General features: G+C 64.6%; 74 protein-coding genes (1 of these 74 running past the window's edge). 35 read left to right on the top strand and 39 right to left on the bottom strand.

Features of this window, described 5'->3' with window-relative positions; genetic code table 11:
* On the bottom strand, positions 1-379 hold the 5' portion of the coding sequence (locus tag Q0D44_RS12760) for a hypothetical protein (protein ID WP_294136969.1). It extends 161 nt beyond the left edge of the window; only the first 379 of its 540 coding nucleotides appear in the window; the start codon lies at positions 377-379; the stop codon falls past the left edge of the window.
* A 65-nt stretch (positions 380-444) separates the two neighbouring features.
* Positions 445-1722, bottom strand: coding sequence for a phosphoribosylamine--glycine ligase (gene purD / locus Q0D44_RS12765; protein WP_294136970.1), 1278 nt, complete (start codon positions 1720-1722; stop codon positions 445-447).
* A 7-nt stretch (positions 1723-1729) separates the two neighbouring features.
* On the opposite strand from purD, the gene xseA reads away from it, so the two are divergent.
* From xseA to Q0D44_RS12780, 3 genes are read left to right on the top strand one after another with little or no spacing between them, the layout of a single operon-like run.
* Complete coding sequence (xseA, locus tag Q0D44_RS12770) at positions 1730-3226, top strand: exodeoxyribonuclease VII large subunit (protein WP_294137035.1); 1497 nt, start codon at positions 1730-1732, stop codon at positions 3224-3226.
* A 20-nt stretch (positions 3227-3246) separates the two neighbouring features.
* Positions 3247-3459, top strand: coding sequence for a DUF2093 domain-containing protein (locus Q0D44_RS12775; protein ID WP_294136971.1), 213 nt, complete (start codon positions 3247-3249; stop codon positions 3457-3459).
* The gene (locus Q0D44_RS12780; protein ID WP_294136972.1) at positions 3456-4298 is read left to right on the top strand and encodes a M23 family metallopeptidase; all 843 of its coding nucleotides are present in this window, start codon (positions 3456-3458) and stop codon (positions 4296-4298) included. The genes Q0D44_RS12775 and Q0D44_RS12780 overlap by 4 nt, the downstream gene beginning before the upstream one ends.
* A 130-nt stretch (positions 4299-4428) precedes the next feature.
* Here Q0D44_RS12780 and Q0D44_RS12785 read toward each other — a convergent pair whose 3' ends face one another.
* Positions 4429-4971, bottom strand: coding sequence for a hypothetical protein (locus Q0D44_RS12785; protein ID WP_294136973.1), 543 nt, complete (start codon positions 4969-4971; stop codon positions 4429-4431).
* 395 nt (positions 4972-5366) lie between these two features.
* Here Q0D44_RS12785 and Q0D44_RS12790 point away from each other — a divergent pair, with 395 nt between their 5' ends.
* Positions 5367-8366 (top strand): TonB-dependent receptor, encoded by a 3000-nt coding sequence (locus Q0D44_RS12790; protein ID WP_294136974.1) that lies wholly within the window; start codon positions 5367-5369, stop codon positions 8364-8366.
* Between the two features lie 136 nt (positions 8367-8502).
* Here Q0D44_RS12790 and Q0D44_RS12795 read toward each other — a convergent pair whose 3' ends face one another.
* On the bottom strand, positions 8503-9540 hold the full coding sequence (locus Q0D44_RS12795) for a hypothetical protein (protein WP_294136975.1): 1038 nt from the start codon (positions 9538-9540) through the stop codon (positions 8503-8505).
* A gap of 111 nt (positions 9541-9651) precedes the next feature.
* Here Q0D44_RS12795 and Q0D44_RS12800 point away from each other — a divergent pair, with 111 nt between their 5' ends.
* Both Q0D44_RS12800 and Q0D44_RS12805 read left to right on the top strand, forming a co-directional pair.
* Positions 9652-10932 (top strand): aspartyl/asparaginyl beta-hydroxylase domain-containing protein, encoded by a 1281-nt coding sequence (locus Q0D44_RS12800; protein ID WP_294136976.1) that lies wholly within the window; start codon positions 9652-9654, stop codon positions 10930-10932.
* Positions 10933-11007: 75 nt separating this feature from the next.
* Entirely contained in the window at positions 11008-11259 is a 252-nt protein-coding gene (locus Q0D44_RS12805; protein WP_217672566.1) for a hypothetical protein, read from the top strand.
* Between the two features lie 36 nt (positions 11260-11295).
* Here the strand turns inward: Q0D44_RS12805 and clpB are convergent, their stop codons facing one another.
* Positions 11296-13875: an ATP-dependent chaperone ClpB gene (gene clpB / locus Q0D44_RS12810; RefSeq protein WP_294136977.1), complete on the bottom strand. Its 2580-nt coding sequence runs from the start codon at positions 13873-13875 to the stop codon at positions 11296-11298.
* A gap of 104 nt (positions 13876-13979) precedes the next feature.
* On the bottom strand, positions 13980-15602 hold the full coding sequence (locus Q0D44_RS12815; RefSeq protein ID WP_294136978.1) for a M28 family metallopeptidase: 1623 nt from the start codon (positions 15600-15602) through the stop codon (positions 13980-13982).
* Positions 15603-15752: 150 nt separating this feature from the next.
* Here Q0D44_RS12815 and Q0D44_RS12820 point away from each other — a divergent pair, with 150 nt between their 5' ends.
* From Q0D44_RS12820 to Q0D44_RS12830, 3 genes are all read left to right on the top strand, one after another.
* Complete coding sequence (locus Q0D44_RS12820) at positions 15753-18620, top strand: pitrilysin family protein (protein ID WP_294136979.1); 2868 nt, start codon at positions 15753-15755, stop codon at positions 18618-18620.
* A gap of 23 nt (positions 18621-18643) precedes the next feature.
* Entirely contained in the window at positions 18644-18946 is a 303-nt protein-coding gene (locus Q0D44_RS12825; protein WP_294136980.1) for a hypothetical protein, read from the top strand.
* A gap of 101 nt (positions 18947-19047) precedes the next feature.
* Positions 19048-19542 carry a MarR family transcriptional regulator gene (locus Q0D44_RS12830; RefSeq protein ID WP_294136981.1) on the top strand — a complete coding sequence of 165 codons (495 nt, stop codon included), beginning with the start codon at positions 19048-19050 and terminating at the stop codon, positions 19540-19542.
* Here Q0D44_RS12830 and Q0D44_RS12835 read toward each other — a convergent pair.
* From Q0D44_RS12835 to Q0D44_RS12885, 11 genes are all read right to left on the bottom strand, one after another.
* Positions 19498-20436 (bottom strand): glycoside hydrolase family 43 protein, encoded by a 939-nt coding sequence (locus tag Q0D44_RS12835; RefSeq protein WP_294136982.1) that lies wholly within the window; start codon positions 20434-20436, stop codon positions 19498-19500. The two genes, Q0D44_RS12830 and Q0D44_RS12835, sit on opposite strands and share 45 nt — an antisense overlap.
* A complete protein-coding gene (locus Q0D44_RS12840) occupies positions 20433-21644 on the bottom strand; it encodes a glycosyl hydrolase 53 family protein (RefSeq protein ID WP_294136983.1) in 1212 nt (403 codons plus the stop codon). The genes Q0D44_RS12835 and Q0D44_RS12840 overlap by 4 nt, the downstream gene beginning before the upstream one ends.
* A 110-nt stretch (positions 21645-21754) precedes the next feature.
* Positions 21755-22510: a 2-dehydro-3-deoxy-D-gluconate 5-dehydrogenase KduD gene (kduD, locus tag Q0D44_RS12845; protein ID WP_294136984.1), complete on the bottom strand. Its 756-nt coding sequence runs from the start codon at positions 22508-22510 to the stop codon at positions 21755-21757.
* A gap of 107 nt (positions 22511-22617) precedes the next feature.
* A complete protein-coding gene (gene kduI / locus Q0D44_RS12850) occupies positions 22618-23457 on the bottom strand; it encodes a 5-dehydro-4-deoxy-D-glucuronate isomerase (protein ID WP_294136985.1) in 840 nt (279 codons plus the stop codon).
* 82 nt (positions 23458-23539) lie between these two features.
* The gene (locus Q0D44_RS12855; RefSeq protein WP_294136986.1) at positions 23540-24172 is read right to left on the bottom strand and encodes an LUD domain-containing protein; all 633 of its coding nucleotides are present in this window, start codon (positions 24170-24172) and stop codon (positions 23540-23542) included.
* Entirely contained in the window at positions 24169-25563 is a 1395-nt protein-coding gene (locus Q0D44_RS12860; RefSeq protein WP_294136987.1) for a lactate utilization protein B, read from the bottom strand. The genes Q0D44_RS12855 and Q0D44_RS12860 overlap by 4 nt, the downstream gene beginning before the upstream one ends.
* On the bottom strand, positions 25560-26330 hold the full coding sequence (locus Q0D44_RS12865; RefSeq protein WP_294136988.1) for a (Fe-S)-binding protein: 771 nt from the start codon (positions 26328-26330) through the stop codon (positions 25560-25562). The genes Q0D44_RS12860 and Q0D44_RS12865 overlap by 4 nt, the downstream gene beginning before the upstream one ends.
* A complete protein-coding gene (locus tag Q0D44_RS12870) occupies positions 26327-27295 on the bottom strand; it encodes an alpha/beta hydrolase (RefSeq protein ID WP_294136989.1) in 969 nt (322 codons plus the stop codon). The genes Q0D44_RS12865 and Q0D44_RS12870 overlap by 4 nt, the downstream gene beginning before the upstream one ends.
* Complete coding sequence (locus Q0D44_RS12875; protein WP_294136990.1) at positions 27292-28092, bottom strand: rhamnogalacturonan acetylesterase; 801 nt, start codon at positions 28090-28092, stop codon at positions 27292-27294. Before Q0D44_RS12875 ends, Q0D44_RS12870 begins: the two co-directional genes overlap by 4 nt.
* A 121-nt stretch (positions 28093-28213) precedes the next feature.
* The gene (locus Q0D44_RS12880; RefSeq protein WP_294136991.1) at positions 28214-28978 is read right to left on the bottom strand and encodes an SDR family NAD(P)-dependent oxidoreductase; all 765 of its coding nucleotides are present in this window, start codon (positions 28976-28978) and stop codon (positions 28214-28216) included.
* Between the two features lie 22 nt (positions 28979-29000).
* A complete protein-coding gene (locus Q0D44_RS12885) occupies positions 29001-29840 on the bottom strand; it encodes an IclR family transcriptional regulator (protein ID WP_294136992.1) in 840 nt (279 codons plus the stop codon).
* 180 nt (positions 29841-30020) lie between these two features.
* Between Q0D44_RS12885 and rhmD the strand changes: the two genes are divergently transcribed.
* The 5 genes from rhmD to rhaT all read left to right on the top strand — a co-directional run bounded on the left by rhmD (position 30021) and on the right by rhaT (position 34942).
* Positions 30021-31226 carry an L-rhamnonate dehydratase gene (gene rhmD, locus Q0D44_RS12890; RefSeq protein WP_294136993.1) on the top strand — a complete coding sequence of 402 codons (1206 nt, stop codon included), beginning with the start codon at positions 30021-30023 and terminating at the stop codon, positions 31224-31226.
* Between the two features lie 22 nt (positions 31227-31248).
* Positions 31249-32106: a fumarylacetoacetate hydrolase family protein gene (locus Q0D44_RS12895; RefSeq protein ID WP_294136994.1), complete on the top strand. Its 858-nt coding sequence runs from the start codon at positions 31249-31251 to the stop codon at positions 32104-32106.
* Positions 32103-32852 carry an SDR family NAD(P)-dependent oxidoreductase gene (locus Q0D44_RS12900; RefSeq protein ID WP_294136995.1) on the top strand — a complete coding sequence of 250 codons (750 nt, stop codon included), beginning with the start codon at positions 32103-32105 and terminating at the stop codon, positions 32850-32852. Before Q0D44_RS12895 ends, Q0D44_RS12900 begins: the two co-directional genes overlap by 4 nt.
* A gap of 126 nt (positions 32853-32978) precedes the next feature.
* A complete protein-coding gene (locus Q0D44_RS12905) occupies positions 32979-33881 on the top strand; it encodes an amidohydrolase family protein (RefSeq protein WP_294136996.1) in 903 nt (300 codons plus the stop codon).
* Positions 33878-34942: an L-rhamnose/proton symporter RhaT gene (gene rhaT / locus Q0D44_RS12910; protein WP_294136997.1), complete on the top strand. Its 1065-nt coding sequence runs from the start codon at positions 33878-33880 to the stop codon at positions 34940-34942. Before Q0D44_RS12905 ends, rhaT begins: the two co-directional genes overlap by 4 nt.
* Here rhaT and Q0D44_RS12915 read toward each other — a convergent pair.
* The 8 genes from Q0D44_RS12915 to Q0D44_RS12950 all read right to left on the bottom strand — a co-directional run bounded on the left by Q0D44_RS12915 (position 34918) and on the right by Q0D44_RS12950 (position 47235).
* Complete coding sequence (locus Q0D44_RS12915; protein ID WP_294136998.1) at positions 34918-35919, bottom strand: glycoside hydrolase family 43; 1002 nt, start codon at positions 35917-35919, stop codon at positions 34918-34920. The genes rhaT and Q0D44_RS12915 overlap by 25 nt on opposite strands.
* Positions 35892-37388, bottom strand: coding sequence for an MFS transporter (locus tag Q0D44_RS12920; RefSeq protein ID WP_294136999.1), 1497 nt, complete (start codon positions 37386-37388; stop codon positions 35892-35894). Before Q0D44_RS12920 ends, Q0D44_RS12915 begins: the two co-directional genes overlap by 28 nt.
* Before the next feature lie 95 nt (positions 37389-37483).
* Positions 37484-39979 carry a glycosyl hydrolase 115 family protein gene (locus Q0D44_RS12925; RefSeq protein WP_294137000.1) on the bottom strand — a complete coding sequence of 832 codons (2496 nt, stop codon included), beginning with the start codon at positions 39977-39979 and terminating at the stop codon, positions 37484-37486.
* 9 nt (positions 39980-39988) lie between these two features.
* Positions 39989-41104, bottom strand: a complete 1116-nt coding sequence (locus Q0D44_RS12930) for a glycoside hydrolase family 88 protein (RefSeq protein WP_294137001.1) — start codon at positions 41102-41104, stop codon at positions 39989-39991.
* Between the two features lie 2 nt (positions 41105-41106).
* On the bottom strand, positions 41107-44109 hold the full coding sequence (locus tag Q0D44_RS12935) for a beta-galactosidase (RefSeq protein WP_366009521.1): 3003 nt from the start codon (positions 44107-44109) through the stop codon (positions 41107-41109).
* 8 nt (positions 44110-44117) lie between these two features.
* Positions 44118-44432: an L-rhamnose mutarotase gene (locus tag Q0D44_RS12940; RefSeq protein WP_294137003.1), complete on the bottom strand. Its 315-nt coding sequence runs from the start codon at positions 44430-44432 to the stop codon at positions 44118-44120.
* Between the two features lie 69 nt (positions 44433-44501).
* Entirely contained in the window at positions 44502-46022 is a 1521-nt protein-coding gene (locus tag Q0D44_RS12945) for a glycosyl hydrolase family 28-related protein (RefSeq protein WP_366009523.1), read from the bottom strand.
* 7 nt (positions 46023-46029) lie between these two features.
* Positions 46030-47235 (bottom strand): rhamnogalacturonan acetylesterase, encoded by a 1206-nt coding sequence (locus tag Q0D44_RS12950; RefSeq protein ID WP_294137005.1) that lies wholly within the window; start codon positions 47233-47235, stop codon positions 46030-46032.
* Positions 47236-47472: 237 nt separating this feature from the next.
* Here Q0D44_RS12950 and Q0D44_RS12955 point away from each other — a divergent pair, with 237 nt between their 5' ends.
* Positions 47473-48756 carry an oligogalacturonate lyase family protein gene (locus Q0D44_RS12955; RefSeq protein ID WP_294137006.1) on the top strand — a complete coding sequence of 428 codons (1284 nt, stop codon included), beginning with the start codon at positions 47473-47475 and terminating at the stop codon, positions 48754-48756.
* 126 nt (positions 48757-48882) lie between these two features.
* Complete coding sequence (locus Q0D44_RS12960; protein ID WP_366009508.1) at positions 48883-51828, top strand: TonB-dependent receptor; 2946 nt, start codon at positions 48883-48885, stop codon at positions 51826-51828.
* A gap of 258 nt (positions 51829-52086) precedes the next feature.
* Here the strand turns inward: Q0D44_RS12960 and Q0D44_RS12965 are convergent, their stop codons facing one another.
* From Q0D44_RS12965 to Q0D44_RS12995, 7 genes are all read right to left on the bottom strand, one after another.
* Entirely contained in the window at positions 52087-52887 is an 801-nt protein-coding gene (locus Q0D44_RS12965) for an IclR family transcriptional regulator (RefSeq protein ID WP_294137008.1), read from the bottom strand.
* A gap of 150 nt (positions 52888-53037) precedes the next feature.
* Complete coding sequence (pal, locus tag Q0D44_RS12970) at positions 53038-53547, bottom strand: peptidoglycan-associated lipoprotein Pal (RefSeq protein WP_294137009.1); 510 nt, start codon at positions 53545-53547, stop codon at positions 53038-53040.
* A 118-nt stretch (positions 53548-53665) separates the two neighbouring features.
* Positions 53666-55000: a Tol-Pal system beta propeller repeat protein TolB gene (gene tolB, locus Q0D44_RS12975; protein ID WP_294137010.1), complete on the bottom strand. Its 1335-nt coding sequence runs from the start codon at positions 54998-55000 to the stop codon at positions 53666-53668.
* The gene (locus Q0D44_RS12980) at positions 54997-55974 is read right to left on the bottom strand and encodes a cell envelope biogenesis protein TolA (protein ID WP_294137011.1); all 978 of its coding nucleotides are present in this window, start codon (positions 55972-55974) and stop codon (positions 54997-54999) included. Before Q0D44_RS12980 ends, tolB begins: the two co-directional genes overlap by 4 nt.
* Positions 55975-55981: 7 nt before the next feature.
* The gene (gene tolR, locus Q0D44_RS12985; RefSeq protein ID WP_006953487.1) at positions 55982-56428 is read right to left on the bottom strand and encodes a protein TolR; all 447 of its coding nucleotides are present in this window, start codon (positions 56426-56428) and stop codon (positions 55982-55984) included.
* Between the two features lie 112 nt (positions 56429-56540).
* On the bottom strand, positions 56541-57248 hold the full coding sequence (tolQ, locus tag Q0D44_RS12990) for a protein TolQ (RefSeq protein ID WP_294137012.1): 708 nt from the start codon (positions 57246-57248) through the stop codon (positions 56541-56543).
* Positions 57245-57715, bottom strand: coding sequence for a YbgC/FadM family acyl-CoA thioesterase (locus tag Q0D44_RS12995; protein WP_294137013.1), 471 nt, complete (start codon positions 57713-57715; stop codon positions 57245-57247). The genes tolQ and Q0D44_RS12995 overlap by 4 nt, the downstream gene beginning before the upstream one ends.
* 170 nt (positions 57716-57885) lie before the next feature.
* Between Q0D44_RS12995 and Q0D44_RS13000 the strand changes: the two genes are divergently transcribed.
* Positions 57886-58764 (top strand): 3-hydroxyacyl-CoA dehydrogenase NAD-binding domain-containing protein, encoded by an 879-nt coding sequence (locus tag Q0D44_RS13000; RefSeq protein WP_294137014.1) that lies wholly within the window; start codon positions 57886-57888, stop codon positions 58762-58764.
* A gap of 142 nt (positions 58765-58906) precedes the next feature.
* Here the strand turns inward: Q0D44_RS13000 and pspF are convergent, their stop codons facing one another.
* Positions 58907-59929 (bottom strand): phage shock protein operon transcriptional activator, encoded by a 1023-nt coding sequence (pspF, locus tag Q0D44_RS13005; protein WP_294137015.1) that lies wholly within the window; start codon positions 59927-59929, stop codon positions 58907-58909.
* 186 nt (positions 59930-60115) lie between these two features.
* On the opposite strand from pspF, the gene Q0D44_RS13010 reads away from it, so the two are divergent.
* From Q0D44_RS13010 to Q0D44_RS13055, 10 genes are read left to right on the top strand one after another with little or no spacing between them, the layout of a single operon-like run.
* Complete coding sequence (locus Q0D44_RS13010; protein WP_294137016.1) at positions 60116-60289, top strand: hypothetical protein; 174 nt, start codon at positions 60116-60118, stop codon at positions 60287-60289.
* Between the two features lie 41 nt (positions 60290-60330).
* Entirely contained in the window at positions 60331-60999 is a 669-nt protein-coding gene (pspA, locus tag Q0D44_RS13015) for a phage shock protein PspA (RefSeq protein ID WP_294137017.1), read from the top strand.
* Between the two features lie 4 nt (positions 61000-61003).
* The gene (pspB, locus tag Q0D44_RS13020; protein ID WP_006953511.1) at positions 61004-61285 is read left to right on the top strand and encodes an envelope stress response membrane protein PspB; all 282 of its coding nucleotides are present in this window, start codon (positions 61004-61006) and stop codon (positions 61283-61285) included.
* A 1-nt stretch (position 61286) separates the two neighbouring features.
* Positions 61287-61667: an envelope stress response membrane protein PspC gene (pspC, locus tag Q0D44_RS13025; protein WP_294137018.1), complete on the top strand. Its 381-nt coding sequence runs from the start codon at positions 61287-61289 to the stop codon at positions 61665-61667.
* Between the two features lie 51 nt (positions 61668-61718).
* Positions 61719-62009 carry a hypothetical protein gene (locus tag Q0D44_RS13030; RefSeq protein ID WP_119743698.1) on the top strand — a complete coding sequence of 97 codons (291 nt, stop codon included), beginning with the start codon at positions 61719-61721 and terminating at the stop codon, positions 62007-62009.
* 24 nt (positions 62010-62033) lie between these two features.
* Positions 62034-62345: a hypothetical protein gene (locus Q0D44_RS13035; protein WP_119743755.1), complete on the top strand. Its 312-nt coding sequence runs from the start codon at positions 62034-62036 to the stop codon at positions 62343-62345.
* A 26-nt stretch (positions 62346-62371) separates the two neighbouring features.
* Positions 62372-62623, top strand: coding sequence for a hypothetical protein (locus Q0D44_RS13040; protein WP_217672545.1), 252 nt, complete (start codon positions 62372-62374; stop codon positions 62621-62623).
* 28 nt (positions 62624-62651) lie between these two features.
* Positions 62652-62885, top strand: coding sequence for a hypothetical protein (locus Q0D44_RS13045; protein ID WP_217672546.1), 234 nt, complete (start codon positions 62652-62654; stop codon positions 62883-62885).
* A 51-nt stretch (positions 62886-62936) separates the two neighbouring features.
* Positions 62937-63353, top strand: coding sequence for a SufE family protein (locus Q0D44_RS13050; RefSeq protein WP_294137019.1), 417 nt, complete (start codon positions 62937-62939; stop codon positions 63351-63353).
* A 53-nt stretch (positions 63354-63406) separates the two neighbouring features.
* On the top strand, positions 63407-63904 hold the full coding sequence (locus Q0D44_RS13055) for a hypothetical protein (RefSeq protein ID WP_294137020.1): 498 nt from the start codon (positions 63407-63409) through the stop codon (positions 63902-63904).
* Between the two features lie 100 nt (positions 63905-64004).
* Here the strand turns inward: Q0D44_RS13055 and ggt are convergent, their stop codons facing one another.
* The 3 genes from ggt to Q0D44_RS13070 all read right to left on the bottom strand — a co-directional run bounded on the left by ggt (position 64005) and on the right by Q0D44_RS13070 (position 68586).
* Complete coding sequence (ggt, locus tag Q0D44_RS13060) at positions 64005-65705, bottom strand: gamma-glutamyltransferase (protein ID WP_294137021.1); 1701 nt, start codon at positions 65703-65705, stop codon at positions 64005-64007.
* Positions 65706-66089: 384 nt separating this feature from the next.
* Complete coding sequence (gene ppa / locus Q0D44_RS13065) at positions 66090-66629, bottom strand: inorganic diphosphatase (protein ID WP_119743706.1); 540 nt, start codon at positions 66627-66629, stop codon at positions 66090-66092.
* Between the two features lie 37 nt (positions 66630-66666).
* Positions 66667-68586, bottom strand: a complete 1920-nt coding sequence (locus Q0D44_RS13070) for a peptidase M61 (RefSeq protein ID WP_294137036.1) — start codon at positions 68584-68586, stop codon at positions 66667-66669.
* 93 nt (positions 68587-68679) lie between these two features.
* On the opposite strand from Q0D44_RS13070, the gene Q0D44_RS13075 reads away from it, so the two are divergent.
* The 7 genes from Q0D44_RS13075 to Q0D44_RS13105 all read left to right on the top strand — a co-directional run bounded on the left by Q0D44_RS13075 (position 68680) and on the right by Q0D44_RS13105 (position 78064).
* Positions 68680-70170 (top strand): alginate export family protein, encoded by a 1491-nt coding sequence (locus tag Q0D44_RS13075; RefSeq protein ID WP_294137022.1) that lies wholly within the window; start codon positions 68680-68682, stop codon positions 70168-70170.
* A gap of 51 nt (positions 70171-70221) precedes the next feature.
* Entirely contained in the window at positions 70222-71526 is a 1305-nt protein-coding gene (gene hisS, locus Q0D44_RS13080; protein WP_294137023.1) for a histidine--tRNA ligase, read from the top strand.
* A gap of 163 nt (positions 71527-71689) precedes the next feature.
* Positions 71690-72781 carry a peptide chain release factor 1 gene (gene prfA, locus Q0D44_RS13085; RefSeq protein WP_294137024.1) on the top strand — a complete coding sequence of 364 codons (1092 nt, stop codon included), beginning with the start codon at positions 71690-71692 and terminating at the stop codon, positions 72779-72781.
* Positions 72778-73635 (top strand): peptide chain release factor N(5)-glutamine methyltransferase, encoded by an 858-nt coding sequence (gene prmC, locus Q0D44_RS13090; protein WP_294137025.1) that lies wholly within the window; start codon positions 72778-72780, stop codon positions 73633-73635. Before prfA ends, prmC begins: the two co-directional genes overlap by 4 nt.
* A 303-nt stretch (positions 73636-73938) precedes the next feature.
* Positions 73939-74895, top strand: a complete 957-nt coding sequence (locus Q0D44_RS13095) for a DUF4167 domain-containing protein (RefSeq protein WP_294137026.1) — start codon at positions 73939-73941, stop codon at positions 74893-74895.
* Positions 74896-75020: 125 nt separating this feature from the next.
* Entirely contained in the window at positions 75021-76421 is a 1401-nt protein-coding gene (locus tag Q0D44_RS13100; protein ID WP_294137027.1) for a DUF4139 domain-containing protein, read from the top strand.
* A 110-nt stretch (positions 76422-76531) separates the two neighbouring features.
* On the top strand, positions 76532-78064 hold the full coding sequence (locus tag Q0D44_RS13105) for a hypothetical protein (RefSeq protein WP_294137037.1): 1533 nt from the start codon (positions 76532-76534) through the stop codon (positions 78062-78064).
* Between the two features lie 3 nt (positions 78065-78067).
* On the opposite strand, the gene Q0D44_RS13110 is transcribed toward Q0D44_RS13105, so the two are convergent.
* Positions 78068-78445, bottom strand: coding sequence for an acyl-CoA thioesterase (locus tag Q0D44_RS13110; RefSeq protein ID WP_294137028.1), 378 nt, complete (start codon positions 78443-78445; stop codon positions 78068-78070).
* Positions 78438-78737 carry a hypothetical protein gene (locus Q0D44_RS13115; protein WP_294137029.1) on the bottom strand — a complete coding sequence of 100 codons (300 nt, stop codon included), beginning with the start codon at positions 78735-78737 and terminating at the stop codon, positions 78438-78440. The genes Q0D44_RS13110 and Q0D44_RS13115 overlap by 8 nt, the downstream gene beginning before the upstream one ends.
* A gap of 71 nt (positions 78738-78808) precedes the next feature.
* On the opposite strand from Q0D44_RS13115, the gene Q0D44_RS13120 reads away from it, so the two are divergent.
* Positions 78809-79237, top strand: coding sequence for a CBS domain-containing protein (locus Q0D44_RS13120; RefSeq protein ID WP_217672555.1), 429 nt, complete (start codon positions 78809-78811; stop codon positions 79235-79237).
* A 22-nt stretch (positions 79238-79259) separates the two neighbouring features.
* On the opposite strand, the gene Q0D44_RS13125 is transcribed toward Q0D44_RS13120, so the two are convergent.
* A complete protein-coding gene (locus tag Q0D44_RS13125) occupies positions 79260-80747 on the bottom strand; it encodes a lipopolysaccharide biosynthesis protein (protein ID WP_294137030.1) in 1488 nt (495 codons plus the stop codon).
* Between the last annotated feature and the right edge of the window lie 332 nt (positions 80748-81079).

An 81079-nucleotide genomic window follows, 5' to 3' on the forward strand; every position in this document is an offset into this window, starting at 1 on the left:
AGCGAGTGACGCCGAGGTCAATTAGCAATGTCTTGAGTTTTGGCCCCACGCCCTTCAGGCGGAGCAGGTCGTCCTCGCTTTCCGGTGCGGCCGTGACGGCGGGTGACACAGGCACGGGTTCGGGTGCCGGTGTCGGGTCAACCGCGACGGGGGCGATTGGCGCGGTGACAGGGGCTACATGTTCGACCGGCACGACGACGGGGGCAGCGGGCACCGACTCCACAAAGGGGACAGGTGGGGTTTCGGCGGGCAGGGTTGGCGCGATGTCCTGCACAACGTCCCGCGCCTTGCCCCTGCCGGACAACAGAAAGACGAGGCCGATGATGACCAGCAGCCCGATCAGCAGCCACAGGCCATAGTCCATGAAAAATTCCTGCATCGCGCGTCGCCTTTCGTGAATATGCCGTCGCTATTTAGGGTTGTGTCGCCCTGCTCGGCAAGGCTTCATGCCTGTTCGCGGGCGACTTCGCGCCAGCCAATGTCGCGGCGGCAGAAACCGGTGGGGAAGTCGATCGCATCAACCGCGGCATAGGCTGCCGCCTGCGCCGCGCCGACCGTGTCGCCGGTTGTTGTCACGTTGAGGACGCGGCCACCGCTGGCGACGAGCGTGCCGTCCTGATCGGCGGTTCCGGCATGGAACACCAGCGCGCCACCGGCCTGCGCCGCGTCGATGCCGCTGATAGCGCCACCCTTGTCCGGGGTGCCGGGATAGCCATTGGCGGCCATGACGATCGTGAGTGCGGTGCGATCGGCCAATGTGACCGGACCTTGGCTTGCCAGCGTTCCCTGCGCGACGCTGAGCAGCAGGTCGACCAGATCGCCGTCGAAGCGCATCATCAGCACCTGACATTCAGGGTCGCCGAAGCGGGCATTATATTCGATCAGCTTGGGCCCCTGATCGGTCAGCATCAGCCCGGCATAGAGAACGCCGGAATAGGGCATCCCTTCCGCCGCCATGGTGGCGACGGTCGGCTTGATGATCGTTTCGATGACCTGGGCTTCCAGCTCAGGAGTCAGCACGCGGGCCGGGCTGTAGGCGCCCATGCCGCCGGTGTTGGGCCCGGTATCGCCATCGCCGACACGCTTGTGATCCTGCGCCGATCCGAAGGGCAGGATGGCGGTGCCGTCGGTCAGCGCGAAGAAGCTGGCTTCCTCGCCGGTCATGAATTCTTCCAGCACCACTTCCTCGCCCGCCGCGCCGAACGCGCCGGAGAACATGGTGTCGAGAGCATCGAGCGCTTCATCGCGAGTTTCGGCGATGATCACGCCTTTGCCCGCGGCCAGCCCGTCGGCCTTGATCACCACCGGCAGCGCGAAATCGTCAAGCGCGGCGATGGCACCATCCTTGGACGTGACGCGGACATAGGCGGCGGTCGGGATGTTGGCGCGCTGGCACAGATCCTTGGTGAAGCCCTTGGACCCTTCGAGCTGGGCGGCTTTCCTGTTGGGGCCGAATACCGGCACGCCCATGGTGCGCAGATTGTCGGCAAGGCCGTCGACCAGCGGCGCTTCCGGGCCAATGACGACCAGGCCGATCGAATGGCGGGTGCAGAAATCCAGCACCGCGCGATGATCGGTCGCAGCGAGGTCGACCAATGTCGCGTGCTGGGCTATGCCGGGGTTGCCCGGCGCGGCGTAGAGCGTATCGAGCCGGGGCGATTGCGCCAGCTTCCACGCCAGCGCATGTTCACGGCCACCGCCGCCAAGCAAAAGGATGTTCATGTCGCCCATGTCCCCGGATTTCGATACTTATGACAATTCGGGCCGCCTGTTAGCGGAGGAACGCGCGGGCGACAACGCGCCGCCGTTGTCGGTCAGCGAATTGTCGGGGATGCTCAAGCGCACGGTGGAGGATCGCTTCGGCCATGTCCGGCTGCGCGGCGAGATTTCCGGGTTCAAGCGGGCAGCGTCGGGGCATCTCTATCTGGCGCTGAAGGACGATAATGCGGTGCTGGACGGGGTGATGTGGAAGGGCGGGGCGCAGCGGCTGGCCTTTGCGCCGCAGGACGGGGTGGAGGTGATCGCCACCGGCAAGCTGACCACCTATCCCGGCCGGTCGAAATATCAGATCGTCATCGAGCGGATGGAACTGGCGGGCGAAGGCGCGCTGATGGCGCTGCTGGAGAAGCTGAAAGCCAAACTGGCGGGCGAGGGGCTGTTCGCCGCGGAGCGCAAGCGGCGTTTGCCCTTCCTGCCGCGCACCATCGGCGTCGTGACGTCGCCCACGGGCGCTGTGATTCGCGATATCTTGCACCGGCTGGCGGATCGCTGCCCGACCGATGTGCTGGTCTGGCCGGTATTGGTGCAGGGGCAGGGGGCAGCCGAGCAGATTGCGCGGGCGGTGCGCGGGTTCAGCGCGATGGAAGCGGGCGGGCCGCTGCCCCGGCCCGATCTGGTGATCGTGGCGCGGGGCGGCGGGTCGATCGAGGATCTGTGGAGCTTCAACGAGGAAATCGTCGTGCGGGCAGTGGCCGACTGCACGATCCCGATCATATCGGCGGTCGGGCATGAGACCGATACGACGCTATGCGACTATGCCGCCGACATGCGCGCACCAACCCCAACGGCGGCGGCGGAAATGGCGGTGCCGGTGCGGGCGGAACTGCTGGCGGGCTTGAGCGAGATGGGCCTGCGCGCCGGGCGCGCGGTGCGGCGCGGGGCGGGGCAGGCGAGGGAAAGGCTGGAGATGCAGGCGCGGCTGATGCCGACGCCGGACATGCTGCTGGCCCCGCAGCGGCAGCGGCTCGACCAACTGTCCGATGCGCTGGGTAGCGGGTTGCGTCACCGAATCGCGGATGCGCGCGCGCAATTGGGGCAGGCTGGGGGGGCGTTGCGACCGGCGCTGCTCCAGCAATATCTTGCACGCGCGACCGAGCGGCTGGACCGGTTGCGGCCGCGCCCGGACTATCTGGCGCGGGTCTATCGGGATCGGGCGACGGCGCTCGACCGGGTGTCGCGCCATTTCGCCTCGCTCGACCCCGACCTGCCGCTGGCGCGGGGCTATGCGCGGGTGATGGCGGGCGGGCGGCTGGTCCAGTCGGTCGCGGCGGCGCAGGCGGCGGGCGCGGTGACGCTGCATTTCCGGGACGGGACGGTTGACGCCGCCGTTGGGCAAGGCGGGGCATCGCTTGAGAAGCCCGGCCCAGCCGCTATATCTGCTTCACCACGCCCGGCACGCAAAGCGCGCGGCGCTGACGACGTGCCGCAGCAGGATCTGTTTTTGTGAAGCGCCAGAAAGGCTGACAAATGTTGATGTCCAACAGCGACCGTGTCGCCCGGCTCCATTATATGGCCTATAGTTTCCGCGTATTGCAGGCGGGCGACCATGTGCTGTGCGCGGTGACGGGCCAGAAAATCGCGCTGGAGGATCTGCGCTACTGGAGCATCGCGCGGCAGGAACCCTATGCCAATGCCGAAGCCGCCGCGCGGGCCGAGATCAAGGCGACCGGCGGGCGATGAGGCGCTGGGCCGCGGCGCTGCTGTTCGCGCTGGCCGAAACATCGACGGCTGCCGCGCCCATGCAGACGCGGGCGGATTTCGCGATTGCCGAACCGGTGACGCAGGGCGGCGCTTTGCTGGGCACTGCGCCGACCGGGACGGTGGCGTTAACGCTGGATGGCAAGCTGGTCCCGGTCGATGCCGACGGCCGGTTCCTGATCGCCTTCGATCGCGATGCTGGGCCGACCGCGCAACTGGTCGCCCGGCTGGCCGATGGCCGCGCGGTGGAGCGCCCGATCGCCATTGCCCCCCGCGCTTGGCGGATCGAGCGGATCAATGCGCCGATGCGCCCGACCAAAAGCACCGAGGCGTTTCTGGCGCTGCGCAAGCCGGAATTGGAACAGATTGCCGCAGCGCGCACGTTGGTGACAGACGCCAAAGGCTGGCGACAGCGCTTCATCTGGCCGCGTATCGGTCGTCTGTCCGGCCTGTTCGGATCGCAGCGTGTCTATCAGGGGACAGCTGGTGCCTATCATGGCGGGGTCGATATTGCGGGCGCGACCGGTGCGCCGGTGGTGGCGCCGGCTGACGGGGTGGTGGTGCTGGCGGCGGCGGACAAGCCCTTCACGCTGGAGGGGCATTTGCTGATGATCGACCATGGCCACGGTCTGGGCAGCGCCTTCCTCCATCTGTCGCGGATCGACGTGAAGCCGGGCGATCATGTGGCGCAGGGGCAACGCATTGGTGCAGTCGGCGCGACCGGGCGCGCGACGGGGCCGCATCTCCACTGGGGGATGAAGTGGAATGACGCGCGGATCGACCCGCTGTTGCTTGCGGGACCGATGCCGAACGGGTTGTAAACGGTGTTTGAAAATGCGCTAAAGGGCGCATTTTATAGCCGCACCAGCCCTCTCCCCCACCCGGCCACCCATAGGCTACTGAAGTAGGGTAACCGGGTGAGGGAGAGGGCTGGTGCGGCCAAGGTGAATATCAACCGATCCGCTTCATCCGCACCGCGCGGCCACCATCGACCTTGCCCATGAAACTGCCCATGGCGGCGCGTTTCAGTTCGATCGTCTGGCCGACCTTGGGATCACGCGCGGTCATGGCTTCGGTCGTGATCCATTGCGCGCCGTCCTCCAGCCCGATCTGCCATTTGCCATAACCAAGGCTGCGGACCGATGCGATCACCGTCTGGATATGGGTGACGCCTTCCTGCTCTGGCGCTTCTTCCTTGTCATCGCCACCGCCCAGGAAGGGCAATTTGGGGAAGGAGAAGCCGAACAGGGTCTTGCGGGTCTTGTTCAGTTCGCCCTTGTCCAGCACGACGACTTCATCGCGTTGCGCCGCAGCATCCATCGCGCCGACCTGCCGGTCGAAACAGGCGAGCCGCTCGGCATCGACGGGAATCGTGCGGCATTTCAAAAGGTCAGTGAAGATTTCCGGCCGGGGCTGCTGACGCTGCGGCGCGGCGGAGGATTGGGCCGCGATGCAGAGCGGGACCAGCAGAAACAGTGCGCGCAAGCCCGTCATAAATCGTCTCTCCATCGCGTCGGACATAGTATTCCCTTACCATGCACCCGCCAGAGGCAAGGTCAATATGTGGCCGCTGGCCGCATCAGAACGCCCGTGATGTCACAATAGGCCTGCCTTGCTGCATCGCACGAAATGATTGCTGCATCCTGTTGTATCCCCGTGCAATAATATTGCTAATCACCTGTAAAACAGTCATGCCACGTTCATGTTGCAATAATGATACAGGGGCATCCAAAAGCGGTGAATGCCCTTTTCCACGGCTTTACAGCGCCCTTAACCCCGCGCAGTTTCCCGCCATCCATATGGGGGGATCGCTGTCGGGCACCATGTCCCCCCATAGGTAAACATTAGTGGCAGGCCATCTGCCAGCCTCCAGAGCAAGGGACTGGACCGTGAAGACATTTTCCAAGAGGGCACTTTTGCGTGCCAGCGTCGCACCGGCGATTCTGGGCGCGTCGCTGATCGCGACCGCCGCTATCGCACAGGATGCGCCGCAGGCCGCCGAAGCCGAAGCGGGCGACACCATCATCGTCACCGGATCGCTGATCAAGAACCCCAATCTGGCGCGTTCGACCCCGGTTACGGCGACCACCGCCGACCAGATCGAACTGAAGCAGAACAACACTGCCGAAGAAATTCTGCGTGAAATTCCTGGCATCGTTCCCAGCATCGGTTCGGCCGTCAACAACGGCAATGGCGGCGCTTCGTTCGTCAACCTGCGCGGCCTTGGTTCCAACCGCAACATCGTCCTGATCGACGGCAACCGTCTGGTTCCTGCCGAACTGAACGGTCGTTTCGACCTTAACAACATCCCGCTGGCCCTCATCGACCGCGTCGATGTGCTGACCGGTGGTGCTTCGACCACTTATGGTGCGGACGCCATTTCGGGTGTCGTCAACTTCGTCACCAAGTCCGACTTTGCCGGTCTGGAAGCGAATATCGCCAACCAGCTGACCGAAGAAGCCGACGGCCATTATGTCCGCGCCGACGTGACGCTGGGCGCCAATTTCGATGATGGCCGCGGCAACGTGGTGTTCTCGGTTGGCTATCAGCAGTCCGACCCGGTCTATCAGGGCGATCGTCCCTTCTCGGCCTTCTCGATCGACTCCTTCACAGGCGCCAATGGCGGTTCGGGCACGTCGACCCCGTCGCGCTTCACCAATGTCAACACGACCGGCGCCGATTCCATCACGACTGGTTGCGGCCTTGATGGACAGCCAGCCTGTAACGCCGTTCAGGGCAACCGCCAGGTTACTGCTGCTGGCGGCGCCTTCCGTGGCACCTCCGCGTTTGACGCCTATAACTTCAACCCGTTCAACATCTTCCAGACGCCGTTCGAGCGTTTCAACATGTATGGCGCCGGCCGCTACGAAGTCAGCGATGCGGTGGAAGTCTATTCGCGCGGCATCTTCTCGAAGAACACCGTCAGCACGATCATCGCGCCGTCGGGTGCCTTCGGCATCTCGGTCGTCGTTCCGCTCAGCAACCCGTATCTGACGGCTGCCCAGCGTAACGCCTTCTGCGCCTTCGACACGACGCCAGGCGTCGGCTATACCGCTCGCTTCTCGCCAGCTGAATGCGCCGCTGCCGCGACCGCGACCAGCCCGACCGATCCTAACTATCGCACCGTCACGACCACGCTGTCGCGTCGTGCGACCGAACTGGGTCCGCGTATCTCCGACTTCACCACCACCTTCTTCGATTATCGCATCGGCGCGCGCGGTGGTATCACCGACTCGATCGACTGGGATCTGTCGGGTAGCTATGGCGAATCCGAGAACGTCCAGACCCAGCAGGGCTACTGGCTGAACTCGCGCGTCCGTCAGGCGCTGCTGGCGACCAACACCGCCACCTGCCTGACCGACACCAATGGCTGCGTCCCGCTCAACGTGTTCGGCCCCGACGGCTCGATCACCGCAGCGCAGAACGCCTATCTGACGGCCAACAGCCAGGTCACGACCAAGACGTCGCTGGCCCAGGTCAAGGGCACCGTCAGCGGTGACTTCGGCGTTGCCTCGCCCTTCGGCACCGACAGCCTGGCTTTCGCGCTGGGTGGCGAATATCGCAAATATGGTGCCAGCCAGGAATCCGATCTGCTCTCGCAGTCGGGCGATCTGGGCGGTGCCGGTGGTGCTGCTCCGAACATCGACGGCGGCTATGACGTCTATGAAGCCTATGGCGAAATCATCCTGCCGCTGGTGCAGGACAAGCCCTTCTTCCAGGATCTGACGCTGGAAGCGGGCATCCGCTACTCCGACTACACAGTCGATGGCGGTTCGGGTTACAACACGACCACCTGGAAGGTGGCCGGTAACTGGACGCCTGTCGACGGCATCAAGTTCCGCGGCAACTATTCGCGCGCCGTTCGTGCCCCGAACATCGCCGAACTGTTTGCGCCGGTGAACACCACGCTGACCAACCTCGACAGCGATCCCTGCGCCGGCGTAGCGCCGACCCAGAACGCCAATCTGGCGGCTGTCTGTATCGCCCAGGGCGCTACCGCAGCACAGCTCGGCTCGATCATCAACGATCCGGCTGGTCAGGTGAACTCCACCGGTGGCGGTAACCTCGCCCTCGGCCCGGAAAAGTCGAACAGCTGGGGTCTGGGCGTGTCGCTTCAGCCTGCCGCCCTGCCGGGCTTCAGCCTGACGGTCGATTATTACAACATCAAGATTACGGGTGCGATCACCAACCCGACGCCTGATGACGTGATTTCGGCCTGCTTCGACAACATCACCGCCGCCAGCGCATCTGACGCAGCCTGCACCGGCATCCGTCGCGATCCGTCGACCGGCGCGCTGTTCGGTGAAGCTTCGGTCGTCGGCGGTCTGCCGCAGACCCTGTCGAACCTGGGCAAGCTGGCCACAGATGGTATCGACGTTCAGCTGAACTATCAGAAGGATGTCGGTTTCGCGAAGTGGGCGCTGAGCGCCAACGGCAACTGGACCAACAGCTCGACGTTCCAGGCGACCCCGACGTCGGTCAACCGCGAATGCGTTGGCCTCTACAGCGTCAACTGCGCCTCGATCCAGCCCAAGCTGTCCTGGTCGGTGCGTAACACCCTCTCGTTCAAGTCGGTCGATCTGTCGCTGCTGTGGCGCTATATCGACGGCGTGAAGTATGAGGATGGCGATGCGTTCGTCGGCACGCTGAACGGCAAGGAAGTCGATTTCAACCGTATCCCGGCTGAACATTATTTCGACCTGACCAGCCGCTTCCACGTTTCGGATGAGGTCACGCTGACCATGACCGTGCAGAACCTGCTGGACAACCAGCCCAAGGTGGTCGGCAACACCATCGGTTCGACCAGCTACAACAGCGGTAACGTCTATCCGTCGACCTACGACGCGTTGGGCCGCCGCTACACGGTCGCTGCCAAGCTGCGCTTCTGATCCTTCGATCAGGCAAGACAAAGAAAGGGGGCCGGTGGCGACACCGGCCCCTTTTTCCATGGTTGAGAATGGTGGGCGAGCTATAGCGCCAGAAAATGGGGCATTTTAACGGGTTAAGGGGGGCTACGCCTTGCTTCTACCCGTGGATCAACGACCGGGGTAGATGCAGCGCAATTCCCGCATTGTCGGCCAGCACGATTGCCCAATGGGCCACCTTGGCGACCTCGTCGGCGTGGATCTCCAGTCCGCGTTGCGCTGCCTCAGCGCGTTGGCCAGGCGTAAAGGTCGCGCCATTTTTGGCGTCGCGGGCAAAGACCGGGCCGGTTGCGATTGCGGCGACCGCGGCATCGTCCAGCTGCAGCCCAAATAGGTGCGCTAATGCGGCCAGGCTCTCAGCCGGCCTTGCCACCAGCGTTTCGCTGTCCAGCGTGGCGACCCGTGCGCCCAATTGATCGCACAGCGTCTGGAACTGGCGCTGTTGCGCCAGCCAGCCGACGGCCGCGACCTGAACATCGGTGAGCCCCAGATAGTCGGACGGGGCGATGCCCAGTGGTTCGATCATCCCTTCGCGCACCAGTTTCTGGAACAGGTCGCGCACCCAGAGCCGCCCCCACATCCCCTTGCGCGCGATCGAGGCGAGATAGGGTTCGAGCGGGGCATGGAGCAGCAGGGCGCGGGCATCGGGCCGCAAGCCCATGATTGCGGGGATCAGCGGATTGATGAGGTTGGAGGGCTTGATCACCACCGCCTCATCTGGGCCGAACGGGCGGGCGAGCAGATGCAGGCTGGCGTCCAGCACGCGCGCGACCTCCGGTCCCTTCGCCCCGCGATGTCGCCAGCCGATTAGGTCGTTGAGCAGCACAGGTTCCTTCAGCCCCATTGCGACGCCCGGAATATCCATCGCGGCAGCCAGCAGCGTCGAGCAGCAATAGGCCGAATGGAACAGGAAATGGAGTGGCGCGCGGGGCGGCGCATGGGCCGTGGCGTCGGCCAGCCGCAACACCAGCGGCGCGTCGGTCTCGCCCAGATGCTCGTCCGTCAGGAAGGGGATGTCGCCATGCCGCGCGCGCGGCACCAGTCGCATATGGACAGCGTCATGCCCCGGATCATAGCGATGGGCCAGCCATTGGGCGTCGCGCATGATGTCGCGGATCGCAGGATCGGGAGAGGTCATGGCGACCAGCCTTCGCATGGCTTTTCGGGTCATTCAAGCCGCCGGGCTTTCCCCTACTTGCCAGCGCCCCGGCTTGTGGTAGCGATGAGGGACAAGAAGCTGGGGGGCTTTATGGAATTGGCGGTTGGTCGGTTGGTGCAGCAGGCGGCGGAAGCGCGGCGGCAGGGCCGTGTCGCGGTGGCCGAGCAATTGCTGAACGATGCGCTCGCGCGGCAGCCGGGGGAACCGCAGGCGCTCAACCTGCTGGGGATGATTGCGCTCGACCGGCGGGATTTTGCAGCAGCCAGCACACATTTTCGCGGTGCGGCTGCGGCTGATCCCGAAGAAGCGGCGCTGTGGATGAATGTCGCGTCGGCGGAGCGCGGGCTGGGCGCGGCGGAGGGCGAACGCGCGGCGTTGCAGGCGGCGATCGACATAGACCAGCGCAATTTGATGGCGCAAATCCGCATGGCGCAACTCCAGCAACGGCTGAATGAACGGCAGGGTGCGGCGGACAGTTGGGGCAAGGCGTTGGCGCTGTCGGCAGGCTTGCCCGACCTGCCGCCTGCGCTGGTTGAAACGCTGGCGGAGGCACGGGGCTTCGTGACCGCGCATCAGGCGGAGTTTGCCGCCTTTGTCGAAGCGGGTGTGGCGGCGCAGCTGGCGGAGGCGGACGCGGTGACGCAGCGGCGATTTCAGGCCTGTCTGGACCGGGAGTTCGGCCGCCGGACGATCTACCAGAATCAGTGTTCGGGCCTGCACTACCCCTTCCTGCCCGCCGACGAATATTTCGACCGGCAGCATTTTCCCTGGATGGACACGCTGGAGGCGCAGACCGACGCGATCCGTGCCGAATTTCTCGCCATGGTCGAACAGGGTGGTGACGCGATCCGCCCTTATGTGCGACAGGATGCGGGGACGCCGCAGAATAAGTGGACAGCGCTGGACGGGTCGCTCGACTGGGGCGCGGCGTTTCTGTGGGAATATGGCGTACGTAACGAGGCAGTATGTGCCGCCTGTCCGCAGACGGTCGCGGCGCTGGAGGCTCTGCCGCGGGCCGACATTCCGGGGCGAGCGCCATCGGCCTTCTTCTCCTTGCTCAAGCCGCGCAGCCGGATTCCGGCACATAGCGGGGTCACCAATACGCGCGCGATCATCCATCTGCCGCTGGTCGTGCCGCCGGGCTGCTTCTTTCGTGTCGGGGGTGAAACGAGGGCGTGGCAAGAAGGGACTGCCTTTGCCTTTGACGATACGATCGAACATGAGGCGTGGAATGACAGCGATCATTTGCGGGCGGTGCTGATTTTCGACGTGTGGAACCCGCATTTGTCGCTTGCGGAGCAGGCGTTGTTAAAGCAATTCTACGCCACGGCCGATGCAAGCAAGACGAAGGACGTCCTGCCGCGCATCTGATCGACGGCATGGAGGCTGGCCCGTTCGGAGAGACGAGGCCAGCGCTGCCGCCTATCCAGGAGAATGAGAGTGCGAATGTTCAAGGCAGTGATTGCGTCCAGCCTGATCGTCATGGCCATGCCGGTGCTGGCGCAGGACAAGGCTCCGCTGGACAAGAATGATCCCAATGCGGTGCGGTGCAAGCGGTTTCAGGTGACCGGGTCGCTGGTGAAGAAGGAACGGGTCTGCAAGACCAACGCTGAATGGCGGGCGATCACCGAACAGCAGAATCGCGATGCCGACGACATCATCACCCGCAGCCGTGCGGGGATGAACCCCAACGGGTGAGGTGCAGGAGGGGCGTGGCCCCTCCCGCCTTTCGCGTCAGGCGACGCTGAGCGTCAGCGCGCCGTCGCCATCCTCGACCCGCACCTGCGATCCATCCGGCACGTCCCCGCGCAGGATCAGGTCGGCGAGCGGGTCTTGCAGATAGCGCTGGACCGCGCGCTTCAATGGCCGCGCGCCATAGACCGGGTCATAGCCGACCCGTCCCAGCCATGCGCGCGCGCCGTCGGTCAGGTCGAGCGCGATCTTGCGATCCTTGAGCAGTTTCTGCACACGGGCGACCTGAATATCGACGATCGGCGCCATATGGGCGACGCCCAGGCGATGGAAGAGGATGATCTCGTCCAGGCGGTTGAGAAATTCGGGGCGGAAATGGCCGCGGACCACCTCCATCACCTGATCCTCGACCTTTTCGACCGGATCATCATCGCCCAGCGCCGCGATATATTGGCTGCCCAGGTTCGATGTCAGCACGATGATCGTATTGGTGAAATCGACCGTGCGGCCCTGCCCGTCGGTCAGCCGGCCATCGTCCAGCACCTGAAGCAGGATGTTGAACACGTCGCCATGGGCCTTTTCCACCTCATCGAACAGCACGACCTGATAGGGGCGACGGCGGACGGCTTCGGTCAGGACGCCGCCTTCCTCATAGCCGACATAGCCCGGAGGCGCGCCGATCAGCCGGGCGACCGAATGTTTCTCCATGAACTCGCTCATGTCGATGCGGACCATGGCGTTTTCATCGTCGAACAGGAAACCGGCCAGCGCCTTGGTCAGTTCGGTCTTGCCCACACCCGTGGGGCCAAGGAAGAGGAAGGAGCCAAGCGGGCGGTTGGGGTCCTGTAGCCCCGCGCGGGCGCGGCGCACGGCGGTGGACACGGCCTTGACCGCATGGGCCTGCCCGATGACGCGCTTGCCCAGCGTATCCTCCATCGCCAGCAATTTTTCGCGCTCGCCGGTCAGCATCCGCTCGACGGGAATGCCGGTCCAGCGGGCGACGACCCCGGCGATGTCCTCTGCGGTCACTTCCTCGCGCAGCATCGCGCCCTCGGACGCGGTTTCCGCTTCTGCGAGGCGTTTTTCGAGGCCAGGGATGGTGCCGTAGGACAGTTCGCTCATCTTGGCGAGGTCGCCCGCGCGCTGCGCCTGTTCCAGTTCGAGCCGGGCGGCGTCGAGCTGTTCCTTGATCTTGGCTTCACCGGCGATCTTGTCCTTTTCCGCCTGCCAGCGGGTGGTGAGCGAGGCGGATTGTTCCTCCAGATTGGCGAGGTCCGTTTCCAGCGTGGTCAGCCGGTCGGCGGAGGCCTTGTCGGTTTCCTTCTTCAGCGCCTCGCGCTCGATCTTGAGCTGGATGATGCGGCGGTCGAGATTCTCGATTTCCTCCGGCTTGGATTCGACCTCCATCCGCAGGCGCGACGCGGCCTCGTCCATCAGGTCGATCGCCTTGTCGGGCAGGAAACGGTCGGTGATATAGCGGTTGGAGAGGGTCGCGGCGGACACCAAAGCGCTGTCGGTGATCCGCACGCCATGGTGCAGCTCATATTTCTCCTTGAGGCCGCGCAGGATCGAGACGGTATCCTCGACCGTGGGTTCGCCGACGAACACCGGCTGGAACCGGCGCTGGAGCGCGGGGTCTTTTTCGACATATTTGCGATATTCGTCGAGCGTGGTCGCGCCGATGCAATGGAGTTCGCCACGCGCCAAAGCGGGCTTGAGCAGATTGCCCGCGTCCATCGCGCCTTCGCTTTTGCCAGCGCCGATCAGCGTGTGCATTTCGTCGATGAACAGGACGACCTGGCCTTCTGCGGCCTTCACCTCGTCCAGCACGCCTTTGAGGCGCTCCTCGAACTCGCCGCGATATTTGGCGCCTGCGATCAGGCTGCCCATGTCGAGTGCCATCAGGGTGCGGTCTTTCAGCGTGTCCGGCACGTCGCCATTGGCGATGCGCAGCGCGAGGCCTTCGGCAATGGCGGTCTTGCCGACGCCGGGGTCGCCGATCAGGACCGGGTTATTCTTGGTCCGGCGGGCGAGGATCTGAATCGTGCGGCGGATTTCCTCGTCCCGGCCAATGACCGGATCAAGCTTGCCTGCGCGCGCGGCTTCGGTGAGGTCGCGGGCGAATTTCTTGAGCGCGTCATAGCGATCCTCCGCGCCTGCGGTGTCGGCGCTGCGGCCCTGACGCAGATGGTTGATCGCGGCGTTGAGCGCTTCCGCCTTGACGCCAGCGGCGGCCAGCGCCTTGCCAGCCGTCGTGGTGGTGGCCAGCGTCAGCGCGAGGAGCAGCCGTTCGACGGTGACGAAGCTGTCACCTGCCTTGGCCGCGACCTGTTCAGCCGAATCCAGCACGCGCACCGCGTCATTGTCGAGGCCCGGCGTCTGCTGCGCGCCGCTGCCGGAGACCGACGGCACTTTGGCGAGCGCGGCGTCAGTGTCGCGCAGCGCAACTTCCGGCGCACCGCCTGCGGCCTTGATCAGGCCCGACGCCATACCCTGCTCATCCTCCAGCAAGGCTTTGAGCAGATGTTCGGGGCTGATACGCTGATGGCTCATGCGGATGGCCACGGTTTGCGCCGACTGGAGGAAGCCCTTGGCGCGGTCGGTGAATTTTTCGAGGTTCATGACTTACCTTTGTGAAGCCCTTGGCTCTGTATGGAACTGCGGCTGATGTGGTGTTGCCAAAAGGCCACACAAGGGGCACTACGCAATTTCCACCAAAGAACGGTTCATTTTGGCGTGCTGGCCTTGGGCTGATCGGGCGCGAAGGCGTCGCCGAAAAAGTCGCCCTGATACCAAAGCGGCGCTTGCGGCGCGTCGGCGATGTCGCGGGCGATAGCGTAATTGACGCGGGCGAATTTCGCCGCCGCCTGCCAGTTGAAGGGCAGGCTGATCTGGTCGGATGGCTGGTGATAGTCGGTCTTGAGGAAATGTTCGAATGCGGCTTTGCCGGGACCAGCGAAGCCGGTCATCAGGAATACCGACGGTACGCCTTCCTGCACGAAGCGATAATGGTCCGAGCGGGTGAAAAGACCTTCAGCCGGGAGCGGATCGGGCGAGAGGGTGACGCCTGCGGATTTGGCCGCGCGATCGACGATCGGGCCGAGGGTGGAATGTTCCGCGCCGAAGGCGACGACATCGGCGAAATCATAGGTCAGGATCGGCATGTCGAGATTGACGATGCCGACCAGCTTGCCACCGGCGGGCAGGACAGGATTTCGGGCGAGATGTTGGGAGCCGAGCAGCCCGTCCTCCTCCGCCGTGACTGCCGCGAACAGGATGGAGCGTTTGGGGCGGGTGCCGCTGTCGGCGAAGGCCTTGGCGACAGCCAGCATCGTCGCGGTGCCCGACGCATTGTCCATCGCGCCATTATAGATTTTGTCTGGTCCCTTGGCGCTTTCGCGCACGCCATTATGGTCGAGATGGGCCATTAGCAGCACATACTCGCCTGCCAGTGACGGGTCCGATCCGGGCAGGATGGCGATGACATTGCTGGAGGCGGCGGTGCGGACCGTGCTGGTGCGGTCGAGCCGGACGAGGGCTTTGAGGGCAAAGCCCTTGGGACGCCCACCCCTCTTGGCGGCGAGTTGCATGATCGCGGCGACCTTGCGGTCTGACCCGGCGAACAGGGCGTCGGTTGCGGCTCCGTTGACCGATGCGCCGCCGCGAATGGCGGGGGTACGGGTGAAGGGCTTGGCCTGTGCATCGAGCCAGCTGACGGTCGGTTCGCTGGCGCGGTCGCGCAGCTTTTCCCAAGGGGTGCGGGTAAGCAGGCTGGGGCTGGGAATGGTGATGAGGCCGATCGCGCCCGCCTTTTGCGCGGCCAGCGCCTTTTCCGCCGCCAGATGGGCGCCGACTTCGCTGGGCATCCCGACCGGCGAACCGGAAAGGGCGACGGCGAATTTGCCGCGCAGGTCGAGGCCCGCATAATCGTCGATCTTCTCGCGGTCCGATTGCAGGCCATAGCCCACGAACACGGCGCCTGCCTCGATGCTCTGGACAGGTTCGCGGCCGAACGCACCGATTGCGACATCGCCGCCCGTGTCGAAGCGGGTGCCGCCGATGGTGAGCGCGGGTTTCACCCTGGGATCGAGTTCGGCAACCGCCAGCGTGACCGGCTGATACCAGCTGTCCTTGACCGCCTGTTGCAGGCCGAGCGCGGCGAAGCGGGCGGCGACGTAGCGGGCGGCAATGTCAAAGCCGGGCGTCCCGGCGTCGCGCCCTTCGAGCAGGTCGTCGGCCAGGAAGGTGACGTCGGCGCGGATGGCTTCGGGGGAGAAGGTCGGTTGCTGCGCGAGGGCGGGCGCGGAGAGAGCGAGCAAGGAAGCGAGCAGGGGCAGGCGGCGGAACATGGGAAGTGCCTTTGCAATCTATGATGTCCCGGAACCTATCGCGGCCAGCCGCGCTGTCCAGCGTCATGCGTATTGCGCTGCTAAAACGCCCCGCTATTCTAGCGTCCTCCGCGGGTGACCAACCCGGCTGCATTTTCCTAGAGGTTGTTCATGACCCTTTCCCCCCTGTCGCGTCGCCTGTCCCTGCTGATCGGCCTGTCCGCGATTGCCCTGACCCCCATGACGCAGGCAGTGGCGCAGAGGGCAGCGACCAGTGCTGCGCCTGCTCCGCTCTCCAGCCTCGTGTCGGCGGTCGATATTCCCTATGAGCAATTCACGCTGAAAAACGGGCTGCGGGTGATCGTCCATACCGACCGCAAGGCCCCGGTGGTGGCGGTGTCGATCTGGTATCATGTCGGATCGCGTTTTGAACCGGCGGGCAAGACCGGTTTTGCCCATCTGTTCGAGCATCTGATGTTCTATGGCTCCGAAAATGCCGACGGGCCGTTTTTCGGGCGGCTGGAGGATATTGGCGCGACCGACTGGAACGGGACGACCTGGTTCGATCGCACCAATTATTTCGAGACGGTGCCGACCGGGGCGCTCGACCGGGCGCTGTTCCTGGAGTCGGACCGGATGGGGCATCTGCTGGGCGCGGTGACGCAGCAGAAGCTGGATACCCAGCGCGGCGTGGTCCAGAATGAAAAGCGGATGGGGGAGAATGAACCCTATGGGCTGGTCGAATATGCGCAGCTGGCTGCTTTGCTGCCCGAAGGCCATCCCTATCGCCACTCGACCATCGGATCGATGGCGGACCTGAACAGCGCCAGCCTGAGCGATGTGCAGGGCTGGTTCAAAACCCATTATGGTCCCAACAACGCCGTGCTGGTGCTGGCCGGGGATATTGACGCGGCGACCGCGAAGAAGAAGGTCGAGCGCTGGTTCGGCAATATCGCGGCTGGCCCCGCGCCGCAGGATGTGGACGCGACCGTCCCGACGCTCGACAAGGATGTCGAGAAGCAGATGCATGATAATGTCGCGGCGACCCGCCTCTATCGCAACTGGGTGGTGCCGGGCGTCAATGGAGCGGATCTGCCCGCGCTCGATCTGGCGCTGTCGGTCTTTGGTGGCCTCGCCTCCTCGCGGCTCTACAATACGCTGGTGCGGGACGAGAAGGTGGCGGTGGGGGTCAAGGCCAGCGTCCAGCCGTTCGAGAAATTGAGCTTTGCCGAGATTACGGTCGATGTGAAGCCGGGGACCGATGCGGTCGCGGTGGGCAAGCGGCTCGATGCGCTGCTGGCCGACTATCTGGCCAAGGGACCGAGCGCCGACGAGGTGCAGCGCGCCGCGACCCGGCAGCTGGCGGGGACGATATCGGGACTGGAGCAGGTGGGCGGCTTTTCGGGCAAGGCAGTGACGCTGGCCGAGGGGGCGGTCTATTCCAACGACCCGGAGAAATATCGCAAGGATCTGGCCGCCTATGCCAGCGCGACCCCGGCCCAGGTGGGCGAGGCCGCGCGCAAATGGCTGGGGCGGCCGGTGTTCCGCCTGACCGTGGCGCCGGGCGAACGATCGGCGGCGGACAATGCGCTGGCCGGCAATGCGACCCACAAGCCGGCCTATTTCCGCGATCCCGCCGCGCCCGCGCCAGCAGCCGCGACGGTGCCTGCGCCCACGCAGATTGCCGAGCCGCCGATCGAGCCGGTGGCCGATCTGGATTTCCCGACGGTTGAACATGCGAAGCTGAAGAACGGGATCGCGGTGCAGTTTGCGCGTCGGGCGACGGTGCCGACGGTGCGGGTGTCGGTGGCGTTCGATGCGGGCAATGCGGCGGATGATCGGGCCAAGCTCGGCACTGCGGCGCTGGCGACGGCGCTGCTGGACGAGGGGACCAAGACCCGCAGCGCGCTGGACATTGCGCAGGAGCAGGAGCGGCTGGGCGCATCGGTGAGTGCGGGCAACAGCATGGACCGGACCACGGTGGGGCTGTTTGCGCTGAAGCCCAATCTGGATGCGTCGCTGGGGCTGCTGGCCGATGTCGTGCGCAATCCTGCTTTCGCGCCGAGCGAGGTGGAACGGCTGCGCGGGCAGATGCTGACCCGGATCGCGGCGGAAAAGACCGAGCCGACCGCCATCGCCCAGCGCATGTTGCCGCCCTTGCTCTATGGCAAGGCGCATCCCTATGGCATCCCCTTTACCGGGTCTGGCACGGAAAGCGGGGTCAAGGCGGTGACGCGTGCGGACCTGACCGCTTTTCATGACCGCTGGCTGCGGCCCGACAATGCGACGATCTTCGTCACGGGCGACACCAGCCTGGCCGAATTGCTGCCGCTGCTGGAAAAGCGCTTTGGCGACTGGAAGGCGCCCGCGACGGCAAAGGGTGCCAAGCTGTTCCGCATGGACCGGATGGCGCGCCCGCCGCGGATCATTCTGATCGACAAGCCGCAAAGCCCGCAGTCGATGATATTGGCAGGCGTGCTGACGAGCAAGAAGGGGACCGACAATCCGGTAACGCTCCAGTCGGCCAATGAAGTGCTGGGCGGCAGCACCACGTCGCGGCTGACCATGGACCTGCGCGAGACCAAGGGCTGGGCCTATGGCGCGGGAACGTCTCTGCCCGGCGTCAAGGACACGATCCCGCTGCTGGTCTATGCCCCGGTGCAGACCGACAAGACCGGCGAATCGATCATCGCGGCGCGGCAGGACATCAAGGATTTCCTGACGACCAAGGGGACGAGCGAGGCCGAGCGCAACCAGACGATCAACGGGCAAATCCTGTCGCTGCCGGGCAGTTTCGAGACATCGTCCGACCTGCTGGGGGCGATGATGCGCAACAGCCTGATCGGGCGGGCGGATGATTTCTACGAGACGCTGCCCAACATCTATCGCGCGATGACCGCGGCCGATTTCGACAAGGCGGCGCGGGAGGCGATCAATGCCGACGGGCTGATCTGGGTCGTGGTCGGGGACGCGAAACTGGTGCGGCCGCAGCTTGACGCGGTGGGCTTGCCGGTCGAAACCGGCACCCTGGCTGACTGAGAAATTCTAAAGGAGTGAATGAGATGGCAAGTGTCGATGGCGCCTATGATTGCGTGGCCAAGACGCCGATGGGCGACCAGAAGGGCGTGTTCACCGTGATCAGCAATGGCGACCGGTTCAACGGCACCTTTGCGGGCATGATGGGGTCGCTCGACGTCGTCGATGGCAAGGTCGCGGGCAACAGCCTGACCTGGAAGATGGAAATGACCATGCCGATGCCGATGACGCTGGAATGCGAGGCGGACGTCAGCGGGGACGCGATTACCGGGACAATGCAACTGGGGGCATTCGGCGCTTCGGCCTTTACCGGCACCCGGCGGGGCTGAGTTTGAGGGGGCCGGGTGATGCCCGGCTCCCTTAACCCGACACTGAGCTGGACAATAACAACGCCCTTGCTGATTTGTGATTAGTTGGCTAACTAATCGATATGAAAGAGCGGGAAGCCGGACGGGCTTTATTGCATGTGCTGGGGCCGGTGGCGCGGGGGTGGCGGCAGGCGGCGGATGGGGCGCTGGCGGGCCTCGGCGTGTCCGGGAGTGCGGGCTGGTGTCTGGTGCATCTGGCGAGCGTGGGGGCGGTGTCGCGACAGGCGGAGCTGGCGCAATGGCTGGAGGTCAGCGCGCCGTCGCTGGTGCGGACGCTGGACCAGTTGCAGCGCGCCGGGTGGATCGAGCGGACGACCGATCCAGAGGATGGGCGGTCCAACCGGGTGACGCTGACCCCGGCGGGCAAGACGATGGCGGCACAAATCCAGGCGCGGCTGGACGTGCTGGCCGGCGAATTGCTGGGCGGCTTGCCGGACGGGGCGGTGGAGATCGCGGTGGAGCTGCTGGGATTGCTCCGGCTGCGGATTGCCGAGCAGAAGCTGGCGCAGCTATTAGCCGATGGCGGCGATGATCCTGCGGGGGACGCGGAGCAGTGAGCCGTGGCGCACACCCGGCGGCATGGCCAGGCGGGTACTGACATCGCGCCATGCCACCATGTCGCGGGTCATGGCCGCGCCCCAGCGACCTTCCTTGTAGACGTCATAATAGCAGATCAGCGCGTCGCCAACCTGCGCGGTCATCGGCCCTTCGACCCAGGACGGGGAGAAGGGGGGCGAGAGCGGGCCGAAGGGACCGGCGGGGCTTTGCGCGGGCGCGCTGCGCAGCCATTTGCGCGGCGGAGTGAGGGTTTCGTCCTTGATGATGAGGTGGAGGCTGCCGTCGGGGGCGCGGGCGAAGCTGCCGTCGATCAGGCTGAAGCCGGGATCGTAAAGCGGTTGCGGCGGGGTGAAGGTCACGAAATCCGGGGTGGTGGTGGACCAGAGACGATGGTTGTAGCCCGATTCCGATGTGCCTGCGGTGTCCGTGAAGCGCCCCGTCACCGTGCTGGACCAGAAGATCATCCAATGGCGGGCGGCGGGGTCGTATATCGCTTCGGGCGCCCAGCAATTGCGGGTGCCGGGGACGGTGGCCATGACCGGCAGCGCGCGTTGGGGCGACCAGTGGATGAGGTCGGCGCTGGTAGCATGGCCGATCGTCACCCCTTCCCAGGCGGTGGTCCAGAGCAGGTGGAAGGTCGCGCCGTCGCGAAACAGGAAGGGATCGCGCAGCAGCTTGGTCTCGCCGACCTGCGGGACGAGCAGGCTGCGGCCAGCAGCGAGCGGGCGGAAGGTGAAGCCGTCGTCGCTGGCGGCGAGTTTGAGGCCGTCGGCTTCGCCCTTGCCGCTAGTGAAACAGGCGAAGAGGAGCGGGTCGGCGGAGAGGGCGGGGCGGGTGGCGCAGGCGGTGAGCGCCAGTGCGCCTGCCCCCAACGCAAAATCGCGCCGGTTCATGGACTATAGTCTTTCGCCATCTGGCGGTAGAGATCGAGCAGCGGGTTGGCGATATAGTCGCCGCCTTCGCCGATCGGGCCGGTCTGTTCGGGCTTTGGCGGTGGCGGGGCGCTGGCGAGGCCGCCTGGGGCTTCGGCGCTGTTGATGCCCTGGCTCAGAAGGTCAGGCTTCGCGCCTTCGCCGGCGTTGCGGCCCTCACGGTCGAACAGGGCTTCCTGATGGCGGGTCGGTTCCCAGATGAATGTCCCCCAGCCGCGCCGGTCGGGCAGGGCGTGAACCAGATCATTGAGGTAGCGTTTGCGGCTGGAATATTCGGCAACCAGCAGGCCTTTGCCGGGATAGCGGGCGAGGAACTGGTCGAAGGTCGTCGCCCAGTCCCCCTGTTCGCGCTGCTGATAGCAGGAGAAGCCGATCACGTCGAAATCGACCTTTCGGGCGATCAGCGCGTCGGTCCATTCGCGCACGATTCCCCAGTGGCGGCCAAGATGATTGTGGAGCTGGATGGCGATGGCGGGTTCGGCGCGGCGCGCACCTGCTATCCCGGCGCGCAGCAAAGCGGCGAAGGCGTCGAAGCCGCCCACAGCCCCGACCTTGGCATGATTGGCGTCGGTGACGGGGTTGCCGGTGGGGGTGGAGAGTTTCACCCGGCCATGGGGCCAGAGGATGCCGAAGGTGGTTTCATTGCCGATGACCGCCATGTCGACCGGCGCGCCGCCCGCGCGCATGGCGACCAGCGTGTCGTAGGTGTGGGCTTTGACGGCTTTGGCGAGTTTGGGGAGGTCGTAACCGGCCCAGGATGCGGGGACGCCCTGATGCTCAGGGTCGGCCCATATGTCGCTATAGTGGAAGGAGAGGACGAGGTAGAGGCCTGCGTCGCGGATGCGGCGGCCGAGTTTGATGGTCTGGGCGAGGCCTGCCCAGGCCTTGTCCGGTTCGCGTCTGGAATAGCCCTTGGCAGGATCGACGAAGATGCGCAGGCGGATGGCGTTGAACCCGGCGTCGCGCAGCAGGATGATGGGGTCTTTCCGCACGTCGCCGACGAAATAGCGCGCACCGGCGGCTTCATCTTCGGGAATCCAGCTGATGTCGGCACCGATGAGGAAGGGGCCGGGGCGGGCGCCGGTCTTTTTAGGCGCAGCGAAAGCGGGGCTGGCGAGCAGTGGCAGGGCTGTGGCGGCGAGCGCGGCGCGGCGGGTGAGGGCGGGCATCCTGTCTCCTTTGCGTGGGGCGGGAGGGAGGGTTGGTGCCTCCTCTTATTTGGGCGCGTGGGTTTGTGTGCGACGCCTTGGGCTCCCGCTTTCGCGGGAGAACGGGTGGATTACCTGGCCAGCCACCCGCCATCGACGGCGAGGGTGTGGCCGTGGATGTAGCCCGCGGCGCTCGACGCGAGGAATATGGCGGCTCCGCCAATGTCGCTGGCGTCGCCCCAGCGGCCTGCGGGGATGCGTTCCTGGATCTGGCGGTTGCGGGTTTCGTCGGCTTGCAGCGCGGCGGTGTTGTTGGTGGCGATATAGCCGGGCGCGATGGCGTTGACGTTGACGCCCTTGGCGGCCCATTCGTTCGCCAGCAGCTTGGTCAGGCCCGCGACGCCGCTCTTGGACGCGGTGTAGCTCGGCACGCGGATGCCGCCCTGGAAGGAGAGCAGGGACGCGATGTTGATGATCTTGCCATGGCCTTGACCGATCATGTGGCGACCGGCGGCCTGGCTGAGGAAGAACAGCACCTTCAAATTGGTGTCGATCACTGCGTCCCAGTCGTCTTCCGTAAAGTCCACGCTGTCGGCTCTACGGATGATCCCGGCATTGTTGACGAGGATATGGAGGCCACCCAGCGTGGCGATGGTTTCGTCGATGACGCGCTGGACCGGCTCGATCGACGACAGGTCCGCCGAGACGATCTCGGCCCGGCGACCCAGCGCGCGGACCTTCTGCACCGTCTCCAGCGCAGGGGTGCGGCCAACGGCGGCGATGTCCGCGCCTGCTTGTGCCAGCGACAGGGCGATAGCCTGGCCAATGCCGGTATTCGCGCCGGTGACGATGGCGACTTTGCCACTGAGGTCGAATGGGTTGGTCATGGGGTTTCCTGTCCCCCTCCCTTCAGGGAGGGGTTAGGGGAGGGGTTGTCAGGGCCGGGCTATGCGGACATGCCCTCCCCCGACCGCTCCCTGAAGGGAGGGGAGATTCAGGCGAGCTGGCAGATATCCAGCACGTTCATGTCGGTATAGTCCTGATTCTCGCCCGCCATCGCCCAGATGAAGGCATAGGCTTTGGTGCCGGACCCCATATGGATCGACCAGGGCGGCGAGATCACCGCTTCCTCATTGGCCATGACGATGTGCCGCATCGCGTCGCCCTCACCCATATAATGGAATACGCGATCCGAAGGGCCATCCAGCTCGAAATAGAAATAAATCTCGCTGCGCCGCTCATGGATGTGCGGGGGCATGGTGTTCCAGACGCTGCCGGGCTTGAGCACGGTGAGGCCCATGACCAGCTGTGCGCTCTCGCAGATGCCGGGGATGACCAACTGATAGATGGTGCGCTCGTTGGATTCCTCCAGAGAGCCGCGTTCCAGCGTGGTCGCATCAGCCAGCGAGATCAGGCGGGTGGTGAAGGCCTTATGCGCCGGGCAGGAGGCGAGATAGTAGCGTGCGCCTGCGCCTGCAAACTGCACGTCCCTCGCGCCCATGGTGACGTAGAGGCAATCCTTGTTGCCGAGCGTGAAGCTCTCGCCATCGACGGTGACGGTGCCGGTAACGCCCGACACATTGACGATCGCCAGTTCGCGCCGTTCCAGGAACGGGTGGCCAGCGGCAGAGGCGGGTTCGGTCTGCGCAGGCAGCGTGACGGGCGCATCGGCGACCGCGACGCCGCCAATGACAAAGCGTTCGGCATGGGTGTAGTTCAGCACGCATTCGCCATCGCGGAACAGCCCGCCGATCAGATAGCGATCGCGCAGCTCGTCATTGCTGACGCACGCCATCATGTCCGGGTGGGTTGCGTAATAGGTCTTGTCGAACATGGAGTCTCTCCGCTGGCGGGCTTTGGTCCGGCTTATAGCGGGGGACGTGCGGCCTGTCAGCCACAAATTCCCGATATATGGACTAATGGTCCGAAATGTGAGGAAATTCGTCGCGCAGCAGGATGACGTGGAGGAAGCGCGGGCCGTGCGCGCCGCGGACATAGGTGCCTTCAATGTCGGTCGTGCCCGACACACCGGTGATCCAGTAATGGGCGCGCGGCTGCGGGCCGGGGAGGGGGGCGTCCTCCAGATGGGCGGCGATGGCGGCGACCGGCAGCAGGACGATATGGTGGAGCGTCAGGAAATTGGGGAGCATCGGCGCGGTCGGGCTGGTTTCGAAGATCAGCGATCCGGTTTCGGCGATGGCGGTGCGGGCGATGGCGAGGGTGGCGGTTTCGTCCGGCGCGGCGGTGGCGTGGAGGGTGAAGGCGGACCAGTCGCAGACGTCAAGGCGCGGGTCGGGCGGGCAGCAGAGGGTGAGGGGCTCGTTTTCGGCGCTGAGATAGCGGGCGATCGCTGAGGGCAAGTCGGTGAGGCTGGCGATGACGTCATGGCTGGCATTGACGCTGGGGAGGGCCAGCCGGGCGAGAAATTCGGATAAGAGATTGCTGGTGTCCACGGCCGGGCGTTCGGGGGTGCCGAGCAGGGCGACGGCTTCGGCGGCAACCGGGGCGGGGCTTTTGAGGCGGGCGAGGATAGCGGCACGGGCGCTCATTTGCGCTGCTCCTGCTTGTATTGGTTCATAAAGGTCTGCGCGGCGGGTTTGGGGAGGTCGCGATATTGGGTCCAGCCGCCTGCGAGTGGCAGGCTGGCGATCCAGCCCTTGCGGCCGAGCAGGCGGATCGCGCGGATCGCGATCGCGGTGCCGAGCCGGTAGAGCGCGGGGCGGGTGGCGACCCAGGCCCAGAGGCCCAGCCCTGCGCGCATCGAGACCGGCTCCAGCCCTTCGCGCCAGCTTTTCTCACGCCAGCCCTTGAGCAAAGTGGGGAGGGGGATTTTGACCGGGCAGACCTGCTGGCACATGCCGTTGAGGGTGCAGGCATGGGCGAGGTCACGGGTTGCGGCGAGGCCGTCGAGCGTGGGGGTGAGGACGGCGCCCATCGGGCCGGGATAGGTGCCGCCATAGGCGTGGCCGCCAATCTGGCGGAACACGACGCAATGGTTCATGCACGCGCCGCAGCGGATGCAGCGCAGCATCTCCGCCAGTCCCTCTTCGCGCATTTTGGTGCGGCCATTGTCGACCAGGACGATGTGCATTTCTTCCGGCCCGTCGCGATCGCCGGGGCGCTTGGGACCGGTGTAGAAGGTCGTATATTGGGTCAGCGCCGCGCCGGTGGCCGAGCGCGCCAGCATCCGCAGCATGTGGATGGCATGGGGCATGGACGGCACGATCTTTTCGATCCCTGCGGTCACGATATGGACGCGCGGGGGGACGAGCGAGAGTTCGGCATTGCCTTCATTGGTGACGGTGCAGACCGCGCCACTGTCCGCGATCAGGAAGTTGGCACCCGATATGCCAACATCCGCGCCGAGCATGGCACCGCGCAGTTCGCGCCGGGCGCTCTGGGCCATGGCGGCGATGGTTTCTTCCTGATGGGGGGTGCGATGCTTTGCCTTGAACAGGGCGGAGACCTGCTCGCTTGTCTTGTGCATGGCGGGCCAGATGATGTGCGAGGGGCGTTCGTCGGCCAATTGGATGATATGTTCGGCCAGGTCGGTTTCGACCCGGCCGATCCCGGCTTCCTCCAGCGCGTGGGGGAGGCCGATTTCCTCGCCGAGCATGGATTTGGAGCGGGCGACGGTTTTGGCGTTGGCGGCCTTGCAGATGGCGATGACGATGCGGCAGGCTTCATCGGCGGTCTGCGCCCAATGGACCTGCGCGCCCGCGGCGATGGCGCTGGCCTCGAACTGCTCCAGATAGGGGCCGAGATGGGCGATCACATGATCCTTGATCGCGGCGGCGCGAGTGCGGGCGGCCTCGAAATCGGGGAAGGCGTCGATGGCGATGGCACGCTTGGCCTGCGCGGTGCCGGCGGTGCGTTCGACAGCGATTTTGAGGATCGGGTCGGCGAGTGCGGCGTCGGCGCGAGTGGTGAAGCTGCTCATGACTCTTCGCCGATGGCGGGGCCGTCGCCCATGCCGGCGATCAGTTCGATGGCGTGGAAGGCGCGGACCTTGCTGCCGTCGCGGTGGAGTTTGCCTGCCATGTTCATCAGGCAACCGAGGTCACCCGCCAGCAGCAGGTCTGCGCCGGTCGCGTCGATCGCTGCGGCTTTCTCACCCACGATGGCGTTGGAGATGGCGGGATATTTGACGCAGAAAGTGCCGCCAAAGCCGCAGCAGGTTTCCGCGCCGGGGAGCGGCGTCAGCGACAGGCCGTCGATCGCGTCCAGCAGGCGGCGGGGCTGGGCCTTGATGCCGAGTTCGCGGAGGCCTGAACAGCTGTCATGGTAGGTGGCTGTGGCGGGGAGGGTGACGCCGTCGGGTTTCCAGCCGCAGACTTCATCGAGATAGGCCATGACTTCGAAGGTCTTGGCGGCGACCGCCTGCGCGCGGGGGAGCCATGATGCGTCATGCTCAAACAGTTCGGGATAGTGGCAGCGGATCGTCCCGGCGCAGGAGCCGGAGGGGACGATGATGGCCTCATAAGGTTCGAGCGCTTCGATCGTCTGCTTCGCCAAGGCGACGGCATGGTCGCGGTCGCCGCTGTTGAGGGCGGGCTGGCCGCAGCAGGTCTGGCCCTGTGGCACTATGACGTCGCATCCGGCGGCTTCGAGCGCGCGGATCGCGGCGAAGCCGATGCGGGGGCGCATGATGTCGACCAGGCAGGTGACGAACAGGGCGACCTGACGGGTCCCAGATTGACCAGTCATACCCCGTGACGCTTCGCGAAATTAAGGAACAGGTCGGGCCAGGGCGCGGGCGCGGCAGGCGGGGCGATGAGGCCGAAGCCATGGCCGCCATTTTCAAACAGATGCGCTTCGACCGGGATGCCCTTGGCGCGCAGGGCGGCGAGCATGGCGAGGCTGTTTTCGGGCGGCACGGCGGCATCGTCCAAAGCATGGGCCATGAATATGGGCGGGGTTTGTGCGCTGACATTCTGATCGAGTGAGTAAGCGCGCATCGTTTCGGGCGACGGGGTGGGGCCAAGCAGCTGGGTGCGCGATCCCTGATGGACGAACGCGCCCTCCATCTGGATCACCGGATACATATAGGCAGCGATGGCGGCCTTGATCGGTTCGCGGTCGCTGGCGTCGATGGGCGTGTAAGTCTGTTCGGGCGTGCGGCTGGTGAGCCAGGCGGCAAGGTGGCCGCCCGCCGAAAAGCCGATCACGCCGACACGGTTGGCGTCATAGCGTTCGCGCGGCGCGAGGGCGCGGACGAGGCGCAGGGCGCGCTGGGCGTCCTGCAAGGGGGCCTGCGGGCCTGCTGCCCAGCCATCGGCGGGCAGGCGGTAGAGCAGGCTATAGCAGGCATAGCCAGCGTCGGCGAAACGGCGGGCGATACTATAGCCTTCATGGCCGATCGCGACCCGGCTGTAGCCGCCGCCGGGGATGAGCAGGATGGCCGCGCCATTGGGCTGGGTCGGGCGTACCAGCGTCAGCGTGGGCGTGGTGACATGGGTGAAGAGGCTGTCATGCGGGCCGCTGTCGGGGCGGCGCAGGGTTTCGGCTTCGGTCACGGTGACATGATCGCCGCCCGGTGCCTTGCCCGGCCAGATCGGGAAACGGACAAAGCCCTGCGGCAGCGGGATGCCCTGTGCGTGCGCAAGGGTCGGGGCGAGAGCGACACCCGCCAGTGCGCCGGAAATCAGGGTGCGGCGGTCGATGGCTGTCATTGGCAATCCGTCCTTCCAAGCGGTGTCGTGCGGGCGAGAGCCGGGCGATGGTCGGCTATTTTGGCGGATATGGGAAGGGCGAGGGACTTGAGGCCGTCAGCGACCAGATCGGCCACCTGCCGCGCGCCCAGCTCGCTGAAATGGGTGTCGTCGCTGACGCCCTTGGGGAAGGCGGGGATTTTATCCTGCGCGCTGTAGTGGAGGTAGAGCGATTTCGATGCGTCCGGTCCGGCGCGGTCGAGCCAGGCGCGCGAGCGGGCTTCCAGATCGATGAGCGGGGTGGCGGTTTTGGCGGCGAGGTCGCGCACTACGGCGGACCATGCGGGATAATCGGCGATAGCCCGGCCGTCCGGCCCGAAGTTGCGCCGCGCGACCGGGGTGAGAAGGACGGGGACGCCGCCCGCGATCCGCACGTCGCGGATGAAGCGGAGCAGATTGTCGCGATAGTCGGTCTGGGCAGGCGCCCAGCGTTCGGGCTTGGCGCGGGTCTGGTCATTATGGCCAAACTGGATCAGCACCGTGTCGCCGGGCATGATGTCGGCGCGCAGGGCGTCCCAGCGCCCCTCGGCCAGGAAGCTGCGGGTCGAGCGGCCATTTCTGGCGTGGTTGAGGATGCGCACGTCTGGCGACACGGCGCAGCGCAGCATCATGCCCCAGCCGGTTTGCGGGTAACGGGCGGGGGCATAATCGGCGGCGGTGGAATCGCCCGCGATCAGGATGGTGTCGCCGGGGCGGGTGGCGTGCGCGGGGGTGGTGAGGAGGAGGGCGGCGAGGGGGGCCAGGATGGCGCGCTTCATTTTCTGGCCTCTACGTCGTCATCGCTGTGCATGTGGCGACCCATCATGCGCCCCAAAGGAAGGCGCGAGGCGGTGATATGTGTCCCCGCCTTCGCGGGGATGACGGGGGTAGGTGGGGGTGTCACTGCAAATTCACATACATGCCGCCGTCGACCAGCAGCGCGGCACCGGTGACATAGGCGGCCATGTCCGAGGCGAGAAAGACGATGGGTCCGGCGAGATCCTCCGGCGCGCCGAGACGGCCGAGCGGGGTGCGCTGTTCCATGTAGCGGCGCTTTTCATCGTCGGCGAGATCATCCTTGTTGATCTCCGTCAGGATCGTGCCGGGCAGGACGCTGTTGCAGCGGATATTATGTTTGCCCAGCGCAATGGCGGTGGACTGCATCAGCGAATGGACGCCCGCCTTGGTGGGCGTGTAATGGGTCTGATACTCGCCGCCGACCAGCGCGGAGATGGAGGAGACGGCGACGATGGAGCCGCCATGGCCCTGTTTGACCATCTGCTGGGCGGCGGCCTGGACCATGAAATAGGCGCCGTGCAGGTTCACTTTGAAGGTGCGCTCGACCACATCGACCGGCATGTCGAGAAAGGCGTGGAAGGGGCAGATGCCCGCATTGCTGACCATGACGTCGACCTTGCCGAAGGCGTCTACGGCTTTGGCCACGAAATCCTGCGCGGTCTGCGGGTCGGCGACGTCGCCCTTGACCGCGATGGCGCGCTGGCCGAGCGCCTCGATCGCCTCGACACAGCTTTGGGCAGGGCCGTCGCTGCTGGCATAGTTGATCGCGACATTGGCGCCATGCTGCGCCGCGCCGATCGCGGCGGCGCGGCCAATGCCGGTCGATGCGCCGGTGACGAGGACGGTCTTGCCTTCAAGCAGTTTCATGGGGCGGGGCTTTCTTGTTAGATTATCGCCGCACGGCGCGGCGGGGTTTGAGGCCGGGGGTCCAGCCGAGATCGGCGCTGACCCGGTTGGCGGTGGCGCGGACGTCGTCGCTGAGCGCGGCCATGCGATCATCGTCCATATATTGGGCGGCGCTCGACAGGCTGATCGCGGCGACGATCGCGCCGGACGCATCGCGGATCGGCGCGGCGACGCAGCGTATCTGGTCCTCATTTTCCTCCAGATCATAGGTGCGGCCCGCGGTCGCATAGGCGCGCATCCGGTCGAGCCAGAGCGTATAGTCGGCGGCGTGGATGCCCGCTTCGCGTTCGGCGTCGAAGGCGCGCTGCCAGCGCGATTCGCTTTCGTCGAGCAGCAGCGCCTTGCCAAGGCCAGTCGAGGTGAGGGGATGGCGATCGCCGATGCGGCTGGAGATTTCGACGCGGCGGCGACCGGGGATCTTGTCGAGATAGAGCGCCTGATCGCCATCGAGACGGCCAAGATGGACGACATCCTCACTGGCGGCGGCGAGCGATTCGATATGGGGGCGGGCGATCTGGACGATGTCGGTCTGAGATTGGGCGAGGAAGCCGAGTTGCAGCAGTTTCGGCCCCAGCTGATAGCCTTCGCGCGGCAGGAAGGTCAGGAAGCCGCGTTCCACCATCGCATTGGCGAGGCGGTGGGTGGTCGATCGAGTGAGGCCCATGCGGACGGACAAGTCAGCCAGCTTGATCGGCCCGTCAATCACCTGGTCGAGCAGGTCCAGCCCGCGATGCAGGGTCTGGGAGCCAGCCGCCTTCGATTTTTCCTCAACCTCAACGATTTTCATTTCGCCCGATTCTGGATTTGACGTATTTTGTCTCATCTACTAATACTCTATCCCACAAAATGAGAAAAACAAGGGTGAAGGCGAGGACGGGCTGATAGTTTCGATCAACCTACCTCACCCAATACCCAGCCGTTATCGGTGTTTTGATCATATGGTGAAAGTTTTGGCTGCCGGTTCCCATATATTGGGCGGCGGCCGCGTTCAGGGAGTGGGTGTGTGCCGATCGTGACCCCGATTAAAACATTGCCGAAAATCAAGCATGTCCGTGCCTTCACGGTGCGCGGGGGCGGTGCCGATTATCATGACCAGGGCGAAGGCCATTGGATCGACGACCATATTGCCACGCCCATGTCGCGTTACCCCGAATATCGCCAGTCGCGGCAGAGCTTCGGCATCAATGTGCTGGGCACGCTGGTGGTGGAGATTGAGGCCGAGGACGGCACGATCGGCTTTGCGGTGACGACCGGGGGCGAGCCGGCGGCGTTCATCGTTGAAAAGCATCTGGCGCGCTTTCTGGAAGGGCGTTCGCCCACCGATTATGAGAAAATCTGGGACCAGATGTATTTTTCGACCCAATATTATGGGCGCAAAGGTCTGGTCGTGAACGCGATTTCCGGGGTCGACCTGGCGCTGTGGGACTTGCTGGGCAAGTTGCGGCAGGAGCCGGTCTATCACATGCTGGGCGGGGCGGTGCGCGACGAGCTGCAATTTTACGCCACCGGCGCGCGGCCTGACGTCGCCAAGGAACTGGGCTTTATCGGCGGCAAGATGCCGCTGCACCATGGCCCGGCCGAGGGCATCGAGGGCTTGCAAAAGAATATCGCCGAACTGGCGGACATGCGCGCAAAATGCGGTCCCGATTTCTGGCTGATGTGGGACTGCTGGATGGCGCTGGACGTGGATTATGCCACGCGGCTGGCGATTGCCGCCCATGAACATGGGTTGAAGTGGATCGAGGAAGCGATCAGCCCCGACGATTATTGGGGTTATCAGCAATTGAAGCGCAACGTCCCCAAGGGGATGCTGGTGACGACCGGCGAGCATGAGGCGACCCGCTGGGGCTTCCGCATGTTGCTGGAGATGGACTGCTGCGACATCATCCAGCCCGATGTCGGCTGGTGCGGCGGCGTGACCGAATTGCTCAAGATCAGCGCGCTGGCCGATGCCCATGGCAAGATGGTCGTGCCGCATGGATCATCGGTCTATTCCTACCATTTCGTCATTACGCGCCACAATTCGCCCTTCGCCGAATTCCTGATGATGCATCCGGGGCCGACCGAGGTGGTGCCGATGTTCCATCCGCAGCTGATCGGCGAGCCGGTGCCGGAAAATGGACGTCTGAAGGCCAGCGCGCTGGATGCGCCCGGCTTCGGCGTCGAGCTGAACCGCGATATCGCGATGCACCGCCCCTATACCCATTGATTGCCAAAGAGAGACTGATCCCATGAAATTCTGCCGTTTTGGGCCGCGTGGCCAGGAAAAGCCCGGTATCGTCGATGCCGATGGGAATATTCGCGACCTGTCGGGCGTGGTGGCCGATCTGACGATCGAGACGCTGGCCGCTGCCAAGGCTGCGGACGTCGCGTCGCTGCCGATCGTCGAGGGGACGCCGCGTTATGGCGTGCCGTTGAAGGGCGTGGGCAAGATCGTCGCCATTGGCCTCAACTATGAGGATCATGCGATCGAATCCAACCTGCCGATCCCGACTGAGCCGATGATGTTCATGAAGGCGCTGTCGTCGCTCAACGGGCCGAACGATGAAGTGATGCTGCCGAAGGGCGCAACCCATGGCGACTGGGAAGTCGAACTGGGGGTCATTATTGGCAAGACCGCCCGCTATGTCAGCGAAGCGGACGCTTTGTCCTATGTCGCGGGCTATACCCTGGTCAACGACGTGTCGGAGCGTTTCAACCAGAAGCAGCGCGGCACCCAGTGGAGCAAGGGCAAGGGGCATGACACATTCTGCCCGACCGGTCCCTGGCTGGTGACGCCCGACGAGGTGGGCGATCCCCAGGATCTGGACATGTATCTGGACGTCAATGGCGCGCGGATGCAGACCGGCAACACGCGCACGATGATCTTCAATGTCGCGCAGCTCATCTCTTACGTGAGCGAATATATCACCCTCTATCCGGGCGACCTGATGATCACCGGCACCCCGCCGGGCGTGGGTGAGGGCAAGAAACCGACCGCCATCTACCTCAAGGCCGGCGACGTCATGGAACTGGGCATCGCGAAGCTGGGCGTGCAGACGCAGAAGGTGGTCGAGTGGCGGCATCTGGGTGACGAGGTGCTGGGATGAGCATTTTTGCGGGACGCTATGCAGGGCGCTGCGCCATCGTCACCGGTGGCGCGTCGGGACTGGGCAAACAGGTCGCTGCGCGGATCGTCGCAGAAGGTGGCAAGGTGGTGCTGTGGGATGTGAACCCCGATGCGCTGGCAGCCGCCGGGGATGAGGTTGGCGCGAGCGCCGTAGCCGCGCTCGACGTGTCCGATCAGGCAGCGGTGGAAGAAGCGGCGAAGGCGAGCGCCGAAGCGCTCGGCAAGATCGACATCCTCGTCTGTTCGGCGGGCATCACCGGCGCGACTGCGAGCGTGTGGGACTATCCGCTCGACAGCTGGCAACGGGTCATCGACATCAACCTGAATGGCCTGTTCTACTGCAACCGGGCGGTGGTGCCGTACATGCTGCAGAACGGTTATGGCCGGATCGTCAATCTCGCCTCGGTCGCGGGCAAGGAGGGCAATCCCAACGCGTCCGCTTACTCCGCGAGCAAGGCGGGGGTGATCGGCCTGACCAAGAGCCTGGGCAAGGAACTGGCGGGCAAGGGCGTGATCGCCAATGCGCTGACCCCCGCGACCTTCGAAAGCCCCATCCTGGCGCAGTTGCCGCAGAGCCAGGTCGATTATATGCGCTCGAAGATCCCCATGGGCCGTCTGGGCGAAGTCAGCGAGTCCGCCGCGATGGTGTGCTTCATGGCGAGCGAGGAGTGCAGCTTCACCACGGCGTCGACCTTCGACACGTCGGGCGGGCGGACCACTTTCTAAGCCTATGTTTTGCGCGATTTCCGAGTCATCAGATGCAAGCATCTGACTAGAAATCGCTCCTGAAGTTGCGCGGCGCGACTGGACGGAAAGAGCCGGCGCGCTGCTTCTCCATAGGAGAGGACGGGCATGATTCCCTTTGTCGATGCGCATATCCATCTGTGGGATCTGGCGCATATCCGTTATGACTGGCTCAGCCCGCCTTTCTCCGACGAGGGGCCGAATGGCAGCGTCGAGGCCATTGCGCATAATTATGGCGTGGCGGCGTATCGCGCGGACCTGGCCCGATGGAATGTCGTCGGCGCGGTGCATGTCGATGCCGGGGCGGCGGCGGAGAGTGCGTTGCGGGAGACGCAGTGGCTGGACGGGCTAGCCGCGATCGAAGGGGTGCCGACCGGGATCGTCGCCTTTGCCGCGCTCAACGACCCGCAAGTCGATGCGCTGCTGGCCGCGCAGGCGGCGCATGGCCGGGTGAAGGGCATCCGCCATATCGTCAACTGGCATCCCGATCCCAAGCGGACCTATGGGCCTGTCGACCTGACGCGCGATCCGGCGTGGCAGGCGGGCTATGGATTGCTGGCCAGACATGGCCTGTCCTTCGACTTGCAATGCTATCCGGGACAGATGCCGGGGTTGGTGCCGCTGATCGAACGGCATCCCGACATTCCCGTCATCATCAACCATATGGGGATGCCGGTGCTGACCGACGCCGACGGCATTGGCGACTGGCGGCGGGGCATGGCGGCGCTGGCGGCGCTGCCGCATGTTGCGGTCAAGCTGTCGGGCATGGGTTTCATCCGCCGCGACTGGACCAAAGAGAATATCGCCTCCTTCATCCGCGAAACGATCGACCTGTTCGGGGTGGAGCGCTGCATGTTCGCCAGCGACACGCCGACCGACAAGCTGTTCGGCAGCATCGACCGTTACATGGAATCCTATCACGCCATCGTTGCCGATCTGCCGGAAGCAGACCGGCGCGCCCTGTTCGGCGGCAACGCCAATCGCCTCTATCGTCTGGGACTGAAGCTATGACCCCCAATCCGTTGCTCGGCGTGCTGTTCCACTGGCTGGGCGGTCTCGCCTCGGCCAGCTTCTATGTCCCCTATCGCGGGGTGAAGCGGTGGAACTGGGAGATTTTCTGGCTGACCGGGGGGATATTTTCCTGGGTCATCGCGCCCTGGTTCTTTGCGTCGGTCCAGACCAATGACCTGATGGGGGTGATGGCCCAGGTGCCGGGCAGCGTTGTGGGCTGGTGCATGTTCTTCGGTTTTCTCTGGGGCTTTGGCGGGCTGACCTATGGCCTGACGATGCGCTATCTGGGGCTGTCGCTGGGGATGGCGGTGGTGCTGGGGCTATGCACCGTGTTCGGCACGCTGATCCCGCCGATCGTGGACGGCACGTTCATGCGCGAGATTGCAGGCACGCTGTCCGGGCAGATCGTGCTGCTGGGGCTGGCGGTGACCGTGCTGGGCATCATCGTCGTCGCCATGGCGGGTGCGCGCAAGGATGCGGCGCTCTCGCCAGAGCAGAAGGCGGCGGTGGTCGCCGAATTTGATTTCAAGAAGGGTATCGCAGTCGCCATCTTTTCCGGCATCATGTCGTCCTGCTTTGCCTTTGGCCTGGCGGCGGGCCAGCCGGTCAATGACCTTAGCCGAGCGGCGGGAACCGGGCCGCTATGGGTTGGCCTGCCGACCCTGTGCATCGTCATGTTCGGCGGACTTGTGACCAACGCTTTGTGGTGTGCCTGGCTGATCGCCAAGAATAAATCGGCGGGCCAGTGGCTGGGCGCGGCGGATGCGCAGGGACAGCGCCCGGCGCTGCTGCCCAATTTCCTGCTGTGCGCGCTGGCGGGGACGGCCTGGTATTTCCAATTCTTCTTCTACACGATGGGCGAAAGCCAGATGGGCCGGTTCGGTTTTTCCAGCTGGACGCTGCACATGGCGTCGATCATCATCTTCGGCACCTGCTGGGGCTTTGCCTTTCGCGAGTGGAAGGATGCCGCGCCCGCGGTGCGGCGGATGGTGTGGAGCGGGGTCGGGCTGCTGATCCTGGCGACGATCATCATCGGCTATGGCAACCGGCTGGCGGTTTGAGGTTTCAGGCGGACGCGCACCGGGGCGTTGCGATCGACGGTCAGAATGCCGTCTGTCTCCGTGAGTTCGGCGATCTGGAGGACGCTGCGGCGCCAGAGGTCGGGTTTGGCCTGTGTGTCCACTTCGCCGCTCTGGTGGACGAAGTAGATGATGTACGCGCGGTTGCCCGTAACGATGATGTCGGGGTGCTGGCCCATGGCGCGATCGGTCGGATGGACGCCGGGAGTGGCGAGGATATGGTCGGGCTGGGGGGTCCATGTCGTGGCGTCGGGTGAGCGCATGACCAGCAGGCCTTTCCAGGCGTCGGAGATGAGCCACCAATTGATCTTCCAGTAGAAGGCCTTTGGTCCTTCGCCCGGCGTTTGCGTCAGGCGTTCGCCCGGCGTCCAGTGGACAAGGTCGCTGCTGTCGGCGGTACGGATCGCCTTATTCTGATGCTCGTCATTGTAGAAGAGGCGGTAGCCGCCTCTTGGCAGGGCGATGACGCTGGCGTCGATCACCCGGTCGGAGCCGAGATCGAGCCGGTCGCTACAGGTCCAGCTCGTCAGGTCGGGGCTGGTCAGATGGACGATGAAGCGCGGGGCGTTCCAGTCGCGGAAGATGCCCGGCACCACGGTTAGCCACATATGCCACTGGCCCGCGAGATACTGGACTTCCGGCGCCCAGAGCGTGTCGCCGGTGCAGCTTTTGGGGATATGGGCCGTGCCGCTGTAGGTCCAGTGCGCGCCGTCGCGGGAACGGGCGGTGCCGATCGCGGTGCCATGGACCCAGCGGACGTCCTTGGGATCATTCTGCGGCAGGTCGGCGCGGCGGTTGGTGTAGAACATCACCCATTCGCCGCTTTTGCGGTCATAGACGGTCGAGGCGTCGGCGGCACCATCATGCACCGGGTCGCGATAGAGCGGCTTGGGCGCGATCGGGGCGCTGGCGAGCAGGAGCAGCGCGGCGATCATCGGGCGACCGGGTTGTTGCCCCACAGCTGGTCATAGCGCCAGCCGGACAGATTTTCGACGATCGCGCCTGCCTCCACGCTGGTGGGGGTGCGTGCGCCGCTGCGCAGATGTTCGATCTCCGCCATCAGGATGGCGTGGGTGGCGGGGCTGAGGCGGAAGCGGGTGGAGACGAGGATGCCAAAGCCCAGCATCCCGACCGTGCCGATACCCAGCAGCAGCGCGATGGTGAGGATGGCGCTGTAGCTCTGCACCGGCGCGCCGGAGACAAAACCGCCCGCCTGCATGATGAAGCCGACGCCCGCGACGGCGGCGGCCTGGGTCGCCTTGCGCACGAAGGTCATGACCCCGGCAAAACTGCCCTCGCGCCGCTGGCCGGTGACGATCTCGTCCACGTCGGCCATATAGTTATAGGTGGCCCAGGGGATATAGTTGAGCGCGCCGCGACCAAGGCCCGCCAGGATGATCGGCAGCCAGATCATCGGGCTGCTTGCCGGGATGCCCAACACCCACAGGCCGATCAGCGTCAGCGCGCCCGCCGCGAAGGCGGCGGCGGCGATCTGATAGGCGCGGCTGGGGGAGGCGCGGAGCGCGAGGTTGATGGCGATGATCACCGCGACGAACTGGACGATATACATGGTGCCGAGCAGGCCGGATGCGATCGCCATGGAGCCGGTCAGCGCGAAGATCACGAAGAAGGTGAAGGCGGCGTTGAAAATATCCTGGCTGATATAGCCGCCCAGATACATGCCCAGATGCAGCCGGAAGGCGCGGATGCGCATGGTGGAAAAAAGATTGCGATAGAGCGCCTTGAACGCCTGCCCCGCGCCGCCCGACGATGCCGGCTGCGGAGCGAGTGTCGTGCCGGGCATATGCCGTTCCCAACTGAACAGATAGAGCAGCCCCGCGGTCGCCATGAACAGGATGGCGAAGATGATGCCCATATAGAAGAAGGTGTCGGCGCTGTCGCGGCCAAGCGTGGTGATCAGCCAGAGCGGCAGGAAACCGGCGAGGATGGCGGAAGCCTGACCGAACAGGATGCGCGCGCCAGCGAATTTCGCCTTGGTCTTATAGTCGGACGACATTTCGGCGGCGAGGGTTTCGAACGGGATGATCTCCATCGCATAGACCAGCTCGAACAGGACATAGCTGACCAGATAGTACCAGAATGTCTGGCCCGGCAGCCACATCAGCGCGAAGCTGGGTAGCAGGGGAATGGCGGCGAGGATGAAGAAGCGGCGACGGCCAAAGCGCTGGCCAAGCCGGGTGCGGCCAAAATGGTCGGAGATATAGCCGATCATCGGCGAGGCGAAGGCGTCGAGGATGCGTGCGACTGCGAAGATGGTGGCGGCCTGCCCCGCGGACAGGCCGCAAAACTGGGTGTAGAAGATCAGCACCCAGCCGGAAATCACCGCCATCGACCCCGCGCCCAGCACGTCGTTAGAGCCGTAGGCGAGATAGTTGCGCAGGCGGACGGGGCGGGTTTCGGGGGTCATTGTGCTTCCGTCCTCTGCCTTCGGTCGTGCTGCCCTGTTCGGGTCTGGCACGCGATTAAATACCATATAGTGGATGCGTATCACGCCATGTGAAATTAATGCAAGTCGTCTTTGTCGATTGCGGGGGTGAAGCGGATCGCTTCGACCAGCACGCCCGGATCGGCGGCGCGTAGCGTCAGGCGGTGGGTGCCAGTGGCTAGCGGGGCGGGCAGGGGCAGGGCGATGCGATTGTCCAGCACTGCCAGCGCCCAGTCGCGGTCGCCGGTCTGGCGTGGGGCGGTAAGGGGATAGTCTATGCCATCGATGGTGAGCGTGAGGCGCAATGGATCGCCATCCTTGTCGGCATAGGTGGGCAGGATATCGACGGTTGCCTGCCACTGGCCTGCGGGCAGGGTGATAGTCGCGCTCACCGGGCCGGGCTGGTCGGTGGGGGCGAGGACATTGCCGTGGCGGCCCAGCCCGTCGCCTTGTCGCCATCCCTTGGCCGGGGTGAAATCGCGCGGGGTGAGCAGGGGGGCTGGCGGGGGTGGGGTGTTGGCGCGTGGCGTGGCGGCCAGCGCGGGGACGTCCGGCGCGGGGAGCAGCGGCGGGGTGAGGCGGTAGCTGCGCCATTGCCCGTCGGCTGGCTCGACCGCCATCATGCCACGCCATTTTCCGCCTGCAATGGCGTGGTTGTAGCGGTGGGTCAGGTCTCGCAGCATGTCGTCCGCCCGGTGGGCGATCGCGCCGCGTTGGAGCGCCTGGGGCAGGTCTATGTCGCGCAGCCGGTCATGCGCTTCGGCAGCAAAGAAGCGCTGATTGGCCGCGGCGGAGGCGACGACGGGATAGGTGACCAGCTCGAAAAAGGCATCGCGGCGATCGGCGGGAATGTGGGATTCCAGTGCGGTGACGGCCGATGTCATCGCGGCGAAATCGGCGAGGCGGGCGTCGGCCTGCGCGATCGACAGCGGGCTGGGGCGGGCCTTTTCGCCGGGCAGATAATATTGGAGATGTCCAGGGCGACGATCGAAATTGAGCCGGTGATAGTCGCGCAGGATTGTCGCGATCGGGCGGGCCTGGGCCGGGGCGATATTTTCGGCGGCCCAGCTTTCGACGAAGCGGTCGATTGGCCGGGCGCGGGTGGCGTCCACGTCCCAAGCGAGGGAGAGGAAATAGTCGGTGGCGAGTTCGGCGGGTTTGAGATCGCCGACATTAGCGACCCAGATTTGCCGCGCGCCGCGATCATAGGCGCGGCCCATCTCCTCACGGATCAGCGCGGGCGGGGTGGTGGAGAGCCAGAGGTAAGAGAGTGGCGCGCCGAGATAGGAGAGGTGATAATAGACTCCGGAGCCGCCAGCACGGGCGCGTTCGGCGGCGTCGGGGAAGTGGCGGATATAGCCGAAATTATCGTCCGGCCACATCAACGTGACATCGTCGGGGATTTTGAGGCCCGCACGGTAGAGGTCCAGCACTTCCTTATAGGGGGTAAAGACTTGCGGTGCCTGGGGGATGCCCGCGCGATCCAGCATCGCGCGCTGGTCGGCGATGATGTGGTCGAGCGTGGCGCGGCGATCGTCCAGCGTCGCCGGGCCGACCATGCCGCTGTCATGGATGCCGCGCATCCCCAGTGTCCAGATGCTTTCATAGCGGGCATGGCTGGCGACGCGCGTCTGCCAATAGCGCTGCACCCCCGGTGCGTTCGTCACATAGTTGAAATCGTCGGGCGGTGCCGTCCATTCGCCGACATTGTTGCGCAGCATCGGTTCGGCATGGCTGGACCCCATCACGATGGCATAGCGATCGGCCAGGGCGGCATTGGCGGGATCGGCATTGAAGGGCTGGGTCAGCTTGTGCATCGCGGGCCAGAGCAGATTGGCCTTCAGGCGCAACAACAATTCGAAGAGTCTGGCGTAGGTCTTGGGGCCGAGCGGCTTTTCGTCCGGGGCGTGGGTGGTTGCGGCCCAGGGCACCAGTCCCCAATCCTCATCATTCAGGAAAATGCCGCGATAGCGGACCGAGGGCGGGCCGAAGCGGCGCAGCCCTTTGGCGACATGGAGTGCGGCGCGCCGGGCGGGCGTGACGTCGGCCCACCAGTGCCAGGGGGAAACGCCGATGGCGCGGGAGAGTTCATAGGCACCATAAGCAGTGCCGCGCCGGTCGCTGCCGATGATCAGCAGCGCGCGGGCGACGCCGGGGCTGGGCCGATCGACGCTGGTGATGAGGAAACTTTCCCACGCGCCCTTGAGGCTGCCGATGGCGATGCGCCGGTCGACCACCAGCCGGTCGATCGCGGCGTTGCGGCCGAGCGTGCCGATCCAGATTTGCGTGCCGCCGCCGGGCGTGCCGCGCGTGACGGTGGCCAGGTCATCGCGCAGATCCTGCGCGGCGATGGCGACCACGGCGTGGTCGGCCGGATCGGTGACGACATGCGCGACCTGCTGGCCCGATGCCAGCGTTACATCACCTTTGCGCGCGCTGGCGTGGACCCAGCTTTCCGCATGGGCGTTGACGGCAAAAGCCAACAGTAATGCCGCCAGCCCGGTGAGGCTGGCGGCACCTTTCAGCAGGATGATGCGAGGGAACGATCCTTCCAAGATATCGGCCCCGCCCATGCTGCTGTGTCAGATATAGGTGCGCAGAAATTCGGCGAGCGCGCAGATCGCCAGGCTCTGGCCATAGGGCATGGAGGTGAGTGGGATATCCTTGTAGAATTGCAGCGTATCGCCCATCGCGGTGCCGAAGCTGACCTGTTTCAGCTCGCCCGTATCGTCGATATTGGCCAGCACGCCCTCGACCGCGCGGATGCCGACCGCTTCATAGTCACGCGGCAGATAGCCCTTTCGCACGGCTTTGAGGATACCATAGGCGAAACCGGCGGTGGCGGACGCCTCCAGATAGCTGGTCGGGTCGGTAATCAGCGTGTGCCACAGGCCGGTGTCCGGGTCCTGCGTGGCGGCCAGCGTTTTCACCTGGGCGGCGAGCGTGTCGATCAGGAAGGTCCGTAGCGCGTCGCCTTCGGGCAGGTCGAGAATCTCGATGATTTCGGGGATGGCGATCGTCACCCAGCAATTGCCGCGCGCCCACAGCGCTTCGGCGAAATTGTGGCGACCGTTGAAATCCCAGCCGTGGAACCACAGGCCCGTTTTCTTGTCGAACAGATATTTAATGTGGATGAGGAACTGGCGCTTGGCTTCCTCGACATAATGGGGGCGGTCGAGCAGCAGGCCGATCTTGGCGAGCGGCAGCACCGACATCATCAGCGTGTCGTCCCACATTTCGCCCGGATTTTCGTCATTATAGACGATATGCTGGAAGCCGCCCTCCTCCGTCTTGGGCAGGCCGTCGGGGGCCATCAGCCATTCGGCCCAGCTGTCCAGATAGGGGATGTAAGCGGGCGAGGGTTCATGCTCGTAGAGGTAAGCGAGCGTGATGAACGGGGCCATGGTGTTGATATTCTTGGTCGGCGTGCCTTCGGCAAAGCGATCCGCAAACCATTGTTTGATGATGGTCAGCGCCTTGGCATCGCCGGTCTGCTCATAATAGCGCCACATGCCGAACAGGCCCACGCCATGGGTCCATTCCCATCCGGCCCAGCCCTTGGTATCGATGATGCGGCCATCGTCCAGATGCAGCAGGAATTCGCCGGTTTCGTCGGTGATGTTGACCAGATTGTGCATCAGGCGGTCGATGGCGTCGATCACGCTGGACCGTGCGACGTCATGAGTAAGGGCGGCCACTATTATTTCTCCTGCTTGAGATCGGACGGGGCGGCGGGGGCGGACACCATCCGCACCGGCACGCCGCCTTTGACATTGTGAAGGGTGACGAGGCGCACGGCTTCGAGCGCATCGCCCGGCGCACCGTCGGACGTGACGGCAAGCGCGATGTGATTTTTACCCCGATGGTTGAGGATGCCTTCGGGGATGGGGAAGGTGCGTTGCGGGCCGACATGGGCGATGAACTGGCCCATATTCCAGCCATTGACGAAGATCAGCACGCGGTAGCGGACGGGGGAGCGCGGGGTGGTCGCGTCGCCGAAGCTGAGGCCGATGGTCGCGTCCTGCCCCTTTGGCACGGCAAGGTCGAAGCTGGTGCGATACCAGCTGGTGCCGGGCGCGCTCTGGCTGGTGGGGACGGTGGCTTTGGCCCAGCCTGCGTCGTTATAGCCGGGCAGGTGCCAGCCCATGCGTTCGCCGTGGAGGCCGCCATTATTCGCCGCGCCGCGCGCGACGTCGGGCAGATTTTCGCCACCCTGCCTGCCCTGAATCTTCCAGGCGATCGGTATGGTGAAGCTGCGCCCGCCGGGGGCTTCGAGCGAGGCGGAGATCAGACCGCGCGTTTCCTTGTGGAAATCGTCGCTGTCCAGATCCCAATTATGGCCATTGTTGCGGACCATGACGGACAGGACATGCTCGCCGCCTTGCGCGCTGGCGGGCAGGGCGAAGCGGGCGGTGCCGGTGGTGATCGGGCGGGGCAGGCCGGACGGGGTTTCCGCTTCGCCCAGAAACTGGCCATCGATCCAGGCCTGGACGAGGCCGGAGCCGCCCGCGCCATAATAAAGCGACAGTGTCTTGGCGTCGGGCGTGCCGGTGAAGCGGCCGCGATACCAGACATCGCCGTCATGAAAGCCATAGGCATCCATGCCCATATTGGGCTGGCCGTCAGGGCGCTGGGTGATGCTGGCGCTGGGGCGGGCGTCGATCGCCTGCCATGCGCTGTCGTCGAAGGCGGGGTCGGCTTCGGGTGATCCCTTGGCTATGCGCCAGTCGGTGAGCGCGGGCAGGGTGACGGGGGCGGGGCCGGGGAGCGGTTGGGTCGCGGTCAGGCTGCCGGTGGGGGTGGCGCGGGTGGCGATGCGGGTGCCGTTCCATGTGATCGCGCGGATCGCGGCGGGCGCCCAGATTTCGAGCGGGCTTGGCGCTGCGGTGTCGCCGGTCAAGGCGAGGGCGCTGCCCTTGGCGGTCGCGCTGCGGACCAGTTCGGGGCCGCGGATCAGCGCGTCGCCATGCCGCCAGTAGCGCGTGCCCTCGGCCTCATCCGCGAGGATCAGGGTGAGGGGCGGGCGACCGCCGCCCTCGATCCGCACGATGGCGCGGTTCTGGTGGGCATAGCGGAGGGTGAGGTCGCCCTTGGCGGGGTCGAAGCGGGTGGTGGCCTTGCCTTCCAGCAGGGTGATTTTGGGGGCGCTGGTGTAGCGCAGGACGGTTTCGCCCGGTTCGCCCGCACGGCCGTACAGGAGGAGCAGGTCTTTGCCGTCCTGCCGCTGTGCGTTTTGCAGTTCCGATGTCGAATAGACCAGCCTTTGCCCGCCCAGCGTCACCCCCGCGACCAGCCATTTGGCGTCGAAGCCGTGGAGCTGCATCGGCACGGTGTAGCGGCCATCGGGCAGGTCAGCGGTGAAGGTGAAGGCGTCGTTTGTTTGCCCGTTGGACGGCTTGTGCGTCACCATCAGGAAGCGGGCGTCGCTGTCCGGGCTTTTATTGTGATAGATCTGGATATCGGGTGAGGAAATGTCGACCGGCCCGGCGGGGACCATGCCGGCCAGGTCCGGGACGGAGGCGATCAGCCCGGCCAGCTGTTTCATTTCCTGCGCCTTTTCGCGCAAGGCGCGCGGTTCCGATATGGCCGCGCCATAATCATAGCTGGTGAACACCACCGGGCCGGGCAGCCAGCCCCAGCTGGTGCCGCCATAGGTCATGTAGAAGCTCTGGATGCCGATGCCGTTGGCCAGGTTCGTGCCGTAGAATACCCGCTGGAACCGCTTGCCGCGCTGGATGGCGTTGCAGTCATAGCCGCCATTCGAGCCCCAATAGTCGAACCAGCCGCCGCCAAATTCGGCCAGCAAGCCGGGCGTGTCGGGGGAGGCGGATGCGCCGCCCTTTGCCCCGCCGGGACCATAATAGCCCCAGTTGGGCGCGGCGACATCGCGGGTCGGCTGGCCGGTGACGGTGCAGGTGCCGCCGGGATAGCCGTCAAAGGCATACATATCGACCGGGCCGGGAACGACCTTCTCGACCTTTGAGGATTTGGGCGTCCAGTAGCCGTTGCGGCTCTGGTCATTGTGGAAGATCGGCACGGTGATGCCGTCGGCGCGCGCGCGGGCATAGAGATGGTCCATGTAACGGCGCTGCGCAGGGGTCGTCAGCGCCAGCTCATTTTCGATCTGGTGCAGGATGACCCCGCCCTTGCGTGTCTTGTCCGCATCGATCTGGTGCCGGGCGATGATCGGGTTGACGTGGCCGAGCCACTCGTCGACCGCCTTGATATAGTCCGGGTCGTCGGTGCGGGCGCGGCCACGCTGGTTGACCAGCCAGCCGGGAAAGCCGCCGCGCGACAGTTCGGCATTCACATAGGGGCCGGCGCGGGTGATGACATAGAGGCCTTCTTCCTCCGCCATCGTCAGCAACCGGTCGAGATCGCGGATGCCGGTAAAGTCGTACACGCCCTGTTTGGGGCTGTGATAGCCCCAGTCGAAATAGAGAGCGACGGTGTTGAAGCCGCTGGCCTTCATTTTCTGGAGGATGTCGCGCCACAGGTCGGGCGATGGCAGGCGGAAGGGGTGAAATTCGCCGCCCCAGATGATCTGCCGCTGCCCGTCGATCATCAGCGAACGCGCGTCATAGGAGACGCGGCCGAAGGTCTTGACCGGGGCGGCGAAGTTCGCCGTGGGTTTGGCGACCTGCGCGGGGACGGGGCTGGCCAGCATGGTGCCAAGCAGCAAAGCGGGGAGAAGGCGGTGCATCATGGCCATCAATCGAGATGGAACAGCGGGACGAGCGGCCATTCCTTGGGCCGGTTGTCGGGTTCGACCTCCATCAGCGGCGCCATGCTGGCCCACCAGCGCTGCATGACCGGATGGTCGGGCAGCGTGTCGCGTTGATTGTCGTCGGACAGGGTCAGGACGGCGAACAGGCTGAGCGTGGCTTCATCCAGGAAGATGGAATAGGCCGAAATGCCCGACGCGCTGAGCAGGGCGGTCAGTTCCGGCCAGATTTCATCATGGCGGCGGCGATATTCCGCGACCACGCCCGGCTTGAGCTGCATCTTGAAGGCGTGGATCGCCACCCGACTCTCCTAAAGAACCATATTATGGAACAGTTGACCTATATATGGTAACAACGTCCCACATCGGCGTCAATGCCGCGCGCGCCAGAGCGGCGTGTTTTGGACGGAGAGACCCGGCGCGTCCTCGGTGTGGAAGGGCGGGCGCAGGTCCGGGGTGCTTGTTTCGGCAGTGAAGCGGTCGATCGTGAGCCGTTCCACATGGCGCGCCCATAGCGCCCAGCTGGGCAGGGTGCCGAACATGCTGGGTTCGGGATAGGCATCGGCCAGTTCAGCGGGCTGGCGCGCGGCGTCGGCTGCGGTGCCGCCGCCATCATAGACCAGGTGGATGTCGCGCAGCCGCACGTCGGCGATGCGATGGCCGGGCAGGCCCGCTATGGCGGCGGGGAAGCGATGGTCGATGCCGCGCGCGTCGATCTGGCTGATCGCCACATCGCTGATCGCGCCGACGCCGGTCCCCTCCGGCCCGCGTCGCCGGTCGCCCAGCCGCAGAAAGAGTGGCGCGGTGGTGACGTCGCGCATGGTGAGGCGGCGGGCGACGATATGCTCCATGACGCCACCATCGACGGTTTCCAGCGCCAGCCCCCGGCAGCGGGTGAAGCGGCAGTCTTGAATGACAATGTTGCGATAGCCGCCATTGCTTTCGGTGCCGAGCTTGATGCGGCCGGTGACGCGATCCTGATCGGGGGCGATGGTCTGGACGGCGGTGCGGGTGCCGTCGATGACGGACCCCATGTCATAGCCGGTGACGTCGCAGTCGCGGATGAGGATATTTTCCGCCGCGATGGCGCTGCCCAGCGCAAAGCTGCTCTTGACCACGATGGCGTCGTCATTGGGACTGTTGACCCGGCAGCGTTCCACCACGACGTCGCGGACGCAGTCGAGGTCGATCCCGTCGCGGTCGGTGTCGATGGTCAGCCCGTCGATGCGTAAGCCCCGCGTGCCGGTGGCGAGGATGGCGAAATGGCCGCCTTTCAGGATCGTGAAGCCGGACAGGCGGATGTTGCGGCCGTTCTTGAAGGCGATCGCCTTGTTGCCCTTGCCCGCCATGGCGGCGGCGGCGGGTTCTAGGTTGGCGATCTGCGCGGCGGTCATTGCCTGCATCGACAAAGGCCGTTCGCCCGCCTGTTTCTTCCAGCGCGCGCCGGGGCCGTCGCGGGTCAGGCCGACGCCGTGGATCAGGCCGCGACCGATGATCGCGACGTCCTGTACATCGTCGCCCCAGATCAGGCTGTTGCGCCAATGGCTGTGGCCGAAATCCTGATAGAGCTGGTCGATCCCGGTTTCGGGCAGGTCATAGCGTCCGGCGTGGCGGGCGGGATCGGCGGCCTCGATGATTGCGCCTTCGCTGAGCATGAGGGTGACGCGGCTCTGGAGGCGGATCGAGAAGCAGAGATAGCGGCCAGGGGCCAAGATGACGGTGCCGCCGCCTGCGCGCGATGCGGCGAGGATGGCGGCGTTGATCGCGTCGCTATCGAGGGTGATGCCGTCGCCGCGCGCGCCATGATCGCGCACGTCGATCTGGCGTGCGGCATGGGCGGGGAAGGGGAGGGAAAGTGCGAGCAGGCCGAGCGTCAGGTCGCGGCGGGTCATGTCCATGTCAGTTTCCGGCCGGGCGCTGATCGCTTTCGATCAGGCTGGGGGCGATGACGACCTGCGTAATTGATGGGGGCTTGGTGGGCGCGAAGGCGGGGGCGGTGACATGGGGGGCGAGCGCGGGAATCGTGTCGCGGATGCGCTGCGCCACCGCGCTGGCCAGCAGCCATGCGCCATAATTGTTGTGATGGGTCTTGTCCCGGCCACCATCGTTGAAAGCGGCGGGAGCGCGGTCGACCCCAAGCGCTTCATAGATCGCGCGGCTGTCGGCGTTGAGGTCGATCAGGCGGACCTGTTCCTCCGCCGCCAATTTGCGCACGGCAGAGGCATAGTCGCCCAGCGTGTCGATGATGCGGCCCTGCGCGTCGAAATTGCGCCGTTCGGGTGACGTCACCAGCACCGGATGCGCGCCGCGCCGCCGTGCTTCGGCAATATAGGCGCGCACATAGGCGGGATAGGTGGAGTCGGGCGCGACGTAGGTTTGCGGCCATTCGCGCTTCTGGTCATTATGGCCGAACTGGATGAAGAGCCAGTCGCCCGGCTTCATGGTCGACAGCAGCTTGTCGAAGCGCAAATTGGTGAGGAAGGATTTGAGCGTCTCGCCCGATTTGGCGTGATTGGCGACGATGATCCGATCATCGAGCAAAGCGGGCAGCATCTGGCCCCAGCTGGCCGCCGGTTCGGCATATTGGTCGGTAACGGTCGAATCGCCTGCCAGGAAGATGGTCGGCGCGCTGGCCGGTTCGATGCGCAGCGATGCAACCTGCGGCGTGCCGAGAAATTCCAGCGTCAGCTTCTCGTCCCAGGTCGCCTCGCGCGCGTCGCGGGCGTCGATGCGCACGGCGCTGCCGCCCGGCGCATTGGCGGGGGGAGGCGGCAGGGCCGGGGTGCGGATGGTGACCAGAAAACTGCGGGTGACGAACTGGCCTTTGGCGGTCACGATGTTGCGCAGCATCAGGCGGCGGGCTTCGGCCTTGACCGTGGTGTCGCCCGCGGCGCGCCGGTCACCCAGTGTCAGCGTGACGCGATAGTCACCTTCCGGCAGCGCGACCGAGAAGCGGAAGCCTTTTTCGCTGTCGCCCGGCTCGATGCCATGGCCGCCCATTTCGTAGCGATGCTGCCGTTCGGGCGCGGTGGCGGAGAGGTCAAACTGCATGGTGCCGGGCGTCGCCAGGGTCAGCATCAGGGCAAGGGCGGCGCTGGACGGCATTGGTGGCGACCCCGCTGGAGCGACGGGAAGAAGGGGAGCGGTTCGGACCCGATCCGCTCCCCCCAATATAACCGCCCGTGCAGGAGCAGTTAGTTGTATCCCGTTAAATAGATGTATGATCCATATATCGGGATATTTTCACGGTCAACCACTTTTCCTCTTCCGCCGATGCTGCAATATGGCCATATGTAAGAACTGGGTTCCACCATATAGAACAATAGCAATAGGGGATGGATCATGCGCTTGGCACCTATGGCGGCCATCTTGGCTGTGGCGGTCATCGGCACCCCGGCGGCGCAGGCCGCGCCCGCGCGCGAATGGATCGACCAGACCACCGGCCATCGCATCATCCGCATCAGCCAGGCACCGGGCAGCACCTCGCTCTATTTTCACCAGAACAGCTATACCCGCCAAGGCGACAAGATGGTGATCTCCACGCCCGACGGCATTGCCGTGGTGCGGCTGGCCGACTGGCGCGTGACGCCGCTGGTGCGACAGACGGGGATCAAGCTATTGCTGGTCGGGCGGCGGACGCGGACGGCCTATTATACCCAGCCCCATGGCGCGGGGGTGATCGTCCATGGCGTGGATATCGACAGCGGCAAGGTGCGACGGATCGCGACGGTCGCCCGCGGCTCGATCGGCTCGATTAATGCCGATGAAACGCTGCTGCTGGGGCAATGGGCGGAGCGTGAGCCGCCACTGCAACCCGGCGGCGATGGCAATCGACCGGGCGAAACCGCCTTTGCCGCGACCGGAGCGGACGGCAAGCCCCTATCCTATGCCGATGCCAAGGAGGTGCGGCTGAACCAGCGGCTGGAAGCGAAAATCCCGATGGAGATTTTCACCATCAATATTCGTACAGGGGCGAGAAAAGTGGTGGTCGCATCGACCGACTGGCTCAACCATGTCCAGTTTTCGCCGACCGACCCGGCCCGCATCCTCTATTGCCATGAGGGGCCATGGCACAAGGTCGATCGGATATGGACGATCCGCACCGATGGCAGCGACCAGCGACTGGTCCACAAGCGCGCCATGAATATGGAGATTGCGGGGCATGAATTCTTCTCGCCCGACGGGAAATGGGTCTGGTATGATCTCCAGACCCCGCGCGGTGAAGTGTTCTGGCTGGCGGGCTATGAACTGGCGACCGGCAAGAGGCGCTGGTTCCCGGTGGCGCGCGACCAATGGTCGGTCCATTATAACCAGTCGCCCGACGGCCAGCGCTTTTCAGGCGATGGCGGCGACGCGCAGATGGTGGCGCGCGCGAGCGACGGCAAATATCTCACCCTCTTCACGCCGCAGCCCATCCCCGATGTCGCGGGCATCCGGGCGGACAATGCCGACGATCTGACCGAGCCGGGGACGTTGCAGGCGGAGAAGATCGTTGATCTGGCCCGGCATGACTATCGGCTGGAACCCAATGTCACCTTCACCCCCGACGGACGCTGGATGATCTTCCGGTCCAATATGGAAGGGGCGAGCCATGTCTATGCGGCGGAGGTAGCTACGACAAAATGATCCACATTGTGGACTAAATAATCACATGATGATTTTTCTGGCATTATTGGTCGACTCCCTATAAGGTGATACATGAGTTCACATAGTGGGACATCTGGGGTAGCCCAGCGATCAGGGGAGGATTTTATGTTGACCAACACCACTCGTTCCGCGTTTGCACGCCGCAGCTCAGGCTTGGCGCTCGCATCCGCCATGCTGATGGCCGCGCCCGCACTGGCGCAGGACCAGGCGGCAGAGGCGCAACCGGAGGCCGCCGACATCGTCGTCACCGGCTTCCGCGCTTCGCTGAACAGCGCGCTCGGCATGAAGCGCAAGGAAGCGGCCGCAATCGATTCGATCGTTGCGGAAGATATCGGCAAATTTCCCGACTCCAACCTGGCTGAATCGATGCAGCGCGTGCCCGGCGTGGCGCTGGCGCGCGGTGATGGTGGCGAGGGGCGCAACATCTCCGTTCGTGGCCTGGGCGCCGGTTTCACCCGCGTCCGCATCAACGGCATGGAAGGATCGGCGCAGACCGGCAGTTCCGACATTTACGGCGCGGGCAATAATGGCCGCAGCTTCGACTTCAACGTGTTCCCGACCGAGATTTTCTCGGCCTTGTCAGTGCGCAAGACGCCGTCGGCGGATATCGAGGAAGGATCGCTCGGCGCGACGGTCGATCTGTCCGCGCCCAAGCCGTTCGACCAGAAGGATGATTTCGTCCTGTCGATGACCGCGCGCGGCATTTACAATGAATTGTCCAAGAAGGTCGATCCGCGCGCGTCGCTGCTGATTTCCAAGCAGTTTGGCGATAGCGGCTTTGGCATTCTCGGTTCGGTCGCTTACCAGAAGCGCAACATTCGTGAGGTCGGCTATTCGGCGGTCGACCTGCTGTCGGCCAACACCAATGGCGGTTTCTGTTCGCCGCTGGGTTATACGCCGCAGAATCCGGCGGACAGCGCGCTCAAGGGCGTCACCGCCGCTGATTGTTCGACCGGCAATCCGCGCACCAGCAATGCAGCCGCCTATCAGACGATCCAGGATTTGCGCCGGGCCGACCTGCCCAACACGCCCGGCAGCGGCGCGTTCCTGCCGCGTATTCCGCGCTACCTGAACAGCGAACAGAAGCAGGAGCGGATCGGTGGATCGCTGACGCTCCAGTTCCAGCCCGACGACCAGACCGACATTTCGGTCGACTTCCTCTATTCGCGGTTCGAAGTGACCCGCCGCGACAATTATATCGCCGCCATCTCCTTCGCCCGGTCGGCCTCCAATAATGGCCAGCCGATGACGTCGGTGCGCGAGATTGATTTCGACGAGAATGGATCGCTGGTCCATGGCGTGTTCGACGGGGTCGATGTGCGATCGGAAGGGCTGGTCGACAATTTCGTGTCGACCTTCAAGCAGGCGAACGTCAATTTCCGCCGCGACCTGAACGACAGTCTGACGATCGATGGTCTGGTCGGCTTCAACCGGTCGATCTGGGACGGCAAGAAGCGGCTCCAGACCTTCATCGACGCGATCGATACCGATGGTTTCTCGATCGATTTCCGCGATGGCGGCACCACGCCCAAGCTGGGCTTTGGTGTAGATGTCGCCAATCCGGGCAGCTTCACCTATGCGCCGGGCCTGGCCGACGGCACGGTGCTGGGCGGTTTCAGCTATCAGGGCAAGCCGTCGCGCAACAAGACCGACAATCTGACCGCCGAAACCAATCTGAAATGGACCGTCAGCGACGCCTTCTCGATCCGGGCGGGCGCGCAATATCGGCGCAGCGACTTCCTTTCCACCTCCCTGCGTCCCTATTCGGCTGACACGGTGGTTCGCGCGCTGCCCGCCGGCACGACGCTGGCCAGCATCACCCGCGACATTACCGGGGTGGACAAGTTGTGGGGCCAGGGTGCGCCCGCCAGCTGGGTCTCGATCGACGCCGACAAATGGGCTGATACGTTCGGCTTTGACGATGTGCGCTTTTGCGGCGTCGAATGTGGCGGCAGTCGCAGCCGAGTGCGCGAAGAGGTGACCAGCGGTTACCTGATGGCCAATTTCGACCTGGAACAGGCGACCGGCTTTAGCGTACGCGGCGATGTGGGCGTGCGTTATGTCCGCACCGACATGCTCTCGTCGGGCTATATCGCGGTGGCTCCGCCAGCCGGGCAGACGTCGCCCACCAACCTGGTCGGCAAGTTCGGCGCCGCGCAGAACAATTATGACGACTGGCTGCCATCGGCCAATATCGTGATCGAGCCGGTCAGCAATGTGCTGGTTCGCCTGTCGGGGGCCAAGGTGCTGGCGCGGCCGGAGCTGGGCCTGCTGACGCCGACCAGCGGCGTCAATCCGGTCACGCGCGTCGGCAATGTCAACAATCCCTTCCTCGACCCGATCCGTGCCAACACGTTCGACGTCGCGGTCGAATGGTACTTCCGCCCCGGATCGTTGCTCTCTGCTGCCTTCTTCTACAAGGATATCAAGAGCTTCATCCAGAATGTGAACAGCCAGGTGCCGTTTAACGAGCTGGGCTTGCCCAACGCGCTGCTGGAAAACAGCAATACCGCGCCGACCGAATTGTTCACCGTGTCGCAGCCGTTCAACACGCCCGGCGGTCCGCTCAAGGGCATCGAGCTGAACGCGCAAATCCCCTTCACCTTCTTTGACGGGTTCCTGAGCAATTTCGGCGTGCTGGCCAATTACACGCTGGTGACGTCGAAGATCGACTATATCCTGGCCAGCGTCGGCGGCGTGCCGACGGTGACAACGACGGCGGATCTGGTCGGCCTGTCGAAGAAAACCGCATCGGCTACGCTCTATTATGAGGATGAGCTGTTCAGCATCCGCACCACGGGCAACTTCCGCGACAAGTTCATCCGCGGCATCCCCGCCTCGCCGGGCAGCGATCTGGTTGGCAATGCCAAGACCTTCTACATGGATGCGTCGGCCTCGCTCAACGTGACCGATCGTCTGAAGATCATCGTCGAGGCGCAGAACCTGACCGATGAACAGAACCGCCTCTACACCGACAGCGTGCGGCAGGACACATTGTTCGAGACGCGGATCGGCAGGACCTTCACCTTCGGGGTAACCTACCGGATGTAAATTCTCTCCCTTCCCCCAGCCTGAAGGGCGCGATCATTCCGATGATCGCGCCCTGTTTTTTGGGGCGAGTTCCTGGCCGAGCGACCGTTGCTGCTATTCGAGTCTCAAAATTCGTTCGCCCTGAGCCTGTCGAAGGGTCGCGCTTTCTTCGTCGCTTTCAAAAGAAAGTACGAGGCTTCGACAAGCTCAGCCCGAACGGGGGTAGGCATGGGGACAGCGCAGCGATCCCGTCATAGGTAGGCGCGGTAGGACGAACCCTCAGCGCGGGCCGCTATAGCCAACGGCGGCGCTGATCTGCTGGGTGACGCGCATCACCTGTTCGGCCAGGGTAGGGCGCAGTTCGTCGGTCAGGTAATGGGCGGCGCTGGCGATGGAAATGGCGACGCAAATCTGCCCCTTGGCATCGCGAACCGGGGTGGCGATGGAGCGGACGCCGTCGCCCAGTTCGCTGTCGTGCAGCACTTCGCCCCGCGCCTTGTGCGCGTGCATTTCCGCGAGGAAGGCGTCAATCTGTTCGCGCGACGCCTGACCATCCTTGGCCAACAGATAGAGCCGTTCCCAGGTCGCTTCATCCTCGTCCAGCAACAGCGCCTTGCCAAGGCCCGTTTCGGCGATCGGGCGGCGGTCGCCAGGGGCCGTGGCGACGCGCAGCCGCTGGGTGCCGGTCACCCGGTCGAGATGGCGGGAAAAATCGCCCTCCCGCTTGCCCACGAACACGCAAAAGCCGGTTCGCTCTGACAGAAGCTCCATGAAGGGGCGGGCGATGCGGACAAAGTCGATCTGCTCGGTCGCCAGCACGCCCAGTTGCAGCAGTTTCGGCCCAAGCGCAAAGCCGTCGCGCGTGACCGTCAGATAGTTGCGGGATTTGAGCGCCTGCACCAGCCGGTGGGCGGTGGTCTTGCTCATGCCCAGCTTACGGGCGAGGTCGGCGGCGCGGATCGGGCCGTCAATCACCTCGTCCATGATGTCGAGCGCGCGCATCAGCGTCTGCGTGCCCTTGACCCCCGGTTCGTTGCCCGATTCCTGTGCCGGGTCCACCCTGTCGTCGCTGTCCTGCATGGCCGTCCATTTTCCTGTTCCGGCATAGTCTATCGGCCAGTTGGACCGAGAAGTCAGCAAGATTATGCCCACCAGTTGGGACGCACGCCCACAATCAAAAGGCCCGCCGGTCGAGGACGGGCGGGCCTTTCGATCATATGTGGCAGGTGATCAATATTGGATCGTCACCGTCACCGCGCGGCGATTCTGCGCCCAGGAGGCTTCATCCGAACCCAGTGCGGCTGGGCGCTCCTTGCCATAGCTGACCGTTGTGATGCGGCCTGAATCGATGCCGAGCGAGGCGAGATAGTTTTTCGCGGCATTGGCACGGCGTTCGCCGAGCGCGATATTATAGTCGCGGGTGCCGCGTTCGTCGGCATGACCCTCTATGGTCACGCGCACGGCGGGATTTTGTTGCAGCCAGGCGGCCTGGCTTTGCAGCGTCGCCTGATCCTCCGCATCGATATCATATTGATCGAGGCCGAAGAAAATGCGGTCGGAGGAGACGGACGCGACGAAATCCTCCTGGCTGCCCTTGACCGGTCCGCTGGGTCCGGTCGATCCGACCGGTTCGGTCGCGGCGGCACCGGGCGCGGGCGGCAATTCGGCGGGCGGCTTTTTCGAGCAGGCGGCCAGAGCGATGATGGCGGTAGCCATGACCAGCGTTCGGGACATTTTCATCGGGGGTCTCCTTTGATTGATCCGGGCACCGCCCGCTCAGGACGGTATCAGGGTCCGTGATGTTCGTTACGCTGTCAAGACGATTGGGTTCCATGCCAACCGCCAGAATGCGCGATTTTCAGGGCAGCAGCGGTCCCCAGGCGGGGTCTGATCCGCTCAAGGGGGTGGGGATGCGACGCTCGTTCACGCCGGTCAGGTCGACCTGCCACACCTGGCTCGACCCCTGCTTGCCCGGCGATGTGCGGAAGAATTGCAGCACGCGGCCATTGGGCGACCAGGTCGGCTGTTCGTCCTGCCAGCCATTGGTCAGGATACGCTCATTGTCGCCACCCGGCGTCATCACCGCGATCTTGAAATCGCCCGACAGCTTGGTGAAGGCGATGAGGTCGCCGCGCGGCGACCATTCGGGCGTCGCATAGCGGCCGCTGCCATGGCTGATGCGGCGCTGGTTGGAGCCGTCGGCGTTCATGACATAGAGTTGCTGCCCGCCCGACCGGTCGCTTTCGAACACGATCTGGCTGCCGTCGGGCGAATAGCTGCCGCCCACGTCAATGCCGGGCGATGTGGTGAGGCGCACGGGCGTGCCGCCGCTGGCTGGAACGCGATAAATGTCGGTATTGCCCGCAATCGCCATCGAAAACAGGATATTGCGCCCATCGGGCGACCAGCGCGGTGCGAAGGTCGGGTTGTTGCTTTCGGTCACCAGCCGCTGCTGCCCTGCGCCAATGTCATAGATATAAAGGCGCACCCGGCTGCCCAGATAGCTGACATAGAGGATCGACTTATAATCGGGCGAAAAGCGCGGGGTGAGCGCCATCGACTGGCCATTGGTGATGAAGCGGTGGTTCGCGCCGTCGCTGTCCATGATGGCGAGGCGCTTGACGCGCGCGCCCTTCGGCCCGCTTTCGGCGATATAGGCGATGCGGCTGTCGAAGAAGGGGCTTTCGCCTGACAGGCGCGCATAGATGGCGTCGGCGCATTTATGCGCGGCGCGCCGCCAGTCGCGCGGGGCGACGACATAGCCCTGGCGGGTCAGTTCCTGCTTCAGCGCCACATCATAGAGGTAGCAGCCAACGGTGATGTCGGCTTCCCCGCCGGTGGTGCGGACGAAACCCTGCACCAACGCCTGATAGGCACCCCATTTGTCGAACACGGGAAAAGTGACTTCGGCAAAGGGGATTTGCGGCAGGCCGGCGGGACCGGAGGGATCGAACAGGCCGGAGCCTTTAAGGTCCGAGGCGATCACTTCGGCGATTTTGCGGCCAAGATCCGTGGCGGATCCGGCGGGGGTGGCGACCTCCTGCTGCGCGGGCATGGGGGGGACGGCGACCTTGACATTGCTGTCAATCTCACCGGTCACATCGACCGACAGCTGGGCCATGGCTGGCATCGCTGCGAAGGCGAGCAGCGCGGCGGTCGCCACGCTCAAACGGCGGAAAAGGGAGGGTTTCATCGGTTCAGCCTCGCGTCAAAGCGGAGTGGCCGGAGCCATTTCCATTGGTCGTAAAATTCGGGCGGCATGTTGCGGAACGGGGAGGCAAGCTTGACCGCCTGGATCGCCCGTTCGGCATGGAGTTTGGCTTGCGGCCGGTTGCTGGCGGTGACGCCAAGCTGGTCGATCACCTCCGGCGTGCCGATCACCGCGCCGCTCTTGTCGAGCCGCACTTCGAGCAGGGTGACGAGCTGGTCCGCATCCGCGCCCGACGGGGGACGCCAATGCGGCTTCAACTGACGGCGCAGTTCGGCGTCGAGCGCGGATTTCTGCGCCGGACCCATGGCAGCGGCGGGCGCTGGGGCGGGCGGTTTGCGCGGGGCGTCGGCACTGGTGTCGATGCCTTTGAGGAAATCATTGCCGAGCAGCGATCCCTTGGGTTTGTCCGCCTTGCCCTGACCCGACGCGCGCGCGGGCGCTTTGGTCGCGGGTTTGGCCGAAGCCTTGGCGGCGGGCTTTGCTGGCGCGGCGGCAGCCTTGGGCTTGTCGAGCGCAGGCTTCAGCGCTGGTTTTTTTGGGGGCGCGGGTTTGTCCGGCGCGGGCTTGGGCTTGGGCGCGACCTTGGCCACCTCCTTCTTGGGGGGCGTGGGCTTCGGTTTTTCAGGCGCTGGCTTGGCGACCGGCTTGGGCGGCGCGGGCTTGGGTTGTGGTTTGGGCGGGACCGGCACCGGTTCGGGCGCGGGTTCCGGTTCCGGCGCGGGGGCGGCATCCTCGGTCGGTCCCTGTTCGGGCGCGACGCTGGGCGGGGGCGGTTCGGCCGAAAGCTTGGGCGCGGTCGATTGCAGCGCGACCTCATCCACCATGGACACTTCCATCGGCGGGGTCTTGAGCTTCAACGGGTTGGGTGTCGCCAAAAAGCCAGCCGACAGCAGCCCGAACAGCAGGACATGCCCCGCGGTCGCGACGCCAAGGCCGATTTTCTCCGTGCGCTCCATGGTGGGCCTATTCCGCCGTGTCGTCTGGCGAGGAAACGAGCGACACCTTGTTCAGGCCAGCGCGGTTGAGTTCGGCCATCACCCGCATCACCCGGCCATAATCCAGCCCCTTGTCGGCGCGCAGGAAGATTTGCGGCGCGTCCGCCTTGCCTGCGTTGGCAGCGACGATTTCGGCCAGGCGACCGGGCAGGTCGGCGTCGGCCACGGCATCTTCATCGACATAGGTCGCGCCGTCGCGGTCGATCGACACGACGGTGGGCTTGGCGTCTTGGTCCAGTCCCTTGGCGCGGGTTTCGGGCAGGTTCACAGGCACGCCGGTCACCAGCAGCGGCGCTGTGACCATGAAGATGATCAGCAGCACCAGCATGACGTCGACCAGGGGCGTGACGTTGATGTCGGCCATCGGCGCGCGGCCACGGCCACGGCGGCTGGAGGGAGGACCGGACATGGCCATTAGCGACCCGCCTGTTCTGCCGTCATGCCAGCGAAGGCTGGCATCTCAGGCGTCGGTGCGCGAACGCATGAGACCCCAGCCTTCGCTGGGGTGAGGGTGTGTGTGGGGTGCATCACCGCTGCGCCTCCAACTCGCGGCTCAATGTCGCATAAAAGCCGTCGGCAAAGCGGGTCAGGCGCGATTCCATGCGGTTGATACCATGACTGAACCGGTTATAGGCGATGACCGCCGGGATCGCGGCGAACAGGCCGATGGCGGTCGCGAACAAGGCTTCGGCAATGCCCGGCGCGACGACGGCGAGAGAGCTATTCTGTTCCGCCGCAATGGCGGTGAAGGCGCGCATAATGCCCCAGACGGTGCCGAACAGGCCCACAAAAGGCGCGACCGACCCGACCGTCGCCAATATGTTGAGCCGGTCGGACAGACGGTCGATTTCCGCCGCGATCGTGCTGGACATGGTCGTCGCCAGCCGGTCGCGCGTGCCGTCGCGGTCGATCACCTTCTGCGCGGTCGATCGACGCCATTCGGTGACGCCAGCGGCCATCACCTTGGCGGCGGGCTGGTCCGCCTTGCCGCGCGCTTCATAGAAACGGTCGATATCCTCGGCTTTCCAGAAATCCTGCTCGAAGCTCTTGCTATGCTTGCTGGCGCGGCGGAGCGTGACGGAAAAGCCGATGATGATCGCCCAGGTCCAGATGCTGGCCAGCAACAGGCCCAGCATCACACCCTTCACGACGATGTCGGCCTGAAGGAACAAAGCGAGCGGGGAAATGGTCGCGGCGTCGGCCACCGCGGCGACGTCTGGCAGATTGAGGGTCATGGGTGGAAATCTTCCCCTTGGCAAAGGCGGCTGAAAATGTCGGTCCAGGCTTTGGGTTGCCGTTGCGGGCGACCCTGCGGCGTCAGCCAGGCGACCGATATGGTAGCGTCGGTCAACTGTTCGTCGGCGCGCATGACTGATTGATGAATGGCGCAGCTGGCCGCGCCCACCTGCACCACCCGGCTGACGACCATCAGGTCATCGTCCAGGCGGGCGGGGCGGCGGTAGCGGATGTGCAGGTCGGTGACGGCATAGACGCCGGTGCCGCTGTCATGCGCGGCGCGCTGGTCGATCCCGGCCAGGCGCAGCATGTCGGACCGGGCGCGCTCCATATAGCGCAGATAATTGGCGTGATAGACCAGCCCCGACAGGTCGGTATCCTCAAAATAGATACGTAGCGGGAAATGATGCACGGCAGCGACAAAGCGTCCGGTCGCCGGCATGGGCATCTGGTCTGAAACGGGCATGAGCGGCTTTTAACCATGGCGCACCGTTCAGGCAAAGGCGGAAAAGTCGGTTTCTCGCGCAACAGGCGCATTTTGTCGCCTGTCTATTTTCGCATCAATGCCCCTCTGGCCCCCGGACGGCGCGAAGGCTAGGGAGTTGGCCACGAGTCAGCATGTGGGAGAAGGCCAGGATGACGGATATTCAGACGGTGGGCGTGATCGGCGCGGGGCAGATGGGCGCGGGGATCGCGCAGGTCGCGGCGCAGGCGGGCTATGATGTGATCCTGTCGGACGTCGATCTGCCGCGCGCGCAAAAGGGTCGCGACGGCATCATCCGCCTGCTGGCGCGCGGCGTGGAGAAAGGCAAGATCGCCCAGATTGACGCCGACGAGGCGATTGCACGGATTACGCCTGTGGGCGAGATCGCGCCGCTGTCCGGTGCGCAACTGGTGATCGAGGCGGCCACCGAGCGGGAGGATGTCAAGCGCGCGATCTTCGCCAATGTCGGGCCGTTGCTGGCGGCGGACGCAATCCTGGCGACCAATACGTCGTCCATTCCTATCACCCGGCTGGCGCAGGCTGCGCCCGATGCGGGGCGCTTTGTCGGGGTGCATTTCTTCAACCCCGTGCCGGTGATGGTGCTGGTCGAGGTCATTCGCGGCCTTGCCACCACGCCCGAAACGGTCGCGGCGGTCGAGGGTTTTGCGGGCCGGATCGGCAAGACGGTGGTGCAGGCGTTCGATGCGCCCGGCTTCGTCGTCAACCGCATCCTGCTGCCGATGCTGAACGAGGCGGTGTTCGTGCTGGGTGAGGGCGTGGGGAGCGTGGTCGATATCGACATGGGCTGCAAGCTGGGCCTCAATCACCCCATGGGTCCGCTGACGCTGCTCGATTTTGTCGGGCTGGATACGGCGCTGGAAATCCTCAACGTGTTCCTGAGCACCACCGGTGATCCCAAATATCGCCCCGCGCCGCTGCTGGTCAAATATGTCGAAGCTGGCTGGTATGGCCGTAAGACCGGGCGCGGCTTTTACGACTATTCGGGCGCGGAGCCTGTGCCGACGCGGTGAAGGGGCGGATTGCCCTCCATTTTTCTGTCATCCTGACGAAAGTCAGGATCCATTCGGCGCTCCGTCTGCCTGACGATGCGGCCTAGCGCCGAATGGATCCCAGCCTTCGCTGGGATGACGGCGGTTGGTGGATCGGACCTGCTTACCCCGCGCTTAGCCCATGTTTCTTCATGCAATGGCGCAGTTGGTCATAGGTCAGGCCCAGCCCCTTGGCGGTGGCGCGCTGGTTGTAGCGGTGGCGGTCGAGCGCGGCGCGGATGATCGCGGCTTCGTGCGCGTCGACTGCGGCTTTCAGGTCGCTGATGGTTTCGGTGGCGAGCGAGGGAGCAGGGGCGCTTGTGGGCGCGCTATCGGAAGGCGCGGCGGCGCTTGGCATCAGCGGTCTGGGTTTCCAGGGGGAGGCGAAAGGGTCGAAGGTCAGGCGGTCGATCGGCTTGCCCGGCTCGTCCCAGCGATAGACGGCCCGTTCGACCACGTTGCGCAGTTCGCGGACATTGCCGGGCCAGCTATGGGCCTCCAGCTGCGCGGCGCAGACGGGGGAGAAGCCGGGCCATTGCGGCCAGTTGAGTTCGGCCGCCATGCGCCGCCCGAAATGATCCGCCAGCACCGGAATATCGCCCTCCCGCGCGCGCAAGGGCGGCAGGGTGATGACCTCGAAACTCAGGCGATCGAGCAGGTCGGGGCGGAAGCGTCCGGCTTCAGCGGCGGCGGGCAGGTCGTCATTGGTCGCGGCCACGATCCGTACGTCCACCCGCAGCGGCTTCGACGCGCCGATGCGGGTGACTTCGCCATATTCGACCACGCGCAGCAGCCGTTCCTGCGCCGCCATCGATAGCGTACCCAGTTCATCGAGGAACAATGTGCCGCCATCGGCCTCCTCGAACCGGCCGGGGCGGGCGCGGTTCGCGCCGGTAAAGGCGCCCTGTTCATGGCCGAACAGTTCGGCCTCTATGAGGGTTTCGGGCAGGGCCGCGCAGTTCATGACGATCAGCGGCTCGCCCCAGCGCGGGGAGAGGTGATGGAGCCGCTCGGCGATCAGCTCCTTGCCGGTCCCGCGCTCACCGATCACCAGCACCGGGCGGTTGAGTTCGGCGGCGCGCCCGGCCAGCTCGACCGCGTCGAGAAAGGCAAAGGACTGACCGACAAATTGGGTATTTTTCTCCATACCCCAACTTATGGTGAAATTTCCCACCTTTCGGCAAGAGATATTCTGGCGCGGGCTTGGAAAATCCCGCAAAAATGGCGCAAATCGGCGCTTTTCCAAAATTGGCACGGCCCCTGCAAAGCTTAGGGCAATCCGCATAGACACAAGCGGAACGTCACGAAGGCCAAGGTTCAGGGAGTTATCATCATGGAAGAGAACAACAACAGCGTTCGCGAAATCGGCCAGCTGATGTCGGTTGCTTTGGCTGCCCTGCTGTTCGGATCGACTCTGATCCTGTCAGCAGTCGGCCCGGCCCGCGCCAGCGAAGCCCCGATGCTTGCCAGTCAGACGACCCCTATGGCCCTGCGTTATCTGGCCTGAGGTCGCCGCCCCCCAAGAATAAAATAAGGAGTGAAGTTCAGATGGGTATTTTCTCCCGCACCCGCGACATCATCGCCGCCAATGTCACCGACTTGCTCGACAAGGCCGAGGACCCGGCGAAGATGATCCGCATGATCATCCTCGAAATGGAGGAAACCCTGGTCGAGGTGCGCGCGTCCGCTGCCCGCACCATCGCCGACCAGAAGGAAATGCGGCGTCACATCGCCAAGCTGACCGCTTTGCAGGACAGCTGGACCGAAAAGGCGCAGCTGGCTTTGTCGAAGGACCGCGAGGACCTGGCCAAGGCGGCTCTGGTCGAGCGCCAGAAGGCGACCGACATGGCCGAGCATCTGTCCCACGAGATCGAGACGCTCGACGATGCGTTGAAAGCGTCGGAAGAGGATATTTCCAAGCTGCAGGGCAAGCTGCGCGAAGCCCGCGCCCGCCAGAACAGCCTGGTCACCCGGATGCAGAGCGCGGAAAATCGCCTGCGGGTGCGCGAAGCCTATGCCGGCGAGAAGGTGAACGAGGCGTTTGCGCGCTTCGACATGCTGGAAAGCCGGGTCGATATGGCCGAAGGTCGCGCCGACGCGATGGCGCTGGGCGGCACGCCCAAGACGCTGGAGGAAGAGATTGCCGAGCTGAAGTCCGCCGACAAGGTGGATGCTGATCTCGCCGCTCTCAAGGCCAGCATGAATAAGGGAGCCTGACATCATGGAGGACATATTCCTGCCCATCATGATCTGCGGCATGTTGTTCATCGGTATGCCCTGGCTGATCTTCCACTATGTCACCAAATGGAAGCAGGCGCCCAAGATCACCGACGAGGATGAGAAGCTGCTGGATGAACTCCACCTTCTCGCCCGCCGTCTGGAAGAAAGGCTGGTGACGGTCGAACGGATCGTCGCCGCCGACAACCCCGATTTCCGTCCGCGCCGCCCGGCACCCGATGCCGACTTGAGCGATGACGATTACAGCTTCGACCGGAGGAACTGAGATGACCGCCCGCCGCACCAAATTCTACCTCAACAAGGCCAATGGCAAATGGTCGGGCGTGTGCGCAGGCATCGCCGACTATAGCGGGATCGACGTCGTCTGGGTCCGTGTCGGCGCGGTGCTGATCACCCTGATGGGGGCCTTCCCCTGGACGCTGATCGCCTATTTCGCCGCCGTCTATTTCGCCGATGACAAGCCCAAGGGGCTGTATTCGGACCGGGATGACGAGAAATTCTGGCAGGGGGTGCGGACCAACCCGACCCGCTCCACCCGCGACGTCCGGTCCAAATTCCGCGACATCGACCGCCGCCTGGCCGACATCGAAATCTACTATACCAGCCGCAACACGCGCCTGGCGGATGAAATCGACAGGCTACGCTGAGCAGGTTTCGGGCTGAGCAGGTCCGGGGCAGAGTAACAGGGAGTTAAATCCATGAATTTCGGTGGACCTTTCTTCGTCCTGGCCATCATCGCCATGTCGACTTTGGGCTGGATGTTCACCACCTGGGTCCGTGCTCGTCACGGATACCCGGTGGAAAATGAATGGACCGGCACCGTTGATCGAACGGACGGCGACGCTGGTCGAAAAATCGACCTGCTGTCCGGTGAAAACGAAAAGCTGGTGGGCCGCATCAGCCGCCTGGAGGAGCGCATCGCCGTGCTGGAACGGATCGCCACCGATCCTGCCGTCCGCACTGCGCGCGCCATAGAGGAACTGCGCTGAGCGCGGTGCAAGGGAGTAGAGATCATGTTTCCATTTGCAGATTTCGCGCCGGTCGTCTTTGCCGTCGGATCGCTGGGGATCATCGGCTGGGTTGTTACCACCTGGCTGCGCGTCAAAAATGGCTATCCGCTGGAAAATAGCTGGGGCAAACCGGTCTATCCGCAGAAGAATGAGGAAATGGTCGAGCGGGTGAAGCTGCTCAGCCAGGAAAATGCCCAGCTGCGCGCCGAGATCGGATCAATGAAGGACCGGCTGGCCGTGGTCGAGCGGATCGTCACCGACGAAAGCCACCAGCTTAATCGCGAAATCGAACGGCTGCGCAGCCCGGCCAACTGAGCGCGCGGCAAAAGGGAGAAAGCATCATGAACCCGTTTGAAATGGTCGTCGCCATCATTGCGATCACCGCCATCGCCAGCGTCCTGCGTGCCAAATATGGTGTCGTGCGGCGCGACAAGGGCGAAGAATTTATCGCACGCGGGCCGGACCCGGAAGCAGAGCGGCTGCGCGCCGAGGTGAAAGCGCTGAAAGACCGCGTCGCGGTGCTGGAGCGCCTGGCCACCGACGGCAGCAGCGCGCTGGAGCGCGAGTTTGAGAAATTGCGGGACCGCGATTGAACGCGGCCCATTGGGCAGGGAGGCTATCATGCAGGACCCCACTCTCTATCTGACCATCGCGCTGGCCGGGCTGGCTGGCCTCTCCATCGTCACAATGGCCACGTTACGCGGCTGGACCGGCTGGCTGGAGCTGAAGCGCGCGGAACTTGGCCATCGCAGCGAAGCGAGCGCGCCACCATCGGCCGCCGCGCGGATCGAGGTCGCGGACTTGAAGGAACGCATCCGCAAGCTGGAAGCGATCGCGGCGGGCGTGGATTTGTAAAGGACCAAAAGGCAGGTTTCCCCCCGCGCAAATCCCCCTATATGGGCGGCCATGACCGATCAGAGCGCCCTAGCCGACATTCACGATGAATATGAATTTCTCGACGCGGACGATCGCTATCGCCTGCTGATCGATCTGGGCCGGGCGCTGGAACCCATGCCCGATGCGCTCAAGACGGATGCGACGCTGGTGCGCGGCTGTTCGGCGGCGGTGTGGGTCTATCCCACCGTGCTGGATGACGGACGGCTGCATTTCCTGGCCGACAGCAATGCCGCGATCACCAAGGGGATCATCGCGCTGGTGCTGCTGACCGTGCAGGACAAAAGCCCCGTGGCGATCGGCGCGGCGGACATAGAGGGGGCGCTGGCCCCGTTCGACCTCAAAAATCAGCTGAGTTCCAACCGGACCCAGGGCATCCCCAACATGATCGCCCTGATCCGCGATACGGCGGCGCGCTACAGCGCCTGAGGGAAACCTGGATCAAGTTGCGGCGTTGAGTTTCCTGACAAGGAGATTCAATCATGCGCCATTTCATCGCCATCGCTGCCGCCGGCCTGCTCGCGGCCTGTTCGTCCGGCGACAAGGGGCCGACCCAGCGCGACACGATCGGCCAAACGTGGAAATATGAGGCCGGGTCGGGCGGCAAGCCCAAACTGGCCTATATCGGCAGCGCCAATGCGGTCCAGACGATGACGGCGGCGGATACCTTTGCGGTGCTGCTGGTCCAGCCGATGGACAATGGCGAAAAATCAGTGACGGTGAAGTTGGTCGGCGCGCCGTTCCAGTGCGACCTGTCCGATTGCGCCGTCACCGCGATTGCCGATGGCGGCAGGCCGCTGCGCTGGAAGGGGCGGATGACCGACGCCAAGGACGGGATCGAGATCATGCCGTCGCAAAATGCCTATGAGGCCATTGCCAAGGCGCAGACGGTTTCGGTCAATCTGGTTACCGGGCCGAAGGAGCAGACCGCGCCGTTTGCTTTCAACGTCGCAGGGCTGGATTTGAAGGGTGGTTCATAAATCATCGTCATCCCAGAACATGCTGGGATCTCCCTTTCTTCTGCGCTGAGCCAAAGAAGGCAGCGAGACCCCAGCCTTCGCTGGGGTGACGGTTACCCCTTCACTCCTGCAAGGACACGCCGGGGCTGCGTGGGTCGGCGGCACCGATCCAGTGGCCGTCGGGCGCGCGTTCGGCGGCATTGGCTTTGAGGCCGAGGCGCGAGACGACGACCCGATGGCCGAGTTTTTCCAGCGGTGCCTGCATCGCCTCCAGCCCGGTGCCCTGTTCCAGCACCAGCCCGTCGCCGTTGAAGAAGATCAGGCCCATCGCGATCGAATCCTGCGCCGACAGGCCCCAGTCGAAATGAGCGATCAGCGCCTTGGCCACTTGCATGATGATGGTCTTGCCGCCTGCCGCGCCGACGGTGAAGATCGGCATCCCCTTGGCGTCATATACGATGGTTGGGGACATGGAGGATAGCGGCCGCTTGCCCGGTCCCACCGCATTGGCGACCGGCGCGCCATCCTTTTGCGGCGTGAAGCTGAAATCGGTCAGTTCATTGTTCAATATCACGCCATTGGCGATCAGCTGGCTGCCGAAGAAGCTCTCGATGGTGGAAGTCCAGGCGGCGATGTCGCCATTACGGTCGATCGCGACGAAATGGCTGGTGCCGCTTTCGGGTTGCGGCAGAGACGCAGTGCGGGGCTGCGCGCCGGGCGGGGTGCCGGGCTGATAGTCGTTCAGCGCCTTATTGAGGCGGATGGTGGCGGAACGCTGCTTGAGATAGGCGGGGTCGATCAGGCCGCCGACCGGCACGGACACGAAATCTGGATCGCCCAGCCATGTGCCGCGATCGGCATAGGCCAGCTGCATCGCTTCGCCGATGACATGCCAGGATCGCGGATCATCCTTGCCCCAAGCGCTAAGCGGGAAGCGCTCGACCATGCCCAATATCTGCAGCACCGTGACGCCGCCGGCGGACGCCGGACCCATGCCGCACACGGTATAGACGCGATATTTGCCGCACACGGGTTTGCGCGGCTTTGCCTGATAGGCGGCGATGTCGCCTTCCGTCATCGGCACCGGGTTTTTGGGGGCGTTGGTGACCGCCTGCGCCATCAGCCGGGCATTGTCGCCGGTGTAGAAGGCGTCCGGGCCTTGCGCGGCGATGCGTTTGAAGAGGGCCGCAAGCGGCGGGTTTTTCAGCATCGTGCCCATCGGCGCAGGCTTGCCGTCGATCCAGAAATATTTTTGAATTTCGGGAAAGTCGGCCCAGACTCCTGCTACCGCCTTCATCGCCGTGTCGAGCCGCTGGCGCACCTCGAAACCCTCTTCCGCCGCGCGGATCGCGGGCTGGAACAGGTCGGCCCAGGGCAGCTTGCCCCATTTTTTATGCGCGTCCCATGCCATGCGCAAATTGCCCGGCACGCCCACCGAATAGCCGCCCGGCCAGGCGTTTCGGAAGGACAGGGGCTGGCCGTCCGGTCCCATGAAGCGGTCAGGCCGGGCGGCGGCAGGTGCGGTTTCGCGCCCGTCTATCGATTCCAGCACCCCGGTCTGCCCGTCATGGTGCATCAGAAAGCCGCCGCCGCCGATGCCGCTATTATGTGGCTCCACCACGTTCAGCGTCAGCATCATCGCGATGGCGGCGTCGGTGGCGCTGCCGCCTTTGCGCAATATCTCCTGCCCCGCGGCGGCCGCGCGGGGATCGGCGGCGGAAACGGTGGCGTTGGTCGATACCGGTTCGCGCGCCATGGCGGGCAGCGGCAATGTGACGAGGAGGGCGAGAGGGGCCAGCAGGCCGAACGGACGGAAGATCATGCCCGCTACCCTACGCATTGCGTTGCCCGCTGCAACCCTTTGAGGATGCCAGTGGCGCGCTGGCGGATCCTGCATCATGAAATCCCTCCTCCTAGGGCAAAGGAATCGCCTATGACTTTGCGTCATCCCTCCAACGTCATCCTGAATTTATTTAGCTGCGCTGGCCGTCGGCTCAGGATCCATCGTGCCTCAAAAGCTGTCGCTGGGGACGAGAAATGGATGCTGAAACGAGTTCAGCATGACGAAGTAAAATGAGGTCCGGCTCATATGCGATAAGCCCTGCCTTGCAGGGGAGGATTTTTAGGGGATTCGACATTATCGTCACAAAAAAAGGCCGCGCAGTCACCCCGCGCGGCCTTTCCATTCACTCGGACAGTCGGGCGCTCAGGCCTTCTTGTTCGCCTGATAGCGTTCGATCGCTTCCAGCGTGACGCGCTTGGCGTCCTCGGCCCCGCCCCAGGTGCCGATGCGCACCCATTTGGTCTTTTCCAAGTCCTTGTAATGGGTGAAGAAATGCTCGATCTGCTCCATCACGATGCCGGGCAGGTCATCCTTCTCGCTGATGTCGGCATAATATGGGAAGGTCTTGTTGTCCGGCACGCAGACCAGTTTCTCGTCGCCGCCCGCTTCATCTTCCAGGTTCAGCACCGCGATCGGGCGGGCGCGGACGACCGAGCCCGGGACAAAGGGCGAGCGCGCGATCACCAGAGCGTCGAGCGGATCGCCATCGGGCGACAGCGTGTGCGGCACGAAGCCATAATTGGCCGGGTAGCGCATCGGCGTGTGCAAAATGCGGTCCACGAACAGCGCGCCCGACGCCTTGTCGAACTCATATTTCACCGGCTCGCCGCCGACGGGCACTTCGATGATGACGTTCAGGCTGTTGGGCGGATCGTCGCCAACGGGAATCAGTTCGATGTTCATGAAAACGCCTTTTGCTGCACGATAGATTAGCGGGTGTTTATGTTTTCGGTTGGAGCAGCCTGTCGAGGCTGCCCTCACCCTCTCCTGTCTTTTCGAGGCGCGGATAGCGCAGCCCGCCCGAATAATCGAGTGACAAAGTGCGGTAATATTTGTCCTGCTTTAGGATGATCTGGATCGGCGTCTTGGCCTTGATCGCCGCCTTCCACACATCTCCCGAATATTCGTCGCCATTGACCGCCAGGATTTTGGCGCCGATCACCAGCCCCGCCTTGAAGGCCGGGCTGTCCCAGATGACGCCGCTGATTTCGCCGTCATTCTTGACGATCAGGCCGATGCCGAAACTCTGGTCGACCATCTTGTTCGCGCCCTCGGCTGCCTTGGTAAAGCCATTGGGGGTGTCGCCATAGACCAGCCTGTATCCGCCCATGGTGAAGCCGCCCTTGGGCGTTTCCCTAGTCGGGCTATCCACATAGGTCTGGAAGAATCCCGCCCAGTCATAGGGCGCGACGCCGTTCAGCGTATTGATGACGTCCTGCCGATTATAGACGAGCTGGCCCCAGTCGCCCGGCTTCACGCCGAAAAAGGCCTTGGCGAAATCGTCCAGCCCCTTGGCACCCTTGGTCTGCTTGCGGATGATCGCATCGGCCTCCAGCCAGATCATCAGCCCTTCATTATAATAATCTTCCGACCGCTGCCAGCTGGCCCAGCCCTTGGGCCGCCGGGCGGAGATGATCGGATCATGCGTCGTATCCTCCATCGGCCGCCATTGCCGACCGACCGCCGTGTCCAGCTTGGCCGCGATCTGCGCATAGGCGTCGAGCGTTTCGGCTTTGGTGAACAGGCCCGATCGCGCGCCCAGCACATAGCCCCAAAATTGCGTCTGCCCTTCATAAACCCACAGCAGATTATCCTGCATCGGCGTGCGGAAATCGGGGGTCCAGAGCAAATCGGGACGGCGGAACTTGCCGTCCCAGCTATGGGTGAATTCATGGGGCAGCAGGTTGCGGTCCAGCAATGCCTCGCCATCGCTCCATTTCTTGAAATAGCCCGGCTCGACCTGATTTTCCGAACTGCGATGATGTTCCAGGCCAATGCCGCCCATTTCGTCGGTGATGGCCAGCAGGAAATCATAATGGTCGAAATGATAGCTGCCGAACAGCGCGCCCGCTTCGGCCACTAGGCGTTTGTGCTTGGCGATCTGGTCGGGGGTATAGACCAGCTCGTCGGCATCATCGGCGACGATGTTGAGCGTCACATTTTGCCCCAAATCCACCGCCTTGAAATGCTGGCCCGCGAACACCGGCGAATCCTGCAACGCTTCATAATCGATCACGTCATAGGCCACGGTGTCGCCGGTCCGCTTGCCGCGCAGCGCGGTCGCGGCCTGCCAGCCGGTGGGATAGGTGACGGTCGCCTGCACCGGAATCTGCCGGGTATAATAGCCCGCCGGATAGAGCGAGACGCTCTCCCACTGGATATTCTGCATCTTGGGCGTCACCACGACGCGGCCCTGATTGCCGACGGTGGCCGACAGGAACTGGAAGCGGGCGACGACCTGTTTCGTCCCCTGCGGCACGTCGATGACGAATCCATAGGCGTTAAGCGGATCGCGCTTCCAGCTCAGCGGCTTGCCATCGGCGGTGAAGGTCAGGCCGGTCAGCTTTTCCAGCTGGCCGCGCGGGGCGTGGTTGCCCGGCAGCCATTCGGGCATCAGCAGCGTCATCGGCCCGCTGGTTGCGACCGGGATCGTCTCCTTCACCCGGAAAATGCGTTGCGTGGTATCGCTGGCATCGACCTCCAGCTTTATCGTGCCGCCGGGATAGGGAATGTCCTTTGGCACGGGGCTGGCATCGTTGATTGGCAAAGCGGTGGGCTTGGACCGGATCGCGTCCTGCGCGACAAGCGGGCTGGCGATCGCGGTCGACAGGATAAGGGCGGCAGCGAGGCTGCGGATCATGAACATCTCCGAAAATTTGGGCTGGGCCGGACGGCCCTCATGCCGCCACAATGGCGTCGCGGCGCGGGCGCGTCCAGCCTGTCTGGACGGAAAATGCTTGATCGCGCGCGTCGACATTGCCATGGGCACGCCATCGGGATCAGCGCCTTCCCGGTCAGCGCATCCGCGCCAAAGGCCGCCCATTGCCCCGCCACCTTGTGGATCAAGGCGGCGCGGATGAAGGAGCTGTGCGTGGATCGTTCTGCCTTTTTGCCCTTTTTCGCGTGGCTGCTTGGTAGCGTCCCTCTTGCTGCTCAGGCCCAGGACAAGGCGCCCGAACAGGGACTGGCCCTCTCCGGCAATGTCCGCTTTCGTTACGAAGCGCTTGAAGGGCAGGCCCGCGCCGGGCTGGACGATTGCATCGACCTGGTCAGCCTGCGCACCATCCTGACCGCCAGCTATGGCGCGGGGCCGATCCGGCTTGGCGCGGAACTGTGGGACAGCCGGGTGTGGGGCGGCCAGCGGGGGGAAGGGATTGGCACGGGCGAAGTCAACACGATCGAACCCGTGCAGGCGTTCGTCGCCGCCGATCTTGGCCCGTTGCTGGGGCGCGGCAGCAAGACGTCCGTGCAACTGGGGCGCTTCATGCTGAATCTGGGGTCACGGCGGCTGATCGCGGCGGATGATTATCGCAACACCACCAACGGCTCCACCGGCGCGCACGTTGATATCGCCACCGCGCGCGGCGGCACCGCGACGCTAATCTATGTCCTGCCGCAGATGCGCCGCCCCGACGACGAAGCATCCGTGCTGGACAATCGTAGCGGGCTGGACCGCGAAAGCTTCGACCTTCAGCTTTGGGGCGGCTATGGCGCGCATAAGATTGGGCGCGGGACCATGGCGGAAATCGGCTATTTCCGCCTGATCGAGCGCGACATGCCCGGCCGCCCGACCCGCAACCGCGACCTGCACAGCATCAGCGCCCGCATCCTGCGCGACCCCGCGCCCGCGCGCCTCGACTTTGAGGTGGAAGGGATCGGCCAGATGGGCAGCATCCGCGCCAGCGCCGCGTCCGCTGCCCTGCCGATCGATGTCGCGGCCTGGTTCGTTCACGCCGACATGGGGTATAGCTTTCCCGGCCCCCTGCGTGCGCGGGTTTCGGCCGAGTTTGACTATGCCAGCGGCGATCGGCCGGGTCGCAGCTATGGCCGGTTCGATACGCTGTTCGGGATGCGGCGGGGCGACTTCGTACCGGCGGGTATCTTTGCCCAGACCGGTCGCGCCAACATATTGACGCCGGGATTGCGGGTGGAAATGGCGCCGGGCAAGCGGCTCGATCTGTTCGCGGCATGGCATCCGATGTGGCTTGCCGCGCGCAACGACGCCTTTTCCACCACCGGGGTGCGGGATGCTGGCGGCCGGTCGGGGCGCTTTGCGGGGCATGGGCTGGACGGGCGGTTGCGCTGGTGGGCGAAGCCGCAAAAACTGCGCGTGGAAATCAATGCCAGCTGGATCGGCAAGGGGCGCTTTCTGCGCGACGCACCCAATGCCCCGGATGCCGGCAACCCGCGCTATATCTCGCTCGCGCTCTCGTCGATGTTCTGACCGCAAAATCCGCGTTTCCTTGGGACACAATTGCGGTTAAAGGCCCGGCATATGGCGAAAATCGAAACTCCGCGTCCGGTTCGTGGCACGCAAGACATGTTGGGCGGCACCCCGGAAGCGTTTGCGGAGCGTTTCGCGCATGTGGTCGCCACCTTCGACAGGGTGCGCAGGCTTTACGGCTTTCAGCGGGTCGAGGTGCCGGTGTTTGAATCCACCGCCGTTTTCGCCCGGTCGCTGGGCGAATCCACCGACGTCGTGTCGAAGGAAATGTACACGTTCGAGGATCGCGGTGGCGATTCCATCACGCTGCGCCCGGAATTCACCGCCGGGATCAGCCGCGCCTATATCACCGAAGGCTGGCAGCAATATGCGCCGCTGAAAGTCGCGACCCACGGGCCGTTGTTCCGCTACGAACGGCCGCAAAAAGGCCGTTTCCGTCAGTTCCACCAGCTCGACGCGGAAATCATCGGCGCGGCCGAGCCGGGCGCGGACGTGGAATTGCTGGTGTTCGCGGACCAGTTGCTCAAGGAATTGGGCATTAATGACGGCGTGACGTTGACGCTCAACACGCTGGGCGATGCGGAAAGTCGCGAGGCATGGCGCGCCGCGCTGATCGCCCATTTCGAGGCGCATCGCGGGGACTTGTCGGAGGATAGCGTCGATCGGCTGGCCAAGAATCCGCTGCGCATCCTCGACAGCAAAGACCCGCGCGACCGCCCGGTCGCGGACAGCGCGCCCGACATCGACGCCTATCTGACCGACGAGGCGCGCAGTTTCTTCGAGAAGGTGACGAGCGGTCTGGATGCCGCTGGCGTGGCGTGGGAACGCAATGCCCGTCTGGTGCGCGGCCTCGACTATTATCGCCACACCGCGTTCGAGTTCGTCACCGACCGGCTGGGCGCGCAAGGCACCGTGCTGGGCGGCGGACGCTATGACGGGCTGATCGAGAATCTGGGCGGCCCGGCGACGCCTGCGGTCGGATGGGCAGCGGGGATCGAGCGGCTGGCGATGCTGGTGGATGTTCCGACGGCTCCGAGGGATATCGTAGCAGTTCTTCCTGATAAGCGAGACTTGGAAGATGAGGCTTTGGCAGTTGCCGCACGATTGAGGCGTGCCGGAATCCGTTGTTGGACACCGTTGGGAGGAAACCCCAAGAAATTGCCTGCCAAGGCACGGCAGGCAGGAGTGGAGGCAAATCTTTTCGTGCTGCATCCAGATTCTGAAGGCCGTTGCTTCAATTTTATATCAGTCTCTGATGATCCGTCGGTGCATGAACTGTTTAAGCCTATCTCAGCGGTTTTGGGCGAAGATCGTTTCGGCAATTTCTCTCATTTCAAGAATAACAAAGCCGACTGATGCCGACCTCCGCCCGTCGCGCCACCCCACCCCCGTTCGCCCTGAGCCTGTCGAAGGGCTCACCTGAGCGCAGCGAAGGTCCCGGCCTCGCCTCCGCTCGGCAGAAGGCTTCGACTTCCCCCGGATCAAGTCCGGGGCCGAACGGATCGGGGAGCGGTCGCTAATGCACATATCCCCCGAACGCATCGCGCAGATTGAGGCGCGCCGGGATGAGGTGCAGGCGTCGATGACGCGCGCCGATCTGCCGCCCGATGCGTTCGTGCGCCTGTCGAAGGAATATGCCGAGATCGAGCCGGTTGCCCGCGCCGCGCATGAAGTGCGTCGCCTGCGGCAGGAGCTGGCCGCGCTCGACTATATGACGGGCGGGGTAGATGCGGATGCGGACCCGCTGATGCGCGAAATGGCGCAGGAGGAGATGCAGCTGCTCAAAAGCCAGCTGCCTGCCGCCGAACGCGCGCTGGCGCTGCAATTGCTGCCCCGCGATTCGGCCGATGCGCGCCCGGCCATGCTGGAAATCCGCGCCGGGACGGGCGGCGATGAAGCGGCCCTGTTCGCGGGCGACCTGTTCCGCATGTATCAGCGCTACGCCGATTCGCTGGGCTGGAAGATGGAATTGATGTCGGCCAATGCGTCCGAAGCGGGCGGTTACAAGGAGGTCGTCGCCTCCATCACCGGGACTGGCGTGTTCGCGAAACTCAAGTTCGAAAGCGGCGTCCACCGCGTCCAGCGCGTTCCCGTCACCGAAAGCGGCGGGCGTATCCACACATCGGCCGCGACCGTCGCGGTGCTGCCCGAACCGGAGGAGGTCGACGTCCAGATTGCCGATGGCGACCTCAAGATCGACATATATCGGGCGTCGGGCGCTGGCGGCCAGCATGTCAACACCACCGATTCGGCGGTTCGCATCACCCATTTGCCCAGCGGGCTGGTGGTGATTCAGCAGGACGAACGGTCCCAGCACAAGAATAAGGCCAAGGCGATGCAGGTGCTGCGCGCCCGCCTCTACGAAGCTGAACGCGAACGCACCCAGAGCGAACAGGCCGGCGCGCGCAAGGCGATGGTGGGATCGGGCGACCGCTCCGAACGCATCCGCACCTATAATTTCCCCCAGGGCCGCGTCACCGACCATCGCATCAACCTGACGCTGCATCGCCTGCCGGAGATTCTCGAAGGGCCGGGGCTGGCAGAAGTGATCGACGCGCTGATCGCGGAGGATGAAGCGGCGCGGCTGGCGCAGCTGGACGGGGTCGGGTGAGTGCCAGCATAGGGGAGGGGAGTATCCCCGACTCCCTGCGCGCGGCATCTGTCCAGCTCGCTGTCGCCAGTGACACGCCGCGCCTCGACGCGGAACTGTTGATGGCTCATGCGCTGGGTCTTTCCCGCAACGATTTGCTGCTGCGCCAGCGCGGCCTCACCGTCCCACCGGGCTTTGCGGCGCTGATCGACCGCCGCCTTGCCGGGGAGCCGGTCGCCTATATTATCGGCTATCGCGATTTCTGGACGATCAGCTTGGGCGTAACCCCGGACGTGCTGATCCCCCGCCCGGACAGCGAAACGCTGATCGAGGCGGCGGTCGCCCATTTTACGGCGCGCGCGCCGCAATCCATCCTCGACCTTGGCACCGGCTCCGGCGCGTTGCTGCTGGCAGGCTTGAGCGAATGGCCCGATGCCCATGGTCTGGGCATCGACGCCTCGGCGCGCGCGCTGGCGGTGGCGCGGGGCAATGCGAAGCGGCTGGGGCTGGCCGACCGCGCGACCTTCCGTTTGGGTGATTGGGCGCAGGGTGTGGATGGTCCGTTCGACCTGATCCTGATCAACCCGCCCTATATTGCGCGCAGCGTCGCGCTGGCGGGGGATGTGCTGCATGAGCCGGATAGCGCCTTGTTCGCAGGCGCGGAGGGCCTCGACGATTATCGCCGCATCGTCCCCGATCTGCCCCGCCTGATCGCGCCCGGTGGCATGGCCGCGATCGAGATCGGCTATGACCAGAAGGATGCGGTATCGGCGTTGCTGGCGGACGCGGGCCTGCGCGTGCGGGCGTTGCAGGACTTGGCCGGGCATGATCGTTGCCTGGTCGCAACATGGCCGTCCCGCGACGGCACAGCGTAATTAACGCCATGACAAGCGGAAATTGCTTGGTTTCTCCGGCGAAAGCCTCTACATCGAGGGCAGAGATGGCACTATCTCGTGATATGGTCGGTTCAGGCCATTGATAGAAAAGGCCTTTCTCTACGCTCCTGACAGTCATGACGGCGCTGCTGCCCGGCGCCGCTGGCAGCTTGAGGCACTGGCCCTTTGAACCGGCCATGCCCGGCGGAGCCGTATCCGGTCTGATGTGCGGGCCGTGCTTGGGGATGGCGACGGAACAGAGTTTTCAGCCAATATGATGACAGCGAACGCAAGGATCATGTCTTGATCAACAACCGGCAGGCCGGTCGCCGCAATCGCGGCCGGAACAATAATAACAACGGACGTCCCAATAATGGTGGCAATCGGGGCGGGGGCGATAATGGCAACCGCATCGACAACCGCGCCCGTGGCAATGCGACCCAGCTTCTTGAGAAATACAAGAATATGGCGCGCGACGCACAGATGGCGGGCGATCGTGTGAATGCGGAATATTATCTGCAATTTGCCGACCATTATTTCCGCGTGCTGGCCGACAATCGCGCCCGGCAGGAAGAGCAGCAGGCCAACCAGCCGCAGCGTCACCGCCGCCCGGACGAGAATTTCGACGAGGATGGCGATGATTTCGAAGGCGTCGCCGACGGCGTCGACGAATTCCGCACCGATTCCTCCTCCTATGATCGTACGCCGCGCGAACAGCCCGACCGCGCGCCGCGCGAGCAGGCCGAACGCGCGCCGCGTGACTATGGTGATCGCGCCCCGCGTGACAATGACCGGGCGCCGCGAGACTTTGATCGTGCGCCCCGCGATAATGACCGCGCCCCGCGCGATCAGGGTGATCGTCCGCAGCGCGACTTTGCGCCGCGCGACCAGAATCGCCGTCAGGACGAAGTGCGCGAAGATCGTAGCCGTGAGGATCGCGGCCCTCGCCGTGACCGCCCGCGTCGCGACCGTCCGGTCTTTGCCGAAGCGCAGCCCCAGGTCGAACAAGCCGCACCCGCGCCCGTTGCTGCTCCGGTCGTAGAGGCGGCACCCGCGCCGCAGATGGAAGAAGCACCCCGCCCGCGCCGTGGTCGCCCGCGCAAGGTCGTCGATGTGGCTGCATCCGAAGCGCCTGTCGGGCTGGACATGGCGATCCTGCCGCCCTCGATCGCGCGTGCCGACAATGATAGCGACGTCGGCGAGGACGCGCCCAAGAAGCGCACCCGCCGCCCACGCGCGACGACCGAAGCGGCCGAATAAGCCGCCTCGCTATATGAGTTGAAAAGGGGACGGCGCCCGGCGCGTCGTCCCCTTTTTCATGCCCGCTTCCCAATCGCGGCGGCTTGCGGCAGAAGGTGACGACATTGTCGGGAGAGACCTGCCCCATGACCGCCCTTCGCCTGCTTGCGCCGCTGTTGTGCGCGCTTCCCGTCGCTGCGCTTGCGCAAGGAGCCGCCGATCCGACCGGTGCTTCGGCCCAGGGCGATGTCGCAGTCACCATTTACAATAATGGCCAGTCGCTGGTGCAGGATGACCGGCAACTGGTGATGACGCCGGGGCGCAACCGCATCGAATTTCCCGATGTGTCGGCGCGCATCCGCCCCGAAACCGTCACCCTGTCCGGTCCCGGCATCGCGATTGTTGAACAGAATTTCGACTATGACCTGCTGTCGCCCGACAAGCTGATGGACAAGGCGGTCGGGCAGGAGGTGACGTTGGTGCGCACCAACCCCGCCACCGGCGCGGAAACGCGTGAGCGCGCCAAGATCCTCGCGGCCAATGGCGGCATCGTCCTCCAGATCGGCGCACGGATCGAGGTGCTGCGCGACGATGGCCTGCCGGTGCGCGTCATTTTCGACCGGGTCCCGCCCAATTTGCGGGCCAAGCCGACCCTGTCGGTCACGGTGGATGCGGCGCGCGGCGGCGCGGTGCCGACCCGCCTGTCCTACCTGACCCCCAATCTCGGCTGGACCGCCGATTATGTCGCGCTGTTCGACGCGGCGAAGGGCGCGATGGACATGCAGGGTTGGGTGACGCTCACCAACAATACAGGCACGACCTTCAGCAATGCGCGCACCATCCTGGTCGCGGGCAATCCCGCCAATGGCGGCGGGCGGACCAACTGGTGGCAGTCTGGTAGCGGCGCGATCGATCAGGCGGGGACGGAAAGCGGCCCGCGCGAACGGCTGGGCGACTATTATCTCTATCCCCTGGCCGCGCGCACGACGATCGCCAACGCGCAGCAGAAGCAGGTGAGTTTTCTGGATGTGAAGGGTGCGACTGCACGGGCGACCTATGAATATCTCAACCCCTGGCTCGGCAGTTCGGCCGAACCGCTCAGCGCGTCGAGCGTGCTTAAATTCTCGACATCGAAGCAGGGCGGCCTTGGCGATCAACTGCCCGCCGGCACCATCCGCGTCTATATGCGCGATGCGCGCGGAGACCCGCAATTCATCGGCGAAAACAGCATCGACCATACGCCCATGGGATCGTCGATGGCGCTGCGCACCGGCGAGGCGTTCGACGTCAAGGTCCGGCCGACGGTCGAACAGCGCACGAGAAAGGGTGCGTCGCGCTGGGAAACACGGATGCGCTATACGCTGACCAACGCCCGGCCTGAGGCCATTACGGTCGATCTGGCCCAGGGCGGCCTGTGGGGCGATACGCGCGTCATCGCCCAGAGCGTGGAGGGGCGGCGCGTATCGGCCGACCGGATGGAATGGAGCGTGCCGGTCCCGGCCAATGGGGCGGTCGACCTGACCGTCACCTTCGATTCGCGCTACTGAAGCGGGTCGCGATGCGGCTTTTGCGCTATTGGATATGTGTTCCCGCGCAGGCGGGAATCCAGTTGAAAGGTAGGAACTGGATTCCCGCCTGCGCGGGAACACGCTATCTTCTGGCGCTGCTCTTTTGTCTCTTCGCGCCGTCGGCGCAGGCTGACACCGTTATCTCCACCCGGATCGATAGCGTATCGGTCACCGTCTATCGCGCGCCGGGCCGCGCTGCCGGGGCGATCGACCGCAACTGGCCGGGCAGCTATGCGCTGGTCACCGAAACCCGCACGGTCGATCTGCCGCAGGGCGAGTCGGTCGTCCGGTTTGAAGGCGTAGCCGAAGGGCTGCTGCCCGAAACCGCCATTCTCTCCGGTATGCCGCGCGGCGTGCGGGAGAAGAATCGCGATACCCGGCTATTGTCGCCCGCCGGGCTGGTCGACGCCTATCTCAAGCGCCGCGTCACGCTGCGCCGCACCGATCGCGCGACCGGCAAGGTGACCGAGCAGGACGCGATCCTGAGCGCCGGGCCGACCGGCGGCGTCATCGTCCAGACCGCGCAGGGCTATGAGGCGCTGGGATGCAGTGGCCTGCCCGAACGGATGCTCTATGCAGAGGCCCCCAAGGATCTGTCGCCGCGCCCGACCCTGTCGGTGATCGCGACCAGCGACCGGCCGACCCGCGCGACGCTGCAACTCACCTATCTGGCCGAAGGGTTCGACTGGTCCGCTTCCTATGTCGCGGACATGAAGGGGGAGACGCTCGACCTGATGGCCTGGCTGACGGTTGCCAATGGCGGCGTCACTGGCTTTGCCGATGCCCAGCTCAACGTCATTGCCGGGCAGCCCAATCGCCAGCCGCGCGTGGCGCAGGCACGGCCAACCGGCGGGCCGCTGCGCCTCACCTGTTGGCCGATGGATGTGACGAGCACCCATCCGCGCTGGACCCTGTTTCCGGTGGACATGCCCCAGGCGATGATGATGGACGGCGCGCAGGAGATTATGGTGACGGCGCAGCGCCGCACCGAACGGGCAATGATGGCGCCGCCTCCTCCACCGCCGCCGCCACCCGCTCCCGTCGTGGCGGAGCGGGAGGATCTGGGCGACCTTAAATTCTATCGCGTGCCTGTGGCCGTGACGGTCGCCGCTAACAGCCAGAAGCAGGTCGCGCTGCTGCGCCAGCCCGACGTAAAGGTCGAGCGCCTTTATGCAGCAACGATCGGCGGGTTCGACGGGGGTGAATCCCTACCGATGACGCTGCGGCTGCGGCTGCAAAATCGCAAGGATGACGGCCTTGGCCTGCCCATGCCATCCGGCCGGGTCGCGGTGTTCGAGCAGATGGATGATCTGCGTCTGCTGGCCGGGGAAGCCGATATTGGCGACAAGGCGGAAGGGGAACGGATCGACTATGATCTGGCCGAAAGCGCGGACGTCCGTATCGCGGTGCGGCAGGTGCAGGCGTCGCGCAAAAGCCGCGGCTGGACGATCGCGCTCAGCAATGCCCGGCCCTTTGCCGTCACCGCCGAAGTCACCATCCCCCACGACATCACGCCCCGCCCGACGGATATGGAACGGCTCGGCAATGCATGGATTTGGCGGGCGACGGTCCCCGCCAATGGCAAGGCGGAGTTGGCCTACACTCAGCGCCTGCCGCGCTGATAGTCAGGCGTCGGGCAGTGGCCGGGGCCGGTGACTTTCGTCCAGCGCGACGAAGGTGAAAACGCCGCTCGTCAAATCCACCGTCTCTGCCCCGCCGCCGCGCGTCGCCACCACGTCGATCCGTATCGCGACCGATGTGCGACCGCGCCGTTCGGCATGGGCATAGACCGACACGAGATCGCCCATCAGGATGGGCGAAATGAATTTCATGCTCTCGATCGCGACGGTCGCCACCGCGCCCTGCGCGATTCGCCCGGCAACGATGCCACCGGCAATATCCATCTGGCTCAGCACCCAGCCGCCGAAAATATGGCCATTGCTGTTGATGTCAGCCGGGCGGGGCACGACGCGCAGGATCACCTCGCCACGCATGTCACTCATTCTCAATCACCTCATCCTTGATCCGGTCGATCACCTGTTCGTCATGCCCGGTGCCGCTGGACAGGAAAACCAGCGCCATCAGACCGGTTCCCAGCATGAAGGTCAACCACACGCCCAAAATCGTGGCGATCACCATATGGATCGGCATCGGCCCGGCCCACAGCCGTAGGAAGATGAGCGACGCGATGACGCAGAGGGCGCCACCCGCTGCCATCCAGAGCATGATGCGGCGAAACCGCGCCCAGGCGGTGGCGGCAATTTGCGGGTCATCGAGCGCTTGTTTGCGTGTCATCCCTTTTCTTTGGCCTACGAAAATGTGATCATCAAGCATCGAGACATAATGTCCAAGGAAGGAGAGCGGTCATGACCATCGCGGCAATATTGCAGGGCAAGGGGCGCGACGTCATCCAGGTGCGATCGACCGACAGCGTGTTGTCCGTAGTGACGCTGCTGGCGGAGCGGCGGATCGGCTGCGTGCCGGTGGTGGATGATGGGCAGGTGGTCGGGATATTTTCCGAACGCGACCTCGTCTATCGCGTCGCGACTGAAGGCGCAGCGGCGCTGGAGCGTCCTGTTTCCGACGTGATGACGGCCCCGGCCATCACCATTGACGACCAGACGCCGGTGATGTCGGGCCTGTCGCTGATGACAAAGCGGCGCATCCGTCATCTGCCCGTGGTGGTCGATGGCGAACTGATCGGGCTGATCTCGATCGGCGATCTGGTCAAATTCCGCATCGACCGCATCGAATCGGAAGCGGCGGCGCTGCGCGACTATATCCAGACGGCTTGATTGGCGGACGTGAACGTCCGGTTTAGGCGGGCGCCTGAACCGGCGGCGCGCGGCGAATCACCAAAGCGACCAGTTCCATCAACGTGCCGCGCGCGCACAGCATCAGTGCGGCGAGGAAGGCGATGCCGCCCGACGGCACCAGCACGGCCAGCCGGATCGGTGCGGCCAGCGGCGGCAGGATGCGATCCACCGCCAGCACCACACCCGCCATCAGAATGGCACAGCCCAGACCCGGCGCAGCGGCACGCGCCAGGTCGATCAGGCGCAATCCCATAGGCGCGCCTGCCAGCCGTGCCGTCACGATCGTTAGGATCGGAAAGGCACCGAGCCAAGCCCAGGCCAGGCCGATCGCGCCGAAGGTGATGCCGATCAGGAAGGCGACCGGCATCAGCACCGCGCCGACACCCGCGATTCGCGCGGTCGTGCCGGGGCGGCCGAGCGCATTGCTGACCGGCGCAAACATCACCTGCAACGTCATGAACGGCATGGCCAGCGCCAGCACCGCGACGAAGGGGGCCATTTCCAGCCATTTCGCCCCGAACAGCGTTTCGACCAGCGGTTCGGCGGTCACCGCCATGCCCAGATAGACGGGGCAGGAGATGAGCAGCAGCAGCCGCACCGCCTTGCAAAAGGACCAGGCGACGCGCGATGGGTCTTTTTGCATCCGCGCATAGGCGGGAAAGGCGACATCGTTGAGCGGCGGGATGAATTTGCTGACGAAAATCTGGGTCAGGAACAGGGCTTCGGCATAGAGGCCCAGCTGATGCGGCTCCAGCACCCGCCCGCCGATGAAGATATCCGCCTGACTCTGGACGATCCAGAAGAGCTGTCCGCCCAGCAAGGACGCGCCATAGGCGACCATTGCGCCTGTGCCGCGAAAGTCGAAGGTGGGGATGGGCCGGAACCCGGTCGCCAGCACATAGCCCAGCCCCTTGACCCAGAATCCGGCAATAGGCGCGAACACCAATGTCCATACGCCCCAGCCCGACAAGGCACCGACCAGCGCCACCGCGGCGGAGGCAAAGGCGGCGATCAAATTGACCAAGGCAGGGCGCTTGAAATCGAGTGCTCGTCCCATGATCGCTTCGGGAATCGAAATGAAGGGGGTGGAGAGGTAGAGCAAAGCCTGCACCCGCAGCAGGTCGGCGACCATTGGCTGGTCATAATAGTCGGCCGCGATCGGCGCGATTCCCAGTTGGAGCAGCGCCAGCGCACCGTTGAGCAGCAGCATGATGGTGAAGGCCTGGCGCAACCGGTGCGAATCGAGCTTGTCCGACTGCACCAATGCGCTGACCAGCCCATAGCCATTAAGGAAGGTCGCGAAATTCAGGATCACCTGGGTCATCGCGAACAGGCCGTAATCGGCCGGATCGAGCAGGCGAATGACCGCCAGCGTCACCACCCAGCTCATCATCTGCGAGATGATCTGGCTGCCCGAACGCCAGAAAATCGCGCTCCTGATGCGTGCGCCGAAACCCGCATCGTCCGCGTCGGCATCCTGCAAACTCATGCTCTTAATCACCCATGGCCATGATGGCCGTCTGCCCCGTCTAGACCCCAAACGCCAAAAATTTCTGAAACAAAATTGCAAAAAGCATTTGACGGGTCGGGAGGTCGGGCCTAGAGGGCTGTTCACCGGACGGGGCGCTGCCTAAAGGAAGCGTTCGGCACGGTCGCCACTATGGTTGGACGCCATTCCCTCGGCACTTAGGTATCGGGGTGGGATGGTTGTCCGGTTTTTAGTTTGGTTGTGGTTCTTTGACATTGTTAGTCAGATGAAGGGACATGTGGGCGGCGGCTCCGGTCTGCGGCGGCTTTCAGGCGTCGTGTGATCGGTTAAAT

The sequence above is a fragment of the Sphingobium sp. genome (assembly GCA_023266575.1).
In the GTDB taxonomy this organism is placed as follows: domain Bacteria; phylum Pseudomonadota; class Alphaproteobacteria; order Sphingomonadales; family Sphingomonadaceae; genus Sphingobium.

Bases quoted from the DNA above. Each gene is read 5' to 3' on its own strand.
- purD (WP_294136970.1), bottom strand. From the start codon at position 1,722: ATGAACATCCTTTTGCTTGGCGGCGGTGGCCGTGAACATGCGCTGGCG.
- xseA (WP_294137035.1), top strand. From the start codon at position 1,730: ATGTCCCCGGATTTCGATACTTATGACAATTCGGGCCGCCTGTTAGCG.
- Q0D44_RS12775 (WP_294136971.1), top strand. From the start codon at position 3,247: ATGTTGATGTCCAACAGCGACCGTGTCGCCCGGCTCCATTATATGGCC.
- Q0D44_RS12780 (WP_294136972.1), top strand. From the start codon at position 3,456: ATGAGGCGCTGGGCCGCGGCGCTGCTGTTCGCGCTGGCCGAAACATCG.
- Q0D44_RS12785 (WP_294136973.1), bottom strand. From the start codon at position 4,971: ATGACGGGCTTGCGCGCACTGTTTCTGCTGGTCCCGCTCTGCATCGCG.
- Q0D44_RS12795 (WP_294136975.1), bottom strand. From the start codon at position 9,540: ATGACCTCTCCCGATCCTGCGATCCGCGACATCATGCGCGACGCCCAA.
- Q0D44_RS12800 (WP_294136976.1), top strand. From the start codon at position 9,652: ATGGAATTGGCGGTTGGTCGGTTGGTGCAGCAGGCGGCGGAAGCGCGG.
- Q0D44_RS12805 (WP_217672566.1), top strand. From the start codon at position 11,008: ATGTTCAAGGCAGTGATTGCGTCCAGCCTGATCGTCATGGCCATGCCG.
- clpB (WP_294136977.1), bottom strand. From the start codon at position 13,875: ATGAACCTCGAAAAATTCACCGACCGCGCCAAGGGCTTCCTCCAGTCG.
- Q0D44_RS12815 (WP_294136978.1), bottom strand. From the start codon at position 15,602: ATGTTCCGCCGCCTGCCCCTGCTCGCTTCCTTGCTCGCTCTCTCCGCG.
- Q0D44_RS12820 (WP_294136979.1), top strand. From the start codon at position 15,753: ATGACCCTTTCCCCCCTGTCGCGTCGCCTGTCCCTGCTGATCGGCCTG.
- Q0D44_RS12825 (WP_294136980.1), top strand. From the start codon at position 18,644: ATGGCAAGTGTCGATGGCGCCTATGATTGCGTGGCCAAGACGCCGATG.
- Q0D44_RS12830 (WP_294136981.1), top strand. From the start codon at position 19,048: ATGAAAGAGCGGGAAGCCGGACGGGCTTTATTGCATGTGCTGGGGCCG.
- Q0D44_RS12835 (WP_294136982.1), bottom strand. From the start codon at position 20,436: ATGAACCGGCGCGATTTTGCGTTGGGGGCAGGCGCACTGGCGCTCACC.
- Q0D44_RS12840 (WP_294136983.1), bottom strand. From the start codon at position 21,644: ATGCCCGCCCTCACCCGCCGCGCCGCGCTCGCCGCCACAGCCCTGCCA.
- kduD (WP_294136984.1), bottom strand. From the start codon at position 22,510: ATGACCAACCCATTCGACCTCAGTGGCAAAGTCGCCATCGTCACCGGC.
- kduI (WP_294136985.1), bottom strand. From the start codon at position 23,457: ATGTTCGACAAGACCTATTACGCAACCCACCCGGACATGATGGCGTGC.
- Q0D44_RS12855 (WP_294136986.1), bottom strand. From the start codon at position 24,172: ATGAGCGCCCGTGCCGCTATCCTCGCCCGCCTCAAAAGCCCCGCCCCG.
- Q0D44_RS12860 (WP_294136987.1), bottom strand. From the start codon at position 25,563: ATGAGCAGCTTCACCACTCGCGCCGACGCCGCACTCGCCGACCCGATC.
- Q0D44_RS12865 (WP_294136988.1), bottom strand. From the start codon at position 26,330: ATGACTGGTCAATCTGGGACCCGTCAGGTCGCCCTGTTCGTCACCTGC.
- Q0D44_RS12870 (WP_294136989.1), bottom strand. From the start codon at position 27,295: ATGACAGCCATCGACCGCCGCACCCTGATTTCCGGCGCACTGGCGGGT.
- Q0D44_RS12875 (WP_294136990.1), bottom strand. From the start codon at position 28,092: ATGAAGCGCGCCATCCTGGCCCCCCTCGCCGCCCTCCTCCTCACCACC.
- Q0D44_RS12880 (WP_294136991.1), bottom strand. From the start codon at position 28,978: ATGAAACTGCTTGAAGGCAAGACCGTCCTCGTCACCGGCGCATCGACC.
- Q0D44_RS12885 (WP_294136992.1), bottom strand. From the start codon at position 29,840: ATGAGACAAAATACGTCAAATCCAGAATCGGGCGAAATGAAAATCGTT.
- Q0D44_RS12895 (WP_294136994.1), top strand. From the start codon at position 31,249: ATGAAATTCTGCCGTTTTGGGCCGCGTGGCCAGGAAAAGCCCGGTATC.
- Q0D44_RS12900 (WP_294136995.1), top strand. From the start codon at position 32,103: ATGAGCATTTTTGCGGGACGCTATGCAGGGCGCTGCGCCATCGTCACC.
- Q0D44_RS12905 (WP_294136996.1), top strand. From the start codon at position 32,979: ATGATTCCCTTTGTCGATGCGCATATCCATCTGTGGGATCTGGCGCAT.
- rhaT (WP_294136997.1), top strand. From the start codon at position 33,878: ATGACCCCCAATCCGTTGCTCGGCGTGCTGTTCCACTGGCTGGGCGGT.
- Q0D44_RS12920 (WP_294136999.1), bottom strand. From the start codon at position 37,388: ATGACCCCCGAAACCCGCCCCGTCCGCCTGCGCAACTATCTCGCCTAC.
- Q0D44_RS12925 (WP_294137000.1), bottom strand. From the start codon at position 39,979: ATGGGCGGGGCCGATATCTTGGAAGGATCGTTCCCTCGCATCATCCTG.
- Q0D44_RS12935 (WP_366009521.1), bottom strand. From the start codon at position 44,109: ATGCACCGCCTTCTCCCCGCTTTGCTGCTTGGCACCATGCTGGCCAGC.
- Q0D44_RS12945 (WP_366009523.1), bottom strand. From the start codon at position 46,022: ATGACCCGCCGCGACCTGACGCTCGGCCTGCTCGCACTTTCCCTCCCC.
- Q0D44_RS12950 (WP_294137005.1), bottom strand. From the start codon at position 47,235: ATGCCGTCCAGCGCCGCCCTTGCCCTGATGCTGACCCTGGCGACGCCC.
- Q0D44_RS12955 (WP_294137006.1), top strand. From the start codon at position 47,473: ATGCGCTTGGCACCTATGGCGGCCATCTTGGCTGTGGCGGTCATCGGC.
- Q0D44_RS12960 (WP_366009508.1), top strand. From the start codon at position 48,883: ATGTTGACCAACACCACTCGTTCCGCGTTTGCACGCCGCAGCTCAGGC.
- Q0D44_RS12965 (WP_294137008.1), bottom strand. From the start codon at position 52,887: ATGCAGGACAGCGACGACAGGGTGGACCCGGCACAGGAATCGGGCAAC.
- pal (WP_294137009.1), bottom strand. From the start codon at position 53,547: ATGAAAATGTCCCGAACGCTGGTCATGGCTACCGCCATCATCGCTCTG.
- tolB (WP_294137010.1), bottom strand. From the start codon at position 55,000: ATGAAACCCTCCCTTTTCCGCCGTTTGAGCGTGGCGACCGCCGCGCTG.
- Q0D44_RS12980 (WP_294137011.1), bottom strand. From the start codon at position 55,974: ATGGAGCGCACGGAGAAAATCGGCCTTGGCGTCGCGACCGCGGGGCAT.
- tolR (WP_006953487.1), bottom strand. From the start codon at position 56,428: ATGGCCATGTCCGGTCCTCCCTCCAGCCGCCGTGGCCGTGGCCGCGCG.
- tolQ (WP_294137012.1), bottom strand. From the start codon at position 57,248: ATGACCCTCAATCTGCCAGACGTCGCCGCGGTGGCCGACGCCGCGACC.
- Q0D44_RS12995 (WP_294137013.1), bottom strand. From the start codon at position 57,715: ATGCCCGTTTCAGACCAGATGCCCATGCCGGCGACCGGACGCTTTGTC.
- Q0D44_RS13000 (WP_294137014.1), top strand. From the start codon at position 57,886: ATGACGGATATTCAGACGGTGGGCGTGATCGGCGCGGGGCAGATGGGC.
- pspF (WP_294137015.1), bottom strand. From the start codon at position 59,929: ATGGAGAAAAATACCCAATTTGTCGGTCAGTCCTTTGCCTTTCTCGAC.
- Q0D44_RS13010 (WP_294137016.1), top strand. From the start codon at position 60,116: ATGGAAGAGAACAACAACAGCGTTCGCGAAATCGGCCAGCTGATGTCG.
- pspA (WP_294137017.1), top strand. From the start codon at position 60,331: ATGGGTATTTTCTCCCGCACCCGCGACATCATCGCCGCCAATGTCACC.
- pspB (WP_006953511.1), top strand. From the start codon at position 61,004: ATGGAGGACATATTCCTGCCCATCATGATCTGCGGCATGTTGTTCATC.
- pspC (WP_294137018.1), top strand. From the start codon at position 61,287: ATGACCGCCCGCCGCACCAAATTCTACCTCAACAAGGCCAATGGCAAA.
- Q0D44_RS13030 (WP_119743698.1), top strand. From the start codon at position 61,719: ATGAATTTCGGTGGACCTTTCTTCGTCCTGGCCATCATCGCCATGTCG.
- Q0D44_RS13035 (WP_119743755.1), top strand. From the start codon at position 62,034: ATGTTTCCATTTGCAGATTTCGCGCCGGTCGTCTTTGCCGTCGGATCG.
- Q0D44_RS13040 (WP_217672545.1), top strand. From the start codon at position 62,372: ATGAACCCGTTTGAAATGGTCGTCGCCATCATTGCGATCACCGCCATC.
- Q0D44_RS13045 (WP_217672546.1), top strand. From the start codon at position 62,652: ATGCAGGACCCCACTCTCTATCTGACCATCGCGCTGGCCGGGCTGGCT.
- Q0D44_RS13050 (WP_294137019.1), top strand. From the start codon at position 62,937: ATGACCGATCAGAGCGCCCTAGCCGACATTCACGATGAATATGAATTT.
- Q0D44_RS13055 (WP_294137020.1), top strand. From the start codon at position 63,407: ATGCGCCATTTCATCGCCATCGCTGCCGCCGGCCTGCTCGCGGCCTGT.
- ggt (WP_294137021.1), bottom strand. From the start codon at position 65,705: ATGATCTTCCGTCCGTTCGGCCTGCTGGCCCCTCTCGCCCTCCTCGTC.
- ppa (WP_119743706.1), bottom strand. From the start codon at position 66,629: ATGAACATCGAACTGATTCCCGTTGGCGACGATCCGCCCAACAGCCTG.
- Q0D44_RS13070 (WP_294137036.1), bottom strand. From the start codon at position 68,586: ATGATCCGCAGCCTCGCTGCCGCCCTTATCCTGTCGACCGCGATCGCC.
- Q0D44_RS13075 (WP_294137022.1), top strand. From the start codon at position 68,680: ATGCTTGATCGCGCGCGTCGACATTGCCATGGGCACGCCATCGGGATC.
- hisS (WP_294137023.1), top strand. From the start codon at position 70,222: ATGGCGAAAATCGAAACTCCGCGTCCGGTTCGTGGCACGCAAGACATG.
- prfA (WP_294137024.1), top strand. From the start codon at position 71,690: ATGCACATATCCCCCGAACGCATCGCGCAGATTGAGGCGCGCCGGGAT.
- Q0D44_RS13100 (WP_294137027.1), top strand. From the start codon at position 75,021: ATGACCGCCCTTCGCCTGCTTGCGCCGCTGTTGTGCGCGCTTCCCGTC.
- Q0D44_RS13110 (WP_294137028.1), bottom strand. From the start codon at position 78,445: ATGAGTGACATGCGTGGCGAGGTGATCCTGCGCGTCGTGCCCCGCCCG.
- Q0D44_RS13115 (WP_294137029.1), bottom strand. From the start codon at position 78,737: ATGACACGCAAACAAGCGCTCGATGACCCGCAAATTGCCGCCACCGCC.
- Q0D44_RS13120 (WP_217672555.1), top strand. From the start codon at position 78,809: ATGACCATCGCGGCAATATTGCAGGGCAAGGGGCGCGACGTCATCCAG.
- Q0D44_RS13125 (WP_294137030.1), bottom strand. From the start codon at position 80,747: ATGAGTTTGCAGGATGCCGACGCGGACGATGCGGGTTTCGGCGCACGC.